Here is a 115,343-nt window from a genome sequence, read left to right on the forward strand (position 1 = left end):
TTGCGCCAACAGCAATATGTTCAGGAACGACACGGCCTGCAAAGGCATTTGTATGGAATGTAAGCTACTCAGACTTCACCACCAGCGAAAATCCGCACAGGTCAGTACGGTAGTGGGGATCAGCCAAAGTATCCTGTCACGATTTACCGATGAAGGATATTTCCCCAACGCCAAGGGACATGTCATCTACAACACCCGTCACATCCCAGATCCCGGAAGTCCCAGGACCAAGGAGACGGGCAGCCCACTGCGTGTGGGATATTTGGGAACTTTGTCGAAGATAAAGGGGGTAGAATGGCTGATCGATACGGTCAAGGAGGCCGATTTCCCTGTTGAACTCTACATTGCCGGCAAGGGCAAGGATACCTACGAGGCGCACCTCACTGCCATGGGGTCCGGAAATGACAACATTACCTTTATGGGCTATTCAAAACCTGCAGACCTGTTCGCCCAAATCGATGTGCTGGTGGTGCCCTCCCTGTGGGAAGAACCGCTGGGCATGGTGGCCATCGAGGCACTCGCCCATCACCTTCCCGTCATCGCCAATCACTCCGGCGGGCTGAAAGAGACTGTTCAGGACGGCGTAAACGGCCTTTTTTGTTATGCTGAACGCCCAGGCTCACTTGGGAAAGCACTGAAAAAGCTTCAGGAATCTCCGGCCTACTATGGTCAACTGAGTGCCCAGGCCAGGTCTTCAGTGGCCCCGATCCTGGACCGGGAAAGAATGGTATATGCCTATCGGTCCGTGCTGGAAGAGACCTTAAAAAATCATCCTGTAACCTCCATCGCCTGATGTCCACGACCCTACAGCAACAAAACAGTGCCCTGCCCCTGCCCGTCCTGGAATGGAAGGACATCCAACTTTCCGAGTTGGTGTTCTGCATGGCCATTGCGGCTACTTGCCTGCCGGTCAAGGTCTATCCGGCCCTGTTCTTGGCCTCCGCAGCATTTTCCTATTACGAATCCGGCAAAAAGTATTTGGCTCCCTGGGTGATCGGCCTTGGGGTGTTCACCCTTTATGCACTGATCAGCTTCTTTCAGGTGTATGAAGGACAGGCCGTCCTGGTCACTGGGATCATCAAATTGATCATCAACTTTGCCTTTTTATATTGCTCGTTCAACTGGCTTGCGCAGCGAAACAACCAAAATCTGCTCTACCTGTTGGACATCACCTTGCACGTGGTATTTGCCCTGCTGCTGTTACAGTTGCTGATCTACCACGAGGCCCTACATTTCCGGTTGATTACCGGTAGCAGTTCGTCTGGGCAGGCCAGTATGCTCTATGATCCGCAACTGTACTTTTGGGGATTGGCCGACAAGAACATGCTTGGTGCCCGCATTGCCCTGTTGGGATTCCTGTACCTCCTGATACCCGTCATCCGTTACCGACGGATTGCCCTCTGGCGAATCATCTACATTTTCCTACTTGCCTACCTGTCCCTCTCCAGAACGCCTATCGTGGCCCTGCTGATCGGCTGTGGCTACCTGCTATGGACAGTGCTCTCCAAAAAATACCGGATCGTCATGTTGGTTGGCTTGGCCATCTTGGTGCCCATTGTCCTCGAAAAGGTCATCCGCGTGGACCAGCTGACAGCCTCCAATGACGGCATGGGCGTGCGCTTGGTTTATTGGCAGGCATTCTTTGCCCATATTGGCGATATTTCGATCTGGGGCAACGGCTTTATGAAGGCCCCTGCCTTCCTGAACCGGTATGCACAATTTTACCATGGCGAGCCCCACATCCACAACACCTTTATGTCCTGCTATCTGGAACTGGGCATCATCGGGCTGGCATCGTTTGTCCTGTTTTTGGCAGGTTATGCCCGGTCTTGTTTTATCATAAATCCCCACATCCATTTCTGGATAGCATGCTTTTTGCCATTACTTGCCATCATGTGCATCCTTTACTCGGGATACGATAATGATATCGTGATGTACCTTGTCCTGCTGGTGCCATTGGGCACATGCCGGGACAATCTCCCCTTTAGCGATGTAAACATTGGGTTATGGAACAAAAAAGAAAAGTATTGATTGACGGCCGCTGGGCTGGGGATACAGGGATCGGAAGGCTATACCGGGAAGTCATGCAGGCTGCGCCCCCACAGGTGGACCGTCACTATGTACAGACCAATGCAGGCCTGGGCAGTATGTTCAGCCCTATTGCGCTTGCCAAGGACATTGCCAGGTCAGATGGGGAAATTTTCTACAGTCCCTCGTTTATGCCCCCGTTATATTCGAAAATGCCCTATGTTTTCACCGTGCACGACCTGATGCACCTGTTTTATTATTCGCCCATGCACCGGATATATTACCAGCAGGTAATCGCTCGGCTTGCCAAGCGTGCCAAACAGATCATCACCGTTTCCCATTTCAGTAAGGCCCAGCTGGTCACGCTGTTGGGCATTCCCGAAAACCAGGTCACGGTCATCTACAACGGGGTGGACGATCATTTTCTGTCCAATCAAGATGCCATGTCCCTTGACCGTCCCTATTTCCTGTACATCGGCAACCGTCGGGCCAACAAAAACCTCCCCGCCATGGTGAAGGCCTTTGCCCGCGCACAAATTCCGGATGACTTTGTCCTTGCGCTGAGCGGAAAGACCGATCCCCAGCTCGATGGGCTGATCCGGGAACTGGGTATTGAAAAAAGGGTGCAGTTTTTGGGGTATATTCCAGAGGAAGACCTACCGAAGGTTTACAAGGGCGCCCATGCCACGCTGTTTGTTTCCAAAATGGAAGGTTTTGGATTGCCGGTTCTGGAGTCGATGGCATCAGGAACACCTGTGCTCACCTCTACGGAGAGCAGCCTACCGGAAATCTCAGGTGGTGCCGCGCTATGCGCCGATCCTTCCGATATCCTGGACATCCAGCGAAGTATCGAGCGGCTTGTTGGCGACCAGGGCATGTACGAAGGGCTTGTCGAGCGGGGACTTCAACGGGCGCGGCAATTCCCCTGGAGCCGTACGGCAGCACAAACCTGGGAGCTGATACTTTCATAAATAAACCGGAAGATGGCCACCTGAATGATAAAGAGAAGAGCCCTTGACAAACAGAGCGGTTTATGGGCAAAAAAACAGTCACGGCACAAGTGCCAATTATCACCTACCAACCGCAAAAACCAACGCGTACTGAAAAGTATTTACCATGCCACAAAAGACAGAAATTAACAACATAGCACACAACTTGGCCCGGGCCCTGCTGCTGGTTTTGCTGTTCGCTTGGAGTGCTTCCGGCCAGGACACTTCCCTGGAGCCATCGAAGACGGTAATGTGGAACGTCAAGGACCACCAAGCCCAGGGGGACGGTAAGGCCGATGATACCGAGGCCATCCAACGAACCATCGGAATGGCCAGTGCCGGAGACACGGTCTGGATTCCCCAAGGCACCTACAAGGTACGGACATTGGGACTAAGGTCTGGCGTGCACATCAAGGCAGAAGGTACCTTGGTCCAGCAATTGGACAGTACACAGGAATTTACCAAGGGGCATCAGAATTCCACTGCTCCCCTTTTCCGCGGCAAGGACATCTCGAACGTCTCCATTTCCCTTAATGGCCAGGCCCTCCATGAGGCCATTTACCTGAGCGGCAGCCGTAATGTCACCATTTATGATTCCCATTTCGGGGGCGACAGCACCAAGCTCCGCTCATTTTCCGGCATATTGCTGTACAAGTGCGCCGACATTACCATTGAGAAGACCACGGTGACGGGCTTTGGCACCGATCGGCTGCATACCGACAGCTACCAACCCGGGACCGGCATCAGGATCCTGGAAAGCAAAAGCATTCTGGTCCAAGCGGTCACCATCCGCAAAAACGGGGAGAACGGGGTGTTCATCCATTCCAGCCCTGATGTGCAGGTGCTCAACTCCACCATCAGCGAAAATGGCATGAGCGGCATCCAGGTTGCTTTCGGTACTACAGGAGTGGAAAAGGACTACCGGTTTGAAAACAATATCCTCCACGACAACGCCAGTGATGCAGTCGATATCAACAACCCTAGCTCCAAAGGCCCACTGGCCATCCATGCGTCCATCATCAACAACGACAGCAAGGACAATGGGTATGTGGACGGAAAGTCCACCCCTGACGGATCGGGCATTGCCACGCTGGTCAATGTATCCGCTGTTGAGGTGATCGCCAACCGGGCCAAAGGAAACAACCGTCCGGCCATATACATGGAAGACTGCGGCGAGATCCTGGTCAAGGACAATGTGGGCGACAACCAAGTGGAGCTGGTCGGCAGCCTTCGGCACCTTGACATGCTGTCCAATGTATTCTCCAACGTCACCTTTATCAATAATGTGCATGCCCGGTATATCCTTATGGAAAACAACCAGCTGGCCACCCTCCACCTTCCCAACGGCATACGGACCGATTCGCTTTTGGTCCATAAAAACGAGTTGGGCAATGCATCCCTCAACATCAACCTTCAGGGAAACATCCAGCTCCAGGGCAATCGCATCATCAATGAGGGAAAAAACCCGGCGATGCTACTGGTAAAAGCAGATGGTATCCGCATCGCCGACAACCACATCCTCAGCCACCGTGCCCCCGCCCTGACCATCCACGCCTCCGCCAAGGACGTCCTGGTCAAAGAAAACACGGTCCGGGCGGCCAACACCTGCATCATCGACCAAGGGGCGGCCAACCTACGCATAGAGGGCAACAAGCTCACGGCCATGGAAACGGGCAGGCATTACTTTACCCTGAGAAGCAAAAACCCGCAAAACCTCCAGCTTGCTGGGAACGAACATACCGGCAAGGAGGAATTTCCCGTGATTTTTTTTGAAGGCAAGGGCACTGCCCGACTGAATGCCGAAAAAATCATCCGTGGCACCACTGATTTTGGCGAGGTAAAAGTAGCCACCAGCAACCTATAATCTAACCCTGCATGAAAACCAATCTTTTTATCCCTACGCTCAATGCCGGTGAAAAATGGCACGAAACATTGGAGCAGCTTGCTGCCCAAGACCTTCCCTTGCACCGAAAGGTGATCATCGACTCAGGATCCACCGATGGCACCTTGGACGATCCACTGTTGAGGGATTATGAAGTGATCTCCATCGATAAAAAGGACTTTGACCATGGAGGAACCCGCCAAATGGCCGTGGAGAAATTTCCGGATGCAGATGTGTTTATATTCTTGACCCAAGATGCCATCCCCGCAGGCCCCTATGCCCTATCGGTGCTGGTGGCCGCCCTGGAAAACCACCCCGAACTCGGCATGGCCTATGGCCGACAGCTCCCCCACCATGGTGCGACCACCCTGGAATCCCATGCCCGGTTGTTCAATTATCCCAAAAAGAGCGAGACGCGCAGCCTGGAAGAGCGGCACCGGTATGGCATCAAGACGATTTCCTGTTCCAATTCCTTTGCTGCCTATCGCAAAACAGCCTTTTTCGATGCCGGGGGATTCCCAAAGGGGCTTATCCTCGGCGAGGATGCCTATATAGCAGGGAAAATGTTGCTAAAAGGATGGGAGATGGCCTATATCGCCACTGCACAGGTCCACCATTCCCATGATTATACGGTAAGGGAAGAATTTAAACGGTATTTCGATATCGGGGTCTTCCATGCGGACAGTGCTTGGATCTTTGACCATTTTGGTCGCGCCGAAGGCCGTGGAATGGAATACCTTCGATCGGAAATAGGCCATGTCCTGGAGCATGACCCCAAGGCACTTCCCAAATCCATCGCTTCCCTTTTCGCCAAATGGAGCGGTTATAAAATAGGCCTGGCGCACAAGCGGTTGCCAACATCTTTTAACAAATTTTTCTCCATGCACAAGCACTTTTGGCATTCCACACAGTGAGTAAGCCTTCCCCATAAAACCACCACAAAATCAGCATTTAGAGCCTTTTAAAGGCTTTTTTGGGGCAATCCACCCCTTGGCATATATGTTGGCTTATGTTAGTCAGGTTTATTTTACTGATTTACTGACTAAACAACCAACAAGATGGCTAACCATAATCAAGAAATCATTTATAACAGGACGCTGACCACGACGGCAGCGATACCCGATCTTTTCACCCTTTCGGACATGATCTCCAGGGACCGTCTCCAAAACGGTATCCTGCACATGCAGATGGACAGCACTACCAAGATCATGAAAAGGATGTTTGACATCTTCTTTTCTGCCATGGTACTGATCTTGGGTGCTCCGGTATATGTGGCCCTGATGGCCATCACCAAACTGACTTCCAAAGGACCGGTCTTCTATAAACAGGAACGTATCGGTGAAAACGGGACTCCTTTTGAGATATATAAGTTCAGGAGCATGTATATCGATGCCGAGAAAAACGGTCCTCAGCTCACAAGCGGCAACGATCCCAGGGTCACCAAATGGGGCAGTTTCATGCGCAAGACCCACTTGGACGAAATCCCCCAGTTCTTCAATGTACTGAAAGGTGACATGTCCATCGTGGGGCCAAGACCGGAAAGGGAGCACTTTATCAACCAGATTGTCAGTGTGTCTCCCAGTTATAAGAAACTACAGGGCATCAAACCCGGGATTACTTCCATCGGCCAGGTATATTATGGCTATGCCGAGACCGTGCAGGAAATGGTCGAACGGATGAAATACGACCTGCTTTACCTTACTGGTCCCAGCCTGAAGACCGATATGTTCATCATCTACCAAACCGTCAAGGTAATGGTAAATGGCAAAGGCCAATAAAAGCACAACCAACTAACCACTATACATAAACCACAGCCTGACCGGCTCACCTTTCCCTGAAACGTCCCGTTTCTGCTACAATCCAACATCGCTAATAACTGTTTGAAAAGGGATTTGGGAAAGGTGATCCGGTTTTTTTGTGCAGGCAGGCAACAATGTTTTCGAGGAATAGTTTCTATATTACCCCCTAGCCCCCTAAAAGGGGGAACTGTTTCGTTTAACATTTATGATAAAGATTAGAGGGCCCGTACCGGAATATATTGGGAAAGGCATCCTATATTTTAAAAACAGATGGCTTCTTCCCTCCGTCCATCGCATTGACGGATTGGTTTCGGTTTCAGAATCGAATTCAAGTTAGTAAGCCAATGAAAAGGAATCAAACACCGCATTACCATCTCCTTCGACGAAAAGCCCGGGTTTTACGCCCCACTGCCAGAACTCCAGAAATTCTCCCTTAAGCAGGTCACTTCCTGTTCCGTCCACCGACAGCTGTTGCCATTCACCATCTTCTCTTTGATAGGCAAAACGTACTTCATGGCCGTTTTCTACCTGTGCTTTGAGGGCGATCTGTTCACGCTCCACTGTCACACCTTTTCCCAGTGCGGTATATTTTCCGTCCCTGACCTCAAAAACCGCCAGTTTGCCGTCTTTCAACCCCGCTCCGAGCATATTGGCATGGGTACCGTATAGCATCAGCCCTTTGAGGTGATCGTCCTCGTTGGGCAATTCCGCCACCACTTGATAGGCCGGCTTTTCGGGCACCACACAAAGTGCCGTGGCCCAGGCCTCCTGCTTCAGGCTGCCCGACAACTGCAACTGTCCATCCTCCACCCTTGTGGAGGGTTCGTTACTGGCCAGGTCCCAGCGCCACCAACCCTTGAGCTGATCCCCATCAAAGTCATCGTCAATGGAAAGTGGGGAGACACCACCAGTACTGTCCGCCATCAGGTCCACCGTCTTAAAATATGGCCAACCCGTCTTTTCGTCCCAATAAAACGGGCTGAGCAATGCCGACCTGCCCATATACGGAAAGCCCTCCTTGGCATAGGCATGGAAGAGGTAATACCAACGGTCACTGCCTGTGGAAACAGGTGTGCCGTGTCCCGGGCATTTCCAGTTGCCAAAATCGGTCAAAATGGGGTTTCCGCTATATTTTTCCCAAGGCCCTTCCATCTGCTTTGCCCTGGCCACGCCGACCTTGTAGTCGCAGCCACCACCACAACAGGCCGCACCCGAGTAAAGCAAGTACAGGTACTCCCCGTGCCGTACAATGGACTGCCCTTCGATCCCGCCACGCTCCCAGTTGTCCGTTTCGGCGGTCACCACGGGAAAAGCCTCCCCTTCAAGCGACAGGCCATCCCCGGAAAGCTTGGATCCCAGCAGCTGGATAGGCTTATCGGGATTGAGCCCGTAGGCCTTCCAAGTAATATAAAGCTGTCCCTTCTGGTCAAACACATAGGCATCGATGCTTTCCGAGCCCCATTCGATCAGCTCGCCATGGTCGGTAAAGCCCTTGCTGATATCAGCGGTACTGGCCACGCCGATGCAGGAGATGCCGTCCTTTCGGCGCGCGGTATAATAACAGAAAAACTTCCCGTCAAGATAAAACAGCTCCGGAGCCCAAAAGCTCCCCATCGTCCAATCGGGTGCCTCCATGAACACATAACTTTCAAACTGCCAAGTTTCAAGGTCGGTAGAGGAATAAATGGGATAGATCGGCGCCCAGTCATTGGAGGTGCCACAGGCATAATAGGTCCCGTCCACTTCGATCACCGAAGGGTCGGGAAACTCCCCGCGGATGATGGGGTTTTGGATGGAAACAGGCTGATGGGAAGCTTCTTCCTGCTTGGTTCCCCCGCAAGCACACAGCAGGGCAAGGCATAAAAATAGAATAGGTCTGTTCATAGGTTTATCGATTTAGTAAGTAAATATAAAGATATCCCGCCAAACTGCAACAACTTAAGATCCCTGGTCACGAGAAAAGCCCCCCCTTGAACCGTTCCTGTTTTCCGGTAGTAACTTTCAAGGTTGTGGCCGGGAATTCACAAAGACCATATTATGTATATCCGCAAATGCACCAGTGGCCAAATAAACCAACAGCAACAATGGCAATAGGTTGTTTATGTTGCTGGGGCCAATAAATTATAGGATCCGGTACCATGGTACGGACCTGTTCTGCACCGGCTATCTCCCAAGAATGGAATCTTTAATAAATACTTAACTGTCATAGGTACGTGTTTTTCATGATTATGGGCTTTATTTGAAAATATAAAATCCCCACCCATGACCCTTGACCATTGTTCAGACCAGGAACTGCTACTCCTTGTAAAAGAGGGGAACACCCTTGCCTTTGACGAGCTGTTCAACAGGCATTGGGAAGTGCTGTACCTTAGGTCCTTCAGTCTGCTACGTGACCCTGCGACCTGCGAGGACATCGTCCAGGATGTTTTTTTGAAAATATGGCAGAACCGCGACACCATCCAGATCAGCCACTTCAACAGCTACCTGCAAACGAGCGCCCGCAATGGTGCCCTTAAGTTCCTTGCCAAACAAAAACTGGAGGCACGGCACCTCAACACCATTTCAACATTGGAACTGCTCTACCATACCGAAGATGAAATGGATGCAAAGGAGCTGGAAAGCGAGGTTTTGGCCTCTTTGGAACACCTGCCCAAAAGGTGCAGGGAAATCTTTGTGCTCAGCAGGTTCAACAACATGTCCAATGGCGAAATTGCCAAAAAACTAATGCTCAGCCACCGGACAGTGGAAAACCAACTGTACAGGGCCATCAAGCACCTACGTGAGGTCCTTCCCCATATCCTGTGCTGGCACATTTTCAATGGCTGGTATTAAGGTAAGGTTACCCAGGTTAAACAATGGTTAATTCCACCATTCACCATGAGTGCATTGCCTGCCAAACCGGTCTATATAGTTGAACAGGGCAAGTACCATGAAGCGCAAAGAACAGCAATTATTTGAAAATTACCTGAAGGGAAGGTTATCGGAAAACCGGAAAAAGCTGGTTGAGGAATTCTATGAAATGGAGTCCCGGCGGACCACTGGGTGGGACACCCTTCGAATGGGAAATAAAGAGGATGTCAAAAGGCGGATAAAGCCCCGTCCGGTCTCCGGTAACAGCAGGCGCCGAATACCCATTGTCAATATCGCCGCGTCATTGTTGCTGGCATTGGCTGTTTCCTTTATCGTTTTTGTTTCCCTTCCCAAAAATCCCCCGGTGGAGATGGTCGAAAAGACAACCGCCTATGGACAGACCTCAACGATCCATTTGGAGGACGGCTCCACCATATGGCTTAACGCAGGAAGCACGGTAAGTTATCCAAAGCATTTTCCTTCCGGATCACGGCAGGTCAACTTGGTCGGGGAAGCCTTTTTCGAGATCCGGCCCGATGTTTCACGGCCTTTTGTGGTCAGTACCCCAACGATGACGACCACCGTACTGGGCACTTCCTTTAACATTACCGCCTACCACAGGGACCCTACGACCATTACGGTTAGCACGGGCAAGGTTCTGGTCCAACGGCTTCCCGCAGCACCACTCTCCCCGTCCAAGAGGGAAATGATCCTCTACCCGAACGAACAGGTGGTCCTGAAGGGCTACGACTCCCCCATGTCCAGGGCATCCGTGAATGCCGAAAGGTACAGTTCCTGGAGGACCGGGGAGTACTTTTTGGACCAGATGACCATGGGTACGCTTGCCGGGACATTGGAAAGGAGGTTCGGTGTCAGGTTCATCTTCCATGATGAACAGCTCAAGGACTGCCAATTGTCGGGAAGGGTAAAAAAACAGTCCCTGTCCGCATTGATGGAACTACTGGCCACCACCCTGGCCATAGAATATAAAATAGATGGAAAAAAAGTACACCTGTATGGCCGTAGTTGTTGAACCTCAAGCACATTGCCTATGTAACACCCATGAAAAAAGGGTGCCGGACATGTTCGCACCACGTCCAGCACCTCGCTTTGTACAAAGCAACCGTTTCAAATCATTCCAATTCAAAACTTTCTCAAAACTATGAAATTATTTACAAAAAAGGGCATTGCCATGATAGTTGGCGCAATGTTTTTGTTCCTTTTCCACCCTTTTGCCTCCCAGGCAGGGGCCATCGGTCTATTGAACAGGGAAATTTCCGTTTCAGTTGCTGACCAATCCTTGCGGGCCGTTCTGGAGAAAATCGACAGGGACTACCAGATCGGCTTTATTTACAATGACCAATTGCCCGGCCTTGAAAGGCATATCTCCCTTTCGGTATCGGCCACTCCCCTGTCCCAGGTGCTTGACAGGATACTCCTGCCCAATGGACTCGGTTACAAGCTGGTTTCCGATCAGATTGCCGTGGTCCGGCACAGCCCCCCCCTCCCTGCTACGGGAAGCCTAAAGGGAACGGTCACGGGACTTCCCGACCACATGCCCCTTCCCCATGCCACGGTCCAGTTCAAAGGATCCGATAAATACACCTTGACCAATGAACTGGGCAAGTTCTATTTTCCCGAAGTACCCACGGGTACGCAAACCCTGCTGATCAGCTACATGGGGTATGAACCTACAGAAAAAAACGTGTCCATCTCCCCCGAGGGGACCGCAGAAATCAAGGTCCAGTTGCATTCCACGGTCAGCGAGCTGGAAGGTGTCACCATTACGGGTATCAGGCGTGGGGAAGTAAAGGCACTCAACAGCATGAAAAATGCCGAGAACATCAAATATGTCATGTCCCAGGAGCAGATCGAACGTTTTCCCGACCTTACCGTCAGTGAGTCCCTCCAACGGGTTCCCGGCGTGGCGGTAGGCTACAGTTATGGCATCCCACGGGACATCATCATCCGTGGCCTGAGCCAGGACCTCAGTTCCATGACCCTGAACGGCACGCGCCTCCCCTCCACCGGTGCGGGAGGAAGGGACACCGACCTGAACGGCATTCTTGCAAATTCCATTGAGAGCATCGAGGTCATCAAGACCTTGACCCCGGACAGGGATGCCGATGGCACGGGCGGGGCGGTAAACATCATCACCAAGTCCCCCGCCAAGGACGAAAAGCTGTTCGATGCAAAACTGGCCGGAGGGTACAACGGCCTGGTAAACAGGGCAACTTATGATGCAGGGCTGACCTTTGGGGAGCGAAAGGGCAGGACCAGTTATATTATCGGTGCCAGTTATGCCCGCAACTGGCGGGGAGAAGACCGGGTGGAAAAGGATTATGACACGTATACCGTAAACGGGACCGAATCCACTTACCTGAGCAACCTCGACCTAGACGGTTATGAGATCAAACGTGACAACCTGGCCATCAACGGCGAGTTCAAGTATTACCCCAATGACAGGTCCGAGCTTTACCTCCGCGGTTCCTATAACCTGTACTATGAAATCCAAAACCGCCTGGAACGCATCTTCAATATTGGCGAATACACCAGTGCCGACCGGGTAGAGGACCTGCGCATCACCCAATCGGGCAACTGGCGGGACTACCACAAGAACCTTTTGCAGGCATCATTGGGAGGCAAAAGCTATTTCGGAGACATGAAGCTGGAGTACGATCTAACCCTGTCCCAGGGAAAGTACGACCAGCCCATCTATTACAGTGCAGCATTTGAACGCAACGGCCTCTCTGCGGGCCTGGACCTACGGGATCCCGTTACCCCGCAATTTGAATTCAGCGAAGCGGATCCCTATGATACGGATGAATTCACCACGGGCAGGTACATCAACCGCCACGACAAATCCATTGACCGGGACGGCCAGCTGACCCTGAACATCAACAAACCCTACCAACTGGGAAGGCACAAGGGAAATGTAAAGTTTGGCGGACGTGGAAAGCTCAAATATAACGACCGGTCAAGGAACTATTTCCTCCATGACCTGGACGCGGGGAAATTTGTCCTGAGCGACTATCTTTCCGGTTACAGCAAGGAAGACCATTATGGGGGTGCCTATAATATGGGACGCTTTCCGGAGGCAGAGGCCATGGAGGAATACTACAACGGGCACCCCGAGCTGTTCAGTGACAACGAGACCTATACCCGGCAGAACACGGATCCGGATTCCTTCGAGGGAACCGAGTACCTTGCCGCCGCCTATGCCATGACCGAGCTCAATATCGACGACCTTCAGGTGATAACAGGGATCCGTTACGAAAAGACAGGCTTTGACTATGAGGGTAACCGCGTGAACTTTGATGACCAGGGCAATTATGTGAGCACCTCCCCGGCATCGACCGACCGGACCTTCGACGGATGGTTCCCATCGATCAACCTGCGTTATGCCATTGGCAGCAGGACCAATATCAGGGGAGCGGTAACAAGGTCCCTTTCCCGGCCCAGTTATTATGACCTGGTCCCTTGGGAAGAGGTGGAGACCCGTAGAAGCCGTGTCAAGATGGGCAATCCGGAGTTGACCCAGTCCACTGCCGTCAATTTCGATATCCTCTTTGAGCATTATTTCAAATCGGTGGGCATCCTGTCAGGGGGCGTATTTTTAAAGAACATCAACGACTATATCTACGAAAGCTCCTACATCCAGGAAGGCGGCACTTATGACGGCTATACGATCAACCAGACGGTCAACGGTGCCAATGCCGTTGCCAGGGGATTCGAGCTTGCCTGGCAGCAGCAGCTCACCTTCCTCCCAGGTATCTGGAACGGCCTGGGCATCTACGCCAACTACACCTATGTAAACAGTGAATTTGAAATCCCCGGGGCACAGTCTACAAGAACCGTCAAGCTTCCCGAGATGCGTCCCCATGTAGGCAATGTATCCGTTTCCTATGAAAAGTTCGGTTTTTCCGGCAGGATATCCATGTACTTTTACGGCACTTTCAATTCCGAACTGGCCGAAAACCCTGACAACGACCTTCAGGAGAAGGGCAGAAACCAATTGGATTTCTCTGCCTCCCAGCAGTTGACCGAACGATTGAGCCTTTTTGTTGGGGTCAACAACCTTACCAACGAACCCATTTCGGACATCTATCGGGACGGGCGTCCACAAAACGATGCCGTTTACGGTAGATGGGGACAGGTGGGCCTGAGATTTAAAACCTACTGATCAATAATTGAATAAAACAACATGAAGTCAATTCCACTCCTAACCATCCTCGCCCTTGTAATGGGCCTTGGCCAATTAACTGCCCAGGATTTTGCCCCCAGCCCTTTTCCGGACCGGATCGTACTGACCTGGAACGGCGACCCTCGCCACAGCCAGGCGGTTTCCTGGCGGACCGACACACAGGTTCCACAGGGAGTCGCCGAGCTTACCGTGGCTCCCGACTCTCCCCATCTCGAAGGGCCTGCAAAAAGTTTTCCGGCTACAGTGGAGCTGCTGGTCCAGCAGGGTGACAGCTCGCTATACCATACCGTTTCCTTCGATAACCTGACGCCCGGAACGCTATATGCCTACCGGGTAGGTTCTGAAAACCACTGGAGCGAGTGGTTCCACTTCAAAACGGCCCCCGAAGTACCAGGGGAATTCTCCTTTATCTATTTTGGGGATGCCCAGAACGACCTCAAGTCCCGCTGGTCCAGGGTCATCAGGCAGGCCTATAGCTCGATGTCCGATGCCGCATTCATGCTCCATGCCGGTGACCTGATCAACCGGACACATTCCGATCCGGAATGGGGCGAATGGAACCATGCCGGTGGCTTTATCCATGCCATGGTCCCCAGTATCCCCACCCCTGGAAACCATGAGTATGACAGGGACGAACAAGGAAAGCTTGAGCTGGACATCCATTGGCGAAAACAGTTCAACCTTCCCCTCAACGGCCCAACAGGCTTCGAGGAAACGGTCTACTATACCGACTATGGCAATGCCAGGATCATTTCGCTCAATTCACAGGAAATCGTACTGAACGACAGCTCACTTCACAGGCAAAAGGAATGGCTGGAAAGGGTCCTTCAGGAAAATCCCCGGGACTGGACGGTCATCACCTTCCACCATCCCATTTACTCGTCGAGTTCGGGAAGGGACAACCGGGAGTTCAGGGAGGCCTTTCGGCCCTTGTTCGAAGCGTACGGTGTGGATTTGGTATTGCAGGGCCATGACCATACCTATGGGCGGGGGCAAAACCTCCCCACGGGGGTCTCCGGGAAGTCCGGCAAGGGAAATGGACCGGTATATGTGGTCTCCGTCAGTGGTCCAAAGATGTACGAGCTGACCACCGATAAGTGGATGGACCGTGCCGCTTCGGAAACCCAGCTCTACCAATACATCACCATCAAGGAAAATAAGTTGACCTACCGTGCCCATACGGCCACCGGAAAACTGTATGATGCCTTTTACCTGGTAAAGGACAGGGAGGGCAACAATTCCTTTACCGATGAGGCCTCGATGGCCATTGAGCAGCGTACCGACCTCCCACCCCGGAAGCTAAAGGAGAAAAGCCCGGCGGAACTGGAGGAATATGAAAAAGTATATCCCAAAAAACACTGAAGGATTCCCCTATTGTAAGGATTTGCCTATTTTTTACCTGAAAGTTGTGCCCAACAGGCACAACTTTCAGGTTATCCCAAACCGACCGCCCCTTCGGCCAATACAGTTTTTTTGCTGAGGAACACCGGGCAGTGGACTGGGAGTGTATTCCTTGGCACAATGTCCAGGGACCTGATTTACATCAAGGCCACAGGGACCTCCAAACTCCCCCGCTACCCGAAGGCATCAACTGCTACTACAGGCACCCTTAACTGCCGAGCCTGCCCGCTCCGTGACCTGCCTACCATATAAACAGAACAAGGACCTGGAATCAAAACGGTAAACCTCCCCTTTGAACGGCAATGGGCAATCTTCCGGGGCATGCAGCATTATTTCGTACAACAAACCGGAAGTCAGGGCAGGAAAGGTGAAGGACAGAAAGGTGGGCAACGGAAAACAACCGATATCATTTCCCACATAATCGTCTTCCATGTGCAATTCTCCACATCCATAAACACGGTCGAGCAAATAAATATACTGTCCTGCCCTGTCCAGCCATTCCTTCAGGACAGGCCTATAGTGACGCGACCTGTCCACTTTAAGACAGATCAGGAGCTGACCGTTGATTCGGAACAGTTTTTTCTGCATGATCCCGGCGGCCAAATGGTCGGTTTTCCTGTCCGGAAAGCACCTGAGCAGGTCCCGGACGGAACCGTCCCATAGGATAAGGTAAAGTTTGGTAGTATTCTCCAATTCTATAAACTATTGTGGTTCAACAATCAATCATTTGGGCAATTGCAGGACCGGGGGCGAACGGAGGACCGTAAAAGCAAAATCAGGACTTTGCCTCTCAGAAAAGGTGCCCCAGGTCCGACCGGACGCTGCCAATGGGAAAACCAGCAATTTCCATGGCAGTCCTGTCCGGATAACCGACTCTGTTTTCAGCTTCCCGGTAAAAGGAAGGGCAGTGGCCAGTTCCCTCTTTGTACCAGCCCTGCCCCCAACGGATGCCCGCTAACCCAAGCACGTTGGCCTACGGGGCCGGCCACACTTTTTTCCCGGTCAAACCGGAAACCAGAGGGCTGGCTTCCGGAAACGACAATGTGCAGTCCCTTCACAAAATCTGGAAAGCAATATGGGGGCTGCCATATGCTGGTTTTACAGTCCCCGTTCAGATAACATGTGCAGGCTGAAATTAAGAAAAAACCATGTAAACATTGGCAAAACAACATGAAAACAAACAGTAAAAAATGACTATATTTCAAAAAAATTAACCCGATCATCCCTATAGGTCAATTGACCTTAGGTAAAACATAATAAATATCCCATTAAAATATGTCCGTTCCTTACATTTTACCGTACCCCGCTTACAAATATCGGCACATGACAAAATCAACACCAAAATCACTTAACTTCCATGCCCGAACACCATTGCCCAAATGCATTTCATTAACGGTATTTTCCTCGCCCTCCTCACCCATGTATTTTCACTGTTTTGCGGGACCTTCATCCTGTACAGGCTTTCCCCTTCAAAAATGTTCAAACGGTACGGAAGGCGTTATCTGTTCAAGGGACAAGGGGGATACCGGAAAATTGGTCTCCACCTTTTCAGGACCTTGCTGTCGATAGGGCCTTTGCGATACCTGGACCACCATTTGCTCTATCCTCCAAAACGCCATGCCCATTCCCTTGAAGAGGCCATGTACCTCCACTTTGCAAGGGAAGCCGAACACCTGTTCGCTTTTCTGTTGATTCTTGTCATGGTGGTGGCAGCTTTTTTTGCAGCGAACTCATGGGCGTATGCTTCTTTCCTCCTTTTCCTCAACTTTCTTTTTAACTTTTACCCCTTTTTGCACCACCAATCCGTTCGCCTGCGGATTGATGGCTTGATGGACCGCCCTGGTTTCCAGTCCGGGGACAACTGATCCGGTCCCGAGGCACATTTACGGATTACACGTCCGGGCCCAACGCCCCCTTCCATGTGATCTAATCGGCAATCCAACACCACCGGTGCCTTCATGTGGGACATGGGGTCTTCCCACATCCGCCCCTCACTGCCCTGTCCCCCTGCTGGGCGGGGATTCGTGGAAGTTCAAAAAAGGGAATCCATCCTGATCGGAAATAGCGATTCCCGGGAAAGCGGTTTTGTGACATAATCCACCGGCACATTGCCATGGGGCTTCCGTCGATCCAGGTCGCTTGGACCAACGGACGGGGATACGGTAAAAACGGCCGTCAATCATGAGCCCCTTCCCTATCCCTCCCTTCCGGGAAATCCCAATCCGATATTTCGGCAAACGGACATCAAAAAACAGTGGCCTCCCCTTGGAAGTACCCTTGTTCAGGGTGGCCAGGCAATTCCACGGTGGGGAAAATAAAGCCAGGGCAATGTCCGGAGAAACGTTCTGATCATTTCACCATGGGCCAGGTTGATTGCCAGACCATCATCCAACAATGACATTTCAGGATCATGCACTGGCCAAGTCCGTTTAACTCGGTCCATGCATTGGTTTATCTACGGCAAGCACAAGCATATGGAGCTGAAACCGATTCATAATCAGCCGCTTCGCCTTACAATCTGGAAACTGGACAGGGTAAGCGTAGCGGTACTACCGCCCAAAACTCCAAACCAACCGATTTTATTGCAAATGGACAAAAAGCTTCGACAGGTTGCTTCTTTCCAAGACGGATAATCATCTCAAATAACGTTTTAAGCCATATACATACATAAAATTTATTTTCAGACAGTGATTGTTTTGGCCTGATTTTCGATCTGACCATGGTTATCCTTTAATTATGGCATAATTCTACCCTTGGATCATCAAAAATTCCAGTCAAAATACCATTAAAGGATATTGAAAGTCAGTGAACATGGACAAGATAACAGCTACTGCCCTAGAGCTTCTTCGACTTGATAACGGGGTCATCCACTGTAAAGCAGTTCCTATGGCGTAGTGACCGGCAGAAAAACCTCCGGGCAGTTGCTGCTTTGTCCCTTGGCAAACGAGCGGCAGTCTTGGTAGATATCAGCAGGGCTTCCGGTGTTTCACAGGAATGCAGGGAGCTTTTTGCCAGTCCACAATGTGCAGATTTACAGTACGCCGTGGGGATTGTTGCAAATAGCAGGGTAGGCCATCTCATTGGCAATTTCTTTTTAGGATTCAACCAGCCCCTCTTTCCATTAAAAATATTTACTGAAAACTCAACAGCCATGGAATGGTTGACATCGATCAAAAATAATGAAAAAAAACAGCCAACATACCGATAACGATCATGATAAATCAATGGAACTTGTACAATTGGTATCCAGGATTGCAAGTTTTGACTTTCCCTGCAGGGTAAAAACAGCATCAACGGACGAACCGCTGGATGTGCTGGCCACCGGTCTGAACATGCTCGGGGAGGAAGTAGAGAAAAAAATAGGGGAAATTGCTGCCCTCAGGGAAGCCAACCTTAAACTTGGGAACTTCTCCCACACGTTGGCACATGATATCAAATCCCCCTTGAACACCACCGCTGGTATCCTGGAACTGCTGGACTCCGAGATCAAGGGCGGTGATCTTTCAAATTTGGACGAATATATCGAAATGCTGAAATCCCTGAACAGAAACAGCCTTGAAATGGTAAACGGTATTTTGGAGTATTCCAAAACCACCGTAAAATCCAGTAAGCGCGAAAAGATCGCTTTGAAGGAGATGTGTTCCAACATCGTGGATGGCCTATCCTTTGTCCAGCCGGTCAGCATATCCTATCAGATTGGGGTTCCCTATGTCCATTATAATGCTACCGCACTTTACCAGATCCTCTCGAACCTGATCAACAATGCCATCAAGTTCAACGATAAGGACAAATGCCAATTGGTTGTCAGCAGCATCCAACGGGAAAATGACATCTTGATCTCGGTCCAGGACAATGGCCCGGGGATCCCGGAGGAATACAGGGAAAATATATACGACCTCTTCTACCGCCTGAACAGGGACAACCAGCCAACAGGTACAGGACTGGGACTGGCAATCATCAAAACCATCCTCCTGGAAAACAATGGAAGGGTATGGACGGAATCCCCTGTGGGCGAAGGCACCATTTTCCATTTTACCGTACCCTTGGAGCAGTAATGTGCATATCCATATCGCATTGGCATTCAAACGTAGGCATTCCTGGTCCATAAGGGACACCACCTTGGGGCCTAAATGTCCATTACCTGTCGCCCAGGATCTCTTTGGACCAGTCAGAACCCCATTACCCCAAATCAGCTCCTGCAGGCAGACGGAGTGCCAACCCCCCGGACCATTGATCACAAAAATCCCCATGGCACATATTGATCCCCCGTGCACGCGACCGGTTTGCCCTACGTGCTGTCCACTGGGGCAATGGGGCCATTTATGATGGCCCCCACTCCATTGACCAGTTATTTCCAACCCCTGATCCAGTTCATGTCAATCCGTAAATGTTCTGGTCCATACAAAAAACGGGATGGCTTCCCAATTTTGACAAAGCAATATTGCTGAAACATAACCATTACCAAAACTATGGCTAAATCAACATTCTACCACGCAGGATGTCCTGTATGTGTAAACGCAGAAGAAGAATTACTGCGGCTGATCGACAAATCAGAGGTGGACATCATCCATTTGGGTGAGTCAAAAGACCGGATGGCAGATGCGGAAAAAGCCGGGGTAAAATCAGTGCCTGCACTTGTCACCCCAACGGGAAACGTTTTACACATCAACTTTGGCGCAAGCCTGGAAGATGTCTAAGACCAAGTGGAGAGGGGGCAATCCCTCTCCATTGTTATTGGACTGGGGCCATACAACATCACGCAATCCATTAAATACGTTTTCCATCTTATTGATACAGTTGATCCTGGTATTAAAACTTCATTGTTCCCCCAGCGCCATGGCAATAGCCCTGACACCAATTTCCAACTGCTCTTCATCCAATGAACCAAAGCCAAGTCGCAAACCGTTAATTGGCTGTCCATAGCTGAACTTATCAGGGGTAATGAGCTGAATGCCTTTTTGCATAAGGCTTTCGAGCATCCCAAACAAGTCCACATCTTCATGAAAGCCGACCCAATAGGACAAGCCACCACCTGGCTTCACATAACCTGCTTTCCCTTCAAGGTAATGGGTAAGGATTTGATGTAGCATATCCCGTTTCACCCTGTAATGGTTGGTCGCCTTTCTGAGGTGCCTTTTAATTTCACCTGATGTAATTAATTCAAGGACGGCCAGCTCCATAATAACATCTCCCTGGACATCAATAACACTTCTTAGTTGCCCAATTTTTTTTATCGTTTCCTGGCTCCCCGCAAGATAACCAACCCTTAATGCAGGCGCTACTACTTTACTCAGGCTTCCAACATACAGAAAACTATTGAGGTCTTTGTAACTGCTCAAGGGGAGCAGTGGTCTTTGCTGGTAATGGAACTCATGATCGTAATCGTCTTCTATCAGTGTAATTCCAAAGGTATTACAGAGCTCTATAATCCTTAGCCTTCTTGGCAATGATAGGGAAACGGTAGTAGGGTACTGATGGTGGGGCGTAACATAAATGGCCTTGATCGGTCGCTTCATCGCAATGGACATTACCTGCTCTACATTTATGCCTTCGGCATCCACATCAACCGGAACGATAGATGCCCCACTGGCCTCAAAGGCCCTCCATGCCGGTTTATATCCTGGGTTCTCAACAATGACCGCATCTTTTGGCCCTAGCAGCACCTGAGCAGCCAAATACATCCCCATTTGACTGCCCCTCGTTACGCAAAGCTGTTCAGTAGAGAGGTGCATGCCCCTGTTGAAATTCAACATCCGCACCAATGCTTCCCTGAAACGCAAATCCCCCAGGGGATTTGAATACCCCATCATCTTCCACCGAGCTGTTCGGTTGAATATCTGACGGTAAGCCCTGGATAATGCCTCTATCGGTGCCAGTTTACTGTCCGGGAAACCATCATCGAAAACAATCGTAGGCTTGGGCTTTTGGACTGGATCCGGAACGGGGTCTTTCCTTCCGGAATTTTTTGCTTTGGCGGTTTCCTGTATCGAATCCGAAACAAATGTCCCCTTGCGTGCTTTGGAGGTCAACCACCCTTCGGCCAACAAAACATCGAGTGCCTGTACAATGGTATTCCTGTTGACTTTCAGTGATCCCGCCAATAGTCGGCTGCCAGGCAAAGCATCTCCGGGTTTCAGTTTTCCTTCCCGAATGTCCACAATAATGGCATCCGCAATTTGAAGGTACACCGCTTTGTCACAGTCAAAGTTGGGTTCTATCTGTAGTTTCCATGGACGGAGCATCTGGACTATCTGGTTTTATTAAATCTGCACTAGTTAAACAGTCCAAATATAAGGTTTATTTGTAATGCAATTTCGCATAACACCAAAAAAAACAATCCAATGGAAACAACGGAGAAAAAGTACACATCAAAAGATTTTCACCGGACATTTGCCCGGCCCAATTACGAAAAGGTGGGAAAACTCATTCACAGGGACGTGGAACACTCAGGTGAGCATGACCAGTTTTCAACCGAACGAAAACACCCTGTTTTCTTTGTAGACCTGCCCACCAAAAATATCAGCATGACACTGGGCGGACTGCTTCCCGGGCAGGTGACCAACAGGCACCGTCACACCTATGAAACGGTCCTTTATGTGATAGAAGGCAGCGGCTGGACCGAGATCGAGGGAGAACGGGTAAAGTGGAAAGCAGGCGACGCAGTATATATTCCATGTTGGGCTTGGCACAGCCATGGCAATTTTAGCCGAACAGGAAGGGCCAGGTACATTGCATGTGAAAATGCCCCGCAACTACAAAACCTGGGGGTGGCCCTTAGGGAAGAAGAAGGACGCGACCTATAATTCAACAGCCCCTGTTCCAAGGGACTGTCCATATATTTAAACCCATAAACTTACTACAATGAATGTACCCTTCAATGGCATCATTGCCTATCCAATCACCCCCTTTGATGAGAAGGAAAGAGTGGACATTACAGTATTCAAAAACCAGGTGGAAAGACTTGTAACCAGCGGTACTCATGGAATAGCACCTTTGGGGAGTACCGGGGTACTTCCCTATCTATCAGATGAGGAAAAAGAGGCAGTTACCGAAGCAACCATCAAACAGGTCAATAAACGTGTCCCGATTCTCGTGGGTGTTTCCTGCCTTACCACTGAACGTACTATTTATCATGCCAAGTTTGCGGAATCGGCGGGAGCTACTGCGGTCATGGTCATACCAATGAGCTATTGGAAACTGACCGATGAGGAGATATTCAGCCATTATGATGCTGTGGCAAGTAAAATAACCATCCCGATCATGGCCTATAACAACCCTGCCACAGCTGGGATTGATATGTCCCCAGATCTACTCAGGCGACTTTTGGAAATTCCAAATGTAACGATGGTCAAGGAAAGTACAGGGGATGTCCAGCGAATGCACTATTTGAGGAAAGAAATCGGAGAAGAGGTGGCATTCTTTAACGGGGCCAACCCCTTGGCGCTGGCGGCATTTGCGGCAGGGGCAAATGGATGGTGTACAGCTGCACCCAATTTGATCCCCGAATTAAACCTCGGGTTGTACGCAGCAATCCGGGACAACGACCTGGTCAGGGCCCAAGGGACTTTTTACAAACAGCTAAAGCTGCTAAAGTTTATTGTGGAGAAAGGATTGCCCAGGAGCATCAAGGAAGGGTTGAACTTACTTGGTGAGGAAGGTGGCCAGTTAAGGTCTCCCCTGAAACAATTGTCCCAAATGGAAATCAACGAGTTGGCCATATTGATGGAGGAATGTGGAAAGGACATACAACCTACTGCTATGGTTTAACAATTCAGCCCCGCGGATTTGGCGGGGCTTTACCATCGGCCCCACTGTATATCGGACAAGCAACCAAACCGTATCGCCCCATGAAACAATTACGAATCCACTACCTTCAACATGTGCCCTATGAAGGTTTGGGCACAATCAAAAATTGGATTGGAGAACATCAACATATATTAACAGCTACGCGCTTTTACAAAAACGAAAGACTCCCAACTATCGACTCTTTTGATTGGCTTATCATAATGGGAGGCCCCATGGGTGTTAATGATGAGAAGGACTATCCCTGGTTAATAAAAGAAAAATCCTATATCAGGAAAGCAATGGATATGGACAAAACGGTGATCGGGATATGCCTGGGCGCCCAATTGGTTGCATCTTCCCTTGGGGCAAGGGTATACCAAAACCCTGTGAAAGAGATCGGTTGGTTTCCTGTCCAAAAATCCAAGGAAGCTATAGGGAACCCACTTGTTGGGTCCTTGTGCGATACCTTTACGGTGTTTCACTGGCATAGCGAAACATTCGACCTTCCAAGGGGTGCAACAAGGTTGATTGAATCACCGGCCTGTAAAAACCAGGCCTTTGTGTACGGTGATAGGATTATTGGTCTCCAGTTTCACCTGGAGATTTCACCACAAGCAATTAGGGACATGGTAGGCAACGGCAAAGGTGAACTGGCCACTGCTTCGTCCAATATCCAGAAAGGAGATCGTATTATGGCTGAAATAGGGCATTACTCCATTTGCCATCAGGCCTTGATGGATATTTTGGACAAACTTCGCACCAATTGACCAACACAAAGGACATCAACGGTTTGGGAAACAAAACCTACACGATAGACATGACCAAAAAAAGGGGCATCCCCCTTTTCCTCATGTCATCTTCCCGGTGAGGTAATCCACGGCTTTCTGTGCCTTTCCGGCAGCTTCCACCAACAGCCGCTTGTCGTTTTTAAGCTGGGACAGCCAATGCTGGATATAGGCAGAGGAATTATCCTGAAGGTCGTTCTCCCAGATACCGCACAGGTTGCCCAGGTAGCTTGCGCCCATCTCGGCGATAAGTTCTTCGCGGGCATAAAGGGTCCCATCCATATTGGACGTGTCCCATAGCTCCTTTCGGTCCAGTCTTTTTTGGTGGCCCGTTCCGTGGACGACTTCATGGTAAAGGGTCTGGTAATAATGCCCTTCACTTCGGAACAGCTCCTTTTTGGGCATGTTGATGTAGTCCTTTCCCGGATGGTAATAGGCCTGCGCTTCCCCGTGCCTGATCCCGGGAAGGTCCGGGGCTTTTTCCAACAGCTCCTCGCAGGCTTTTATCGGTTGGAAAGGTTTTTCCATGACGGTTTCGGGGAGGTCCCATTCCACGCCTTCCACTTCTCCTATATGGAAGACATTGTAATACTTCAGGAAGGCGCGCCTGTCCACCAGATCCTTGGGCAGTTTCCCGGCCTCTTCCCAGGACAGCTTTTTACCTGTTTCTTTGTGACGGTACATTACGTTCCAATATACGACAGGAATGGATCTGGATCCCTTTTTCACCTTCCCTCCCAGGCTTTCGGCCTGTTTGAAGGTCAGGTAATAGGGTTCGGCATGGCCACAGCTCAACAGCAGCCAGAGGTTGATGCCCCTGTAGGTTTTGCCGGACCGGTAGTTTTTGGGCAGTCCCATGACCGACCAGGGCTGTTTCCAAGGGACAACGCCCTTTTCAAGGCCGGCCATGATCCTTTCGTTGACGATCTGGTAAACATCTTTTCGGGAATTTTTGCTTTGTCGCTTCATAACGTTTTCGTTTACAGGTTAAAAGATTCAATTATGAAGCACCCCCAGGCTGCAGGGGACATTAAAGGCAAGGAGGATCGGAATAAACGGGCGGGGCAGGTGGTGATGGCTTTATGCCGAAGTTCCTTGTCCTGTATGGAAACTGACCGCCTAACTTTGCGGGCAATTGAATAAAGAAAACAAAAAAGCATTTGTTCCATTAATTTGGAATCCCAGCTCAGTCCATTACATCACAGGACAATAATACCAGCACAAAAACAACATATAACCATAACTATTTTGTATATGAATTCACCGGTAATCACAATAATCAGTGAATACAAATTCCGCCTGACAAAACCACCGAAACAATGTACATAAAGACCATAAGGCCAACCATTGAAAAAATGTCGGCATGGAAAAAACCATTATCATTACCGGTCCAAGGCAAGTGGGCAAGACCACCTTGCCCAAGGATATCCTGTCCGGCATCTCCCATTTGTTCCTAAATAGGTATAACCCAACGCTAGGAAATTTAGTGGACCGACACAAACTTTTCTCGAACCGGTTTTATGAGCATTTGGAAAAATATTACTGGGATGATGAATAAAAAAGGGACCTTAAAGCACTCCCATTTTATCATATCCATATGGTAACTTATCTAAAATGGCAAAAGTCACCATACAGTTTTGGTATTTATTAGCATAGGGAATGGTAATGGTCACCTCATTCATGCCTTTTTCCAAGGACAGTTTATAAGGTTCTCTACGCCAGTATAGTTCTTCTTGTGCCCAGGAAACTTCTTGGTCCTGTTTGCTCCCCCATCCTTCAATTTTCGAAGGATGCCAGCCGGGGTTTTCCCACTCCGGGGCTGGCAAGGCCTCACCATTCACCCATATTTTTCCTCCTTGAACATCCCAGTTGCCTTTTTCGGGAATGCCTCCATAGGTTCTATTGGCCCTTAGGGGTGTTTCAAAAGCAATCCAAGCCAGCACCTCTCGTTTGTCCTCGCTGAAAACGGAAGTTTTGGCTACCACTGTTTCACCTTTCTGTATGCCAGGGAAATAACCTCCCTGCTGGAATCTATCTCGAATGATGATGGTATTTCCCCTGCCCTGAAGGAATTCACCACCTTCACTTATCCATTTGTCGATCGGTCCAATATCGGTCATGGGTTGATCTATCGGTCCATAAAGCTTCCATGAACGATCATTCTGTCGAAGGTAGGGAAAAGACTTATGCTCGAAAAACCGGTTTTTATGGTCTAAAAGGTAATCTTCAAATATATTAAAATAGTCAGCGGCATCGGTATCGCCTGGAGGAAGTGTAACCATATATTCAGCAGGTGCCCCCAAAACATCAGCTGTCCAAGTGGCCCATGCATAGGTCAGCAGCCCGGGATAAACGGGGTTATTAAGGTACACTTCCTTCTGGTCAGCTACATTGACATCATGCCATAGACATAGTATTCCTCCAAGACAATCATTTTGGCTCATGGTAGCACCAATGGGCTTGAACAGTAACTTGTTCACAAATGTCATGGGTTCTGCGTTATTGATATAACTGTTACGGGAATCAATCTCCAAAAAACGGTGGTCTTTTGCCTTAACAGTATCCATCTCTCCCCAAGACTGCCGTAAGACGGAAGGAGACGCAGGAAGCCCGGGGCTCCACATCATGGCCTTTCTACCATTGGACTCCACTACTGCAACCATCCGCTCCATAAACTCCTTTGGATTTGGCACATGGACCTCATCGGAACCAATGTGGATAATAGGAGCTAGTTCTTTCGGGATTTCTGAAAAGAATTCCGTCAAAATCACCTTCAAAGCGTCCATACCTTGTTCTGACTCCATCCGGAAGCCCATCGCCTTGGTAAAGGAATCACTGTGCCCTGGCATATCTATTTCGGGGATTACTTGGATTTTTCGCTCTTTGGCATAGACTATCAGTTCTCTGATTTCACTATATGTATAATAGCGTCCTGGATCCCTTCCTTTTCTATGGTTTTCTGCTGCGGTCAGCTGGGGAAAGGCCTTACTTTCTATCCGCCACGCAGGCCTATCGGTCAAGTGCCAGTGAAACACATTCATTTTATAATCAGACATGATATCAAGTTGCTTTTTCAACAGATCTAGCTCCTGATAGTTTCTTCCTACATCAACCATGAACCCGCGAACGGGAAATTGGGGCTTATCAACTATTTTGACCTTTGGTATATAATGGACACCCTTTTCTTGAATGATCAATTGGCGAAGTGTTTTCATCCCATAATAAAAGCCTTCTTCAGTACTTGACTGAACAGTCACTCCATGCTGAGTAATCAATAGATTATAGGCCTCCTTATCCATTTCTGGTATTTCCTCCAATTTAATGGCCAAGCTGTGCTTTTCGGATGAGGAGAAGCCTTTTTCTCTGACGATGTCTTGGCACTCGTTCTGTAAAGACGCTATGATTTTTGTTTCTCCTTGCAATTTCAAGCCATCAATCATGACTCTTCCGCCATCTTCCCACACGATCGAGTCAGGATAAGGTATCAATCTCACAGGGGCTTCCCTAAGTTCCCGTATCGTTTTTTTGGTTACAAACCTTTCATTAAGGTCACTTTTCTGCCCCAAAACCTGAAAGTGATTCCCTGTAAAAAGGAGTATTAAAAAGGTAATTAAAAGAGACTTGGTCATCATTAGCTTATTTTAGTTGCTCATTTCTTTTTGATGGTACTTGTATTGACGAAGTACCCATTGGCATTCCAGACGTGTTGGATAAATTCGCCCTGGTAAAGGGTTCGTATGCATACCTTATTTCCTTCACATGAAAGTCCCTTGGTATAGTTAGCTTTACTTGATCACCAGTTATATTTCCAAGGACTGAAACCGACTGTCCCTTCCCGTTGACCAATTCAAACCCCATCACTTTTTCTCCATTAAGCGTGCATAGCCCCTCCCCGTGGTCAAAACTTACGAAAATCGCCTCCTGTCCGCATTCCACTGAACTCATTTTAGGGGCATCGGCCAATACTTCCATACCATAGGTTTGGGAGAGTGCTTTTAGGGCCAAGCGTTCACCTACTTTCTTCTTATTTGCAGGATGTACATCGAGGGAATCTCCCAAGTCCACAGTGACCACCATTTCTGAAAACGAAAGCTCTTGGGCTATTTCCTGCTGCATTTTCCTGAAGTTGGGCCAAGAGGGCCTGGCCATCCCGGGAAGCTGAACGTACACTATGGGAAGGGATGGATTGTGCCACTTTTGCCTGTAATCCCTGACCATCAGAAAAAACAATCTTTTGTACAAATCAGGATTATGGGTATTACTTTCCCCTTGGTACCATAGCATTCCCTTGACACCAAAAGGAATGATATTGCTCAATGCCGCATCATAAATATAGGAAGGTTGATAAGGGTGTCGTTTTCGATTGGAGAATTTATTACTCATATTTACCGTTGCCCTTTCCCTTACCCATGGCATGATATAATCAGAATTTGCCCAATTCTCTAACAGATTGACCAACAGTGGATCTTCCCAAAGTGCCTTTTTATCCACAAAGGCTTCGATCGGGGCTCCTCCCAAACTTAATTGTACAAGGCCTATAGGCACGTTAAGCTGACCTTGGACAGATACTCCAAAATGAAAGGCGACTGCGGAAAAGCCTTTTCTTTCAACATTCCAGTCCCCCTTAAAATAGGCGAGCCCATTGACCTTTTCAAGGGTTAGGCTATCCCATGGGCTGTTATCCGTTGCCTTTATTGCATGGAATTTAAAAAGTCTAATGTTATTGTTTTTTAGCTGTCTTCCTTCCTCTCCCCAAGACTGGGAAGCTTGCAGAGGGAAATCCATATTGGATTGGCCCATACACAACCATACATCCCCCACCAATACATCTTTCAAGGTAATGCACTGTTTGGAATGGTTGATTTCCATATCAAATGGCCCTCCCGTTTTGACTCCCGTAAGGTATAGCATCCATTTACCATGTCGATCCACTGTGGCATGTCTTCTTTTGCCTTGAAAATCTACCGTCACCACCTGATCTGGATTCCCCTTTCCAAAAACAGGAATGCTATCTCCTCGCTGAAGGACCATACCATCACCAAATAATTCCGGCATGTGCAATCCTCCAAAATCTTTCAAGAGGTAAGAATAAACGGTTTTCGCCATTAATGCCGCTCCTTCTTTTACGGGGTGGATATTGTCAGGAAATAAGTCCGGACGTTTTACTAGCGGGGCAAATAGGTCTATCAACTGTACCTCATTTGCACGGGCCACCTTTACCATCTTGTTATTGATGGCCTGATGCCAACGGTGAGTTCCTGACTTGAAGCGCGGATGGCCACTAAAAATAGGGCTTAGCAGAGCTACATAGATTTCAATATTTGGGTTTATCTTCCTGAATTGTGCTATTAGCCAAGCATAATCAGCTTCGAAAGCAAGCCCATAATCAGGCCAATTCCTCGGGTCTGTATCGTTTAATCCCAAATTGATGACCGCTATATCCGGCTTATACTTCAATGCACTGTCAAATTCTTCGGTCAAATAATAAGGGCGGTGCCCTTTACGCAGCAGCGTGGCCCCACTGTGACCATAATTTTTAACTTCATATCCCTCTCCCAATAGCGCTTGGAGCTTGGCGGGGTAAGAAAAAACACTCCTTTTCGGAATCCCCAGACCATAAGTAACTGAATTGCCTATACAAGCCACCTTGATTTTAGTTTGACCATTTACATTGATCAGGATCAAAAACAATAGCATCGAAAGTATTGTTGCCCTTGCTGTTCGGTTCTCCAAGGTATTCATTCTTTCCACTTGTTCTTATTGATAAATATCCATTGGGTTTACCTTATCCAATTCAGTCAGAAACTCCATGGTTCTATCGGTCAAAACATCCAAAAAACGTTCACCTTTCTTGGAAGAGGCCTTTTGCGGATTGCCAACTCCTGTATCTTCGCTTACTTTCCCCCAATTCCTGGGCGTCCATACCAACTTACTTTTCAGGCCTCCTAACTTAAATCCCGTCGTTTTCCCTTCACCTGCTTCTTCCAAGGGCAAAACCAGCTCTGGGTAGCAAAACTGCATGATGCTGGTTTCCATTTCCCCTGCATGGTCACCGGGCTCATCAAAATAATCTTCATTATTTAGTACTTTAAACCAGTCTATTACTCCAATAAAACAATGTTTAAATTGGATCTGAAGCTCCCTGATGATCGGTTTAAATTCATTGCCCCCGTGACTGTTGACAATGACCAATTTGTGAATTTTTTGACGATCCAGTGACCCAAGGATATCCTGCAATATAGCCAACTGGGTAGTTGGTCTCGTATGAATACAAAAAGGATAATCGATCTGCCCCGGATTTTGCACACCCAAAGGAATGGAGGGAAGTACCATACATTTGACCCCATTCCTTTGGGCCTTAGAGGCGGCCATTTCTGCAATTTTTTCAGATTGAAGGGTATCCGTCCCATAAGGTAAGTGATAGTTGTGCGGTTCTGTGGCTCCCCAGGGCAGTAGGGCAACTGTAAACTTTTCTTCCTTGACCGTTTTCCAATTGGATTGGTTCAATATGTATTTTTTCATTGTTTATTTGCTTTGATCAATGATCCCCACTACACCTATCGGCTAGCTTTTCTGACATGGCTAAAATGTCCTATTTATCTATCCCACTTTCCATGGTCTTCCAGACCTGATAAAGTGCCCGCGGAACGTGAAAACAGCCTTTCCATTTTCCTCCTTTGAGATCGAGCAGTACATCTCCACTTCTGTTCAAATACCCGAACCACTCCCCTTCTTTGGCATCATAAAAATTCCCCCAAGCATATTGGTGTACCTTTTCAAACCACTCCCAACATCGCTTGTTCCCGGTCATTCGGTATCCTTTTGCCAATGCCACCAGTGTTTCCAAATGTACCCACCAAAGCTTTTGGTCCCATTCCAGTTGCTGAGGGGGATGACCTTTATGATCCAAGAAATAAAATATCCCTCCGTACTCGTTGTCCCAGCCATTTTCCAGCTGCCTTATCATTACCGTTACGGCTTTGTCGGCAAGGGATTGGTCTCCCCGTCTTTTTGCTATATCCATCATAAACCACATAGCTTCTATAGCGTGCCCGGGATTGAGCAAACGGCCTTCAAAGCTGTCGGAATACCCATTGTTCAATGTCCTGTTTTCGAACATCAACAAAGAGTCCTGATCGAGAAAATTCACCATGACCTCTTGCACACAAGTGTCCAGAAGTCCTTCTACCAAACCATTATCCAGTAAGGGCTCCATTTCCAAACAGAGATTGCTAAGAATCATGGGCAAAGCAAAGTTCTTCAAGGGCCGGGTTCCGGGATAGGATTTGTTGTATCTTCCTTTAGGGTTTTCCTGACGATCCAAAATCCGTTGGAAAATACCCACGGCTTTGCTACCTAGTTCCTCATTTTGTGAAATCTGTCCATATTTCGCAAAGGCCATTGCCACGAAACAATCTGAGAAGATATTATATGGCTGTACCAATGGACTTCCCTTTTGTGTCAGGGAAAAGTAATAGTCACCGCTACGGTCACTACCATGTTTTGTTAGAAACTCGATACCAAGTCTGGACATGGCCAACCATTCCTCCCTTTTATCCACTTCTTGATAGAGTAGGCTAAACATCCAGGCTTGTCTTCCTTGGAGCCATACGAACTTATCGGTATCAAATACCTTCCCCTTTCTGTCCAAACAGGTAAAATAGCCCCCGTTTTCCCAGTCAGGGGAGTTTCGTTCCCAAAAGGGGATGACATTTTCCAAAAGTGCAGCCTTATACTGCTGGCTATAATCACGAATCTTATTTTGGTCCATGGTATGCGATGGTATATTTTCTTTATTAGGCAATCTATTTGATATGATTATTTAAAATACTGCAAGTACTTCCACCTAAAAGTGGAATCTTTAGCATAGGAGTGGTTAGGGAAATGCCTGTTCACTGAATCCACTTCGGCTACAAATCGATCTAAAATACCCTTGTCATAGAATGGATCATCAGTTTCTTGTTGCCACTTGACCAAGGCTCCAATCATTTCACCTTTTATGGAGACATATTGCGGATTGCCTATTAAGTTCCTGAACTCATATGGATCTTCCTGTAGGTCATAAAGCTCATATTCGGGTGGATTTTTCCATGTGGCGTAAGCTGCCCTGACCTCATCGGTGCCTTGCATAAGCTCTCCCTCCTCAGTCCCACCGTCAAAATGCCCATTTAAATGATCAGCATAAAATGAATACTTTGGGTTTTCTCTTGTATACAAAAGGTTATGGATCAGTTTATAGCGGTCGTTTCTTACACTTCTTCTCGGGTAAAAAAACAAAGAAGTAGCACCTGCACCTCCGGCAAAAACATACTCTCTCCACTTCCCTTCTGAGCCTTGGCCCAATAGTGGCAATAACGATCTCCCATCCAAGGAATCGGGGCATTTAGCTCCGGTAATATCCATGATAGTGGGGACAATATCGATGGAAGACACCAGCTCCTTCCGCATACCAACATGAGGATTTCGGGGTGGATAGCGAATGATCAATGGCACTCTCAGACCCGCTTCATAGTTAGAGCACTTTGCTCTAGAAAATTGGGGTCCATGATCTCCCATGTAAATCACCACTGTATTTTCCAATAACTTTTCCTCCTCCAGTTTCTTCAGCAACAATCCCACAGCGATATCCAGACGGGCCATGCTGTTATAGTAGTTTGCAGTGTACTCTCGTAATCTTCTACTGTCCACACCAATAAAGGGCAGCGTGCCAGTTACATCATCTGCATCCAAAGGCTGTGGAGGTAATCCATCCACTTGTTTTTGAAGTGGGAAATGGGCATCGGGAAAATTGACCATTAGAAAAAAAGGCTTTCCAGCATCCATTTGGATAAATTCCAAGGCACTTTCAGCGTATTTTTCCAATTGCACTTTTTCAAAATTGGCACCCTTGATGGCTCCGTAATCCCACTTGAAAGAAGTAGCAGGGTTCACATGCCGTTTACCGATAATCCCAGTACGGTATCCTACATCATGTAAATACCCCGGGAGGGTCTTCAATGAATCATACATCTGATAATGATGAGTGGCCAATCCAATCTGTCCATTTTGGTGAGGATATAATCCTGTAAACAGGGTCGAACGAGATGGACTACAGACCGAATAGGTAACAAATGCATTGTCAAACCTTACACCTGTTTCAGCAAGCTGGTCAATATTGGGTGTGGAAACATCCTGATTACCGTAACAACCTAGTTCAGGTCCATTATCCTCTGATACGACAAAAAGGACATTCATTTTTTCCTTTGCTCCGGATCCATTTTTCGCACCTTTATCACATGATGTCAGAAGCAGCACGGCCAATAACCAGCCCCATAGAAAAACACTATTTTCTATTTCAATGGCTTTTATCATGGGACCAAGTCGGTAATTGGTATGATCTGGTAGGTCATATGTGCCTGGCTGCTTTCGTACAGGATACCCAGATAATCCTCATCTATTACGGTTAGGCAGGAATAGCCCCATCCTTTCCCTTCATCCAGTAACAGTCCGCTAGACCAAGACACTCCTTCATCCTGACTGGATTTAATGGTCATATCATACCTACCGTCAGAGACAGCTGGATTGGAAAAAAACAAATGCGAAGCATCCATGGATTGCCTGTTTTCAGGATAAGTAATGAGACTTGCCATACAAACTGGCTCGACCAAGGCAGACCTGCTTGAGGGATGTTCCTGCCATGTTTTCCCAAGGTCCTTGGTGACGGCTACCGACCGTGCCCCACCCCTGTTGTCCCTCATGTTCAGCATCAGGCTTCCGTTATTGAGCTCGACCACTTGCGCCTCTGTAGTGTTTGACTTGGCTCCAGTACCGATATGCCATGTTTCCCCCTTGTCCTGACTGTAAATCACCGTACTATGAGGCATGTCATTTTCATCTTTAAACTGTCCAGCAAAGACCAATGTCCCATCCCTCATCGTAATACCTTTTCCTGGCCCGTTGAACATGAGTTTCCATTCCTTCTTTTTGAGCTGTGCAGTGATATTGATGGGAGCCGACCATGTTTTCCCATCATCTTTGCTCTTGACCATCACCAGCTGTCCAGTTTCATCTGGGGAAATCCCCTTACCCGAGCTGAGCCATGCTCTTTTCCCCGGTTTTCCATGTAGCCAAAGTGCGACCACATAGATCGTGTTGTCACTTGGATCCACCAGAATGGCGGGATCCCCAATCCCATTTTCCTTCTGGGGTTTTCCGCCCCACTCCTCCATATCCATGATGATTTTCATTGGCTCCCAGTTTTCCCCTCCATCAGTGCTCCTGCTCATTCCTACATCAATATCCTCCTGAAGATCCACCGAACTATTGTGCCGCACATCGTACACAGCGATCAAACTACCTTCAGTGGTGGTCGCCAATCCGGGAATCCTATAAGCCGCTATCCCATCATCGCCTGCAGTCCTTAGGCTGGTTGCCAAACGCATTGGCATCGAGTTGACTTGCTTTGAAAGAGCAGCATTGGACCTGGTAAACGTTATATCTTTTAAGCCAATTTGCAGCGTTTCTTTTAAAGATGCGTTTTCCTTGGGCTGAATGCCGAGCACCAATTTATGTGAACCAGGTGAAAAGGGCCTGTCCACATCAATCAATACTTTTTTACCTACCTTTACCAGCGCCGCTAGGGGTTGCCGTTTATCACCTGCGGCATTTTCCAATTCATGGATCGTTAGTGACTCCAAAATCTCTGCCCCCTCAATAGCCAATGACAATTCCTCCAGTACATCCCCTTCCTTTAGGGTAAATTCCATAGAAAGCACATCGTTATTTTGCCCTTTGATTACCGGATACGTGTGCTGGTTTACCGTTACCTGTACCTGGGCAGCAGTCCCGGTTGGCCGTGAAGTACAACTGCCCATCATGATCAATAAGCTTCCCAATAAGAATGCGTGCATTTTGTTGAATGTTATCATCTCCAATATTTTTCTTAATTAAGCTTTTTCCAATGTTTTATTTTCCTGTTCCCCCTTCTTATTCCCCAATGAATGGATCGTTAAGCCATCGATATCCCGCTTATCGGTAAAGAAGAAACTACCTATATAGGTCATCCCCATGGCACTTACCAGACCGGTCAGGGCATACAAGTGAATACTAAGGTCCGAACCGTATTTTACGGCCACCTGCACCAATGCACTGCACAATAGTCCAAGCAATGCGCCCTTCCCATTGACGCTATCCGACAGCATTCCGATCAGAAAGATGCCACCCAAGCCTCCAGCAAAAAGTCCTATGATCATATTGAACTGGTCCCAAAGTGACGGGAGTCCCAAACTGGCCATCACCAGAGCAAAACCTGTCCCAAAAACCCCAACAATAACGGTTACCCACCGGGCAAATCCCAGGGTGTTTTTACCGGTGGTATCTTTGGGAAACCACTTCTGGTAAAAATCTGTGGTCACCACTGTGGCCACCGAATTCATGCTACTGTCCAGACTGGACATCGCTGCCGCAAAAACTGCGGCAATCAACAACCCGGAAATACCTGTGGGGAGTTGGGTCACAATATAAAAGGGAAAAATACTATCGGTATTTTGGACTGCTGGGCTAAGCTCTGCAGGGTGCAATTTGTAAAACAGATAAAGTGCCGTCCCCATACTAAAGAAGATCAGGGCTGAGGGTAGTGCCATCAATGCACCAGTAGCAATCCCGTTAGCTGCCGCCTTCTCATCCTTGGTGGTCAAGTACCGTTGGACCACGGTCTGGTCACTGCCATACTGTACGATATTTGCCGCTATCCCCCCGATGAGTACTACCCAAAAGCTGGTACCCGTAAAATCCATCCGCATGTCAAAGATCTTTCCTTTTTGGTTTTCCATGACTATGGACATTAATTCGGCTGGACTTTCATGGATTTCATAAAAAACAAAACCTAGACATATCAATGCACCACCAAGGAGTACGACCACCTGGATCACATCCGTCCAGATCACTGCTTCGATGCCACCCAGGACGGTGTATACAATACTCAAAAGTCCCATGATCAAGATACACATAGAGACATCTATCCCAGTCACCACAGTCAGTGCCAGGGACGGAAGGAGTAATACGATTCCAAGTCTTCCCAGCTGAAGCCCCACATAGATCAAGCTACCGATCAGCCGTACCGATCGGTTATACCTCAATTCCAAATATTCGTAGGCTGTAGTGATATTCAACCTTCTAAAGAATGGCAGAAATACACCTATGATTATGGGAGCGACAATGATAATGGTCATCAATAAAAAAAACAGGGTCCAGTCTGTGGCAAAGGTCTTGGCCGGTATGGCCATAAAAGTAATCGCGCTAAGCTGAGTGCCGAATATACTGATGCCAGCCGCCCACCATGGAACCCTTCCACTAGCCTTAAAAAAGTCCTCAGTGGAATGCTGCTTTCCAGAAATCAAAACCCCCATCAATACCAAGGATCCCAAATAGAGTCCCAAAACGGTATAGTTGACCCAGCCAAAAGCGCCTTCTTTTTTGAATCCCACTCCATGGATGGATGCGGTCCGCACCCCCGGAGAGATCTCCCCTGATGGCAATATCACCTCCCCGCCCCATGGTACGGCCGTAGTAGTAACAGGGACCGTGAATGGAAGCCTGCCCATGGTATGCCAACTGTCCGTTATGGTATGATAGACCTGGATATCCCTGTCGAAGCCAGGATGGTTTTCCATCAAGATGTCCCGTTTTTGTATAAGCTCTTGCCGGGCCAAGGTATCTACAACCTCAGAAAGGGCTGCCGCATACCGCTCGAGTTCATTGAAGGTATCTCCACTGACACCACCATAAAACACGATTTGGCCTGCCCCCTGTGCTGCGGCAGTTCCTGCCGATAATGTAAGGGGGGTTCCTTGCTCGTCCTGTATACTGCTTATTTTTTTCCAACCCTCCTTTTGAGGGTCATAACAGAAGGCATCTGCATACAACTCACTTACACCAGTTTCCTGTAATCGCCGTCCACCAAATAAATAAAAACAATCGTTCATCCCATTGTTCTGGACAGCAGAAACGGCATGTGAACGTGGTTTTCCAGGCCATGACGGCAACCTCTCCCAACGCAGCTTATCTTGATCAAGATCCATACGGAAAAAAGCATCGGAAACCATCTCTCCTTCTCCACCTGCCAGGTACGCGCTAGCCCCTACTAACCCTCCAGTGGAATTGCTAAGGGCTAAGGGCAAATCAGGCAGGTATTGTAATTCCACTTGCCGTATTACGGGGTCCCACTTCAGTAGAAAAACTTTTTTGAATGTAGCGTTTTGGTTATTGCCACCGATGCACAAAAGCCCTTTTGGTGTGCTAATACTGGTACCATAGGCGACTGGAAAGGGCAACTTCAGGTCCAGTCCTTCTACCCAACGATATCCCCCAGGTGATTTTTCCAAAACGTAAACATGCTGTGAGAAGTGTTTCGTTCCTCCTTTCCACGGTGCTTTGTCTGGAAAATTGGCACCACCTGCCAAGATCAACACATCCTCGTGCACACCGGCAAACATGCCCGCATACCCTAAGGACACACTGTCTCCCACAGCTGCCGGCATGTCCGGTAGGGCCTCAAAGGTAAAACTCCCTAGATAGTTATCGAAAAGACCTTGTCCAAGGACGACTTTTCCGAAGAATGTAAAAAACAAGATACTGGCAATATAGGTTATAGCTCTCATGGATGGATGTTTAATTTACAATGGGAATTTGGCTTGTCCTATTGTCCCTGCTTTGCGTGACTACTCCACTGGAAAAAGCCCTGTTGATCGAGATCCTTTTCCAATTTCATATAATCATTCTTGTCCAGCTGTTGTACGGGATAGCGGAATTGGCCACAGTCAAGACCACATAGTTTCATAATAGCCTTTCCGCAGGCCGCACCACCATAATGAGCAAATAGGCTGATCAGGTCAATGGACTTTTCTTGCCAATGTCTGGCCGCTTCCATATCCTGCTTATGAAAAGCCTCTATAAGGTTCTGGTAAAGTGGTGCAGCATAATTATAGGTGCTGCCTACTGCCCCTTTTGCTCCCATGGACAACCCTGCCAGCATGGTCTCATCCCAACCCCAAAGAATATCATATTTACCAGCTTGGTAGCGCAGACATTTGTTAAACTCCATTAGGTCATTGTGCGTGTATTTGATCCCAGCAAAGTTGGGGATTCTTCTCCCCGCCTCTTCCAAAAAGTCCACCATTGGAAGTTCCACTTTGGAAAGCAAAGGGATATGGTAAAAATAAAATGCCTGATCGGGTGCCGCTGCGGCAATTGGCTCATAATAGTCCACCAATTGCTTCACCGAATTGGGCCGCATGTAATAAGGAGCCGTAAGCGCAATCCCGTATAGGCCTAACTCATGGGCCTTCTTTGCCAAAGAGACGGCTTCTTTCTGGTTGGTCCCTCCCAACATGGCCATCACTTTAAATTGGGGGGAGGAAAAAGGTGCCCATGCCTCAAACAACGATATTTTTTCGTCATGGGTCATGGCTGCACCTTCTCCAGTAGTGCCAGCAATAAAAACCCCTGCCATACGATTAGCACTTAAAGAGCGTGCGAGAATAGGGATTTTACGCTCATCAAGGGATCCGTTTTCGCAAAATGGTGTAAAAGTGGCCGCAATTAGGCCGTTTATTTTCTTGAACTTCATGGTTGCTTTTTTATGGACAGGAAGGCAGTTGCCTTCCTGTCCCCTAACAATTAATTTCCGTATCCTGGATTTTGGGTGATTTTAGAATTGAGACTTATGGTGTTCAACGAGATAGGCCATAAGGTCAAGTATTGCTCATTTTCTCTACCTTGGAGGGAGGGTACCAGCTCAAATTCCTTGTCAAACCTCACGAGATCCCACCACCTCTTTCCTTCAAAGGACAGTTCCAACAGCCGTTCCTCCAATATGGCCTCATCATTGGCAAGCTGCCCCATGTCCACAAAACGGTGATCTTCAAAGTCCTCTCCATAAGCCCTTAGCCTCACCTTATTCATCTCTTCTGATGGATCCATTCCCAAGGCATTTTTTGCCTCGGCGATCATTAACAACAAGTCCGCATAGCGGTACAATACCACATCATCTAAAAACCTACGTCCAGAAGGGTCGATATATCCCCTTAATTTGGTCACTATATTCGCATAGGGTTCCATTTGTCCATCTTCATTGGGAATGGAAATACTGAGGAAGGTGGCGTTTTTACGTTGGTCTCCATTGGTATAAGCTGAGGTGACCACTGGCGAAGGGCCCCAACGATTCAATCCACCACCTTGGCCAATTTGGTCAATAACTTCCGGGTCTGCCCCTGCCGGGATTTGGTCGTCCCTTATGTACATGCCACTGTTGTAGTTTGTCCCGGATTCCAGGTCCCTAAAATGCACGGCCATCAATATTTCATTGTTGCCTTTGTTATCATAACGGAAGATATCATCATAATTAGGCAGAAGGTCCAATTCAGCAATATCTGCCTCTTGGAGGGCCTCCAGCGCTGTCTGCAAATCGGTATTTCCACCGTCCAGCTGCTTGGCCGTCCAAAGGTAAACATCCCCCTTAAGGGCGTTTGCAGCGGGTTTGCTCCACGATACTTTTCCAGCAGCCAATGAATTATCTGGATAAAGTGATAAGGCCGTATTAAGGTCTTCCTTTACCTGCGCAAATACTGCGTCTACCGAGGAACGCTCCCTAAAAGTCGTTTCGGCATCATATCCTTCTGTTGGGCTGGTCACCAGTGGGATCCCTCCCCAGGTTTTGGCCATGGTAAAGTAGGCGAACGCCCGCATGGTATAGGCTTCTGCAAGCATTCTGTTTTTGTCTGCCTCATTGGTAAACCCAATTCCAGGGACATATTCGATCAGAAGATTAGCATCGTGCACCACGGTATACATCCGCAGCCAGTCTGGGCCGGCAAAATTGGGATCAACCGTATTTTCAAAATACCTTTCCAAGCCCTCGGAAGCCTGAAGTCCATAGGTCAACGTTCCGCTACGTCCCTCTCCCCAAGTAAAGAGGTTGCTGGCTGACTGGTCTCTAAAGCGCACGTACATCCCGTTAAGCGCACCCTTGGCGTTATCCTCTGTGGTCCAAAACCCGGCAACAGTGATTTCACTCGTTGGGGTAAGTTCCAAATTCCCCGTACATGAGACTACCGCCAAAAGAACGCCCAAGCATGCCGCTACTTGTATTAATTTATGCTTTATATTTTTCATGATTTTTCGTTTTGGGTTAAAAACTGACATTCACACCGAACAAAAAGCTTCGTGGAATGGGGTACCTTCCAGAATCCGTCCCACCTACTTCAGGGTTCAGGCCGGTATACTGGGTAAAATAATATAGATTGGACCCTGTCATATAAGTCCTTACATTCCCGATTTTCAGGGCATTCACCCACTTTTTTGGTAGGGTATAGCTCAATGTCAACTCCCTTATGGCCAAGTAATCTCCCTTCTCATAGTAGAAGGTATTGCCACGGAATGAATTGTTTTGTGCCAATTGGTCTGCCCAATAATACCGTGATATATCGGTCACATCTCCCTGTTGCTGCCAGGAAGTAGTCGTTTCCTCCAATATCCCTATATCTCCCTGATACTGACCGTTAAACCTTGCTCTCGTTTCATGGTAAATAGTATGACCCAGTGCAAAATCAGTACGAATGGTGAGCGAAAGCCCCTTGTAGTTAAAGGTATTGGTAAATCCGCCCGTCCATTTGGGATAGATATTTCCTGCATATACCCTGTCTCTACTATCGATAGAGTCATTTGCGTCCAAGTCTGCCCAATTCACATCCCCTCCAAATTTGCTTTTGTCTGTTCCCGGCACCAGTTCATCATAAGGTCCTTCTGCGGCCTCTTGGTCTGTTGCATACACACCAAGTTGTTGATAAGCAAACAAATCACCGATATAACCACCTTCCTGCAAGCCTCCTTTCCAAGTGTATTGGCCGGTCACTTGATCATATACCAAGACACCACCTATCCGATTGTTCTCGTTATCATTCTCTGGCAGCTCCACTACAGTATTAATGTTGTAGGAGGCGTTTGCAGAAACATTCCAGGCAAAATGCTGTTTTTGGATGATTGCTGCACCTACTTCCATTTCTACCCCCTCATTTCGTAGGGAACCCAAATTGGTCAGGATGCTGCTAAAGCCAGTAGACTGTGGCAGTTCCAAATTGGTCAAAAGATTATCTGTCAATCGGTTATAATAGTCAGCAATCAAGCTCACCCGGTCGTTGAACAATCCCAAATCCAACCCAATGTCAAATGTTCCTGATCGCTCCCATTGTAGGTCCTGATTGGCCATTCTGTTATTTTGGATCGCCGCTTGATCATTATACCTGTTCCCAACAGAATACAAGCCTTGGGCATGAAAATCTGACAGGTTACCGATGTTCCCGTTCACACCATAGGAAGCTCTTACCTTGAATGACGAAAATGTCTCTGGCATATTTGTCCAAAACGCTTCCCGGTGCAAGTTCCATCCGGCAGATATTCCCGGAAAAAATCCCCAATAATTATTGGATCCCAGATTGGATGCCCCATCGTAACGGGCGGTAAAGGAAAACAGGTATTTTTTGTCAAAATCATAATTGACCCTACCAAAATATCCAATAATGACCTGCTGGCTCAAAGAGCTATTCACTGCAGTTGGCTCTGCTGATGCATTTAGTGTTGGGATCAGGTCAGATGCAGCGCCCCTACCAGATGCGCTGGCCACATAGTTTTGTCTATCGTAGTATGACCCACCCAGCTTGAACTGGAAATTATGGAGTCCCAGCATTTTCTGATAGCTGAATACACCATCAAACTGTTTCTGCCAATAAGTGGAATTATAAGCCGAAGCATTCCGGGAGTCCACAAATTGCGTCGGACCATTGTAGTAAGATTTTTGGAAGCTATTTTCAGTCGTCTGTACATAATACAAAGAAGCCATTGGCTCAAAGGTAAAGTCCTTAAAAATCTCCCAATTGGCCCCTCCTGATAAAGTCATTCTGTGGGTGGCATTCAGTGCATCGACCCGACCAAGCTGGTACAGGGGATTTCCCATACTTCTATTCTGGCCAGGGGCTAGGGTTCCGTCCTCATAGTATAGTTTCGCAGTTGGAGGAAGTCCCAAGGCCCTTTGAAAAAGCTGGTTTTCACTATATACTTGACTATTGGAACTGGAGGTAAAATTCAACCTTCCATATACGCCCAATTTGTCGTTCACTTGGATGTCCCCATTCATACGGGTGGTAAATCGTTTGAAATCCGTATTGATGGCAACTCCTTCATTATCTAGATAGCCCACTCCTATATCATACCTTGCCTTTTCTGATCCCCCACTGACGTTTATATAGTGATTTTGGCTTACCGCTGTCCTAAAAAGTATATCCTGCCAATCAGTCTCCGAAAAAATGATGGTTTCATCGGGGTTGGCTGGATCTGGCATGGATTGCCAGCCCTCATTGATTTTGTATTCATTTTCGGAGTTGAGGTACTGTGGGGTAAATGCAGTGGTATTGGAAAGGTCGTTTCCTATACCAAACCCATTGGCCAAATCCAACCTAAAAAGGTGTTCAGGGTGTTTTTCGGAAGTAGCCAAGACACCTTTTCTGTTAAAATAGATATAGTCCCTTGCAGATGCCATATCATACTGGTTCCACATCTGCGAAGCACCGATATTGAACCGATAGGTAACCGATGTCTTGCCCACCTTTCCGGACTTGGTGGTGATGATTACTACTCCATTTGACCCTCTGGCTCCATAAATGGCCGTCGCTGCGGCATCCTTCAATACCTGCAGTGATTCTATATCATCAGGATTGATATCATTCATATTGCTCCTGATCACCCCGTCTATAATGTATAGTGGTTCGGCACCATTGGGGTTATTGATAGAGGTTCCTCCTCTAACAATGATCCTAGGAGCTGCTCCCGGCTGTCCAGTGGTGGTCTGTACCCTCACGCCTGACACCGTTCCTTTCAATGCCGAAGCCGCATTAGTAAAAGGAATATTCTCCAGTACCTTTTTGTCGAGCTTGGCCACAGAGGAAGTCAGTGTCTCGCGGGATTGCTCACCATATCCGATAACGACGATTTCGTCCAGTTGCTTGGAGTCTGTTTCCATACCAACATTAATATTGGATTCATTATCGATGGTGATATTTTTGGTGACATAGCCTATATAGCTAAATACCAGGACATCTCCCGTGTTGGCAGCGATGGAAAACCTTCCATCCAAATCCGTTACGGTACCTTGAGAGGTGCCGTCTATTAAAATATTCACTCCGGGGATCGTTTCCCCTGTGCTGATGTCCGAGACAATGCCTGTGATGTCTTTATCCTGGGCAGCAAGCCCTTCGGAAAAAAACACTAAAAGCAATATCAGACATGTTCTCAAGTAGTTTTTCCAGTACATATCTTTTTGGGTTATAGTGTGATGGTAAGTGTAATAGATAATGGAAGCTTTTGAAGTGGTAACTGTACAGTTGCTGATCGCTAACAATAGCTTACCTTACAAAGCTAGCAAGGGAAATTTTCAATTATGGGTATCAGGGATCCTGAAAAAGGGCACCAAAAGTCCGGTAAGGTGAAATATTGTACTTAAAAAGGGATAAAATCGTACGGGAAATAAATTTCCCTATCAGCATCCACTAAAATATCAGTGAAAAAAATTAGTTTAGAAAGTTCAATAACGTTTACAGATGATATGTTATATTGCCCTTGCATTTCAATATTCCTATTGATGTTGACATGCACAGCATTACTTGGCCAGGGCACTGGCCACCCTTTCTATAAATTTACCCATTTTACTTCGCAGGACGGTCTTCCCCAAAATTCCATTTTGGCCATTCTCCAGGATGACATGGGCTACCTATGGTTTGGAACCGATGATGGATTGGCCAGGTTTGATGGCTATCAATTCACGGTTTACAAACACCAATTCCAAAACCCAAACAGCCTCAACAACAACGTGATCAGGGGATTGGTCCAGGATAAAAACGGGTATATCTGGATCAGTACAGAAGGTGGGGGCATCAACATCTATGACCCTACTACCGCTTCCTTTTGTTCTGTGCGAAACAGTGAACTGATTGATTCAAAAAAAACAGGCTCTTTATTGATCGATCACCAGGGAAACATATGGGTCAGCACCTTGACGGATGGTATATATAAGGTCAATTTGCCGCATTCATCTAAACTTCATCACTTGGACCAGCTAGTGGACCAGCTCAAAGTCTCCCATTACACCAAAGACAATTCAAGGTTGGCTGACAACAATATTTGGCAGTTATTTCAGGACAGTAACCAGCAGATATGGATAGGTACTTATGACCATGGAGCCCAGCTAATCGACCCGGTAACAGGAACCTTTTCCTCCGTAGATATTGATCACCACGGGAGTAAGGTCAGGTCTGTAAAGGCGTTCTTTGAGGATAATGAAAAAAACCTATGGATAGGGACCGAAAATCACGGGGTTTTTATAAAACCTTCAGGTAGTGAATCGTTCCAACCTTTTAAAACCTCGTCTGGGCTGGAAGAGGAAAACATCACCAGCTTTTTACAAGACCAACAGGGCAATATCTGGATCGGAACCTTGGGAGGCGGCCTTTTTGTCTACGAAACTATAACTTCTACCGTCTTTCATTACGATGACAATCCCAGTGACAGCTACAGTTTGAACGGAAAATCGGTCTATACCATGCTGGAGGATGTAAATGGGAATTTGTGGATCGGTATGTATTCTGGTGAAGGGCTGAACAAAATCAACCCCTCTTCCCAGCACTTTGAGCATTATCGTCCACGGGCCAATGATAGGGGAAGTTTATCTGGAAAAATGGTCAAATCAATCCTTATCGATCATCAAGAAAACCTTTGGGTCGGAATGTTCAATGGAGGCTTAAATGTGAAAATGGATGACTCCAACAATTTTCATGAGGTTCCCCTTAACAAGAATACTGGACAGGGCTCCACCAATGTTCAGGTGATTTTTGAGGACAGTCACCGCCAACTATGGATAGGCACGGATGGCTCAGGGCTCTACCGATACTCGCCTTCTTTGCACAAAATAAAAGCATATCACCATGATATTCTTGATAGCACATCGCTAAGCAAGGATGAAATCTGGGCCATTGCCGAAGATGTAAACGGCAGCTTATGGATAGGCATGGCAAATGGAGGAGGACTGAACAGGTTTGACCCAAACACGGAGCAATTTGAACATTTCTTCCATCGTCCAAGCAACCCACGAACTCCAAGTTTCAACGATATCCGCACACTATTGGTGGATTCCAAAAACAGGCTTTGGATTGGCACCTATGGAGGGGGACTTAATCGATATGATTTTGAGACAGAAACTTTCGTGTATTATAAACACGACCCGTCCAATCCCCAAAGCATTAGCCATGATATTATCACTTCGCTACATGAAGACCAACACGGAGCCATATGGGTAGGTACCTTTGGAGGAGGGCTGAACCGATTGGATCCTGCTACAGGACATTTCATTCATTTTAGGGAAAAAGATGGACTTCCCAGTGATGTAATCAAAGCCGTATTGGAGGATGACAGCGGACAACTCTGGATCAGTACGGTAAAAGGGTTGTCTTCCTTTAATCCAGAAATGGGTACTTTTAAAAACTATACCGCCGAGGATGGTTTACAGTCGAATGAGTTCAATTTGGGATCTGCATTCAAATCAATCGATGGAAAAATGTATTTTGGCGGTACCAATGGCTTTAATGCCTTCCTTCCAGAACAAATAGGTCTCCCACAAAGCCCCAAAAAGCCTGTATTGACCAAACTCCGCGTACTTAACCGTTTGGTCCATCCTGGCGATACGTTGGAGCAAAGTGTATTGCTTGTCAATAGTATTAGTTACACGGATGAGCTGACCCTCTACGATGACCATAACAGTTTTGAACTGGAATTCAGTGGCATGGAATTTAACCAACAGGAAAAAATCGGATACGCCTACATGCTGGAGGGATTCGATAAAGATTGGGTGCACACCGATGCCTCTAGGCGCTATGCTGCTTATTCCAACCTGTTGCCCGGTAACTATAACTTCAAGGTAAAGAGCACATCTGAAAATGGTCTTCAAAGCTCAGAGGAACGCACGTTACGCCTGTCAGTACTACCTCCTTGGTACAAAAGCACCATTGCCTTTTGGGTATATATTGTCCTTTTTCTCCTAATTGCCTATTTCGTCAAATCTATCATTAGTTTCCGGATCAAGATGAAAAACGACCTTCGCTTTGAACGCCTTGAAAACCAAAAACAGGAAGAGATCAACCAACTAAAACTGAGGTTTTTTACCAATATCTCCCACGAGCTTAGGACGCCGTTAATGCTTATCAAGCTGCCCCTTGAGCAGCTTATCCGTCAAAAAGATCTCTCCCATCAAATCCATCAGCAATTAAACTCGATCCATAACAATGCCTCTCGCTTACTCAGGCTTATCAATCAGCTATTGGAATTCAGGAAACAGGAAACTGGGCATCTAAAACTGGAGGTCCAGGAAAACGACCCCGTTTGTTTTGTCAAAAGTGTTTTTGCCTCCTTTGAAGCCCTGGCGAAAAAACGGAACATCGATTTTAGATTAATTATGGACGGTCACTTGCCCAAAAAAATCTGGTTTGACCTTGACCAAATGGAAAAAGTGGCCTACAATCTCTGTTACAATGCCTTCAAGTTTACACCGAATGGTGGAAAAATATCCGTTCAGGTTAAAAACCGTTGCATAACTGAAGGCAACACCGATATTGAAGGAATAGAAATCATTGTTGAAGATAATGGCAAGGGCATTCCTTTGGAATACCAAGACCGTATATTTGAACGTTTTTTCCAAATTGAAGACACCCATCGCAACATCACAGCAGGTACCGGTATAGGTTTATCGTTGAGCAAGAACATTGTCGAATTTCACCATGGAAAAATCAGCATGTCCAGTATTCCTGATGTCCATACTGTTTTTTCAGTATTTCTAAGAAGGGGTATGGAGCACTTTAAACCTCATGAAATAAGGCCCGTTCCCACCACAGGAAGATCAGAAAGGCCTACATTGGAAAAGGAGCTGTCCACGTTGGATTTACATATGCTCGCCTCCTTTAATTCAAAAAACGATAATACTTCCGTAGATGCGGCACTAAAGACCAAGAAGTTATTATTGGTGGAGGACAATGAAGAGCTTCTTTCCCTTATGAAGTCTGCTTTAAAGGACCATTTCCAAATCCTAACTGCCTCCAATGGGAAGGAGGGTCTTCAAGTGGCTACTTCGCGTTTGCCTGATATCATTATTTCAGATGTAATGATGCCTGAGATGGACGGTGTGGAATTGTGTTCTTTATTAAAAAAAGAAATTAAAACAAGCCATATTCCTGTTTTGCTCTTGACTGCCCGAAGTAATCACGACTACCAACGTGAAGGCTATTCATCTGGGGCAGATGATTATTTGAGCAAACCATTTCCCTTGGACCTTTTGATTGCCAAAATACGGAACCTGCTCCACACCCGAGAAAAGTTCAAGGAAGCTTTTAAATTAAAGCCTGAAATCATGCCTTCCGAGATATCCATCAGTCCAGCCGATACAGCATTGCTGGAAAAAGCCATCCAGATTGCCGAGAAACATATGGACAATCCAGATTTTGATATTACAATGTTTGTCCAAGAAATGGGTATGAGCAGGACTGTGTTGTTTGACAAATTAAAAGCCACCACCGATCATACTCCAAATGAGTTCATCCAGACCCTTAGACTAAAAAGAGCCGCACAGTTGCTCCTACAAAGTGAATATAAAATCTCAGAGATTAGCTATATGGTCGGTTTCAATAATCCCAAGTACTTCAGCAAATGCTTCCATAAGCAATTTGGATGTAGCCCAAAACAGTATTCCAAATCAAAATTTGAAGGTTAGAATTGAATATTCAAAAAACGCCAAGATATAGTCTGCGCAATTTACCCGTTAAAGTTATAAAGAACAATACACATGTTATCCCGTTTGGATTGGAAGGCCAACTATTCGGTCAATTTATTAGCATGGACATACAAATCGCAATAATATAAACGGTTTTCTATTTGATTATCTTGAACATGAACATAAAACAAAATCTTTCATATTCCTGATGAATAGCATAAATATCTCTAATATACCCCACAAACTTGTTCTTGAGCAATCCCGTCAAATAGGCTCCCATAGATTTTGTAATGAACAATTTCTAGCGTTTCAACAAAAGCTGCTTGGCACCTACTTTACCATATATTCGGTGGACTCTGAAATGCCTATGCGCTTGAAATCATGGATATAGAGTATTTGCCAATTTTATTGAAAGCTTTGATATCCTCTCATTGAAAGGTGTTTTGTGCATGCAGCATCATCAATGGACATGGATCAGGAATTTCATGATATCAATTACTGTCGTCCGAGTAAATTACAAAGATGAATATTATACCCTCCAATTTTGATTTGGAAGGCTTTTTTATTGCGAGTCAAAAAGTACCCCTACCCGGAAAGGAGCAGTTCGGTTTGTAAATTATGAAGGTCTTTTTGAAATATACTTTTAAAGTAAGCCTCCGAATAAAACAGAAACTTTTCCAGGTTTATATAAGAGGATAGGTTTTTTGCTGCCACCATCACCATGGTGGAGAAATCCTCGGCTTCTATTATCCGTTTATGCAGGACTGTAAACAGCAGGTTGAGGATCAATGCTGTCCAGATCTGGATTTTGATTCCGTTCTCGGTGTCCGACAAAAAGTATTTGAGCTCAAAATTCTGCTTTATTTGCTTGAAAAGCACTTCTACGACCCATCTGTTCCTATAAAGCAGGGCGATGGTCAATGCGTCCAATCCTTTCAGGTTGGTGATAAACTCCAGTATTTCACCACTTTCGGTATCGGTGTAAAGCACTAACCTTGCCTCAACTGTCCAGGAAACACCTTTCTCCCTGTAGTTCAGCTAAATAAGCTGATCGCTTATAATGTCCTTGGCGTGGGAACAGTCAAGGTCCATGGTTACTTCATATCGGGCATTGTGCTTTTTCCTGGTTACAAAATAGGGGTCTGAACTGTCCCACCTTTCAAAACTTGAGTAGCGGTTGTACCCTTTGTCAAAAACTGCTATGCCGTGTTCGGGGAGCTCCATGACCTTCAGGAACATGTTTTCATTGGTGGTTGCAGAACGGATAATAATGTAGTTTGGGACACCTTCTGCCAGGTTTAGCTTGGCAAATACCTTTGCCCCTCCTTTTTTCTTCCCGGTCAGGGGCTTTCTACCGGCACCTTTCATGATTTCCTTGAAAAGGGTGACGGTGGTGGAATCAAAAAACTTGACCCTGCTTGAATCGACCTTACCGCCAATATACAGCCAGTTGCTGCCAAGGACTGGGCTATAGTATAGTAGAAGCTGCCCTTACAGCTGCTCTAAAACCTTATGGCTACGCTTACGGTTGGTATCTGAAAGGGTGCTTCTGGCAGGAAGCTGATTCATTCCAAAAGGGATCAGTTTGGTGATGATCAGGGCAATATTCTTACAGACCTCTCTCAGGCTGCTGTTTTTGGTCAAGACTGCATAGAACATACAGATGAAATGGTCCTTTGTCCTGGGTCTCTTGTAATATCGGTCTGAGTCTTCCTGCAAAACAACCTGGTCAAAAACTCCTTGGGGGATCAGCGTTAAAAGTAGTTGCGCAATGATGGGATGCCCGGACAAAAATTGATGCTTAACTTGCTTCATATTGTTATTTCTTGGTCGAAACAACAATAGAAAATAGATGGGACAGCTACAAAAGGGCTTCCCGTCTTTCATTTTTGTACTATTCTATGAACCAATTTTTTAACCTGTTCCAGTTCTCGGACTAAAGTAGATATCAATAGAAACAAAATTCCATATAACTGGATTAAAACCGGGAAAATTAATTTTAGCATTAATTTAACTACCCCATTGCTATACTCGTTCCAAGCTTATACAATTCACGATGTTCCCAATAATATTTTATTTGGATATCTCATAATTAACCACTGCACCCCGTAAAAAAAAGAGCCCTAAAGCCCTCCCATATCAGCAAATGAATAGTACCCTTCTGCGGTCAATATGATATGGTCCATAACCGGCAAATCCAACAATTTACCAGCCTTGACCATTTTCTCGGTAAGGCGGTTGTCCTGGTCACTGGGGCGAAAGGTTCCGGAAGGATGGTTGTGGGCAAGGATGATTCCCGATGCCGACGCCTTCATGGCCGCTGCAAAGATCACTTTCAGGTCCACCACGGTACCGCAGGTTCCACCGGACGAGGCGTTGACAATGCCCAGCACACGGTTTGCCCTGTTGAGCAATATCACCTTGAACTCTTCGATGAATTCCAATTTGGATTCGTCCCAATTGGCCCTGAGCACTTTGGCTGCACTTTGGGAGGAAACAATCTGCGGCTTATCTGACATCTTGGAATTGGGGCGGTAGCTTAAGGTAATTTCGGCTACTTGGCTGAGGACGGTGTTCTTGTTGGTATCCATAACATTTCATTTTAAGGTTAGAAATTAATTATGGAAGGCCTACAGCTTGAGGGCAAACAAGGCCAAGTGGCAACGGAATAAAGGAGGGGACAGCGGGAAGTCCTGTGTTTATGCCGTAAGCTCATGGCCGCCCCTGCAGGCCGAAAGCTAACTTTGTGGAGTGATTAGGTATTACACCCCTAATGGTTGATTTGGTGAGTTCACTGATCAATATCCCTAAAAAATTTGGACAGTACCAATCGACCCTTCCCGTTATTTGAAAAAAATTTCGGGGAAGTTATAAAGCCCTACCCCAAAATAGCCCATATCAATTCCATATAAAAACTACAGTATTATTCTCTTTATTAATGTCCATCTGGCAAATTTCCCGCCGTAATTCCCTTCCAATCATCTGACCTAAAAGGAGAGGCCAAAAGCCCATCACTGTTGACCAAATTTATCTCAATGGGATTATTTGCCCACCCATACCGAACCGCAACAGGATTTTCTACTTGGTCACTCCAAACGATCACCTTTTCTCCCGATATATAGGCCTGGGCCCAAACAAACTCCTTATCCTCTCCCGCCACTGCAAAGCCCTTTACATAACCATATTTACTACCATCCTGTGTAGAAAGCCCACTTCCTATGTGAGTGAAGCTAAGTACCATTTGGTTTCCTTGCCTCTCCATTTTTTCAAAAACCGGCCCACTAGCCAGGACATCTTTCCCATAGGCAACATGCAATGCAGAATGTGCCAAACGGATCCCTACGTCTTTCTTATTCCTGGGATGAATATCATTGGCCTCACCTATATCAGTTATTACAGCCTGACCGGTTTTGGGTAAAGCAAGTGCCATGTTCTGCGCTTCCCTTAGCTCTGCCCATTCGCTTTCAGACGGTACTACTTCGACCGCCATAAAACTGGCCAATTGCACCCATAAAAAAGGAAACTCATCTCCCCATTGACCTCTCCAATCTTGGATCATATTGGGAAACAACTTCCGGTATCTATACGCTTCTCCAGCGTTGTTTTCACCTTGGTACCAAATCACCCCTTTTATTCCAAAACCTACCAAAGGGTGTATCATGCCATTGTACAACAATGAGGCAAATGAGTTTGGTCCTGTTCCCCATTTTGAAAACCCATATCCTGAACTGGTCACCGAGGGCTTATAGTCCCATTCTCCTGCCAATGGATAATTTTTATCACCAACTTTCAGATAGACATCTTCCGGTTCCCCATTGATACCTCCCACGGAAGAATTGTCTTTCACACTCACCATAATGGTATTTTCACCTGCTCTTAAAATACCGGGAGCAATTTTATAATTTCTGTTCGCCATCCAAAAATCAGTCGCTCCCACCTTTGTTCCGTTTACCCACGTGATGTCTGCATCATCTATTGGCCCAAGGTTGAGCTCTCCGGGCATTCCTTCTGTCCCTTTTGGCAGTTCCACTTTCTTGCGGAACCAAATGATCCCATCCTCATCTTTGAATTCCCCATCCCAACTTTTGGGAACCCTCATTTTTTTCCAGCCTTTCAGCTTGGTCTCCGGGTCATACCATTTCTCTTTTATGGCCGGATCGTTTTCAAGGGATTGCTTAAACTGATCAAGATCTTCAGTAGCATAGCCCAATGCTTTTTCTACTGACTGCCCAGCATATTTAGCATATTCCTCATTGTTCATGGATGCTTTCCAGCTTGTCCAAGTCTCTATATCTGTCCCTCCCCAAGACGAGTTGATCAGTCCAATTGGAACATCCAAATCTGCCTGCAATTTTTTCCCAAAAAAATAACCGACCGCAGAAAAGTTGGCGGTGGTCGCTGGTCCGCATTCTTGCCAACTACTTTCTTCTATATCATATGTTTCACTGGTTTGAATGGTTTTGGGCACATTCAACAACCTAATATTTGAATTTTTGGATTGCCGGATTTCCTCCTTCCCAGTAAGATCACCATTTAAGCCAAACTCCATATTGGACTGCCCGCTACATAGCCATACATCCCCGATCAATATATTTTTGAGTACAATATTGTTCCGATTTCCTTTAATGGACATTTCAAAAGGTCCGCCATAAACCATTGCTGGCAAGGAAACACGCCACATCCCGTCCTTTCCAGTTACTACTTGCCTTTCTACCCCATTGAAACGGACGGTCACCTTCTCTTTCGGACTGGCTTTTCCCCAGATTTTTATGGCCTTATCGCGCTGCAACACCATATTGTCCGAAAAGAAATGAGGCAAACTGACCGTTGCATGAGCCAGCATCGTAACAAATAAAAATCCGATGGCCAATAAGGGTTTAAGGTAATTTTTCATGATAAGGTAAATTAATACTATACTTAATTGGAATCATTTTCGCACTATTTCCTGAAGAAGCTCATTCTTAGAAAGGTAATAGCAAGATTAAAAGGCAATCGAAAGCTTATTTTCTTCTTCGTGCCCATATTGTTTCAGCAATAAATCCACCCCTCCTTCCAAAAGCTCCTCATCTGCTTCAAAAGAAATCTTTCGCTCTTCACCAGGCATCAGTGTAAAATAATTTTCAGACATGATCACCGGCAGTACGCGTTCCTTGCTGATACTATTCACCAATCTCAACCGGTTCCCAAAAGCTACGGTTTCGGAAGTGTTTAGTATGGAAACCCAAAACTGCTTCCCATTTCTTTCCTCCAACTTACACGTTAGGTGAGCTGAAGGCAAGGTATTCAGCCCGGTATAATCCAGGTCTTTGACTCCATTCCTCCAATAGAAATTTTCGGACAATTTGTTTCCTTGGGAACCGGCCAGCTCCAACTTAATAAAATGAAGCGGTGAAAGCTCATTTTTATTGCCATGCTCCCCATAGACTTCTATTTCATAAAGAGAGTAACCAAATTCTGTAGCCCTTTTGACACCGTTCACACGCACATATCGTGCTGTTATGGGCTTTAAGGAGATATTTTCCGTTCCTCCCGTTCCCTCATTCGTTTGGTAAACGGTTTCCCAACTGACCGCATCATTGGAGACCAGTATCTCATAGGCTTTGGCATAGGCTTTCTCCCACTTCAGCAGCACATTTTCGACCAGCACTTCTTTTCCAAGGTCCACATACATCCACTGCTCGTCACCAAAAGCACTTTCCCATCGGCTCCCTGCTCCACCATCCACTGCCAAGGCTACTGTTTCATTCCCTGAAGAAGCCACTGCTTTTTTCCCATTCGCCATATTTCCAGGGTTGAAATTGAGCGTAAAGGCTTCTGCTATATTACTGGATGATACATCCACTTGGGCTTCTTTTCCAAACTCGGGCAACACCTTTCCTTCAAGGTTATAAACAGTGGCTTTCACTGTTGCCCCCTTGAGGTCTTTTGAGGTTGTATTAATGGCTTTGACGCTGTTGCTGGAAGAGTTCCACTGGACATGTAGAGGTTCACTGGCCATTTTGGCTCCCCAATAGGCACCCGTGGCATCATAGTAATAATCATAGGTTTGCCACACAAAGGAAGGATAGGCTGACTGGCTCATCCAGATCAAAAGGCCAGAGGCATCCTGCCACATTTTATCGTTCCAAGCCTCGTACATACCCTTCATCACCTCTATATTTAAATATTGTGCTTTTTCAGCAAATTCTTCCAAACTGGAAGATGCTCCAAACTGTTGGTTAACGGCAGTTTTATAATTTACCGGATTGGCATTGGAGGCTTCCTTGCCAAAGAAATGCTTGTTCCATACATTGTCATCATCTTCTTTTAGCTGCTCATCAGTAGGCAATGGCCACAGTTTGTCCTCTGGGATAAATAGTCGGATACTTTCATAATTGGGGAAAGTGGCAGTACCGATTTCCGTTCTGAGCCCATACCCACGGTCAGGGCCATAGGGATAGGCCGGATCGTTCCAGGCAAGGTTACTGCCGGAAGTTTCAAAATGATGCTTTGGAGGTTGATTGCCCCACCATCCACTTCCTGACAGTCCGTCCTGATTGGAACTGGACTTGTACATCCTATCGTTATGGTCTTCCTGCGCCACGATGGTCCTCAGGTAGTTGTCCAATTCCGGCTTGGGATGGGTTTCATTTGCTCCACACCATAGGGCGATGCTTGGGTGGTTTCTTAGCCGCTTTACTTTGTCCAAGGCGTTTGCTTTAAAATCCTCATCATTGGCTACATCGTTATAGGCTACATATAGCCAAAAATCATCCCAGACCATAATTCCATGCTTGTCACAATAGGCATAAAACTCATCATCGGTCACACAGCCGGTCCATAAACGAATCATATTATAGTTCATGTCCTTGTGCAGTTTGATCTTGGTTTCATACTCCTCGCCATGGCAGCGCAAAAGATATTCACTCATTCCCCAGTTTCCTCCTTTTAAAAACAGTTTTTGCCCGTTAATATAGAAGGTCATCACTGGCCATCCTGCGGCATTTTTTTCAAACCTGTAATCATAGTCCTTTATCCCAAAAGTAATTTCTTTCTGATCGGAAATAACACCATCAACACTACAGGTCAGCTCACATGTGTACAGATTGGGCTCACCATAGCCATTTGGCCACCACAGTTTGGGATTATTGATTATCAATTCGGAAAAATCTTTTTTATCAATATGGATTTTCGAGGCAGCCCCAGGTTGTAGATCAATTTTCTTGGAGAATTGAATATTCCCTGGTTGAATGACACCCGAAATGTTGACTTCCCTTTTTGATGGGGAAGTATTTTTCAATGCCGAAGAAATGAAAAGATATGCTATGTCATTGGACTCCAACTGTGACCTAATCCAAGGATCTTCCATGGTCACGTCACCGGTTATTTTAAGATAGACATCACCGGTAATACCTGCTAATCTCCCTGGAACATAGGGCATCCAATCCCATCCAGCTGCAGACAGATAAGTGGGACTGGCTGTTACGCCAAAACCTTCCTTGGACTCCCGTCTCTTTTTCTGGTCCGCATCTGTAATCAGTACGGCAATGGCATTTGGCCCGGTCCTATTCACCAAATCGGTCACATCATATTTGGTCCGTAACATTTGACCGCTGACATCTTTGGTCGATGTCTGGGTTCCTGATAGTTTGGTGCCATTGAAATAAAAATCTGCATATCGGTTGGTATTATCAAAATGCAACCAAACCCGTTTCCCTTCTTGATAATCTCCTGGAAGGTTGAATTCGGTCCGGTACCAAAAAGGTCGGTTATATAATGCTTCATCCACTTGGTAAATATTATCCGAAAAATTGGGGTCCTTCTCCAATCCTGCTTCTACATAGGAGGTGAAAATGACTCCGGGAACCAAGCCTTTTACGTTATCCTCCATGCTATGGCCCGGAAGTGACAATTCAAATCCGGAAGCCACCTCTTCCTCTTGAGCTTTGATCTCCCATTTTATTTTTGGATTCGTACTGTTTAGGGACATCCTTGAAGTTTGGGCATAGGTACTATAACAACACAGTAAAGTACAGCAAAGCCACCATGTAATTTTCAGCTTTTTCATTATTGCTATTTGGTATTTATGGATTTATTATTTTTTAAATTTTCTTGTTCAATGATGTCAATCCTACCGGTATTTTGTGTCCTAATGATGACCCACCGTTAGTTAAACGATTTAGCTTTTTAGTGAAAAAAAATCAAGTATCACAGCTTCCCACAATAACTTGATCCAAATTATTCCATTCAAACTAAAGTTGCTCTCGGTCACTTTATAACTTCTAACAAATTGAGCACATCCTGCCATATATGCCATTGATTACTGAACTATCAGGCAAAGACACCTTTTACTCACTCACCTAGCATACCTGATCTGTTATGGCCCATACTATTATTCACCTTAGTCTTGGGCCGATCGATCCATAGATTAAACGTTTTAGCAATGTAATAAAAAGATTTGGAAATTTAATTATTGGAAAGGATATGGCACAAAATATTTGGTTTTTTGACGATGTGGCCATGAATTCTGACCGCATTACCCAATATCATATCAAGTCCACTTCCAAAACCAATTCAATATTTAATGAGTTTTCTTTCCAAGTCCTCCAAGGAAACACCTTTGGTCTCTGGCATGATGAAATGAGTAAATAAAAGCTGCAGCACCATAAGACCTGCAAACAATGCAAATACCATCCACGGAGCATAGGAATTGATCAATACAGCTCCAAACAGGGCAATTACAGCGGCAAATACATTTAGTAAACCTGATCCCCAAGCCTGCCCAAAAGACCTTACTTCATTTGGAAAAATCTCTGACAAAAACACCCATATTACCGCTCCCTGCCCGACAGCGTGAGAAGCTATAAACATGAGCATGAACACCAATTTGAATGTAGCCGGCATGGAAAAATAAAACCCGTAGGCGATAAACAGCAAACTGATTATATAGCCCACTGAGCCTATGTACATAAGAAGTTTCCTTCCTACCCTATCTATCAAATAGATTCCCATAAGTGTAAAAACCAAATTAACCAATCCAACAGAAACAGAACTGAGAAGTGAATCAGTAGTGGCGAGGCCTGCCTTTTCCAATATTTCGGGAGCGTAGAACAAGACAAAACTGATACCCGAAAATTGATTAAAAAAGGCCATCAAAAAGGATATCTTCAATACTTTATGATACTTGCCTGAAAACAGGCTTACGCTGGATTTATTACCATTACCAGAAATTAAATTCATTTGATCAAGGGTCTCGTTTGCTTCGCTTTCCGACATGGACATTTTTAAAATCCGCTTACCGTCTTCCTGTTTGTTCTGATTTACAATCAGCCACCTTGGGCTCTCAGGTACAAGGGGAATAAAAGCAGTAAAGAACAAGGCAGGAACAAATTCTATTCCCAACATCCAGCGCCAATCATTTTCCCCTCCATATAAAGACAATAGGTAATTGGATAAAAAAGCCATCAAAATCCCAAAAACAATATTAAACTGAAACAGCATGCCCAACTTCCCCCTGTCCTGGGCTGCAGCTATCTCTGAAATATAGGCAGGAGCAGCAATGGAACCTACCCCAGCTCCCAGTCCTCCAATAAATCGAAAAAAAGAAAATGAATAAGGGTCATTTACCAGGGCAGAACCAATGGCCGAAACGGTAAAAAAAACACCCACCCAAAGCACGGTAGACTTTCTCCCCAGGCTTTCCGTAGGGTAGCCTCCAAGTAGGGCACCCGCCACCGTTCCCCAAAGCGAAACGGAAACAATGAAAGTACCATGAAACCAATCCGAACTTTCCCAAAGGTTTTTGAGCGGGAGATTCACTCCTGAAATAACCACTGAATCAAAACCAAATAGAAAACCTACCGACGACACAATAAATGCGTAACGCAACAATTTGTTTTTCATAGGACAAAATAAAGGTTCGTGATCCCCATTCTATACTAAGATTTATCTTTTACAACTCTTTCGGTCGAACCTCTCAAGATCAAGGTCGTAGCCAAAGAAACCATGCGGTTGACCTTTTGCTTGTCATTATGTCCCAATCTATCCAATAGGGTATCAATAGCTGTCTGGGAAATTTCTTCTATAGGCTGAGCAATGGCTGAAATTCCCGGTTTATAAATCCTGAAAAGATCATGATCATCGAATGACACAACAGCCAGGTCTTCAGGAATCCTCAAACCCAAATTTCCTATGGCCTCCAGCCCACTGATCCCTAAATAATTGGTCCCAAACAACATTGCATCAAAATCCTGGTAATTATTAAGAATATCAGAGATTTCCTTCACATATTCGGAATGCTCTACACGAAATGGGAGAGGAAAAACATGGGCCTCCAATCCATTATCTTCCATCGCTTCCTTATAACCAATAATTCGATCTTCTTTCTCGGGTTTGTCAAGTGCCAGCGCAATAAAGGCAATCTTTTTAAATCCCTCCTTGACCAAATGGGTTACGGTATTATACATCCCTTCTTCGTTATTGACCATGACCACATCGGCAGACATATTTCGAAACTTCCGGTCCAACAGCACCACATCCATCCCCTTTTCCACCAAATCCCTGATATCCTCTTCCATCCCCATGGTAGGCGCGATAATACATCCGTCCACTCCTAAAGTTTGGAACATGGTCAAAAACTCTTTGGCCCGCTCACTATCATTTTCCGTACTACAGTAAACTATCTTATAGCCATTATGATGTGCTTTTTCCTCAATCTTCTTGGCAATACTGGCAAAAAATGGATTGGAAATATCCTCGACCATAAGGCCGATGATATTTGTTTTTCCTGTCCTCAGCCCCTTGGCTACCATATTGGGAATATACCCTTCTTCCTTAACTTTCTTCAATACCCTGGCTACCAGTTTATCACTGATCCGCTTTTCCTTGGCCTTGCCATTGAGTATAAATGAAATCGTGGTCGTGGATATATTGAGTTGTTTTGCTATGTCACTAATGGACACCTTGCTTCTGGCCATGGCATTTTGAATTAAACTTAAAATTATCTAAAAAAAATTAAATTAACCCTTATAAATAAATTTTAAACGCCTATACAAACTTCCATATAACGTGTAATTGGGACGAAATATCAATCCTTGCATTATCAGCCCTACTTTCTTTCGGTATCAAAATTTTTATTGCTTATTTCCCGAAATTCCTCCAGCGATTTATCATCACCATATTTCTCCATCAATGATGTTAGGTCCTTTTTTAGATGATCGACTACATCAGCATATTCTGGATTGTCAATTATATTATTTAACTGCCCTGGATCATTCTCATTATCGTATAGCTCCCACTCATCCACATTTAAATAGAAATGCGCCAGGGTATAGCGATCGGTCCTTATACCGTAATGGGGCTGTACATGGTGCCACATGGGAAATTCATAATAATGATAATATAGGCCATTTCTCCAATTTTCAGGCTCATCCCCCATTAGTATTGAGGCAAAACTCTCTCCTTGGGTTTTATGTTCTGTATCAATACCGGCGACATCCAATAGTGTGGCCGCAAAATCGATATTTCCAATTATGTCGCCACTTTCTGATCCCGCTTTTACTTTATTCGGATACCTAACTATAAAGGGCATTCGAAGCGATTCCTCATAAATAAAACGTTTATCAAAAAATCCATGTTCACCAAGAAAGAACCCTTGATCCGAAGTTATAACGATCATTGTATTAGCTGTCAAGCCATGTTCATCCAGATAATCCAATACCCTTCCAATATTGTCGTCTACCGATTTCACTGTAGCGAGATAATCTTTTATAAAACTTTGGTACCGCCACTTCTTGGTCTCTTCTTTACTCATTCTTTTAGGGGTTTCTAAGAAAAGGTGCTCCATTTCCATCTCGGTGTCCCCTGCAGTGTTTTCCCTTCCTGTATAATTGTCATCAAAGGTTGATGGATAGGGCATTTCAAGGTCTTTCCATAAATCCAAATAAATGCTGTCCCTCACCCAGGAGCGATGAGGGGCCTTATATTGCAACAACATCAAGAATGGCTTTTGGGACTTTTGGGTACTGTCTAACCAATCCAGGGCAAAATCTGTGGTAAGGTTGGTGGCATATCCCTTTGTATTAACTTTTTTTCCATTCTCATTATATACTGGATCCCAATAAACCCCCTGTTGTCCACCGATATGGTGATCATGATATTTGTAGGTATCAAAACCTTGTGGTTCACTATTGAGATGCCATTTTCCAAATAGGCTGGTTGCATATCCCGCCTTTTGAAACTCCTGGGGAAATGTCCATTGGCTGGCATCGAACGCTCCTCCTTCCCAATTTTTATAATAGCCGTTGCGGTGGCTATAGTCTCCTGTAAGGATCGCAGCCCTGCTTGGCCCGCAAATTGCATTTGTACATAGTACATCATGGAACAACATTCCTTCTTTGGCAAGCCTGTCTATATTTGGGGTGTCCGAAATTCCTTTAAACCGTTCATTATAGGCAGTAATCGCCTGAGTGGTTAGATCATCAGCCATTATATATATGATATTGGGACGACCATTTTTTTGCCCTTCCTTACTGCCATCATGCTTTTCTGCCTTGCAGGATTCAAAAACAAGACCAAAAAGAATAAATGCTATCAAATTTGATGGCCTAAGGATATTATGGATTTTATTTTTCATCTAATTTTTTATTCAATTCAGAAATTAACGCCCCCTTAACGTTTCGATTTCATAACGTGGGTTCCGCCCTACCCATTATTTACCGAAAATTCTTCATGGGACTAGTTATCATTAATTTGCCTGCGGATGCCTGGGAACTGTTTCCAGCTGACGCAAGGAAAATGCATAGGCCCCAATGGCAATGGCCCGATTGGTACCTAACCGCGACAGTCCAATGGGTATTTTCTTTTCTGGTCGATACCAGACTGTTTCGCCAGCACAAAAGGGCACCTCTATTTCATAGACCTTATCGGTGATGAAACGCGTCCAGGACTCCACGTCGTCCACATTATAAACTTGGGAGACAACTCTGGGGACCTTTTTGCCTTGATCCATCTCTATTAATCCATTCAAATGGCCCATGACCTTGGGAAGGACCAAAGAAGAAGCCCCTGCTATCCCTCCCCCAATCACGACTGGCGTATCGATCAAGGTCATCACATGCGCAAGGGATTCGCCGATTACCACCGCCATATTCTCAAAAGCTTGATGGGCTATGTTCTGCTCCCCCGGTGTCCTGCCTATTGCAATATCAAAAATATCTTTAGGGCTGAGGTCCCTTTTTTCTCCTGTACTGTCTTTATAGAAATTTATAATCGCCCGGATACTTACCGATTCTTCCGCAATCAATTTTTGGTTGAGCAGATTTCTGGTCAACCAAATTTCTCCTGAGGCAGAATTGTCCCCACGACAAAGTTGACCGTTTATGACCAATCCTCCACCAAAGCCGGTCCCCAAAGTGACGCCAAACAGGTTTTTGTATTCCCGATCAATTCCCAAAGTTTTCAGCTTCTCGTTGATCTCGGGTAAAAAACCTCCCATGGCCTCTCCATAGGTAAACAGGTCACCATCATTGTTGATAAAAACCGGAAGGCCAAAAATGCCCTTTAACATACTTCCCAAAGCCACCCCTCCCCTAAAGGCCGGAAAATTCGGAGGGTCACCAATAATGCCGTTCTTATAGTCTGCGGGACCTGGAAATGCCATACTGATCGCCACGGGAGGATCTGACAACAAATCCATAATTTGCTTGAACACTTCGCAAATGGTCTTTAGGCATTTTTCCAAATCATCTGCATGGGATGGTCGTACCATTGGGCCTATAATTTCATTTCCCGCCTGATAAGCTGAAAAAACAAACGTGGTCCCTCCTGCATCCAAGGTCATCACCACCCTTTCATCACTATAAATGTTCATTTTTGTATTTAAATGGTATGGTTGTGAATTTTTGATAAAAAAGGCTGTGCCATAACAAGGGATATCTTACCAAGCCCGGGCACACCATAATCGGTCAAATGGAAATTGATTGAATGCACCATTCCCCATCCCTTGAAAGCATGGTGATTCGCTTTTCCATTTTTCTCCTTCTCCACAGGCTTACTGACGGGTTTCAGTGGTAAAGGAAGAAGACTTTTCCAATTCAGAAAGTGAAAACGGCCTGTCTTCTTTGGCTACAGCGCGTGTCTTGTTAGGGCTACTCCCCATCATGAACAATAGCTTTCCTCCATTGACAATCTGGGAATAGGTAATGTAGTTTTTGGTAAACAGCTGCCCGTTCAAAGTAGCAGATTGGATATAGACATTATCGGCATCATTCTTTCTTGCCTCCACCACGAATTCCTTTCCATCTTCGAGTGTAAGGGTTACCTTTTCAAACAGTGGACTTCCAATCACATACTGGTCAGTCCCCGGACAAACGCTATAAAAACCCATTGCACTCAATACATACCATGATGACATTCCTCCCTGATCCTCATCCCCCGGAAAGCCTTTTGGCGTAGGATGATATAGCTCCGTCATAATTTTCCTGACCCTTTGTTGTGTTTTCCATGGCTGTCCTATATAGTTGTACAGGTAGGCCACGTGCTGCACTGGTTGGTTGCCATGGGCATACTGTCCCATATTGGCCAATTCCATTTCCCTCATTTCATGGATCACTTCCCCATAATGCCCCACATCATATACCGATGGCATGGAAAAGAAAGTATCCAATTTTTTGGTAAACGGCCCCTCTCCTCCCATCAAATTCACCAGGCCATTGATATCATGAAAAACGGACCAGGAATACTGCCAGGCATTTGCTTCGGTAAAAGGGTCCCCCCAAGCGATGGGGCTGAAATCCTCTCCCAAGGCCCATTCCCCGTTCCTTTTTTTGCCACGCATAAATCCAGTCCCCGGGTCATAGATGTTTTTGTAATTGTACATCTGCCGGCCAAATATCCGCGCATAATGTTCATTGCCTATGGATTTGGCGATTTGATAACCACAGAAGTCGTCATAGCTATATTCCAAGGTTTTGGCAGCACTTTCCCCAACCACCTTATAGGGAATATAGCCCAGTTCAAACCAGTCTTTATGGGCTTCCCTTCCATTGGAACCTCCCCAAGGTCCTTTATTGGTAATTTCATGGAAATAGGCTTCCAAGGCCTCTGTTGCATCAAAGCCTCCCACTCCCTTGACATGTGCATCTGCCAAAAGGGAAATCGCATGGTTTCCGATCATAATACCCGATGTACCGGGACAGGACCAAGTCGGCAAGAATCCACTTTGCTTCTGTGCATCCAAAAGAGACTGCATATACCTTGCCTGCATGGTAGGATGTAGTATATTGCTCAAGGGAAACTGTGCCCTGAACGTATCCCAAAACCCATTATCGGTATACATATAGCCTTCATGTATTTCACCATCATAGGGACTGAAGTAGTATGGTTTACCTTCTTCATTTATTTCAAAGAACCGGTGGGAAAATAGGTTTGCCCTAAAGAGACAGGAGTAAAACGTGGCACGGTCTTTTTCATTTCCCCCTTCTACCAATACCCTGCCCATCAATTCATTCCATGTGTCTTTTGCTTCCTTTTTGGTCTGGTCCAGGTTTTCATGATCTTCTAATTCCTGCTTCATATTAAGATGCGCTTGCGCTGGACTTATATAGGAAGAAGCTATTTTCACCTGTACCACCGTTCCCGGTTTGAACTGGACAAATGCTCCCTTACCATCACCTTCGGCATTCTTTGCTCCCTTTTGGACACTGTTTTCCTTGTTTTCCCAGGTACCATACGATAAAAATGGCCGGTCAAACTGCAGTTCAAAATATGCCCTGAAATTATCCGGTACCAGCAGCCCATTGTTCACCCATCCGGTGATTTTTCTGGACTCGGGATCAATTTTAATCGAACTTTGCTCGGTATATCCATCCAATACCAAAAAGGCTTCCTCTCCCTTTGGAAAAGAAAATCGCATATGCCCTCCTCGGGTAACCGGAGAGATTTCGGCCTTGACCCCGTTGTCCAGCTCCACCCTGTAATAATGGGGACGGGCAGTTTCATTTTGGTGATTAAAAGCCGTAGCGCGTTCATTTTCATTTACCACCAATTCCCCAATAACGGGCATCAGGGAAAAGGTGGCATAATCATTTACCCAAGGACTGCACTGATGGACTTGCTGGAAGCCACGAATGGTTTCCGCTTTATATTGATATTTCCATCCATCGCCATTCTTACCGGTCTGTGCGGAAAAAGAATGGACAGGAAAAGGCATGGCGACTGTAGGATAAGTATTTCCATAACTCAGGGACCATTCTGAATCGGTTCCTTGCCTGGTATCTACCAAGCTCACCAAATCCGGTGTTTTTTTGGGAGCAGTGAAAGCACAATTTAGGATTGCCAGACAGGCCAAAAGGCTCAGTTGAATAGGTTTGATATTCACAGGTTTTATTTTTTAATGAGTAATGTTAGAAGGTAATCTGCAAGCCCAGATTCAGCACCCTCTGGTTCAAATAAGCATCCCCAGCGGTATTGGTACTGATCTCTGGATCCTGCTGGTATTTATCATAGCTCGTCCAGGTAAACAGGTTATAGGCATTGAGGTAAAACCTGGTTTTGTTGATGCCCCATGGCAACTTGCTGGCAGGCAACTCATAGCCGATATCAATGGTTTTTAGTCGGATATACCAAGCATCAATCAACCAAAAATCAGATGGATAGGCTGCACTGCTGTTTACGGTTGTCGGATTGGTGGTCAACCTGGGGAAAGTAGCCGTATCCGCAGTTTCTGGAGTCCACCTTTCTAGGTGAATTGGCTGAAACTGGCTTTTAAAGGACTCTATACCTGTCCCCACTACGCTAAAGCTGTATCCAAAAGACCCTTGAAACAGGAAGCTAGCACTGATACCCTTATAGAAGAAATTAGTGGACCAGCCCAATGTGGTATTGGGAAGGTTGGGCATGCCAATGGGGCCTTGATCAATATTATCCAAAATCCCATCTCCATTCAGGTCCTTGTATTTTAGGTCGCCGGCCTGGACAGGAACATCATTTTGGGGAACAGCGACATTGTTGTTTGGATCGGCATCATTCAATGTTGCAATATCCTCATCTGTATAAAACCCTTCAAAGGTATATCCAAAGGGCTGTCCTATGGACTCCCCCGTTTCTGCTAACCAGGGATAGGCCTGCTGGGCCTCTGCCTTGTATAAAATTTTGTTTTTCGCATAGGAGAACACAAAATTCGTACTGATTTCCAAGCCCTTACGATTGTAAAAACGATACCCTATCTGGCCGTCAAATCCTTGATTTTGGGTCTCGGCAACGTTGGTCGGTGCTACCCCGACCCCCAACATAAGCGGGATATCCTCCTTGGTCACCAATTGGTCAAATCGGTACTCATGGAAATAGTCAATGGTAAAGGTCACTCGGTTGTTGAATAGGTCCCCGTCAACGCCCACATCAAATTTCCTTGACTTTTCCCAAGTAACATTGGGATTGCCCAGGTCACCTTCATAAATAGTTGGATAGCCAATGCCCGCTGTCTCCCCTAGCGTATAGCCTCCCCCATTATAATATACCTGTCTGTAAAGATACCGGTCTCCAGTGGTCCTGTCCGAGCCCACCAACCCGTAGGACATCCGTAACTTCAATAAATCCACCTTGGGAAACTTTTCCTTAAAAAAGGGTTCTTGCGAAATGCTGTATCCAAGCCCCAATGCAGGGAAGAAGCCGTAGCGCTCACCGCTCTCAAACCTGTCGGTACCATTATAGCCCAGGTTAAAATCAATCAAGAATTTATCCTTATAGGTATAGGCCGTTTTAGCGGTAAAGCCCTGGAAATTATTCGGTACTGCTGCCCACGAAACGGCGGTGCTGCTCTGGCGGTTGAATAAAAAGGTACCGGCTACAGAGTGGTCCTCATCAAAGGTATTGCTGTAATTCAAAAAGGCCTGCAGGTTGATATTTTTTGAACTGTAATTTTGGTTTCCCAAAACGGCATAGGTACCGTAGGCATAATTTCCCCTCGGATCGATCGAATAGGTATCGGATTCAGGATCATAATGATAGGTAGGGTACGAGCTCCTGAATACCTGACGGTTGTTTTCTTCTATGCTGGAATAAGCAATTCTTGCCTCAGCACTCAAGCCTTTGGTAATAAAACCAAGGTCCTGGTCAAAGCCAAACAAAAAATTCATATCGGTCCTTCTTGTTCTGGAATATCCCCCATTGGCTATCCTTGCATTGATGGTAGGCAATTTCTCATCAGTGTCATAAGCATAGGTATAGGATCCATCTGGGTTAAGTGGAGGAGCCGAATAAGGTCTGATTTTGGCAAAATTATATATTTCTGAAACCACATTCTGTCCTCTTGGTTCGTTGATATTCATAAACCTGGTGGTCACATCAAGCCTAAGGCTGGTAGTTTTGGAAACATCAAAATCCAGATTTGTCCTATAATTGAACCTGCGGTAGAAATAATTGTTGTTCACCTCATTATTTGGATCAGAAAAATCCTTCACCAGGCCATTCTGGCTGAACGCACCTCCATTGATAAAGTACCTAAGTTTATCATCCCCACCTGAAATATCCAAATTGGCATTTCTTTGTGATGCAAATTGCTTAAATACCACATCATACCAATTCACATCCGGATGGCCATATGGATCGGTACCGTTTTTGAACGCCTCTAGGTCCTGTTCGTTGAAGGGTTCATTTAGACCATCGTTCCTATAGGCCTCGTTCACCAAAGTGGCCGTATTATATGCGTCGAGAAAGGAGGGGCGCCTGACGGGAGTCTGAAACCCTTGCTCCACCCTAAGGTTGATCTTTGGTGCTCCCTTTGTACCTCTTCGGGTCTTTACCACCAATACCCCATTGGCTCCCTTTATCCCATATATAGCGGTTGTAGAGGCATCCTTTAGAATGGAAATACTTTCTATTTCGTTGACATTGATCTGGGAAAGTTGGTCATAGGAATACTGGATATCGTCCACGATGATCAAGGGCTCATTTCCCGCCGGATTCAAGGAGCTCACCCCACGTATGAAGAAATCCGATGCATCCCTGCCGGGCTGGCCGGAGCGTTGTTGACTGAAGAAGCCCGGCATTCTGCCCTGTAAGGTATTTTGTACACTTGGAGTGGGGATATCCCTGATATCCGCCCCCTTTACCGCACTGACCGCACCGGTCATGGTGATACGCTTGGCTTCTCCAAATCCTACCACTACTACTTCATCCAATGCCGTTTCGTCCATCTGCAATACCACATCCAATTGGGTCCTGTTTCCCACCTCAAATTCCTGGGGAAGGAACCCTACAAAGGAAAATACCACCACATCCCCGGGGGCCACATTAATCCTATAGGTACCGTCTATCTCGGTTGTGGTGCCGTGGGGATTTTCCCCTTTTACCACTACAGTAGCTCCGGGAAGTGTCTCCCCATCAGATGAGCTGACAGTCCCGCTCAATATGCTATTTTGAGCCAAGGCAGCAGAAGCAACTCCGCACACCAGCAATAGGCATAATTGTATAATCTTTTTCATCATCACTTGATTTAAAGCCTTGTAAATAGTCCTACCTGGATTTTACCACCCTGGATTTTGGACCATATTTTTATTGTTCAAAATCTCAGAATAAGGAATAGGGTAAAAGTACCTTCTCTCCTCAAAATCCAATTCCAGTAAATCCACCTCATTCACATTAAAACCTGTAGGTGTCTTTACCAGTACCAGTCCCCTAACCGGGTTCTCCGCGCTATAGACTTCCGTTGCTTTTTTCCATCTTCTGAGATCCCAATAGCGATGCTCTTCAAAGGCAAATTCAACCCGCTTTTCATTATGGATCACCTCCCGCATGGCTTCTTTGGTCAGCCCCTGGGGCAGGCCAAACCTTCCATCGATTCCCGGATCTATGCCGGCCCGCTCCCGAAGGGTAAAAATGACCTCCTCTACCTCCGGGGTCGGTCCGGAAACCTCATTCTGGGCTTCTGCAAAGCTTATCAATACTTCTGCATACCGCAATTCGATCCAATTGTGCCTTACATTTGCATAAGCATCCTGGTTTTCGAAATTGCCCATGAACTTTCTCATATAATAGCTCGTCTTGGTTTTTTGACTTGCCCCGTTTGGGTTGTCCTTTCCTCCTTCAAAGGTTTCTATTTCTTTGTTTAGCCACGTGGCGGCGTTATGGAGGATGGTTGCCTGAAGCCTTGGATCCCGATTTTCATATGGTCTAAAGGGCAAATAACTATAGGCGGAAGTAGGGTCATCAATGCGCTTCCCGTCTTTCATCAAAAAGGCATCCACCAAGTTTTGGCTGGGACTGGTCCTTCCCTGGCCCAGGTTGTTTCCGGAGTATCCTACAGGTCCATTGGTTGCCTCTATATTGGTATTATTCCCCCCTTGTCTAAAAAAGATGATTTCCGGATTACCGTCAGTTATAAAAACATTCTTAAAGCTTGGATTCAGGGAAAAGTTATGCCCATAATTGTCCATAAAATACCTGGCAGCATCTGCCGCCCTCTGCCAACGCTGGGCGTCATACTGGGCATATCCCAATAATACTTTCTCATCTGCTGACTGTCCTATATTCCCACCATTGAACAATGGGCTTGCCGCATAAAGCAATACCCTGACCCTTAGGGCCGCTGCTGCTTCTGCGGTCACGACATGGGCCTCACTGGTAGGATCGGCCAGCGGATAGGTCCTGAGTCCATCTTCAATATCTTCCAACTCCCATACGATATATTCCAAGCACTCCTCGAAGGAATCCCGGGGCAATTCCAGGTCATCTTCCAGGCCCAACACCTCATCACCTATCAGCGGCATCCCCCCAAAACGCTTAAGCAGTTCAAAATAATGATAGGCCCTTATAAACCGTGCTTCATTTTTCCAGGCTATGTTAAGCGGCTTACCATTGCCGAAGGTATCCTTCAATGGGACCCTGTCAATATTGGCAATAAAAACATTGGCCATTCTTATTGCCTGATAGTTGTTTGCCAGGTTCATTACCGAGCCAATGGTATTGGTCTGGGTATACCTTCCCATTGCCAGGCGGTCCACATCAGATTCATTGATCGTGGAAGACATGGCATCATCGGTAGCTGCATCGAGATAGTCACCCCCTACCCTATTGTGCCTATTGTACAGGGTACTATAAATCGCAGCCAAGTTTTGTCTCGCCTGAATGCCAAGTGAATCTGTCGTGGAAAAAACGAAGTCCTCTGTAAACTGTTCCACCGGTATGGCCTCAAAATCCTGTTCGCAAGAACTAAAGGCCATTATTGTTGCACAAAGGCAAACCACCTTCAATCCATCACATAAACTATTTTTATAAAGTCTTTTCATCATTAGGTTGGTTTTGGGTTAAAGCTTAAAGTTTGATATTGAGACCTCCGCTGATCACACGCATATTGGGATAATTGGTAAAATTGGTTACCTCTGGATCCACCAAACCGTAATTGCTGAAAGTAAAAAGGTTGGTCGCATTGGCGAATATCCTCACTTGGGCATTGGCTATTTTCCTTGAAAGGGCAGGTGGCAGCGTATACCCTATACTTACGTTTTTCAACCTAACATAGTCTCCGTCCTTGATCATATGGCTACCAGTGGCAAAACCGGGGCTGATATTGTACAGGTTTCCTCCCGCTGTCAACCGGGGATGTGTTGCAATATCCTTGTTTTCCGGCGTCCATCTGCCCAAGACGGTTTGATATGCCTGTCCGTATTGCTGTCCATACACTTGGAAACCGGCCTGCAGCACATCATTGTTGATATTGATCTCACGGTTATAAGCACCTTGTAGCAGGAAGCTAAAATCAAATCCTTTCACATTGAACCCGGCCGTCAGGCCGAAAAACGAATAGGGCTTTAGGCCTGCAATGGCCGTATGATCAAATTCATTGATCAAACCATCTCCGTTAAGGTCCTTATATTTCATGTCCCCCGGTTTCACCTCATAACCTTCAAACAACGCCGCATTTTCTATTTCCTCTTCAGAGGTAAAATAACCATCGGCAACATACCCATAGGTAGCTCCCACCGGTTTCCCTGTCCTTCTGCGGTACCCTTCCTCTATATCCTGTTCATCCATATAGATTACCTCTGATCGGTTTTGGGTCCAGTTGGCCGTTATAAAATAATTGAAACTGCCATAATTATTCTGATAGGTCAGTGCCAGTTCCAATCCTGTCCGCAACTGCTCACCAATATTTTCCACTGGAAATTCAAATCCACCCAATGCAATCGTCTTTCCCCTTATTTGGAGCATGTCATAATAGAAGTCATGGTAATAGTCTCCGCTAAATGACAGATGATTGTTCCATAGGGCCAGGTCCATCCCTACATTTAGTTTATGGGCTTTTTCCCAGGTTAGATTGGGATTGGCCATTGGATTGTTTTGAACGGTGGCCGTTTGATTAAACTCAGAATACCCCTGCAAATAGGTATAGTCCGTTACACTGTTGCGGTAAGATTGCCGCCATCCATAGTATCCAGCATTGTCAATACCACTGCCTGTCTTTCCAAAAGTCCCCCTGACTTTCAATTGGTCTATCAAGGCAGAACTGGCCAAAAAGTCTTCTTTGGCAATATCCCAGCCCAGGCCAAAAGCATAAAACCCGCCACTTTGCATTCCTGGACGATAGCCATTGTATTTGCTGTAAACAATGGCCGCCTCTGCCATGTATTTCTTGGCAAAATCATATTTGGCTTTGAAGGCTCCATTGAAGGGTTTCCTTGGCAGGTCGTAATTGATCGTTTCTACTTTTTTGTCCGCAAACAGTGTCCCGGTCACATGATGCTTTCCGAATGTCCTGTCATAGGTCAAATCCAATTGCCCGTACCAACTGTTGTAGGTGGAGACAGGGGTATAACTATTGGATTGGGCCTGGTTGCTACCATAGGCGGTATAGGCCCCGTCCTCTTCAGGGCCCTCTTCTTCCAGCAAATACTGATATACTATGCTCCGTTTGTTTCTGACGATAGCGGACTGGGCCTGGGTAGAGACATTGGATGAGGCACTCATGCTCAAGCCCTCAACAAAATTGTCAAAATCATAATCCAGCTTGATGTTCACCATAGCGTCTTTGCTGTAGTTTGCTATATAACCTGAACTCACCGTCTGGGCCATCAGGTTATTGGTAAAGGAGGCGTTGCCTCCAAACGAACCATTGGGGTTGTATACAGGGTAGGCGTTATTGGGCGTCCTGAAGAGATCATTCAAAATATTAAAGGCGCCTGCCCCGGGCTGGTTTCCATCTTCTATCCTTCCAAACAGGGTGGCATTGACCGTAAAATCATCCGTGACATCCACATCCACACTTGAGGTAATCAGGTACCTGTCGAAGTTTAGATTGGTATTATAGGCATTGGCATCCGAGGTGGTAAAATGTCCCTGTTGGTTCATATAACTAAGGCCCACATAATACCTTGCCGATCCTCCTGCTCCATTTACATTGAGGTTATAGGAGGATATGGGTGCTTCCTTTTTTAGCACTTCCTCATACCAATTGACATCTGGATGGGTATAAGGAGAAGTACCGTTGAGGTATTTCTGAAAATCGGAAGAAGTGTATGCTGGCAATTTCCCATCATATTGCAAGGCCTCGTTTAGCATATATGCATACTGGTAGGCAGATAAGGGTTTGGGAACGTTCATTAGCCGCTGCATCCCTCCCTGGCCTGTAAATGACAGTCTGAATTTATCGTCCCGAGGCTTTTTGGTCTCTATTAACAATACCCCCCTACTGCTCCGCATTCCAAGCAAAATGGACGACAATGCATCTTTTTGAAGGGTAATCGACTCCACATTTTCGGGGTCTATGGAATACAGATCCCTTTGGATACCATCTATGACGGTCACCGGACTTTGGCCACGGGCATTGAGCCAAAATTGCTTGTTATCACTTGGTGTCCCTCTACCCTTTACGGGAATATTCCCGATAATATCAGCATTGCTGTTACCGCTTGTACTGGGATTCGCCATTCCGGAATACTGGGTTATATCCAAGCCGGTTATCCTTCCAGGCAAAGCATGCAAAACGGTACTTCCCAAAGTGGTACTGAGCTGGTCAGTATAAACTGCTGAGGACGCCCCCAAATAAACTTCTGGATCGGTATCGTCATAAAGTACCTCCATCCTTTTGGGGGACTTGACAAAACGCTCCATTAGGTATATGGCACTCACATCTGCCTCCCTGGATCCTGCTCCGATTTTTTTTCGGACCACATAATAGCCCTCTTGCTGGAAGCTAAATAATCCATTTACTTCTTCATCCAGGTAAATGACCCCATCTTGATTGCTGGTACCCATGACATTACCGTTCATATCCTTCATTTCCACTCCTATCAAGGGGTTACCATAATCATCCATGGTGATTATTCTGGCACCAATCACAGTCGTACCCGCATCATTCGTGTCCTGGGCAAGCATGGTGTGGGGCAAAAGCACACCAAGGACCATGAGGGTTACCGCCTGCTTTATGTATCTTATAAGAGAATCCTTATTCATTTTCAAAATCATTTGGTCATTAGTGGTTTATTTATTCGCACTTGAACGTATATACAAAGGGACGTGGAGACCCCCCTTCTTCCTCATCCTGTAATTCCACAGATCCATCCGCATTGGTAAAAGTGTATTCCAGTCTCAGGATGCTTTCATCTTCTGGCACCCCATAGAATCCTGCCGGCCAAAAAGTCAGGCTAAAGGTCCTTCCAAAAGTGGATGCTTTCATCATTTTTGATTTTGAAGTAGCATCGCATACAGCATATTCATTCCCTTTATCGGTGATGACCTTGGAACACAAATAGATTTCTTCATATGGATCCAAAGGATTATCCCCAATGTCCCCTTGATACCTCAAGGTCACGATATCATCCTTACTGGCCGAAAGTGGCTGGGCAGAATTAAAATGCAGCTCACAAAAGTCGGTCACATCCCCTTCTCCATCGGTCACAGATATACAATCTGTAAACTCTACTTTGAAATGATCTGTATCTTCGCTCAAACCGTCATTGGTATGGTTTACAAAGAATCCCAATTTCACTCTCAAATTATCGGGCCCTATCTTCGTCGTTATGGCAATGTCGGCCGTAATATCTTCCCCATTGGCTACGTTATAGACCCTATCGGACCAATAGGCGACCCACTCCATATCGTCCAGTACATTGGGGCCAAAACCGTATTTGGCCTTGATACCTTGTGACCAAGTCACGCCGCCCCCGTTTTTCGGAAGGCTTTCCGTAGGGATCAAAGACATGTTCATTTCTCCTTCATCGATACTACTGGTATAACTGACAGTGGTATTTTCGGAGGCTTTCCAGCTTTTAGGTACCAGGTACCCAATCACCAATCTTACGTTATCACTGTTGTCGGCAGCATCCACCCTTACTTTCATATGGAAGGTTGCCTCTTCATTGGCCACTACCGTCTCAGGATATTCTATACCATCCAAAAAAAGGCACATGGTGAGCAAAAAGGCCACTATGGCAATCAGCACATTGGTATAAACCCACTTTTTATTTATCAACCGTATATACTTCATTTTTTCACTCGTTCTAGTACGTACTCATATGCATTATTGGAACAGCCGGGGCTAAAAGCCAAGCGGATCTCACGATCGCCATTCGCTATCGGAAAGTCAAATTCGGTATTCACCTCTTCCCCGTCTGACGGAACCATGCTGATATAAAATGGGTATTGGGGATCATCCAAGAACCATTCACCGTTGTCCTTCACCAAAAAAGGAAGGTAATTACTGACCTGATAAGTATGATCGGTAGAAAAAACAATCCTGAACTGGGAAAAGTCCATCATTTCGGTAATATCAAGATCATTTCGAAAGGCCTTTTTTATTTGCCATTCCCCACTGATATCCTTGACACTTTCTTCGATGGTTTCCTGTTGGCTTTCACTATTCAGTTCCAAACAAGAACCAAAGGTCCAGCTGCACACCGCACAAAGCAGTACATGCTTAAGTATTCTGAGTGTATTTTTCATTTTGGGTAAATTGTAGATTTCTGATCAATAGTAGGGGTTTTGAACAAGTTCGGGTGATTTGGCCACCTCATCATAAGGTATGGGCCAAAAGTATGCTGCCTTTCTGAACACATGCTTCCTTACATCAAAGTGATTATAGGTCACCGTGCTGCCGTTTCGCTGAACTTCCATGCCGGTTTTGGTCTGATTTCCCACCTCCTCGGCAATCATCCATCTCCTCACATCCCAAAACCGGTGACCTTCCAAGGCCAGCTCTACCCTTCTTTCATTACGGATGACTTCCCTCATTTCTTCTTTGGTCAACCCGGAAGGCAAGGCATAAGGATCCAGCCCGGCACGCATGCGAATAGCTTCCAAGGCACTATATACCTCTGCATCTGGCCCCAAATATTCGTTTCTAGCTTCAGCAAAATTTAACAGTACCTCTGCATAGCGCAGTAATGGCCTTGATTGGGGAACAGCAATGAACCAGTTGGCCGCCGTTGCTTTATGCAGGAATTTTTTCCCGTAATACCCCGTTGGTGTACCGGTAAATACGGCATCCTGTCCCTGTGGCTCTCCATTATAGTTCCCGGTATAAATATCCACCGGCACATCCGGCGTTCCTGCATTTCTCAATGGTGTCTGATCGTATACAATGGAATTGTAAAAACGGGGATCCCGTCCAGCATAAGGGTCACCGGGATCGTATCCTGAAGACGGATCTGTAATGGGTTTTCCATTGCTCATGCCAAAAGCATCCACCAGTTCCTGGTAAGGGAACCCACCACCTCCACCTCCACGGGACGGGGGATTGAACAGTTGCTCCCTATAATTGCCATGACCTTGCTTGATTTCAAACAGGGTACCTATATATGCACCTTCTGCTGCAAAATCACTGGCCAGGAACAATTTGTAAAATCCCAGCCCCGGCGCTGTGGCATTGTCCACAAAAAGATCAAATTCCTGAACGGCTATCACTGCCCTGGCCGCTTCCCAGGCCATTCGCCATCGTTCCGGATCATGATCGGTATAACCGACCAATTCCGCTTTATCATCACCAAATCCACTTCCATTGAACAATGGACTCGCTGCATATAAAAGAACCCTTGCCTTCAAGGCCATACAGGAACCTGCACCTGCCCTCCCATGGTTACGACCAGATGGGCGGTTGGGCAGATCCAACGCTGCAGCATCGCATTCGGCAACAATATATTCCACACATTCCGCAAAGGTATTTCTTTGGGCAAGGATCTCATCCGGGGACTGGAACACCCTATCACCAATTAAGGGAACACCTCCATAATGCTTCAGTAGAATACCATAATACCAAGCCCGCAGGAAACGTGCTTCTGCTTTGAGCCGTGTCTTTAGACTTTCATCCAGCGGTGCCTCGGGCAAGTGCGCCAAGAACTGGTTCACCTTCCGTATATTGGAATAGCCTACCCTCCAAGGGGCATCATCTATTATAAGCGGGTTTACCGTTCCGGTAATAAACTGGATATCCGTCGTAATCGAGGACAAAATACGAGGTTCTGCTTCATCTGTGGCCGTCTGCAGGCCCCCACTCCGGATCCCACCAGCTCCGAAACGGCCAGGATCTTCCGAAAAACCGACTCCCGTGTAAATGTCCATCAGAAAGGACATGGTAAAAGTACTGTCGGAAAAAACGGTTTGCTCATCCAGGTTCGTCGTTTGGGTCTCATCCAAAAAGCTTTGTTGACAGGAGATCATTCCAATACACAAACAGCAAACACTAAGTAAGGGTAAGTAATTGTTCTTCATAGGGTTCATTGTTAACTAATTCGTTTTAGCAAATCTAAATATGTTTAATGAAAAAAACCAAACTAAAATAAAATAATTTTGATTATTACATTTTTTACAGAAAATAAAGACTTTATTTAAATCATTATAAAAACTATCTTTCCCAAATTTTATTATTTTCAAAAAACATTGACTTTTATAAACGGGGATAATCTTGGCTTTCCAAAGTGCTACTTCAAGTATTTCTATGATATAAATGTACTGGAATGGCATTTTTAAGGAACAACACCAAAAAAAGAGGAGATTTAACAGAATATTCGTATAAAAAAACGATTGGAAAAGTAAGTCAAAATGTATGTATAATTAAATAAAATAGCCTTTATAAGAAATTAAATTCTTAAAATAAGTGAAAAATATGTATAAAAATAGGATTAAAAAAAATATATTTTTATTAATGAAAATCAGTTTAATTGGTAATTCGTTTTAGCTTTTTAACATATTTCATCCAAAATCGAACAAAAATCCCTAGCTTTAATGGATATATCAGTTCCTTAAATTCCTCTTATCAAGGGAAGACCTTCAAATAACTCCCCCGATATGCCTTTCCATGTTCACGCACATATATTTTGGAACCCCGACACAATTTTGTTCCACCTCCCCAATATCGGCGTCTCTTTATATTGGTATGGATTCCTGTGGGCACTAGGGCTCATACTTAGTAGGCAAATAGGAAAGTTTATCTTTCTCCGTGATAAACGGTATATGGAAAGCCTGCCTACCTTGTTTTTCTATATCGTGATACCGGCTGTACTAGGTGCCAGACTTGGGCATTTTTTATTTTACGATCCAGCAATATTTTTATCCTCCCCCCTGAAAATCATCACCCCTCCCTTTTCGGGCATGGCCAGTCATGGAGGTGTAGCAGGGATCATAATAGGCGTTCTTGCCTTCTGCAGGATCCATCGCTGGAACTATCTTTGGGTAATGGACCGGTTGGCCATTGTAGCTTTAATCCCCGGGGTTACGATCCGGCTTGGTAATTTGGTCAATTCTGAAATTATCGGAAAGCCTGCTGACCTTCCCTGGTCATTTATCTTTGCTCAAGTTGATTTTATTCCCAGGCATCCGGCCCAACTTTACGAAGCTATTGCATATTCAACGCTCTTTTTTGTCTTTTTTTGGCTATGGAAAACCCAGTCCAAAAAACTTGGAAATGGTTTTTTTCTGGGAGGAATCTTGGCCACCTTATGGTCGGTAAGGTTCGCTATCGAATTTGTAAAGGAAAACCAAGTACCTTTTGAAGAGCAACTACCCCTTAATATGGGACAATTGTTGAGTATACCTTTCGCCTTGCTGGGGCTCTGGTTGATCCATTACTCCTTCCGGAAGGGACCCGATCCTTATCACTCCCTTATTCCTAGTCGGGCTCCTGCCAATTATCTGTCCTGAACGGCACCGCAGGAATGCCTTCTTTATTCTCCAAGTTCGTCACAGGGTAATTGGTAAACGCATAGCGCACAGCAACAGGACGCTTCACCTCCTTTGAACTGAGGAGGATCCGATTTCCTTTTATTACTGCTTTGGCGGGATAAAACACCTGGTCAGCTCCAGCAACTTGAAAAAATCTGGGCGGCATCCCATCATTGGTCTGCAAACCACTTTTTACGGATTCCGGTTCGAAACTTACCAGTGCTTTCCCTTTTTCAAATTTGACATCCCTAAACTGCGGGCCTTGATAGTCCACCTCTAATCTCCCATAATGTCGGTTTAAGGCGGTTCTTGCCAATCTCAGCCCGATGGGTTTCTTGTTTTTGGGATGGAGGTCCTTGGCCTCCCCTACATCCATGGTCACCACCATTTCTGTATTGGCCAATGCCGTTACTGCTTCCTGGGCTTCCCTGAAGAATGCATAATCTGCCAATTTCGGATCTTCCAAATCATAAAAGAACGGGGCCACCTGTACCAAATAAAATGGCAGTTCTCCCTGGGCAAAAGCGGCCCGCCAGCTTTTGATCATAGCTTGGGTCAGCAGCGTATAACTTTCCCGTTCGTGCCTGTTGGATTCTCCCTGATACCAACAAAATCCGGAAACCGATAAATTCTTGAACGGATGAACAATGGCATTGTAAAGCAGATATGGCCTTGTGACCTTTTCAAAACTAAATCCCCCATCGATTTTCTCTTTTGATCTATCGGATTGCAGGTACGGTTGTAAATACTCCTTGTCCAGCAAAGGATCGGCAGCTAAAACTCTCCTGGGAACATAGGCTTGCGCTGCAGAAGCACCAATACCCGTAAAAACCACCCCCACAGGTATGTTCAGGTCTTCATGCAATTTACTCCCAAAATAATAGGCCACAGCAGAAAACTTGCGGACAGAAGTGGAGTCACAGCTTTTCCACTCCCCATTTACATTATCTATGGGGACATTGCTAAAATTCAATCCAGCATAAAACAACCTCAAATTGGGATGGTTGGCCTTTTTGATTTCCTTCTCGGCATTGACCACCTCATCCATTCCAAATTGCATATTGGACTGTCCACTGCAAATCCAGACATCCCCGATCAATACATCTTCCAATTGAACGGTTGTTTCATTACTGTCGAGCCGTAGCCAGTGAGGGCTAAAATCCCCTCTTTTTGCCTTGGGTACGGGCAAAATCCCCATAAACCTACCGTATGGATCAGCAACAACTTCAACAGGACTGCTTGCCCAGTCTGCTGTAATCCGTACAATGGCACCTGGCTGGGCATTTCCCCAAACCTTGAACGGCTTGTTTTGTTGTACGACCATATGATTTCCCAATGGATCTGCAAAAGATAGGTCCTGCGCATAGGTAAACGCACTTATCAAACAGAAGACGGCAGTTTTAAAGACTATTTTGAAATAGCTATACATTGCGATAATAAATTTGCTCAATGAATTTTAATTATTTTGGACAGGACGGATTTCAACCTTCCTTTTAATAGGCCGATTCACCTTGTAGATCACGTCCGCCACGGTTTCCAGTTGTTCTTCATAGGTTTTCCGGATTTCTTCAAAGCGCATGGCTTCATAAGTCTCCATTTTGCTGCGGGCAAAACCATTTTCTTTGGAAATCTTCCTGGCCGCCTCTACCGCATGTTGATCATCCTCAAACAACATATCCAGGTCCTTGAATACGTTATATTGCACCCAATGATATTCCCGGATTTTGTTATCGATATTCCGGATGGTATTGGCTAAATTCATCACGGTCCATGCCTGTTTGTATTGGGGTGTGGTTTTGATTTCTGCCAAGTTGATCCCTTTCGCAAAAGCTGCCCCCTTCCATTTTCCAATCGACTCTCCGTCAATGAGCACCTCATAATTTTGATCAGCGGACAGGTTTCGGACCTGAAAAATTTCGCGGTTAAAGGTTTCCATAAAGGGCACTACCTCTAATGCCAAGGATTGCTTCTGCTCGTTTCCCCACATCTTGGAAACGGTATCTACCGGATATGGCAGCGACCTGGCCAGGTAGTCAAAACTGAGGCCTTCCCCATCTACTTTAAGGTTGGAAATCGTCGCATTTTCTTCTTTGATAACTGAGCTGCTCTTGTGATCGAGGTTAATTTCGGCCACTGGGGCTTCCAACCCCTGTGCCTTCAAAAAAAGATGGGCCATGACCAAATGTCCTCCGTTACCTGGATGGATTCTATCCGGACCGGTTATGGTAAATGCAGGGTCTTCTTTTTGCCCTTTCAGGTTAATTGCCTGCATTGGGTAGTACAAATCCACAAAATCCCAATCCTGCTTTGCTGCTTCTTCTTTCTGAAAAGCCACAATCCGTTCCATGGCCTTGCTTTTTCCGGAAAAATGGTTGTTTTCATTCTCCATGGTTTCATCATAGGGAGAAGAACTCATGATGATTTTCCTCAACTTGGGTGCTGCTTTTAGCTGGCCGACGATTTTTTGAAAATCCTGATAGGATTTCTCCACCCGCTCATCTGCGAATTCACCTGGGTTATCCCCATTGTATTCAAAATACCCGGTATCATTCATCCCAAAGGTGATCACGACGGCATCTGGATCCAATGCCAAGGCATCCGACTCCAGGCGATCATGGATCTGACCAGACACATCTCCACCAATCCCTACATTCCTGATCTCAACCCGTCGATCAGGAAAATGTGTCATATAATACAGCCAGATATAAGTTTCATAATACCCTGCTTCAGTAATGCTGTTTCCCACAAAGGCCACCTTATCCCCTTTTGAAAAAGGTTCAATGGTCTGGGACATGGCGGTCCCGGCGACCAAAACAGCCGCTAACGTTAAGATAACTATTTTTTTCATGGTTTATTTTAGGTTGTAATTGGGTGCTGCTCCCATGACCAATTCCAGTTCCCCTCCTGCTTGGATATCACTAAAATCAATAAACGGGTGTTTCAATTGTTTGCCGTTCAGTTTAATTTTCTGAATGTATTTGTTGTCTGGGCTGTTATTAATGGCAGTTACCGTGAAAGTCCTGCCCTTGGCATACGTAGGGTCCAGCTGAAAACTGATCTGGTCAAACACCGGACTGGTGATATCCACCCTGGTGTCTCCGGGACATACCTGATACAGTCCGGCAGAAGCCAACACGTACCAAGCGGACATTTGTCCGACATCTTCATTCCCTACCAGGCCTTCCACACTGTTTTTGTAACCACGCTCACAAATCAGTCTGGTCCATTTCTGGGTCAACCAAGGTGCTCCCAGGTAATTGAAAAGGAAAGGCACGTGATGAACAGGTTCATTGGCGTGGTTATAATATTCGTTCCACATCAGGTTTTCAGGCGCCTTTTCAAAAAAATTGGTCAAATCCTCCCTAACTGCTGCTTCCCCCCCCATCAGGTTGATCATTCCTTCGATATCGTGCGGCACAAACCAGCCTTGCTGATAGGCATTGCTTTCAATGCTTCCATACCACTCCAGTAAGCGTCCTTCTGCGGGCCAAGCTTCAAAACTCCCATCCTCCTTTCTTGGCCGGAACCAGGCAACTGAGTCATCAAAGATGTTCTGGTAGCTTTTGGACCTGTCGAAAAAGGTCTTTGCTATACGTTTCTCTCCCATATCTTCCGCCATTACTGCAGTACACCATTCTGTATAGGCATATTCCAGGGTATGGGAAATACTTAAGCCCCCTGGGGTATATCCCCTTTTCCCATTGCCAAACCTTTCACCAGAATTGACCATGTACCGAAGCGCCCTTTCGGTATCAAAATCCCGAATTCCTTTACGGTAGGCATCCGAAATAACTGACACTGCCGGATTTCCGATCATGCAGCCGCTGTAAGCATTGAGCAGCTCCCAGCGTTCCAGGTATTCCTTTCCACTTTGTTCGGCCATGGTCACCAATGAATTGATCATATCGTTGACCAACACTGGATTGATGATGGTCTGCAAAGGAAACTGGCTGCGAAAAACGTCCCAACCACTGAAAATGGTCCGCTTGGTAAAGTCACTGGAACGATGTGCCTGGCCATCAGCTCCCATATAATTTCCATTTACATCCTCATACATCCGCGGATCTATCATGCTATGGTAAAGGGCTGTATAAAATACCGTTTTCTGTTCTTCAGTTCCTCCACGTATGGCCACCTTCGAAAGTGCGGTGTTCCAAAGTGCTTTTGCCTTATCCTTTGCCTTTTCAAAATCCCAGTCATTGATTTCTGCTTCAAGGTTGTTTTTGGCCCCTTCCATACTCACAAAGGAAATTCCCGTTTTCACCAGGATAGTTTCATCTTCCGTTGTTTCATATTCTGCAAAGAACCCCATATGTTTTCCCTGGGCTTCTTTCACCTTTCTTTCTACAACAGCTTCAGCTATTCGTTGCTGGTAACGCTCACTTTCTATCGCTTCCCTTTTCCTGCTCCAGTCCGATGGAATATCCGCTTTCCAAACCCCATACTCCTTAAATGGCTTGCTGAACTGGGCATGGAAATACACGGTATAATCGGAGCTCCCCTCACCATTTCCCCATCCCCCGCCTTCTGGCGGACATTTCATCCATCCACGGATGGTATGATCATCCACTACCTCCAACCGTTGTAAGGTAGAAGTGCCGCCGACCCTTCTGGCCAAATCAATCTGGATACGGGACTGTTTTTTTTCCGGAAAGGTAAATTTCAACATCCCGCTATGGGGGGCAGCCGTCATCTCGGCCTTTATATTGCTTTCGGTCAAATCAACCTTGTAATATCCCGCTTCCGCATGCTCACTGGACTTGACACAGGCAGAACGATATCCATCCTGCGGCCGGTCCATCGGGCCTGCTGCGGTCTGTAAATCACCTGTAGTGGGCATCACCAAAAAATTCCCAAGGTCACCATACCAGCCTACCCCGCTCATCTGTGTAAAGGCAAATCCTTCAATCGAAGTATGCTCATAACTGTAGCCCGAACCATTGTCCCCACCTGTAATGGTATTGGGACTTACCTGTACCAAGCCATATGGTGTAGTCGCCCCGGGAAAGGTTTTTCCAAGCCCATGATAGACCCCGGCAGCATCAGTACTGGTACTGGCCCCAATAAAAGGGTTTACATATTGCACTGGCTCAAGCGCTTCGGTTTTTTGCAAACTCATTTGGGCAAATGTCGGAATGCTGAGCACTAGCATGGCCATGCCCATTAGCTTTATTCTCAAGGTCATTATAGGTTTATTCAAAGTGGATTAATGATGGTAATCTTTTATTTTCAAGGTCCTCACCCCAAAACGGGGTATGGACAATCGGATCTTTCTCGGCGATTTGCCGGATACCTCGAGGACCTCTGCGTTCTCTCCATTGAGCGTTACGAATTCTGCGCGCTTAAAGCTCCCATCCACCAAGACCGTTGATTGTCCAGCAGTTCCTTCTGCGTTGAACAATCGCACCAGCAAATCCTTTCCTGCAAAATGGGCAGTGGTAATTTGCCAGCCTTCTTCTTCCAGCTCCAACAGGGATTGATGGGCCACATCTCCTGTTGAGGTGGTTGTTAGTTGGGCCTTAAGGGGCTCATCCCATCTGGCGTTTTCCATCCAGATCCCTGCTTCATCCCATTTTTCCCGATGGGGCACCAGGGCATATTTGACATGGGTAGGTCCCTCGATTTTATAATTCATGCCCCAAAGTGCCCTGCCTGAATATTGGATATTTAGGGCCAAAGGGTGGTCTTTGCCATGTGCATAACTGGTCGTATGATCAGAAAACAGGGCTACGCCAAGGTTTTCCGTTTCATCCATTACATCCACCCAGTTCAGGATAATATTGTTTTTTATGCTGTCCCACCGGGTAAAAAAGGTAGATTCCAATTCACTTCTTGTCACATCAAATGGCGCATTTTTAAATACCTTCTGCTGATCCAAGGCCAATGGAAAATGCACCAAAAGCTTATAGGCATCATTGTAAAAAGCTTTTTTGGGATCTACGGCTTTATAATTTTCCATCTGGGAATATTCCCCTATTCCTGGGCTCCCCTGCCAGTCTATGGTCACTTCAAAATCTATCTTTCTCTCTCCCTGATAAAAACTTATCAACTGTTCAAAAGGATGCTTTCCTATATGCCCCTTGACAGAAACAGCGGTCATCAAGGGCCCGTTCACTACGATTTCCACCTTGGCAGGGCTTTCAGTGCTTGAAAGAAACTTGCCCAAATCATAAAAATAACCTCTCAGCTCATTGAAAGCCCTATCATCCCCCTTGTCCACCAACTCTTTACCTCTCAGCTTTTTTGCTTTTAAACTCTCGATAACTCCTCCTTTGGCCGGATTGATGATTACTTCATAATAATCTGTATCGACCTGCACTTTTCCATCTGGCATCTTTAGGGCCCTGGTTTCATTTCCCTTTGGTACATTGGCCTGTTCCAGGCGAAAACTGCTCAAGCCCAATGGCCCCGCCTTTGCCCTAAACAACAATTGCTGCCGTCCATCTATATAGGCCAATTGACTTGGTATTTGCTGGCCCTTTATATCCATTACCTTCCAATTTCCTTGCTTTAAGCCTTCGGCATCCACTTTGATCAGTTCTTCCCTTGCGGTCCCTTGGCCGTTGAAGACATTTATGGATAAAGGGGCTTCTATTTCAGTGGCTTTCCCACCCAGGATACCATCTATGGCCTCCGCACTGATCTCATTGGCAATGCCGGTCCAATCCACCACTTTATCGGCCCATGTTTTATTACCTTCCACCCTGTTATAGGGGACTATCCAACAATCATGGTGCTGGGCAAGGGCAAGGTTTCTCCATCCCTCGTCAAACTTTTCCGCAGACCATGTTCCGCCAGAATAGGCCTTGGCATAAGCCGCCATTTTTTCCGCCAAGGTAATATTGTTCTCTGCCACCCTTACATTTTGGGCCAACTGCTGCATCACTTGGGAGCCCCAAACCAGGCTGACCAGAACATCTTCTTGGCTAAAGTCCCAAACATCTTCAGCCTCGGATATTGCAATATTTTCAAAGTAATTGGTCCAAGTAACATAATGGGAGGGCTGATAAAGGGGCTTATCAGCTCCCAGCCAGGGACCGCCCTTCCAAGCTGCATCCTGCAGGCACATTCCTACCGGATGTGGGATACCCTGCTCCAAAGCAGCTTGTATATAGGACTCCCCATTGCCCCATGCCCTGGTCTGCCACGTGGAATTGGGCTCTAAAGCTTCGCTCTCATACCTGGGCACGGTTTTGATAAAAGAGCCATCAGGTCCTTGCCAATTGACCAGTTCCCCTCCATGTGCGCGGGTATAGCCGCCCCAACAAGTGTTTGGATTTTTCAGCACGGCATATTTAAACCCAAAGGACTTTAGAATCTGTGGCAAAGCGCTCGTAAAGCAGGGCTCTTCCGAAGAATAAGTAGTGTAGGACATTTCAGGAAAATGTTTCCGCATATGGCGGATACCAAGGTCGAATTGTCTTATAATGGACTCTCCGGAAATATTAAAGAGGTAAGCCTGCCCATAAGACGGGTTGACAATATCTATTCTTTCGGCAAATCCTGGCTTTACCATGGCATTTTGGAAAGCCTTATAAGCTTTGGGGTCATAAACTTTTACCGAATCCCATGTTTCCGGTTCAATTTCTAGATTGATCTTCCAATTGGGATGTTGCGAAAGTTGGTCGACCATAAACTGGGTTTGCCACCTTGGATAATGACCGTATACCCCTCCATGGTATCCGTCCACAAAATAGGCGTCTTGGGCTTTGGTAACGTTAGTGGTGACAATTAAAACCGTAAAAACGCTGATTACTGCACTATGGATTATTCTTGGTTTCATTGGGTAAATTATTAATTCAATCCCTCCTTTACATCTTATATATGATGTGCACAGGATGAATAGCTATAACATATTCTATTTTTGCTTGAAAAGTAATAAAATAAAAATCAATTTGCTAAATCGATTAACTAATTTTTGTCAAAGAATATAAAAGTACAGTTTAAATATTAGGCCTACAGGGCATTCTATGAAATACATACGGGTCAATAATATTGTTTACATAAAATGAAAAGTTCAATTTTTCCAAACCTTGCCAACAAGTAAACCTACCGGTCACATAATTGATCTTAAATAGTTTATTCCATGCTAGTGGTTTTAATAGCAGGAAATAAAATCTTATTGATTTAGGATCTTTATCGATTTTTGAAATATATCCTAGAAGGCACTCCAATCCCGGACCAACCAATACTAGGTGGGGGTAAAAGTAAAGTTTAACGTTTTAGCTATGAGTATTTATTTTCGTCCGAAAACGTATAAACTCTTTTCAATCATGTACCTAAGGACGACTCGAATAGGAGGAAACAAATACCGTTAGGACTTCCTTAATGTTTAAACATTTCCTGTTGGCGTCATGCCTTTTACATTGTTCCACCCCACTCTCCTTTTCCCATGGACTAAAAATAAAATGATAACAATTTGGCCAAAAGCCCCTTCTGTCGAAATTATACGTATTGATAGTTATTGCTAGATACGAATTTATCTTACATATTTTAATAGATTTTGAATCTTAAGATACTCCCTAATATATTTGAAAGGAAAGGGTAAAACTGTTAACCCCTCATGTTTAACAAAGTCAACATTCATCGTTTCAATTAACTCGTCAAAAAGAATGGGGGCATTTTCAATTGGAACAGCCCTTCTTATATTACAATAGTTTTTAAACGATGCTTTGATACCCTTACTTTTATCGCCAACAAAGTATTCCACACCTTCACCATTTGTTCTGTACACAATGTCAATATTGGAATTGAATAGCTCGTATTTTTTTTTCTTACCACGAAGGAAATTCCTTAAAATAATACCCTTCTCCTCAAATAGAAGTTCATTAAGGAGTTCTTTCGCAAGATTCGGTTTTTTAAACTTCAACCCCAACGCATTCTTGCGATTTATGACATTCGTAGGTAAAATGTTCAATTGATTGATAATGTCATCATGAACTTCGGAAGATTCAGATTTTTTCCATCGGCTAATTATACTTATCAATTCATCCTTATCCAATTCAAAATCTTCCGTTTCTTTTTCCAAAGCATTGCCAACCTTTTTGAAAGCTGGTAATGCCCTAAGATTTGTTGTGCCTATCAAATTAATGAAACCGTCTTTTGTCTTTATTAAACCTTCAGGTTTGAAGTTTCCTTTTGAATAGAGTGGTTCGAAGTACTTCTTGAATTGATCGTATTTTGAAGAAGAAAATAGGTCACTTAAGTCCAATACCTCAAATTCTAAATTCCCATTTGGACAAATTTTAAGAAAACCTATCCGGTCAACATCCTTTGTATCATCTTTCCATGCAAACATCCAATCCTTCTTGTACTGATTTGATCCCCAATCTGTAACCGTAATATTGTTGTTTAGAACATCATCTTTGATTACGATTTCTTTAAGTATGTTTTTTACTGCTGCTAAAGCTGTTTTGTTCTGTTTTTCAAGTTTCTTCCTAGTAGAACTCTCACATGCACTTATTTCCTTATTTAGGTAAAATTCGAATTTATTTGAAAAGTCCTCAAAAGTAATGTGGTGGACAGCTATTCTTTTTGAAAATAATTTACCTGCTTCCAAGTATTGATCAACGTCACCTTCCTGATTCTCCTTGTTATTAATTAGTCTTATGCAAAAATCACCTTCTCTTGGTTTGGTATTTATTCTTATTGAAATCTCTAGCTGTTCTTTTAGGAATTCACTGAATCTCTTGCTGAAATTAACAGAATCATTATTTGAAATATTATCAATTAAAATGGTCTTTTTCTCTTGAAATAACTGATTTAGCCTTTCTTCCTTAAATTCTGAATTAGCCTGCTTAAACCCGGACCATTGAGCATTGTCCCAAGACTCAAATTGAATATCAATATAGTTTTTTAAATCAGTTTCTATTTTTGATAATAAGTGATACCATGCTCCTGCCTTTGAACGCAGAAATTTATCCCAAGAGCTGAAATCAATTAAAGGAATAACTGTTTTTTTTGCTCCCTTTACCTGTCTCATGATGAAAATATCTTCATCATTTTGTTTTTCATTCGGGAGTTTCCTCTTTAAGGTATAATTGGAACTGTTAAAATAATATCGGGGTAATTCATGAAAACGTTTCTCCGTAATAGTCATCCATTTCCTGTTGGATATTGAGGTAAAGGTTACCACGGATTCTTGTAGGGTAAAGTCTTTTGTTACCTTAAACTGTATTGTTGGTATTTGCCAAATTGTTTTACCTTTTTTCTTGAACCAACTTGGGTGAGAGTAATAGAACTTTCCTGAGAGGTTGTTAAAGCTAAAGAACTTAGACTTGTTGCTTGAAAGGCTATTGATTAGCAGTTGGGCCAGGTAATGTGGTTCTATACTTTCAGGGGAAATAACCTCGGCACTTAAAGAATCATGCCTACTGACAATTTGCTCAACAATGATAACAGCCTCATCCTCACTAACGCTTAACATAGTATAAAACGATGGTTCATTTTCGTGAACAATTGATTTAACTACAGGTTGTTTTACCAAAGCATCTAAGTATAGAGCATTCCAGTATTTTTTCTCACTCGATTTTATTCTAATGAAACTAAATGATCCATTGATTTCATCAAAATGAAAATTGACCTTAATCTTATTTGTAGCTACTCTATGCATTGATTGTTTTGTTAATAAAGTAAAACGCCTCAGAAATAGGATTACTAGATTCCAAATCAAATATTGCTGGTATTTCTATGATTTTATCATGGAAAGACTGCCTGAAAACTGGTTTTTTATTTGAAGCTATATTTATAATGAGTACTTTTTTGGCTCCAGTCCTATGCATTTTTTTACCTATATGATTTAAAATTTCATCTCGATCATTCCTTTCAAAAGCATCATTCCAAAGCTTAAAATCTATATAAATATCATTTAATGCTTTTGCATCAAATTGTTCTAATTCATCACCAGCTAGCCTTTCCAAGTTTGCATTTGGACAATACCGTCTTATCAGATGCCAGCCAATAACTTCGCCCAATGCCCCTTTGTAAATATTATTGTATAGAACAGGAGTCATAATATATTTGCCTATTCTAAAATCAGTAGCAAATCCTTCTTTTACAAAAAGCTCCTTTATTTCCTTATTTCTCATAAATGATGGTAGATTACAATTGGCAGGAGAGATACTAGCCGTTTCAGTATTTGTAAATTCAATCTTTACATTTTTGTAATCTTGTTTTTGGGTATAATTTATATGCTTACGATCGGTAGGCAGTTCTACGTAATAATCTTTAAGATTTACATGAACCGCATCATTTTCATCAAAGGTTGGATAGGATAATACTAAACGACGAAGTTTATTCCAGTTCGCATTTCGTTGTTCGTTAAATATGTATCTTATTTGTTGATGAATAAAATTATAAGCTCTCTGGTTGTTATATTCTCCTATTCCTTTTAACTCTGAGGTATTGTCAGCTTCTAAAGAGCCATTACTTGCTTTTTTTACTAATTCCTCAAACTCCCTTGTTAGAAGCTTATTGGATAGATCACTTTGTTGCAGATAAGGAATATTTTCAGCACTACTGAAAATATGAATATAAGGATTCTTTTGATTACAACGCGCCATCCTTCCAATTGCCTGATTTAAAATTCGTGTGGCATTGTTTGATATATCAGAAAGGCTATAAAGGTTATTCTCTGATTTATCATAAAAAGGATGTGCTATGTATTCAGCGCCAGATAATTTTGTAAATCCTTTTTTTATTTCATGCTTTAATTGATCATTACTTACCTGACCTTTTTGGGCGAGTGATTCCAATTGAAATATGCGTTCAACTATATGGGTCTCTTTAACTTTTCTACTGTTTACATTAACAATTAGGTGGGTTGGTTTGTCTATATAAATGGCATCAAAGTCTTTTTCGTTTTCTTTATTATCAAAATCATTGATTTTCACAAGTTTTGAATCCTCAGGAGCCATATATTGAAGGTTTTGGCCAGCTCCCACCGTTCTGTATGTTGAAATAACAAAAAGTTTAAATCCGTGGCTTAAGGTAGATTGGATATAAGCTTTCTTGTAATCAAAATCAGAACTATCAACTACATAGATGGAATTTGCAGGATTACCTGATTTGTAATCCTCTTTATTACCAAATAGGTCTATGATATTTTGTGCATATTTTTCAAAAAGGTCAATCCTAAAATCTGTTTTTTTATTGTCAGGAAGGGCCATTCCCAAAGCCAAAAAGGATTTAATATTTTTATTCAAAACAAACTCTTTAAATACTTTGAAGTACCGAACATATCTGTCAATCACATGATCCTTGGGACTGCCTTTTTGAATTTCGCACAAATAATAGTCTGCCAATTCATTTTCCTGACCAAAAATTTTCAATAACTCAGTTTTATGATTTTTGACATCAATGAAATCAACATTAATCTGCACCTGAGAGTAACCTTTTGTATTAGTCCTGTATTCTTTTTCAATATCTATCAACTCGGAATTTTCCATTTCTCGATAACCTTCACCTAATCGCTTTCTAAGGAAATTGAGGTCGTAATTCCCCACTACAGTTTGGCAATCCGCTGTAGCCGATATGGCAATTATATTTGCTTTTCTGGCAACATTCAACAGGAATTTTTCAGGTGTATTTTCGTACTGGTACTGATAAATTTTAGACTTTAAATCGTGGTCATCACTATCAAAAAAATCATAGTACCTAAAACCATTCATATAAAAATTTAAATCTACTATATCATCTTGTTTATTGGCTTTTATGAAATTCCCCTCATTACTAAGTATGGAGTCAATAAGGTACTTCCTCCAATCATCAGGTAAGTTAAATAAGTCCAATGTTGTATGAAGTGCACTTTCTATTGGAAATTCATCCTTGTTAGAACTATATTGTTTCTTTAGCTCTTGATAATTAGAGGCTATATAGAAAATTCCCTTTCGAAAATATTGAAGGAAACCTTTCAATTGATTAATTAATCCCAAGACATTCCCATTTTGACCGATAGATTCTTTTTGAAAGTGAATTTCATTAATTAATCTTTCTTCAGAAAAAGTAAGTCTCACAAAATTTTTTCCTTCGCTTAAGATCGTATGAAATTCATCATCTTGGAATAGGAAGCTCCTAACTCTATCTGGGTTAACCGTTTTAAATGGAACAGTGATATTATACTGCTCATTGATTTGGTTCACTTTATGGGAGAAAGAATCAAAAATATCAGCTATTTTGGGTACACTTATATTTTTATCCCTTAACGCAATTCTTTCATTTGATTCCTGAACTATATCCTGTGGTACCTGTAAGGTGGACAAACTTGAATATAAATGTGTAAAGAGCCCTAATAAATCTACTTTTTTAGAATATCCATTTTCAATAATCTGATTAAGTACATGCGATTTGGTAGCATCAAATTCATCAATGAATATTATAGCGTCTTCTGTAATTTTATCTTCCCAGAAATAATACGATGGCCTCACAAGTGTGGTGTTCTTTAAAAAGAATTTATCCACACTTAAGAAAAATATTCGTTTTTTGGAGGATAAAATAGCAGGATAAAGCTCAACTAACCAAGGATGATTTTTTTGTATGTAAATGATTTTTATTGATTCTGTTAAATCTTTTTTATTGGCTTTTTTCAACTCATCATCTAACCAATCTGTAATGCCCCTGCGAAATTTTGGCTCATGAGTTTTACGAATATCGTCCTTGGCTTTTTCAATTAATTGTTTTGTAAAAGCATCTTTGGTTTTTTGCTCATCAAATCCTTGAACTAAGGAAACACAATTGTGTAAAGCCTTATATTCAGGCATGTCAGTAATAAATTTAGGACAGTTGGTTTTTAAAAGAGTCCCTATAATTGTATCTGCATTTGAATCCAGAGCAATAAAATGTTTCCCAAAATCCGTCTTTTTACCACACTGCCTAAACTTATTTTTCAGCTCCTGAACGGGTAAGTTTTTCTTGAGATTGGTAATAAAGAAAATCTTACGGTTTTCCTTATATTTTTTTAAAATGTACTCTAAAACATGATAGGTTTTACCAATTCCTGTAGGTAACGGAAAAATGAAAAGCCCATTTTTATATTCGCAATATTTGTTCAGTATTTTCTGCATTATTTATTTGAATTTCCATTTAAAGAAATATAATCTGGATGTGAAAATGTTAAATCAGTTGATTTCCGATTATTAACCACAAAACGGTCATTAAATTTTGAAGACATATTTGTAAATGATCTGACCTATTTTGAGTATAAAATGATTTTTTGGTAAAGTAATAAACTTTTATATCACAGTATAAAATTTGACAGAAATTGTCGCAAAAGTGTAATAACTCATTTTCATTTAGCAGACCTAGCCAATTCTATAAAATAGATATCATACTCATTTTGAAATAATGAATAAAAAAAGGCCCTAAAGCCCTCCCATATCAGCAAATGAATAGTACCCTTCTGCGGTCAATATGATATGGTCCATAACCGGCAAATCCAACAATTTACCAGCCTTGACCATTTTCTCGGTAAGGCGGTTGTCCTGGTCACTGGGGCGAAGGGTTCCGGAAGGATGGTTGTGGGCAAGGATGATTCCCGATGCCGACGCCTTCATGGCCGCTGCAAAGATCACTTTCAGGTCCACCACGGTACCGCAGGTTCCACCGGACGAGGCGTTGACAATGCCCAGCACACGGTTTGCCCTGTTGAGCAATATCACCTTGAACTCTTCGATGAATTCCAATTTGGATTCGTCCCAATTGGCCCTGAGCACTTTGGCTGCACTTTGGGAGGAAACAATCTGCGGCTTATCTGACATCTTGGAATTGGGGCGGTAGCTTAAGGTAATTTCGGCTACTTGGCTGAGAACGGTGTTGTTGTTGCTTTCCATAACATTTCATGTTTAAGGTTAGAAATTAATTATGGAAGCCCTACAGCTAGAGGGCAAACAAGGCCAAGTGGCAACGGAATAAAGGAGGGCACGGCGGGAAGTCCTGTGTTTATGCCGTAAGCTCATGGCCGCCCCTGCAGCCCGAAAGCTAACTTTGTGGAGTGATTAAGGATAATAAGAATAAGCGCAACCTTCATTCTAATTTTGGTATGATAATTAATCAAGATGAAATTATGGGTTATTTTTTCTGTAAGGGCCTCATCACTCATTTATCTTTTATCAGAACTAAAACCATCATTAATGTAACTCATATACATTTTAAACAACTACAAAAACAAAGGAGAGATTAATTACTAAATTTAATGAACCTAGTATTCCTTCCATTTATAAGTTTATCGTCATGAAAAAATCCATTTTCGCTTTTTTTATTGTACTTTTTCTCATTTTCGGATGTACCCAAGAAACGATTGACCATCCACTACTAGGTACCGCCTCATTCTCAAAAATTGTATTTGATGACCTAACAAATTATTCGCCCAATAGTAAGGTTGCTTCAAATTCCGAATGGAAACATATTTTTAAGGAATCAGCCATATTGGTTATCACCAATAAGGCTACCGGACAAGTATACAATTTAGAATATAATCCGAATGATTTTACCAAAGCCTACCAAATCCAATTGCCGTTAGGTACATACAGTTTCAAATCTGAAGTTATGGGAGGAGATTTTGAGACTTATTTACCATTTAATATTTCTGGCGAGTTTAATTTGGATGGAACCAACGTGGACATCACCTTACATGGAACGACCGAGTATGGACTTGTAACCGTCAAAAATGAATTCGTACAGCGTGCATTCCTGAACAATAAGGATGAACTAATTCCATGTGACCAAGGGGAGTTACTATATTTGTACGTTAAGGAGGGACTGGCCCCTACTTTGACCATTTACGAAAATTTCCATGGGCAATCTTTAATTAAGCAGCTCTCCATTTCGTCCTATAATCATTATCATTTTTATTTAAAGGTTTTTGAGAATCAAGGAACCGTGAACTTTATCGAGTTGGCCATTGGCCCATTTGAGTACCATGAGGATTATTTTGAAATTGGCAGAGATGGAGAAATCACCAAAGTGACCGATGCCGGAGGCAATGAATACAGGGTTGTGAAAATCGGTGAACAGTATTGGATGGCAGAGGATCTAAAATCACAAGTCTTTTGTAATGGGGATTCGCTACAATTATTCTCCGAAAATACCTTTACAAGAGATTTAAGTTTTTCAAAAGATACCTTTGGTGTTGCACATGAGGGTGTACCTGTTAGTTTATACAGTGATGCAGTAGCTACCGACCCTAGAAACATTTGCCCATGTGGATGGCATATAAGTACAGATGATGAATGGAAAGAATTGGAAAGGATTATTGGGATGCCTGAGGAAGAAGTGGATTTGGAGACTTACAATAGAGGCTCTCAGCTAAATTTATCAGGAAAGCTAAAAAAAATCTCCAACGATGAAAGCTCTTATCCAGATGTAGAGTGGCTTTGGTTTGACAATGAATATGCAACCGATGAATATGGTTTTTCCAGTCTTCCAAGAGGCAGGATGCTTGACTATGGTGATGAAATTACTTCTACTTTTGTACTCGAGATAGTTGCTGAACAACATTCTGTTCGATACGCATCGTTTAACAATGAAGATCCTGAAAACATTAAATTATTTACAAGGACACTTTCTCTATTTTGGACGGGAATAGGAAGAAGAAATAGTGCAGGCCAACAAATAACCATACGTTGCGTTAAGAATTGAATTTTGAGATCTTCTTACCTTTAGACCGGTTGTTTTTTCGAAGTAGTATTATTGTTTTTCCAGGTCATATTTGTATTGTCCCACACCATTATTGTTAGAAGATATCAATAGCTTTTTCCCATCAAATGTATAGTCATAAACACCGCTTAGTATTAAGCCCCAATCAAAGTCAGCTGTCCAAGGATTTTCATCATTAAAAGTAATTTTATTATTATCGGCAGAGAATGTTCCCGAACCTCCGGCAGGAATTCTATCCGAATTACCTGAACAGGAAAACCTCCCATCCTTCAATTCCAATGTCGTCCGACCAGTTTGTGTCCCCGAGCTATAGGTAACGGTAAATGTCCCTTTGTATATTCCGTCTTTGACCTCTATACCATCCACTTGGCAGCCCCATAGAAGGGCCCCTATGGAAATAATTGCGAATATTATAATCCTTGATCGCATAATTCTATTTTTCCAGAAAACAATGCCCATTTAAATCACCTATTCATCATCCAATTAGCCATTAATCCTAAACCAAAACGAGCCCCTCTTTTAAATGTTTCGTTTTTGGCATTAAGAACTGTATATTTCAATATTTCTTTTTTATTGGGGCAAGCAGTATATAAAAAATCCAAGCAAACCAAGAAACGAAAACTACTGCCAATATCCATGCTAGTTTTTCACTTCCCGTTGTCTTACTGGAACTGATAATTATTAGAAGCGGTAACAACCAAATAAATGCTATCACTCCCAACAATAGGAGAACGCTTAATTCCGAACCTTCCATTTGTCAATTTTTATTGGGATATATTATTTTAAATATTCTGCGAATTCCTGCCATATTAAAGGCCAGGGGATGCGATAGTTGCGGTGCAGCAACTGTGTACCCAAATAGAACAGCAGTATTATTCCGTAAAAAACAGTTATCCCCAAATCAAATATAGTAATTTTCACCAATTTGAAAAACTAAGGTTATAGAAAAAGAAAAGCACCTCCAATCCACTTGAAGGTGCTTTTCATTAATTATATGTACTAAATCCTTACATCCTCGCCCCTTTCCCCTTCTTGGGTTCCTTGGGGCTGTTCTTCACTCCTGCGGCCTGTTGCTTTTTTTCCTGCCGGACCTGCTTTGCCTCCTTTCCCCTGTCCTTGCCCAGGATCAGGTCATTGGTCTTGACCATTTTCATTTCCGCATCATGGACGTTGACCGACTTGAACTTGGGGTTGGCCGATACGTACATGATTTCCTCCTTGCCGCCCTTTTCCATGGTCACCGGATAGACATTGCCCTTTTCAAAGGCCTTGACCATCCATTCGGTCTTGGTCGGATCCTGCAGTTCCTTGATCGGCAGTTTTGACAGGGCCTCCTTGCTGTCAAAGCCATAGTTCTCATGGTAGGACTCGATCCTGAAATTGTTGTTCTTGTCCTTTTCCGAAAAGTCCAGCTGCATCCATGCCTGGTAGGGCTCGTTTTCCTGGTTGAGCATGCCCTTTTTCACTGCCCTGCCTTCCAACAGGTTAAAGGCCTCCTTGGCCGTCACCGACTGGTTGTTGTAGAAAGTGTGCTGCTTGGGCGCAATTTCAGGGTTGGGATTGTGCAGGCTCGCATCGTACTTGTTGAGAAAGTACCGCTCCGAGGTATTGGACTTTCTGAAGTGAAGGGAAAAGTCCATTTTCCTGCCCTCTATTTCCATTTGGTGTGGCAATTGGAAGGCTTCGTTGCCTGCCTTGATCTGCTTTTCCAGTGCAGCGTTCAGGTCGGTATCAAAACCGGTGTACTTTAGTTTTTCCTTGAGGTATTCCAAATTTTCCTGGTCCATCATTTAGTTGTTTTCAGGTTGAACATCGGTCAGGTTCCTTGTTTTCAGGATGTCCCTGCCCCTGACCTTTAGGCGAAGGTTCCTGTCCCCGTTTTTTTCATTGAGCTGTATGACCAACTGTTTTTTGTCCGAAAGGGTAAATTGTGGAAAGGCCGCTACCAGGACATTGCTCCGGTGACCAGCAATCCCTTTCCCGTCCTGCCATTCGAGCAGGAGCGGGTCAAGGAATCCTTCGCGCAGCGAGGCATGTTTGGCCTGCTTCTTATCGGTGATGGTAAAAAGAAGGCCTTCCACGCTATAGGGCAACCTGGAGCGGTTGTCCACACGGAACCTAAAGAAGAGCAATCCCTCCTTTTGGTAAATGCCTTCCAGCCTGAATTTCATCCGGTAATCCCTGGACGTCCTTCGAAGGAACGCTTCTTCTTCCATCACGGCACCTCCTGCCCTTTCCAGCTCATCAGCCGCCAGCCTGCTGGCGGCAAGCCGTACATTTTTCCAAAACCCCAGTTCCTGACGGGCAATATTAATGGAAGACCGTGCCAGTGATTCACCATAGCTGATCCTGAAATGGTACAGCCGGGCATCGGCGGTGACCACATGGAGGTTGGTGGGGGAAAAAGAGCGTTTTCCGGCCTTTAACAGTAACAGGTTGGGTGCTTTTTCCTCTACTTTGGCCATGACACTGCCATGTCCCCTATCTACGCTCACCACCTTCCCGGGAAAGACCAGTGCGGTGGTATGGTCCCAGCCAACATTGACCGGATAGGCCGGCAACACCGCATCTTTGGTTATGGGCCGTATTTCCAGTTGTTGCTGTGCGGACAGCGATCCTGTATGGAGTGAAAAAAGGACCGCAAAAATTATCATGGTATTTTTCATTTGATTATGCATTTTCGGTGTTGACCAATAAAATGGGATGTCCGGCCTTCAGTGTTATTTTGATGGCCTTCTTCTTTTTCCTGAAAAGCCCCTTTGCCGCGGACACACCTGCCGAGGCAATTTGTGTTTCCAGGGTCATGCCCGAGGACATGTTGGGCAATCCGGTCACCAGGGCATCACCGGCACCCTGCTGGAGTTCTTTCCCTAGGTTTCCACTGATGGGAATGCCCGCCATGGCATCCTGGTCATAGGCTTCCAGTGACACGGGCAATATATGGTTGCCCGACCGCAGGGAGCTGACCACCAATTTTACGCGGTCCCCGTCCAGGGAGGCCCTGCCATAAACAATACTTCCCGAGGGGTATTCCATCCCGTTTACCCGCACCTTTTCCAATAGTTTCAGTTTGATCCTCCCTTCCCTTTCCAGGACGGTCTCCTCTGCAATTTCTGCTGCAATGGCGGGCTCCACCACATGTACCACCGGGCTGTGCCCTTCCAGTCCGTAGAAGGCATTCTGTTCCTGGCCGCGGGTTTCCTTAGGATCACTTTCCTTCTTTTCAGAAAGCCATTTTGTTTCCTTCTCGACGGTAAATCGTGCTTTTTCCAACTGCTTTTCGCGTAGGCGCTCCCTTACCCGTTCAGGATGCTGGACATCCAGGATCTTTTCGAGCATGCCTTCCAGTTGCTGAATTTCGGGATCGGGACCGTTGGGCTGCATACGGTCCATCAGCCCTTCCAACTGGGCGATATCCCTTTCAAGGCCGCTGGGGATTTCTTTTTTGACCGGTGCTGGCCTATGTGGCGAGCTTTCAGGTGGTAAACCTTCCCTTGGACGCACCAACTGCCGATCGAGCTGTTCCAGTTTTTCCATCAGCTCTGTCGCGCGGTGGTCTAGGCTTCCCTTTTTGGAGAGCGGCAGGAGTTCGCCGGACTTGCCTGCCGTTGGCTGTTCCCGTTCCCTTAAATAGGGATCCATCCGTGCCATTTCCCGTTTACGCTGGTCTGCCCTGGCCTTCTTTTGGTAGAGCTCCATTTTGCCCAGTTCCCGTGTTTCCAGCTGGGGCCCGGGAAGGTCGGCCCGCAAGCCGATGGGCAATCGTTCAGCATCGTCTTTATTTCGCAATCCCTGCCCTGCCCAGGCAAATGCGAGGGCAAGGGGAAGGACGAACAATGGAAGGACCAGCAGTAGGGTCCGTTGTCTGGTGTTTGGTCTTTTCATGGTTTTTCTTTGTTTGATTGGTGAAGAGTTGTATCCATTACAGGCCTATATTCCCCCAGTGGAATATCAGGTGTGGCAGAAACGACTGCCACGTTCCCTCCGGCGGTCAGTTGTAGGACAATGGTCCCTGCCCAAAGGGCGAGTAAAAGGCCATATAGCAGGATGCGCTTCTGGTTGGAGAGCCGTCGGTCCATTTTGTCCAGGCCAAGGGCAAGCGATGTGGGTACATCCCTTATCATTTCCAACACCTGTGGTGTTTTCACTTTTGTGCCAAGGGCAATGGGGCATTGTTTCATCTTTTTTCGATTTTGAGGTCCTTGTTTTCCAGTGTTTCCCACTTCTCGATCAGCAGACCGTGCGGGTTGTTGCGGGACCGGGCCATTTCCCGGAGCACACCGGTGGTGACCAGCCTTCTGGTCAGCTTGGAAGTGGGCCTGGTGATGACCTGGGATCCATAGTACCGGAAGCGATAGGGGCTTTGCCCCATGTCCAGGGCTATGCTGTCCGTTTGGATTTCCTGGCTGATGTTGCCGGTCACCAGCCTGTCGTAATAGCCCTGCTCCCGCAGCACCTGGTAGGCGTCCCGGACTGACCCGTCGCCAAGGTACATGGCCTCGGCGAGCCTTTGTTCGATAAGGTCATCATCCGGGGAAAGCCCAAAGAAGCGGTCATGGAAACGGATGACATGCTCCCTTGCTTCCACCTTCAGGTTGTCCCTCCTTCCATCGGCAAAAGCTTCCATTACCTTCCCGTCCAAAAGGATGTACACCCGCTCTGCGGCCTGCTGCTGGAAGCGGTAGGAAAGCAATATTGACCCAAGGGCCAGCAGTACTGCCCCGATGGACAGCACCAGGCTGAAGCGTTTCACATGCCCGAAGGCCGTTTCGATATTGGTCAGGTGTTCGAACATATCAGGTAAGGGTTTTGGCTGCCGCAACGGGTGCAGAGGTCACCATGCTGCTGGTCTTGTGGAGCAGCGTGTCCCTGCCAGCCGCATGGACGATGTAGTTGGCCACCGAGGGGACGGTAAAGTAGCCGATGATGGCAATGACCAGAAAGATCAGGTAGGCCGTATCGGTGGAAGAAAAGAAGGTCTTGCCAGCATTCTCCACCTGGCCGATATCGATCAGGATCATGTTCTCCTGGATCTTCCCGATAATGGCCCCGAAGATATTGGCCACCGGAAGCCACATGTACACGTTGATATAGCGGGCTATCCAGGAGCGGAGGCTATGGGCAAAACCGTCGAATACGGAGATGCCCATCACGATCGGCCCCAATATGGAGAGCACGATCAAATAGAACACCCTGATGGTGTTGATGCACAGGGCTGCGGCCTGGTAGAGCACTTCAAGGACTTCGCTCATCCATTTTTTTATGGAGTTGGAGAAGTTGAAGGAGGCCTTTTCCATGGCAAACTTGATGTCGTTGCCCAGCCCGTCCCAAAAACCCTCTTCACTGCCCTCGGGATGGGTGTATTCATACCAGCTATCCCGGTCACCACTGCCGCTTTCCCCCACGTACATTTCCCAGTATTCGGTGGACTCCAATGCCCGTTGTTTCTCGGCAAGGAGCCTTTCGATGGCCGCATTGGATCCTTCCACCATTTTTCCGGTGGCCCCTGCCAGTGGGGAAAGTACTGCGTTCATCAAATGGAGCACGGAAGGGAAGAGCATGATGGCCATGCCCAGGGCAAAGGGGCGCAACAGCGGATAGAAGTCCACCGCCTCTGCCCGTGCGATATGTCCCCATACCCTGCTTCCGATATAAAATATTGCCGCAAACCCCGCAAGTGCCCTGCCCGCCCCGATCAGCTCGGATGCCAGCGGTACCATGTCCACATAGAGGCGGTCCAACACTTGATGGAGTCCCCCTGCCCCTCCGCTCACGCCTTGGGCATGTGTCCCTAGGGCAAGGAACACGAGCAATAATGTAGCTATTCCCCTTTTCATGGCTGTAGGGATTTGATGGTTCCAAGATTTGCAGAAGCCTGTTTCCGCTGGCGGTTCAGTACCGCCGCTTCATTATTAAAGATGCGCACAAATACATAGCGGTCCTTTATTTCATCAAAGATCCGGTCGATGGCCGCCATCCGTTCCCTGTCGGTCATCTGCAGTTTTCCCCCGGTGACCACCAGCAGCAGCTCTTCGATGTTGCGGGCACTCATGTCCAGCAGGTTGCCGTATACCAGGACCAGGTAATCGAGCTCTTCACGGGTAAACCGACCACGGTCGAGAAACTGGCGGTAGGCCCTGCGGTATTCATCCAAAATGAGCTTTTGGTAGTTGATGGTCCCGCCCACCTTATGGTAGCGTTTCACCACCGGGCTGACCGCGGAGAGCCCGTCGATAAAGAGCTTGTGCAAAGAGAAATTGCCCGAGGCAATGTCCCTTACCGCATTATAGCCACGGCTCAAAGTCCGGTAGCCCTTGTACATGTCGTCGAGGACCTGTTTGAACCGGTTCAGCTTTTCCACGTTGAGCAGCAGCTGGGCGGTTTCGCCGACCTGGGCCATCGCCACTTGCGGTGTACCCCACAGACTGCCCATCAGCAATAGTATCGTCAAATAGTGTTTCATGGTGTTTTCAATTGATGTAGTTGCCGAATGGTCCCCAAGTCCCCCGCATGCCAGGCCCGGTGCCGCAGCAATTGGTAGCTTTCCCGGTTGAATGCCCGGAGAAAACGGTCCAGTCCCTGTAGTTCCACGTATAGCCGGTCGACCAGCTCCAGGCGCTCCCCTTCGGAAAGCTCCAGTCCCGGTTGCAGCGCCACGGCCATCAGCTCGTCCAGTAGCTTGGATGCCGTTGACACCGCATTGTCGAATACCTGTCCGAAATACTGCTTTTCGGAAGGCTTCAACCTACCCTGGGCGGCAAACAGCTTTTTGGCCGTTTTTATCCGGCCCAGCAGGCGGAGCTGCAGGGCGATAAATTCCGGGACAACACTGTAATTTCTGACAGCAGGACTGATCCAGGCCAGGCCGCCAAAGAAATCCCCGTGCAGGTTAAGTTCCCCGTTGCGGACCATCTGGACCGTGTTCCAGCCATCGCGCATTATTCCATAGCCTTTCCGCGCATAACCGATATAGAGCTGCAGGCCGGTAACCTGTTTGGCCAGGTATTCCTTTTGGGTCTTTTTCTGCCGGAACCATTCACTGAAGGTCTGGGCATTTGCCGTGGCAGTAAACGCCAATAGCAGAACCACCAGTAGCCGGATTGTTTTCTTTTTAAATTCCATATCGTCTTGATTTTTGTTGTTCCATCGGGTTGACCATTGAAATGGCCAGTTTCCGGGAAGGGATGTCCCGGATATCCCCGGGGGACAGCCTTCTTTCCTTTATGGTCCATCCAAACCGGTCCTGGTGGCAAAGCTCCATGTGGGCAAGTCTCCAGTTCCCTTTTTCATTGGGCTCCAATTTCAGGTAGGCCGTCGTATGGGGGTGGCCTTCTCCCTGCCATTGCAGGTAGGTGCCCATCAGGATTCCCTCATTGGGATAGGTCTCCTCCCCTTTTAGATACCCTTTGATAAAGGCCCTTATGGACGAGGTAAATTTCCCGGGATGGGCAGCCTGGCAATGGTAGGCCCCGTCATAGCCCTTGGCCTTCAGGACGGGCATCCAGCGGTGGGCCAGGTCAAGAAGCTCCCGCAGGGTTGTTATCTGTTGTCTGTTCATGGATTTCCTTTAGTGTTTTGATTGCCCCCTTGGCATGGCTGCGCTGCCGCGCGATCAACAGGTTCCGTTCATTGAAGCGCATCAGATCATTGAGGTTGAAGCGGACCTTCTTTTCTACCCGGTCGATCAGGGCAAGCCGTTCGCCGTCGTCCATTTTCAGGTTAAGGGCGCTGACCACGCCGAGCACCTGTTCGAGGTTGCGCACCGAATGGTCAAGGATGCCCAAATACACCTTTTCCATCCACCGCAGCTCTTCTGCCGAGAACTGCCCGCTTGCGGTGATATGCTGCCAGGCCTTTTGGTATTCGCCCACCAGTCGCCCCTGCATTTCGGCAATGTCCCTGACCTTTTGGTACTGGCTTATGGCGCTTTTCACCTTCCAGAGGCCATCGTAATAATCCCCGTACAGTTCCTTTTGCCGCTCTCCCCACCCGGCGATCTCCTCCAGCTTGAGCTTGTTCAGCGCATTTTCAAGCACCTTCTGCGCATTCTGCAGCCATATGGTGTTGTTCTGCATCCGCTGGATCTTCAGGTCGATCGCCACAATGGCCTTTTTTACCCCTTTGCGGATGATCTCCAGGATATAGGCCGGCACTGCCGCCTCCGATCGGGGCATTTGAGGAGCCCCAAAAAGCAGCAGCCCGGCCAGTATCCCGATCTTAAATGCCTTTGGTACCCTCATTCCTGCCCTCCTTTCATTTCCGCGGCCACTGCCGCAATGCCTTTTTCCAATTTCCCGCCAAAGGCTTTGGCCCTTTCCTGCACCTTTATCTTCTCCTTTTGCTCGGTGGTATAGGCCAGGTATTCCTCGGGCGACACCTCGGTACGGTACACCTTGCTTACCGGGCCAAGGCCGATAAAGACTTCCTTGTACTTCCTTCCCGGCTCATTGGCCCTGTTGATCGACATGATCTGCATGGTCTCCTTTTCGGTCAATCCCAACAGCTCCCGGATCCCGTCGAACTTGTTGCGGTATTTGGACTGGTCGAGTAGGATCTTGCAGTCCGAATTGTTGATGATCGCCTGTTTGATAACGGGGCTGGAAATGATGTCCTCTACTTCCTGGGTGACCACCACCGCCTCGCCATAGAACTTCCTCACCGTTTTGAACAGGTATTTGATGTACTCGGCCATCCCCTGTTTGGCAATCGCCTTCCAGGCCTCTTCGATCAGGATTATCTTCCGCACGCCCCTGAGCTTTCGCATCTTGGAAATGAAGATCTCCATGATGATCAGCGTCACCACCGGGAACAGTATCGGGTGGTCCTTGATGTTGTCCAGCTCAAAGACGATAAAGCGCTGCTCCAGTAGGTCCAGGTTTTCCCGGGCGTTGAGCAGGTAGTCGAACTCCCCGCCCCTGTAATAGGGCCGCAGCACGTAGAGGAAGTTGTCGATGTCAAAGTCCCGGTCCTTTACGCCCTGCGCTTCCAACTGCTGTTTGAACCCGGTTGAACAGAATTCAAAAAAGCTATCAAAGCAGGGAAAGGTATCCAGCTGGTCATAATAGCTGCCAAGGGCATTGGAGATGGCCACGTACTCGCTGCGCGTAAAGGTCTCGTCGTCCTTTTTCCAGAGGGCCAACAGCAGGATCTTGATGCTTTCCTTTTTTTCGGTGTCCAGCACCCTGCCGCCCAGGTGGAAGGGGTTGAAGCAGATGGGGCGGTCCTCTTCATAGGTAAAGTAATAACCTCCTGCCAGCTCGCAGAGCCCACGGTAGGAATGGCCCACGTCCACCAGCACCACATGGGCACCCTGGGCATGGTAGCTGCGCACCATATGGTTGGTAAAGAAGCTCTTGCCGCTGCCCGAGGGGCCTAGGATAAACTTGTTGCGGTTCGTTATCCATCCCCGCTCCATGGGCTTATCGGAGAGGTCCACGTTGACGGGTTTTCCCGTCTGCCGGTCGGCCAGCCGCATGCCGAATGGCGATGGACTGGAGACATAGCCCGTTTCCATGTTGAAAAGGCAGCTGGCCTGCCGGCCAAAGGTCAGGAAGGTCTCCTCTATGGGAAGGGCCGCCGCATTGCCGGGGATCCCCGCCCAGAAGAGCTGCGGGGCCGAAAGGCTTTCCTCCTTGGCCACCGCATCGATCCTGGCAAAGGCCGCCCCGACCTTGTTCCGGATGGATTTGCTCTCCTCCGGATCCTCCGACCAGGCAAGGACATTGAAATGTGCCCTTACCGGCCGGCTGCCCTCTGCAATGCTTTCGTTCAGGAAGTCCTGTATCGCCTCTTTTGCATGCAGGTTTTCCCGGGAATAATGGGCCAGGCTTTGCATGCGAAGTGCCCTGCTCTCGAGTTTTTTTGCCACCGCCTGCCGGTCTTCCACGATCACGTACTGGTTGTAGACATGGTCAATATCCAACAGCTGTCCCAGGGGTGCCGCCTGCCCGATGGCATAGGCCTGCCTGTCGGTGCTGTACGCTTCATGGGGGATCTGGTCGGCCAGCACATTGGGGAGCCTGTCCATCTCCGAAAGGGAAAACACCTGTACCTTGGCCGCACCAATCCGTAGTTCCGGCCTGAAGGCAATGTCCCTTACCCGGGGCTTTCCATCTCCGGGATCCAAAAAGAGGTATTGTTCCAATAGCCCCGGCCTTTGGGCGGTCCCCAGGTAATCAGCCTCCTCCAAACGCCGGACCTCCATGCCGCTGTCGGCAAGCAGTTGGACGAACTGGCCCAGCACGTTTTCAAATTCCTCCATCCTTCTTGCATCCAATAGCTCCGCGGAAAGGAACCTTGGGGAAAGCAGGTTGGAAGTGGCCAGGTCGGTCGGCTTTTTCCCCTTTCTCGGCAGGGTGAGGAACAGATGGCAACAGTGGTCTAGATAGGGACGCTCATGGAAGAACAGCCCGCTGCCCCTGTCCAGGAAGCCTTGGTCTTCCTTTCGGACAAGCCCGTCGAATTGCTTTTTTGCAAACCAATCCTGCTTATGGAGCACCGTTCCTTCAGGAAGGAGCCTGATCGCCTTGGCCCAACCCGACTGTAGGGCAGCATAGCCCGGGCCGTCAAGGGTAAAGATTTCCGGCAGCTGCACTTCATGGCCCGCGGTGATGTCACCTGCGCCCGAAACCAGGAATCCCTTTTCCAGTTTGCCGATGGGAAACCAATCGATCATCTCTTTTACATTGTGGCTATCCATGTTTTTTGCGGTCTTGTTTTCTGATAAATTCCCTGTCACGCACTTTGATCCCCATGGGCACCTTGCGGTGGGCCATGCGCTTTTTCAGGCCATGTTCTCCGTATTTTCGGTTCATCCTGAACACCCCTTCGACAAGCAGGTAGCCCATGAAGCCACAGGCCACGCCGTTGGTCCAAAAGGATATGCCCAGCACATAGCCCATGGCAAACAACAGCAGCAATACCACCAGGCCGATGCCCAGGTAAAGGATGTACTGTGCCTGCAGTCCCTTGAAGGAAACCGGCCTGTTGACGCCCTTGTTGAGGGTAAACCGTTCCATGTCAACCGAAGAAGCTGGTGAGTACCGTGGCCACGATGACCAGGAACACGCAGCTGCCGAACCAGGCGGCGGCCACTTTTCCGGTGTCCGGCTCTCCCGAGTTCCACTTGTTGAAGACCTTTACCGCGCCGATCAGCCCGACGATGGCGCCGATGGCGTACATCAGGTTGACTCCCGACTGGAAGTAGCTCCGCACCTTGGTGGTGGCCTCCATGATGCCGGCATTGCCGTCCTGCCCGAATACCGACAGGGAAATCCCTGCCAGCAAGAGGGCCAGCAGCCCTTTACTGAGTTGGTTGTTTGTCATGTTGTGATGGTTTGGCGTTTTCCCTTTCCACCGCCCGGCAGAAGGGTTCTTTTGTAAGCATGTCCAATTGGATATGGGAAGGGACGAGCAGTTTGCCGGTAGTATAACTGAAGCGCGGCCGCTCGATCCGCTGGTAGATTTGAGCGTATTCCCGGAATGCCTTACTGAGGTTTTCCTCGCTTACCATTTGCGTTTCATGGGGCCTGGGAACACCCCTGCCCCACCATTTTCCCAGCAAATAGGCCGGGCCAAAAAGCAGGAGCAGGACAATAGCATAATAGAGCAGTAGCAGGCCTACTGTGGCCCACCAAAATCCGGGGCTAATTGCATTCCATCCGATCATATCCATTTAGGTTTTGATGATGGCTCAAATCTCAAAAAGTACGGCATAAAAAATTCACCAGTTGGAGCGGACTCCGGTAAAAAAAAAAATTCCCGCTGCCATATCAGCTGAAAACCCCGACCTTTTAAAAACACGGGAACCATTGTCCAGGGTCGAACCAGAAGGCCAAATCAAATGGCAAGGTCCCCACGATTAAATTACTGCCCTGGTTTTTTCTGGAAAACCTCCCACTACTGTCTGCCCTGTTTTCCAACAAGAAACCGGTAAAACACTGCCTTACAATGGAACTTCTCTGACCCTGTGGTCCCAACTTCGTTTATCCAGGTGGTCTAAGATATCCCTAGAGTCCTTCGCTTTCCAAAATATAATCCTCCAGTTTCTCCTTCAGGGCCTCAAGAAACACCGTTCTTCCCTTTTTACGGATCCTGATCTCCTGGAACCGCTTATAGACATCGCCCATATCCCCACCAAGGAGTTGTCCTAAAACTTTGGCCACTTCCTTGATCTCTGCCTGCCCATGGTTCAGCACCCCGGCTACTTTAAGGGCATATATAAGCTCTACCAACTGGTTTTTATTCCCCGTCCATTTTAGTTTCAAGGGCTTTTGGGATGTATCCACAGTCCCTTCCAGGGATTGGACAGCAGCATTGATATACTCGTTGATCCTGATCGCGGCAAGAATGGTTGCTACCCCTAGGCTGGCCACTGTACAGCAGCGCCTATCGATCGGGGTATGGAAGGCCCTTGACGCCAAAAAGTCTGTCCTGCCTGAACGTAAAAAGTAATGCTGGTCGAGATGGGTCCTGTCCAGTACAAAATAATGGTGAAGGTCTCGGTTCAAACCCAAAAATGCCTGAAGTTTTCGCTGTTCTTTTCTAAGGTACTGGAGCTGGTCTCCCCTATGGGAAGTAGGCCGTGCGGATTCCAGGTTGAACAGTTCTGCATAATAGATGGACTCTGAATGGAAATATGGTTTTATTCGCTTAAAAAAGTGAATTTCCTCTGCTTCATTACCAAAAACATATCCAGCAAGGATAAAATCAAGTTCCCCCAGGGCCTTTTCTGCCTTTTTGTGTGCCGTTTCCAATTGGAACAAACGGTCCTCTCCGAGGATATTTACCTGCGATAGCTCCCTGCCCAGGCGATCCCTGAGCTTATGGGCAAAATTCTGAATGTCCATGTTTTCAGTTGGTTTTATTTATGGTCGTTAGCACTTTCCTGTACCAGGTTTCCCACCCGGCGACCTGTCCTTCCACCAAGGAAATGAATTCCAAAAGGTTCCCGTCCGTTTCTTTCCTCTTTGCGGAAAGGAACTGTTTTTTATAGGCATACATACGCTCCTTTTCCTCCATGTAGCCTTTTACCAGTTCCCGAACCACCTTTTTCCTGTCCTTACCTTCTACCCTGCTTTTCAGGTATACCAGGTTATGGGGGAGGTCCTCAAAAACCACCGTGTCCACTGCCAATATTTCATTGGACAACAAGACCAGCCTCGTGCCCATTTCCATATAGGTTTCCAAAAAACCTGCATCGGCCTTCAGTTCCTGCCAAATCCCATGATAGACGATCTTTAACAGCTGCATGCACAGCTTTCCCTCTGAAAACCGCTGCCGTTGCCGTTCATAGCTTCTTAATTCCGGTTCCGTGGTTATGGGATAGTTGGAAAATTGCCAATCCCTTTCGACAACATGGGTTCCTATCAGTGCCAATAGGAAATCTGCTCTTTCGGCATCCATGGAAATTTCATCGAACAGGTCCTTTATTGCCGAAGCATAGGCCTGTCCCCGTAGCGGCACGTCCCCCTTTGTTTGGGCCTGTAGGCCGGGATCCATCCAGGTCCTTATTTCCTTCCAATATTTGGAGCGTTCCCTTACCGGTATCTGGTACATAAAAACATCAATGGCCGTCAGCAGGGAGATCAACCTACCTGCCCATGCCACCAGATCCTCGTTTCCAAGGGGATATAAACGGCCCACCAAAAACTCCATTTTCATTTCACTAAGGGTTTTTGCGGTGATATTGCTCAGTGCCACAAAAAAATAAGTCCTCCAGGCATCCAGGGAGCCTTTGATGACATTCCCTTTGGGATGGGTCCGTAAGGGAAACCCCTTACAAAAAACCATGGCTGTTCGGGACGCTTTCTTTCCTTCAGGTTCGGTCATGATCCTTGCCATTGTCCTGACGGAGATATTCAGTAGCTGTGCCAACTGCTTCTGGGTAAGGTTTCCCATCTCGGCCTGTAATTTTTCCTTGACCATTGGCCAGGCTATTTTATAGGAAAGCCCATCAATATCCGTCCAAAATCCCTCCCAGTTATCTGTATGGCCAACCACCCTATCATATAATATTTTAAAACCGTTAACATGGGGAAGGATCATCTCCAAATTATCCCTGGAGCAACAGGCCACCCTGCAAGGCTGCAGGGCGACCACTTCGTGGTTGCTGTCCATCTGCTTTTCGAAACTGGCCATGTCCATGGCAAAATATTGTGGCGGGTATACACGGCGTAGCCTGTCGTTGAGGGTAATGCCCACCAACCCTTCCATGACAAAACATACTTCGTTTTCTTCCCTGCCCTTTTTTCTGATCACGTCCTTTTTACGGTAGGTGAAAAATTTGATCCTGTGCTCAATGGATTCATAGTGCTCCATGTCCACCTTGTAAAAATTGTCCAGCATTTTTTTCAGCTTTTCGAGGTCCGTTAACTTTTTCATAGTTTCATTTTTTAGGTTAAAAAAACCAATGGTCAGACATGGCAAAGATCCAAACCCTTACCAAAAAAAGGCAAAGCGACCACACATTAAAACAATGGTTTTCAACAAATTACAAAATCAAACTACAAACAGTTCAAAAACCAAGTCAAGTTTCTTAAGGAAATTTTTCTATTTACGCCCCAAATACAGGACATTTTCGTATCCAAAACATGACATTTTCCTACTGACCGAACTTCCTATTGCTATTTTTTATATTATCCTCGAATTTGTAGCAATGAAAACAATAGCAACAAATTTTAAAGATCCATTATATCAAATGGCAATCATCCTTTACCTGTCCCTATGGACATTTACGGGCATGGAAAAGCTTATGGATTACGATGGCTACCTTGGAGAAATCAGGAACCAGGTATTTCCCCTGGAATGGGCAGAACGGCTTGCCCCGACTGTCCTGACCATGGAATTGCTCTTGGCCTTATTGCTTTTGTACGGACAAACCAGGAAAACAGCCCTATTGCTTTCAACACTGTTGATGACCGTTTTTACTACCTATATCGGTCTGGTCTGGGCAGGTACATTTCCCCGGGTCCCCTGCTCGTGTGCGGGCTTTCTTGAGGCCATAGGCTGGAATGGACATTTACTGTTCAACGCGGCATTTATACTCTTGGGAACCATAGGGCTGATGAGGCAACAAAAAACAACATAGAGGAAAAACAACAACAGCTGCCCAATCTCACGGGAAAAAGTCATTAGGTGAGATTAGTCTTTTCCCTGGCAGCAAACGGAGGAAGCCGAAAATCCCAAAAAGAGTAGGCAACCTAACCATAAAACGTTTATGGGATTTTGATGGTCAAAAATCCCGATTTCAATCATGAAAAAACTATTGAAAAACATGCCGTTGCTGGCTTTTGTACTGGCAGCGGCCAGCGCGCTGGCATTCAATGTGCCAGGAGATATCCAGGGAGAATACGGAAGTGAAAATGGTACTGAATGGTATGATGTTTCACCTGCAACAGTTCTAGAGGGCGTTGACTACCAATGCAACGAAGTACAGGTTGAAAGTCACTGTACTTACAGCCAACCATCCGACACGTCAACTCCAATCGGTGAAAATGACCGGGAACAATTTGAACTATTGAACGAAGACCTGGATCCTATCGAGCCTTAGTAGGAAAGAAAGGAAATCCAACTCTTTATTATAGGGCAGGGATAGCTACCCTGCCCTATTTACCTATTCAAAGTTATCTTCCCTAGGAGGTACCGGAAGCACATATTTTTCCGAACCAGGGGGTAACGTATAGGTCATTCCGTCAAGTATTTTAACTATAGTTTTGGCAAACCTCGGGTCTTTGTTCAGTCTCCTCAGGTCTGACCATCTTGTTCCCCTATAGGCAAGCTCCTTCCTGCGTTCAAGGATGATCTTTTCCAAGGCATCGGTTTGGCCGGTTGCCGACAATGGCTCAAAAGATTGATCATACCGATAGGACAACAGTTCGTTCAACAGCCCCATGGCACCTGCAGTATCACCTTTCCGGGCAAGGCATTCGGCATGGATAAGGTAGACCTCCCCCGTAGCTAAGCCGCAGAATGTCTCATGGTTACCTGTCAATGTTCCCATAAGGTTGACATTTCCCGATCTGGTTGTAAAATAAATTGTTTTTCGCAGATCATTTTCCGTATAACTTTCATAGAGCTCATCCATCACCTTGGTAGAAGGGTACCCGGTGAAGCCGTATCCTATCAGCTGGGCGTGGAAGATGACTTCTTCATTGAACTGTTCAAAGGGAAATATACCATCATCAAGGGCCTTGAAATCCAACAGCGTCGGGGATTGTGCCAGCACCTTTGCTGAATAGTCTTCTGCCAGCCCATACTGTTCAAAAGCCAGGTTAATCCGGGCCATCAACGCCCAGCAGGCCGTTTTCCCGGGACGGATAGGATACTGTCGTTTCATCGGCAATAACCTTTCGGCTTCGAGCAGGTCATCCATCACCTGTAGATAAATTTCAGACACCCCCACTTTTTCATATGGAGCCTCCAGCTCAGGGGTGAGCTTTAGCGGAATCACCGGGCCATTACCGGCCCCATCAAGGTTTGCGGGAAGGAAAACCTGGCTCAGGCTGAAATAGGACCATGCCCTGATAAAGAGCGCATGGCCCCTATAGCGGTTATATAATTCTTCGTCCTGGCCTTTTAATTTTTCAAGCTCATCCAACACCACGTTGGCATTGAAAATCTGGCGGTACATCGTGGCCCAATCCCCGGGGGCATCGCTAACTGAAAACGGTGCCGGATCCCACAGATACACGTTCCGTTGCCATTGTGCCTGCCACCTTGCCAGGCCCGCCGCATCAGTGGTAAATTCATCGGCCGCCATCACCGGAATGGCCCCGGACCTCCCCATTGATTCTGATGCGTCCAATATGGCCCGGATGGCCTCAAAGTTGTCCGGAATGACAATACTCTTATTGGGTTTTTCATCCAAGAACCCATTGCATGAGGCCAAAAGATGGACTATGCTGATGATCATGGCCATAATAATATGATTTTGTATACTGTTCATGTTTGCTATTGTTTACCTATCAGAGATCAGGTCAAAGGCTTCCAGGCCAATGACTGCAGTATGTAAAGGGTATAAATCCCGATCTCCCGTATGGAGATTTTTCCCGCAAATTGAATAATGTATGGTTTACATATGAAGAAAGTGGCGGTAAGGGATTTATGTTTCATATTGGCATTGATAATATGATAAACGGGAATTGCTCCTCAACATCCCCGTTGATATATGAAGCAGCCACTGCCCGTTTTTCCCATGATGCACTCAGGTAGATTTTATTTATTGTTGAACATATAAATAAATGGGCAGGGCTGCTTGTTTGTGGTTTCATAAATCTATTCTCAGACCAAAGGCTATGCTTCTCAAAGGCTTTGATGTCTGGAAATCCGGATCAAGTGGATCGTCCTTGGCCGCTTTCCAGATAATGCCCAGGTTATTGGCATAGGCAAAGATTTCGGCCCTCCGAAAGGGCAACAACGGGCTGGAATCCGCCCCAACCGTATATCCGACCCTTACGTCCTGTAATCTTATATGGTCACCCCTTTCCACTAATTGGGAAGAGAACTGGTAGAAATTGTCCCTATGGGAATTGACCGCTGAAGGAACCGCAGGTACCTGGGTAGTTTGCTCATCCCCGGGCCTTCGCCATCGGGCAGCATAGTCCCCATGCACAATATTCCCGGTCAACAACGAATTGTAACCTACCGATCTCCTTCGGTAGAAATAGCCCATTCGATAACTGATGTTAAACGAAATACTCCACCCCCCAAAGTCCAGTGTATTTCTCAAGGCCCCGAAATGCGCGGGGTGCGCCCTTCCGTGGAGTACCAGGTCATCGGCTTCGGTCGTGTTGATGATCTCACCATAATCGGTACTTGGCTCGCCGTCCACGAACCCTATCGGCTGTCCATTTGCGGGATCCAATCCTCCCCATTTGTAGGAGTACACGGTCACGATGGGATTCCCTTCCTTGGGATAAGTGGTTCCGGTGGAACTTCCCAGGAAATTTGCCACGGAGGTCTCTACTTTATAATCGGTCACCTCATCGCTCACAAAACTGTACAACAAGTTGGTGTTCCAGGCAAAATCCCTTCCCTTGACCACAGTCCAGTCCAATGACAGGTCGATGCCCGAGGTAGCAGTGTTCGCGAAATTGCCGGTTACCCAGGTCCTCCCCGAGCTGGCTGGAAAGGGGGCGCTGCTAATCAGGTCTTCTCCCAGCTTCCTGTAATATTCTAAGGTCCCCCTTAACCTGCTGTCGCGTGATTCGAAATCCACAGCTACATTAGTGATGCCCACCTTCTCCCACCGTAAATTGGGGTTCGGCGGATTACTTATATAGGCAATGCCCAGGTTGGGGATCAGGGAATTGTCCATGGCATAGCGGGCGGTAGTGTATGCGCTGAGGCTTTTGTCCACGTTGCCACTATACCCGTAGGTTGCCCGAAAACGTAAATATGGCATCCAGTCCGAGGCATAGAAACCTTCATTGGAAAGCAACCATCCCACTCCTGCCGACCAAAGGGGAACACCCCTCATGTTTGAATCCACGCCAAATATATTGGATTGGTCCTTTCTTGCACTCAAGGAAATGGAGTAGGTTTCCCTGAAGTTATATGCTGCGTTGGCATAATAGCTTACAAAGCGATCCACCAATCCCTCCTGACCTTCCCCTGAGGGAATGGCCTGGTAGGCATACGGGTTAACATAATTACGGTACAGGGTAACATGGTCGACCGGTACGCTCTGCCCAATATCATCTTTATATCCATAAAGGATATTGGAGTTTGTCTCCGATTGAAGGTCCTTCACTTCGGATCCTGCCAGGGCACTGACTTGGTGCCCCCCGTTCCATTTGCCATTGTACCTTACCTGGGCCCTAACCGTATGGCTCTGCCCCTTAAGTTCGGAAAGCTCCAGTCTTCCGCCCATCGGTACCGGCCTGACAAGGGTACCGTCATCATCTTCTTGGGTAAAGGAATTGATCAATGTCCTTTCTGAGAACAGTTCCTGCCTATAGTGGTTTCTCGTGCTGTTTTCCCCTAGCCAGTACTGGTAGGCAACCTCTGCAGTCAAGCCCGGCACTACCTTATAACTTGCCCTGCCGTTTACACGCATGTCGTTTTCCACGGAAAGGTTGTCCGACATCCCTATTTCCTTCAGCGGGACATAGGTCCAGTCCAAGAGGCCGGTTCCCTCCAACGAGTTCATGTAACGGGTACTGTAGAGTTTCCCAATCGCCAATGGCCTTCCGTTTTCATCCGCCAATCGGTCATAGGCAAACCCTGAGGGGACTGCGGTGTCGGAATGGTTCCCTGCCCTGGAGACATAGATCCCTGTCTCTACCTTAAAACGGTCCCCCAACAGGGTCCAACTGTTCTTGGCATTCAGGGTAAACCGGTCGTTTTTGTTCCCTATTGTACCCTGAAGGGATTGATCGTAGCCCAATGAATAGATATACCTGTGCCCGGTATTCCCCCCCCGCATGGAAAGTGCGTATTGTTGGTCGAGCCGCTGTCGGTAATAATAACGTTCAATGTCCCTTCTGAAATCCCTGGATTTAAATTGGTCAATGGCCATTTCCAGTTCCCGGTCATCAACCAGTCCATCCCGGTGTGCTATCAACGTTTCGACCACTGGGGACAACAGGTCCCGGGAAAAGGAATTTTCCCTGCTTTCATATATACCTTCCCGGAAAAGTTTCCGTTCGAAGTCCACGAATTCCCCCACTCCCATTCTCGGCACGTAAAAGGGATCCTGTTTTTCGGAAAGGATCAGGTTGGCCGTCAGGCTGATGATGGGTTTCTCGGAAATTTCCCCATCCTTCAGGGTAATGACGATTACCCCGTTTCCAGCCCTGGCCCCCCATATGGATGCCGCCGCCGCATCCTTGAGCACGGTAATGCTTTCTACATCATTGGGATTGATACTCTCAAGGGCACCGTCATAGGGAAAACCGTCGACGATCACCAGTGGACTGGTATTGGCGAACAGGGTACTCCTTCCCCTTATGGTTACGGGACTTTCATCGTCCCGCAAGCGGTTGAACACCATTCCTGAGGTGACATCTTCCATCCTGTCAAGCAGGTTGGTACTTACCTTCCTGTTCAACAGTTCACGGTCCAATTGTACAAAAGATCCTGTTGCACGTTCCCTTGGGAGTTCCTGGTAACCGGTAGATACTATTTCCACGGCATCCATGGAAAGACTGTCTTCCTTAAGCATAATTTCCAGGGGTGCATCTAACGGGGGAGCAATTTCCATGGAAACAGGCATGTAACCAAGATAGCTGACCGTAAGGGTGTATTCACCTTTAGCGACTTTGAGTTCAAAGCCACCATCAATGTCGGCAACACCGCCAATGGTGCTTCTTTCTATCCTGACCAGTGCACCGGGAAGTGGGGCATTGGATCCGCTGGCCAGTACCCTTCCTTTGACTACCGTTTCCTGACGGGCCAGTAAACAAAAAGGCGTTGCCACCCAAAAAAACAGCACAATTAAGAGTATAGCATTTCTTTTCATAGCTTCATATTATATTGGATAAATTACCAGGAGGGATTCTTTGCTTTCCTTAACAATGCCGACATGTCCCCAACAGATTTGCGCTGAAGTCCGGAACGGAATACATTCCCGCTGCTGTCGAGCATCATCTGAACGGGAAAGGATTGGATTCGGTAATACTCCAACAGCTTATTGCCCATGTCCCCTAAATGCAGGTTCAAGGCCGTTTGGGAAGTATATTTCCCCGACTCAAGTGACCGTTTCCAGACTTTTTTGGATTGGTCGGTGTTAATGGATACAAACACCACCCTGTCATCATTTTTGAAACGTTCCATCAGGGGCTCCATTTGGTTCTCATGATAAAGGACACAGGCCTTGCATCCGGTAAACCAAAAGTCGATAAACACTGCCTTTCCCCTGAGTTCATTTAAATGCACCTCTTCTCCATCAATATCCTCAAGGGCCACATCCAGAAAGGGCTTTCCGGTATTCATTGAAGAGGCCATATTGGCCAGGACATGCTTTATCCATTCAGCCTGGACCTTTTCTTCAGCCTGTGCGAACCTTTCGTTGACATCTTCAAACTGCCTGTGGTACCTGGCCATAAACTTGACCGTCAAATAGTCTCGGACCGGTGGGGCATAGTTTTCGAAAAGGGATTCAGGGGATTTGCGTTCCATTCGTGAAATGATCAGGGACCGCAGCAATAGCAGGTCGGTGTAATCCGAAGAATTGGCGACCACTTCATCAGCAAATGCTATCTCTGTCAATGGCAATATCCTTTCCCCGTATAGACTTTTATACTTTTCCCCTCCGTCCATGTACCGGTTAAAGCTGTCCAGCAGGCGGTTCAACCTCTTGGCCGTAAGGTCGGCCCGGAGCACTCCATGGAGCAGTTGGGGGATCTTGTCACGGTATTCTTCCAGTCTGTTTTCGGATACACTTACCTGACCTTCCGGCAGTAAGGTCTTGATCAGTTCATACTTATCCTCCGGACCTTCGACAAACCGCATCAGGGGATACAATCCAGTTTTGGAAAGCGAAGCTGCTTTTTTATAGGCTGCATCATATCCGTCATTTTGCAGGAACGCTTCTCTATTTGCCGTAAACATGACGGGCACCGTCCTTTTTTTTGCCAGCAGCTCCTCCATGGCCAATTGGTATTGTACCCTATAACTTTCCGCATCGGGCCCGCTGAACAGCATGGCTGCCCGGTCCAGGTCTATTATTGTCCTTACGGTATCCCCTGCGGTGATGTGAAACCGCTTCCAAAGCGTCCCCCCCGGGTATCTCAGGCTCAGGTAGGCCATCCCAGAAAACGAAGGGGTTTTTATGCAGAAACCTCTGGAGCCCATGGTTCCTGAAAAAACGTTTCCTTTTTCTGTGGCAACTGGTATGGTCTCTGTTTTTGTGATTCCTTTTTTGGAATCCACATAATGCTCCCAGAACACTGCCGTCACGGTATCCACTGGTGTTTTACTGATAATCTCCCCATGGATCACTAGTGAAGAAGGGGCAGTCACCCTGGTATCTCCGGTAGTGGTTGATGAAGCAACTTGCCCATATA

Annotated in this window: 83 protein-coding genes and 1 pseudogene (2 of these 84 only partly in view); 25 read left to right on the forward strand and 59 right to left on the reverse strand. The window is 46.0% G+C overall.

The window, feature by feature from the left end:
- From FDP09_RS21270 to FDP09_RS21295, 6 genes are all read left to right on the forward strand, one after another.
- Positions 1-793, forward strand: partial view of a glycosyltransferase family 4 protein gene (locus FDP09_RS21270; protein ID WP_137404518.1) — the 3' portion only. 422 nt of this gene lie to the left of the window's left edge; only the last 793 of its 1,215 coding nucleotides appear in the window; its start codon lies off the left edge, out of view; the stop codon is at positions 791-793.
- Entirely contained in the window at positions 793-2,031 is a 1,239-nt protein-coding gene (locus tag FDP09_RS21275; protein ID WP_137404519.1) for an O-antigen ligase family protein, read from the forward strand. The genes FDP09_RS21270 and FDP09_RS21275 overlap by 1 nt, the downstream gene beginning before the upstream one ends.
- A complete protein-coding gene (locus FDP09_RS21280; RefSeq protein ID WP_137404520.1) occupies positions 2,007-2,999 on the forward strand; it encodes a glycosyltransferase family 4 protein in 993 nt (330 codons plus the stop codon). The genes FDP09_RS21275 and FDP09_RS21280 overlap by 25 nt, the downstream gene beginning before the upstream one ends.
- Before the next feature lie 145 nt (positions 3,000-3,144).
- Positions 3,145-4,881, forward strand: a complete 1,737-nt coding sequence (locus tag FDP09_RS21285) for a right-handed parallel beta-helix repeat-containing protein (protein ID WP_229683315.1) — start codon at positions 3,145-3,147, stop codon at positions 4,879-4,881.
- An 11-nt stretch (positions 4,882-4,892) separates the two neighbouring features.
- Complete coding sequence (locus tag FDP09_RS21290) at positions 4,893-5,813, forward strand: glycosyltransferase (RefSeq protein ID WP_137404521.1); 921 nt, start codon at positions 4,893-4,895, stop codon at positions 5,811-5,813.
- 144 nt (positions 5,814-5,957) lie between these two features.
- Positions 5,958-6,677, forward strand: coding sequence for a sugar transferase (locus tag FDP09_RS21295; RefSeq protein WP_137404522.1), 720 nt, complete (start codon positions 5,958-5,960; stop codon positions 6,675-6,677).
- A gap of 354 nt (positions 6,678-7,031) precedes the next feature.
- Here FDP09_RS21295 and FDP09_RS21300 read toward each other — a convergent pair whose 3' ends face one another.
- Positions 7,032-8,582 carry a family 43 glycosylhydrolase gene (locus FDP09_RS21300; protein ID WP_137404523.1) on the reverse strand — a complete coding sequence of 517 codons (1,551 nt, stop codon included), beginning with the start codon at positions 8,580-8,582 and terminating at the stop codon, positions 7,032-7,034.
- Positions 8,583-8,960: 378 nt separating this feature from the next.
- Between FDP09_RS21300 and FDP09_RS21305 the strand changes: the two genes are divergently transcribed.
- The 4 genes from FDP09_RS21305 to FDP09_RS21320 all read left to right on the forward strand — a co-directional run bounded on the left by FDP09_RS21305 (position 8,961) and on the right by FDP09_RS21320 (position 15,114).
- Positions 8,961-9,530, forward strand: a complete 570-nt coding sequence (locus tag FDP09_RS21305; RefSeq protein ID WP_137404524.1) for an RNA polymerase sigma-70 factor — start codon at positions 8,961-8,963, stop codon at positions 9,528-9,530.
- Positions 9,531-9,627: 97 nt separating this feature from the next.
- The gene (locus FDP09_RS21310) at positions 9,628-10,581 is read left to right on the forward strand and encodes a FecR family protein (protein ID WP_137404525.1); all 954 of its coding nucleotides are present in this window, start codon (positions 9,628-9,630) and stop codon (positions 10,579-10,581) included.
- Between the two features lie 129 nt (positions 10,582-10,710).
- Complete coding sequence (locus FDP09_RS21315; RefSeq protein WP_137404526.1) at positions 10,711-13,731, forward strand: TonB-dependent receptor; 3,021 nt, start codon at positions 10,711-10,713, stop codon at positions 13,729-13,731.
- A 21-nt stretch (positions 13,732-13,752) separates the two neighbouring features.
- A complete protein-coding gene (locus FDP09_RS21320; RefSeq protein WP_137404527.1) occupies positions 13,753-15,114 on the forward strand; it encodes a purple acid phosphatase family protein in 1,362 nt (453 codons plus the stop codon).
- Positions 15,115-15,339: 225 nt separating this feature from the next.
- Here the strand turns inward: FDP09_RS21320 and FDP09_RS21325 are convergent, their stop codons facing one another.
- Positions 15,340-15,846: a hypothetical protein gene (locus FDP09_RS21325; RefSeq protein WP_137404528.1), complete on the reverse strand. Its 507-nt coding sequence runs from the start codon at positions 15,844-15,846 to the stop codon at positions 15,340-15,342.
- A gap of 34 nt (positions 15,847-15,880) precedes the next feature.
- Between FDP09_RS21325 and FDP09_RS21330 the strand changes: the two genes are divergently transcribed.
- Positions 15,881-16,111: a hypothetical protein gene (locus FDP09_RS21330; protein WP_137404529.1), complete on the forward strand. Its 231-nt coding sequence runs from the start codon at positions 15,881-15,883 to the stop codon at positions 16,109-16,111.
- A gap of 421 nt (positions 16,112-16,532) precedes the next feature.
- The gene (locus tag FDP09_RS21335) at positions 16,533-17,018 is read left to right on the forward strand and encodes a glycosyl-4,4'-diaponeurosporenoate acyltransferase CrtO family protein (protein WP_137404530.1); all 486 of its coding nucleotides are present in this window, start codon (positions 16,533-16,535) and stop codon (positions 17,016-17,018) included.
- A 416-nt stretch (positions 17,019-17,434) separates the two neighbouring features.
- On the opposite strand, the gene FDP09_RS23895 is transcribed toward FDP09_RS21335, so the two are convergent.
- Positions 17,435-17,596, reverse strand: coding sequence for a hypothetical protein (locus tag FDP09_RS23895; protein WP_187328737.1), 162 nt, complete (start codon positions 17,594-17,596; stop codon positions 17,435-17,437).
- Between FDP09_RS23895 and FDP09_RS21340 the strand changes: the two genes are divergently transcribed.
- The 4 genes from FDP09_RS21340 (at position 17,595) to FDP09_RS21350 (ending at position 19,850) form a co-directional block, all read left to right on the forward strand.
- Positions 17,595-17,786, forward strand: a complete 192-nt coding sequence (locus FDP09_RS21340; RefSeq protein ID WP_137404531.1) for a hypothetical protein — start codon at positions 17,595-17,597, stop codon at positions 17,784-17,786. The genes FDP09_RS23895 and FDP09_RS21340 overlap by 2 nt on opposite strands.
- A 218-nt stretch (positions 17,787-18,004) precedes the next feature.
- Positions 18,005-18,361, forward strand: a complete 357-nt coding sequence (locus FDP09_RS24420) for a DUF7793 family protein (protein WP_456236447.1) — start codon at positions 18,005-18,007, stop codon at positions 18,359-18,361.
- Positions 18,333-19,208, forward strand: a complete 876-nt coding sequence (locus FDP09_RS21345) for a sensor histidine kinase (RefSeq protein ID WP_137404532.1) — start codon at positions 18,333-18,335, stop codon at positions 19,206-19,208. The genes FDP09_RS24420 and FDP09_RS21345 overlap by 29 nt, the downstream gene beginning before the upstream one ends.
- A 414-nt stretch (positions 19,209-19,622) precedes the next feature.
- A complete protein-coding gene (locus FDP09_RS21350) occupies positions 19,623-19,850 on the forward strand; it encodes a thioredoxin family protein (protein WP_137404533.1) in 228 nt (75 codons plus the stop codon).
- A 120-nt stretch (positions 19,851-19,970) separates the two neighbouring features.
- Here the strand turns inward: FDP09_RS21350 and pdxR are convergent, their stop codons facing one another.
- Positions 19,971-21,395 (reverse strand): MocR-like pyridoxine biosynthesis transcription factor PdxR, encoded by a 1,425-nt coding sequence (gene pdxR, locus FDP09_RS21355; protein ID WP_137404534.1) that lies wholly within the window; start codon positions 21,393-21,395, stop codon positions 19,971-19,973.
- Positions 21,396-21,494: 99 nt separating this feature from the next.
- Here pdxR and FDP09_RS21360 point away from each other — a divergent pair, with 99 nt between their 5' ends.
- From FDP09_RS21360 to FDP09_RS21370, 3 genes are all read left to right on the forward strand, one after another.
- Positions 21,495-21,956, forward strand: coding sequence for a cupin domain-containing protein (locus FDP09_RS21360; protein WP_137404535.1), 462 nt, complete (start codon positions 21,495-21,497; stop codon positions 21,954-21,956).
- A 58-nt stretch (positions 21,957-22,014) separates the two neighbouring features.
- The gene (locus FDP09_RS21365; protein WP_137404536.1) at positions 22,015-22,920 is read left to right on the forward strand and encodes a dihydrodipicolinate synthase family protein; all 906 of its coding nucleotides are present in this window, start codon (positions 22,015-22,017) and stop codon (positions 22,918-22,920) included.
- Positions 22,921-23,000: 80 nt separating this feature from the next.
- Positions 23,001-23,705, forward strand: coding sequence for a type 1 glutamine amidotransferase (locus FDP09_RS21370; protein ID WP_137404537.1), 705 nt, complete (start codon positions 23,001-23,003; stop codon positions 23,703-23,705).
- An 81-nt stretch (positions 23,706-23,786) separates the two neighbouring features.
- Here FDP09_RS21370 and FDP09_RS21375 read toward each other — a convergent pair whose 3' ends face one another.
- The gene (locus FDP09_RS21375) at positions 23,787-24,692 is read right to left on the reverse strand and encodes an ArdC family protein (protein WP_137404538.1); all 906 of its coding nucleotides are present in this window, start codon (positions 24,690-24,692) and stop codon (positions 23,787-23,789) included.
- A 394-nt stretch (positions 24,693-25,086) separates the two neighbouring features.
- Between FDP09_RS21375 and FDP09_RS21380 the strand changes: the two genes are divergently transcribed.
- Positions 25,087-25,281 (forward strand): AAA family ATPase, encoded by a 195-nt coding sequence (locus FDP09_RS21380; RefSeq protein WP_137404539.1) that lies wholly within the window; start codon positions 25,087-25,089, stop codon positions 25,279-25,281.
- 10 nt (positions 25,282-25,291) lie between these two features.
- On the opposite strand, the gene FDP09_RS21385 is transcribed toward FDP09_RS21380, so the two are convergent.
- The 10 genes from FDP09_RS21385 to FDP09_RS21430 all read right to left on the reverse strand — a co-directional run bounded on the left by FDP09_RS21385 (position 25,292) and on the right by FDP09_RS21430 (position 43,062).
- A complete protein-coding gene (locus tag FDP09_RS21385; protein WP_137404540.1) occupies positions 25,292-27,355 on the reverse strand; it encodes a family 20 glycosylhydrolase in 2,064 nt (687 codons plus the stop codon).
- 4 nt (positions 27,356-27,359) lie between these two features.
- On the reverse strand, positions 27,360-29,465 hold the full coding sequence (locus tag FDP09_RS21390) for a GDSL-type esterase/lipase family protein (RefSeq protein WP_137404541.1): 2,106 nt from the start codon (positions 29,463-29,465) through the stop codon (positions 27,360-27,362).
- A gap of 15 nt (positions 29,466-29,480) precedes the next feature.
- Positions 29,481-30,245, reverse strand: coding sequence for a creatininase family protein (locus FDP09_RS21395; protein WP_137404542.1), 765 nt, complete (start codon positions 30,243-30,245; stop codon positions 29,481-29,483).
- Between the two features lie 70 nt (positions 30,246-30,315).
- Positions 30,316-31,494 (reverse strand): AGE family epimerase/isomerase, encoded by a 1,179-nt coding sequence (locus FDP09_RS21400; RefSeq protein ID WP_137404543.1) that lies wholly within the window; start codon positions 31,492-31,494, stop codon positions 30,316-30,318.
- A gap of 47 nt (positions 31,495-31,541) precedes the next feature.
- Positions 31,542-33,074: a sulfatase family protein gene (locus tag FDP09_RS21405; protein ID WP_137404544.1), complete on the reverse strand. Its 1,533-nt coding sequence runs from the start codon at positions 33,072-33,074 to the stop codon at positions 31,542-31,544.
- Entirely contained in the window at positions 33,071-34,612 is a 1,542-nt protein-coding gene (locus tag FDP09_RS21410) for a sialidase family protein (RefSeq protein ID WP_229683314.1), read from the reverse strand. The genes FDP09_RS21405 and FDP09_RS21410 overlap by 4 nt, the downstream gene beginning before the upstream one ends.
- A 36-nt stretch (positions 34,613-34,648) precedes the next feature.
- Positions 34,649-37,360 carry a sodium:solute symporter family transporter gene (locus FDP09_RS21415; protein WP_137404545.1) on the reverse strand — a complete coding sequence of 904 codons (2,712 nt, stop codon included), beginning with the start codon at positions 37,358-37,360 and terminating at the stop codon, positions 34,649-34,651.
- 38 nt (positions 37,361-37,398) lie between these two features.
- Positions 37,399-38,328 (reverse strand): dihydrodipicolinate synthase family protein, encoded by a 930-nt coding sequence (locus FDP09_RS21420; protein ID WP_137404546.1) that lies wholly within the window; start codon positions 38,326-38,328, stop codon positions 37,399-37,401.
- 50 nt (positions 38,329-38,378) lie between these two features.
- Complete coding sequence (locus tag FDP09_RS21425) at positions 38,379-39,872, reverse strand: RagB/SusD family nutrient uptake outer membrane protein (protein WP_137404547.1); 1,494 nt, start codon at positions 39,870-39,872, stop codon at positions 38,379-38,381.
- 16 nt (positions 39,873-39,888) lie between these two features.
- Positions 39,889-43,062, reverse strand: coding sequence for a SusC/RagA family TonB-linked outer membrane protein (locus tag FDP09_RS21430; RefSeq protein ID WP_137404548.1), 3,174 nt, complete (start codon positions 43,060-43,062; stop codon positions 39,889-39,891).
- Positions 43,063-43,389: 327 nt separating this feature from the next.
- On the opposite strand from FDP09_RS21430, the gene FDP09_RS21435 reads away from it, so the two are divergent.
- A complete protein-coding gene (locus FDP09_RS21435) occupies positions 43,390-47,559 on the forward strand; it encodes a hybrid sensor histidine kinase/response regulator transcription factor (RefSeq protein WP_229683313.1) in 4,170 nt (1,389 codons plus the stop codon).
- Positions 47,560-48,144: 585 nt separating this feature from the next.
- Here FDP09_RS21435 and FDP09_RS24080 read toward each other — a convergent pair.
- From FDP09_RS24080 to FDP09_RS21520, 16 genes and pseudogenes are all read right to left on the reverse strand, one after another.
- Positions 48,145-49,005 (reverse strand): annotated as a pseudogene (locus tag FDP09_RS24080) (IS4 family transposase).
- Between the two features lie 45 nt (positions 49,006-49,050).
- Positions 49,051-49,374: a DUF4372 domain-containing protein gene (locus FDP09_RS21450; RefSeq protein ID WP_187328740.1), complete on the reverse strand. Its 324-nt coding sequence runs from the start codon at positions 49,372-49,374 to the stop codon at positions 49,051-49,053.
- Positions 49,375-49,682: 308 nt separating this feature from the next.
- Positions 49,683-50,150, reverse strand: coding sequence for a JAB domain-containing protein (locus FDP09_RS21455; protein ID WP_137404553.1), 468 nt, complete (start codon positions 50,148-50,150; stop codon positions 49,683-49,685).
- 344 nt (positions 50,151-50,494) lie between these two features.
- Positions 50,495-52,453, reverse strand: a complete 1,959-nt coding sequence (locus FDP09_RS21460; RefSeq protein WP_137404554.1) for a sialate O-acetylesterase — start codon at positions 52,451-52,453, stop codon at positions 50,495-50,497.
- 87 nt (positions 52,454-52,540) lie between these two features.
- Positions 52,541-55,606: a galactose-binding domain-containing protein gene (locus FDP09_RS21465; protein WP_222840306.1), complete on the reverse strand. Its 3,066-nt coding sequence runs from the start codon at positions 55,604-55,606 to the stop codon at positions 52,541-52,543.
- A gap of 506 nt (positions 55,607-56,112) precedes the next feature.
- Positions 56,113-57,441 (reverse strand): sugar porter family MFS transporter, encoded by a 1,329-nt coding sequence (locus FDP09_RS21470; RefSeq protein ID WP_137404555.1) that lies wholly within the window; start codon positions 57,439-57,441, stop codon positions 56,113-56,115.
- A gap of 35 nt (positions 57,442-57,476) precedes the next feature.
- Positions 57,477-58,514, reverse strand: a complete 1,038-nt coding sequence (locus FDP09_RS21475; RefSeq protein WP_137404556.1) for a LacI family DNA-binding transcriptional regulator — start codon at positions 58,512-58,514, stop codon at positions 57,477-57,479.
- 131 nt (positions 58,515-58,645) lie between these two features.
- Entirely contained in the window at positions 58,646-60,172 is a 1,527-nt protein-coding gene (locus FDP09_RS21480; protein ID WP_137404557.1) for a sulfatase family protein, read from the reverse strand.
- Positions 60,173-60,283: 111 nt separating this feature from the next.
- Positions 60,284-61,408, reverse strand: a complete 1,125-nt coding sequence (locus tag FDP09_RS21485; protein ID WP_137404558.1) for an ROK family protein — start codon at positions 61,406-61,408, stop codon at positions 60,284-60,286.
- Positions 61,409-61,588: 180 nt separating this feature from the next.
- Entirely contained in the window at positions 61,589-63,916 is a 2,328-nt protein-coding gene (locus tag FDP09_RS21490) for a GH92 family glycosyl hydrolase (RefSeq protein WP_137404559.1), read from the reverse strand.
- Positions 63,917-63,941: 25 nt separating this feature from the next.
- Entirely contained in the window at positions 63,942-67,019 is a 3,078-nt protein-coding gene (locus FDP09_RS21495) for a SusC/RagA family TonB-linked outer membrane protein (protein WP_137404560.1), read from the reverse strand.
- A gap of 42 nt (positions 67,020-67,061) precedes the next feature.
- Positions 67,062-68,825 (reverse strand): RagB/SusD family nutrient uptake outer membrane protein, encoded by a 1,764-nt coding sequence (locus FDP09_RS21500; protein WP_222840307.1) that lies wholly within the window; start codon positions 68,823-68,825, stop codon positions 67,062-67,064.
- A 22-nt stretch (positions 68,826-68,847) separates the two neighbouring features.
- On the reverse strand, positions 68,848-71,985 hold the full coding sequence (locus FDP09_RS21505; protein WP_187328741.1) for a SusC/RagA family TonB-linked outer membrane protein: 3,138 nt from the start codon (positions 71,983-71,985) through the stop codon (positions 68,848-68,850).
- Between the two features lie 31 nt (positions 71,986-72,016).
- Positions 72,017-73,018, reverse strand: coding sequence for a DUF4961 domain-containing protein (locus FDP09_RS21510; RefSeq protein ID WP_137404562.1), 1,002 nt, complete (start codon positions 73,016-73,018; stop codon positions 72,017-72,019).
- Positions 73,015-73,473, reverse strand: coding sequence for a DUF5004 domain-containing protein (locus FDP09_RS21515; protein ID WP_137404563.1), 459 nt, complete (start codon positions 73,471-73,473; stop codon positions 73,015-73,017). Before FDP09_RS21515 ends, FDP09_RS21510 begins: the two co-directional genes overlap by 4 nt.
- Positions 73,474-73,497: 24 nt before the next feature.
- Positions 73,498-75,237, reverse strand: a complete 1,740-nt coding sequence (locus tag FDP09_RS21520; RefSeq protein ID WP_137404564.1) for a RagB/SusD family nutrient uptake outer membrane protein — start codon at positions 75,235-75,237, stop codon at positions 73,498-73,500.
- A gap of 576 nt (positions 75,238-75,813) precedes the next feature.
- On the opposite strand from FDP09_RS21520, the gene lgt reads away from it, so the two are divergent.
- Positions 75,814-76,665: a prolipoprotein diacylglyceryl transferase gene (gene lgt, locus FDP09_RS21525; RefSeq protein ID WP_137404565.1), complete on the forward strand. Its 852-nt coding sequence runs from the start codon at positions 75,814-75,816 to the stop codon at positions 76,663-76,665.
- Here the strand turns inward: lgt and FDP09_RS21530 are convergent.
- The 7 genes from FDP09_RS21530 to FDP09_RS21560 all read right to left on the reverse strand — a co-directional run bounded on the left by FDP09_RS21530 (position 76,634) and on the right by FDP09_RS21560 (position 91,511).
- A complete protein-coding gene (locus FDP09_RS21530) occupies positions 76,634-78,115 on the reverse strand; it encodes a sialate O-acetylesterase (RefSeq protein ID WP_137404566.1) in 1,482 nt (493 codons plus the stop codon). The two genes, lgt and FDP09_RS21530, sit on opposite strands and share 32 nt — an antisense overlap.
- Before the next feature lie 27 nt (positions 78,116-78,142).
- Entirely contained in the window at positions 78,143-79,534 is a 1,392-nt protein-coding gene (locus tag FDP09_RS21535; RefSeq protein ID WP_137404567.1) for an SGNH/GDSL hydrolase family protein, read from the reverse strand.
- A gap of 3 nt (positions 79,535-79,537) precedes the next feature.
- Complete coding sequence (locus tag FDP09_RS21540; protein ID WP_137404568.1) at positions 79,538-81,871, reverse strand: GH92 family glycosyl hydrolase; 2,334 nt, start codon at positions 81,869-81,871, stop codon at positions 79,538-79,540.
- 21 nt (positions 81,872-81,892) lie between these two features.
- On the reverse strand, positions 81,893-84,469 hold the full coding sequence (locus tag FDP09_RS21545; RefSeq protein WP_137404569.1) for a glycoside hydrolase family 38 C-terminal domain-containing protein: 2,577 nt from the start codon (positions 84,467-84,469) through the stop codon (positions 81,893-81,895).
- A gap of 696 nt (positions 84,470-85,165) precedes the next feature.
- Entirely contained in the window at positions 85,166-87,298 is a 2,133-nt protein-coding gene (locus FDP09_RS21550; protein ID WP_137404570.1) for a hypothetical protein, read from the reverse strand.
- Positions 87,291-90,746: a hypothetical protein gene (locus FDP09_RS21555; protein WP_137404571.1), complete on the reverse strand. Its 3,456-nt coding sequence runs from the start codon at positions 90,744-90,746 to the stop codon at positions 87,291-87,293. The genes FDP09_RS21550 and FDP09_RS21555 overlap by 8 nt, the downstream gene beginning before the upstream one ends.
- 297 nt (positions 90,747-91,043) lie before the next feature.
- The gene (locus FDP09_RS21560) at positions 91,044-91,511 is read right to left on the reverse strand and encodes a JAB domain-containing protein (RefSeq protein ID WP_137404572.1); all 468 of its coding nucleotides are present in this window, start codon (positions 91,509-91,511) and stop codon (positions 91,044-91,046) included.
- Positions 91,512-91,911: 400 nt separating this feature from the next.
- Between FDP09_RS21560 and FDP09_RS21565 the strand changes: the two genes are divergently transcribed.
- Complete coding sequence (locus FDP09_RS21565; RefSeq protein WP_137404573.1) at positions 91,912-93,318, forward strand: fibrobacter succinogenes major paralogous domain-containing protein; 1,407 nt, start codon at positions 91,912-91,914, stop codon at positions 93,316-93,318.
- A gap of 48 nt (positions 93,319-93,366) precedes the next feature.
- On the opposite strand, the gene FDP09_RS21570 is transcribed toward FDP09_RS21565, so the two are convergent.
- The 18 genes from FDP09_RS21570 to FDP09_RS21655 all read right to left on the reverse strand — a co-directional run bounded on the left by FDP09_RS21570 (position 93,367) and on the right by FDP09_RS21655 (position 107,718).
- The gene (locus FDP09_RS21570; protein ID WP_137404574.1) at positions 93,367-93,765 is read right to left on the reverse strand and encodes a hypothetical protein; all 399 of its coding nucleotides are present in this window, start codon (positions 93,763-93,765) and stop codon (positions 93,367-93,369) included.
- Positions 93,766-93,800: 35 nt separating this feature from the next.
- Positions 93,801-93,974 (reverse strand): hypothetical protein, encoded by a 174-nt coding sequence (locus FDP09_RS23900; RefSeq protein ID WP_187328742.1) that lies wholly within the window; start codon positions 93,972-93,974, stop codon positions 93,801-93,803.
- Positions 93,975-94,343: 369 nt separating this feature from the next.
- Entirely contained in the window at positions 94,344-95,126 is a 783-nt protein-coding gene (locus FDP09_RS21580; RefSeq protein WP_229683312.1) for a hypothetical protein, read from the reverse strand.
- The gene (traN, locus tag FDP09_RS21585) at positions 95,127-96,002 is read right to left on the reverse strand and encodes a conjugative transposon protein TraN (RefSeq protein WP_187328743.1); all 876 of its coding nucleotides are present in this window, start codon (positions 96,000-96,002) and stop codon (positions 95,127-95,129) included. It abuts the gene before it with no gap.
- A 4-nt stretch (positions 96,003-96,006) separates the two neighbouring features.
- Positions 96,007-97,221, reverse strand: a complete 1,215-nt coding sequence (gene traM, locus FDP09_RS21590) for a conjugative transposon protein TraM (RefSeq protein WP_137404577.1) — start codon at positions 97,219-97,221, stop codon at positions 96,007-96,009.
- Positions 97,218-97,517 (reverse strand): hypothetical protein, encoded by a 300-nt coding sequence (locus tag FDP09_RS21595; protein WP_137404578.1) that lies wholly within the window; start codon positions 97,515-97,517, stop codon positions 97,218-97,220. Before FDP09_RS21595 ends, traM begins: the two co-directional genes overlap by 4 nt.
- On the reverse strand, positions 97,514-98,131 hold the full coding sequence (traK, locus tag FDP09_RS21600; RefSeq protein ID WP_137404579.1) for a conjugative transposon protein TraK: 618 nt from the start codon (positions 98,129-98,131) through the stop codon (positions 97,514-97,516). Before traK ends, FDP09_RS21595 begins: the two co-directional genes overlap by 4 nt.
- Before the next feature lies 1 nt (position 98,132).
- Complete coding sequence (traJ, locus tag FDP09_RS21605; RefSeq protein ID WP_137404580.1) at positions 98,133-99,173, reverse strand: conjugative transposon protein TraJ; 1,041 nt, start codon at positions 99,171-99,173, stop codon at positions 98,133-98,135.
- The gene (locus FDP09_RS21610) at positions 99,170-99,799 is read right to left on the reverse strand and encodes a TerB family tellurite resistance protein (protein WP_229683311.1); all 630 of its coding nucleotides are present in this window, start codon (positions 99,797-99,799) and stop codon (positions 99,170-99,172) included. The genes traJ and FDP09_RS21610 overlap by 4 nt, the downstream gene beginning before the upstream one ends.
- Complete coding sequence (locus FDP09_RS21615) at positions 99,796-100,458, reverse strand: hypothetical protein (RefSeq protein WP_137404581.1); 663 nt, start codon at positions 100,456-100,458, stop codon at positions 99,796-99,798. The genes FDP09_RS21610 and FDP09_RS21615 overlap by 4 nt, the downstream gene beginning before the upstream one ends.
- The gene (locus tag FDP09_RS21620; protein WP_137404582.1) at positions 100,448-100,894 is read right to left on the reverse strand and encodes a hypothetical protein; all 447 of its coding nucleotides are present in this window, start codon (positions 100,892-100,894) and stop codon (positions 100,448-100,450) included. The genes FDP09_RS21615 and FDP09_RS21620 overlap by 11 nt, the downstream gene beginning before the upstream one ends.
- On the reverse strand, positions 100,854-101,576 hold the full coding sequence (locus FDP09_RS21625) for a conjugal transfer protein TraI (RefSeq protein ID WP_137404583.1): 723 nt from the start codon (positions 101,574-101,576) through the stop codon (positions 100,854-100,856). Before FDP09_RS21625 ends, FDP09_RS21620 begins: the two co-directional genes overlap by 41 nt.
- On the reverse strand, positions 101,573-104,035 hold the full coding sequence (locus FDP09_RS21630) for a TraG family conjugative transposon ATPase (protein ID WP_137404584.1): 2,463 nt from the start codon (positions 104,033-104,035) through the stop codon (positions 101,573-101,575). Before FDP09_RS21630 ends, FDP09_RS21625 begins: the two co-directional genes overlap by 4 nt.
- The gene (locus FDP09_RS21635; protein WP_137404585.1) at positions 104,028-104,354 is read right to left on the reverse strand and encodes a DUF4133 domain-containing protein; all 327 of its coding nucleotides are present in this window, start codon (positions 104,352-104,354) and stop codon (positions 104,028-104,030) included. Before FDP09_RS21635 ends, FDP09_RS21630 begins: the two co-directional genes overlap by 8 nt.
- Before the next feature lies 1 nt (position 104,355).
- Positions 104,356-104,661, reverse strand: a complete 306-nt coding sequence (locus FDP09_RS21640; RefSeq protein WP_137404586.1) for a DUF4134 domain-containing protein — start codon at positions 104,659-104,661, stop codon at positions 104,356-104,358.
- Entirely contained in the window at positions 104,639-105,004 is a 366-nt protein-coding gene (locus tag FDP09_RS21645; RefSeq protein WP_137404587.1) for a hypothetical protein, read from the reverse strand. The genes FDP09_RS21640 and FDP09_RS21645 overlap by 23 nt, the downstream gene beginning before the upstream one ends.
- A 340-nt stretch (positions 105,005-105,344) precedes the next feature.
- A complete protein-coding gene (locus tag FDP09_RS21650; protein WP_137404588.1) occupies positions 105,345-106,184 on the reverse strand; it encodes an RteC domain-containing protein in 840 nt (279 codons plus the stop codon).
- A 4-nt stretch (positions 106,185-106,188) separates the two neighbouring features.
- Positions 106,189-107,718, reverse strand: a complete 1,530-nt coding sequence (locus FDP09_RS21655) for a cyclic nucleotide-binding domain-containing protein (protein ID WP_137404589.1) — start codon at positions 107,716-107,718, stop codon at positions 106,189-106,191.
- Between the two features lie 316 nt (positions 107,719-108,034).
- Between FDP09_RS21655 and FDP09_RS21660 the strand changes: the two genes are divergently transcribed.
- A complete protein-coding gene (locus FDP09_RS21660) occupies positions 108,035-108,424 on the forward strand; it encodes a MauE/DoxX family redox-associated membrane protein (RefSeq protein WP_229683310.1) in 390 nt (129 codons plus the stop codon).
- Between the two features lie 165 nt (positions 108,425-108,589).
- Positions 108,590-108,886: a hypothetical protein gene (locus FDP09_RS21665; RefSeq protein WP_137404591.1), complete on the forward strand. Its 297-nt coding sequence runs from the start codon at positions 108,590-108,592 to the stop codon at positions 108,884-108,886.
- Between the two features lie 63 nt (positions 108,887-108,949).
- Here FDP09_RS21665 and FDP09_RS21670 read toward each other — a convergent pair whose 3' ends face one another.
- The 3 genes from FDP09_RS21670 to FDP09_RS21680 form a co-directional block, all read right to left on the reverse strand.
- Positions 108,950-110,281 (reverse strand): RagB/SusD family nutrient uptake outer membrane protein, encoded by a 1,332-nt coding sequence (locus tag FDP09_RS21670; protein WP_137404592.1) that lies wholly within the window; start codon positions 110,279-110,281, stop codon positions 108,950-108,952.
- A gap of 321 nt (positions 110,282-110,602) precedes the next feature.
- Entirely contained in the window at positions 110,603-113,797 is a 3,195-nt protein-coding gene (locus tag FDP09_RS21675; RefSeq protein ID WP_137404593.1) for a SusC/RagA family TonB-linked outer membrane protein, read from the reverse strand.
- Positions 113,798-113,820: 23 nt separating this feature from the next.
- A protein-coding gene (locus FDP09_RS21680) for a TlpA family protein disulfide reductase (protein ID WP_137404594.1) crosses the window boundary here: on the reverse strand, positions 113,821-115,343 show its 3' portion. It continues 58 nt past the right edge of the window; the window shows 1,523 of its 1,581 coding nt (coding positions 59-1,581); its start codon lies off the right edge, out of view — the gene reads right to left on this strand; it ends in the stop codon at positions 113,821-113,823.

It is taken from the genome of Echinicola rosea (genome assembly GCF_005281475.1).
GTDB lineage: Bacteria > Bacteroidota > Bacteroidia > Cytophagales > Cyclobacteriaceae > Echinicola > Echinicola rosea.

Bases quoted from the DNA above. Each gene is read 5' to 3' on its own strand.
- FDP09_RS21275 (WP_137404519.1), top strand. From the start codon at position 793: ATGTCCACGACCCTACAGCAACAAAACAGTGCCCTGCCCCTGCCCGTC.
- FDP09_RS21280 (WP_137404520.1), top strand. From the start codon at position 2,007: ATGGAACAAAAAAGAAAAGTATTGATTGACGGCCGCTGGGCTGGGGAT.
- FDP09_RS21285 (WP_229683315.1), top strand. From the start codon at position 3,145: ATGCCACAAAAGACAGAAATTAACAACATAGCACACAACTTGGCCCGG.
- FDP09_RS21290 (WP_137404521.1), top strand. From the start codon at position 4,893: ATGAAAACCAATCTTTTTATCCCTACGCTCAATGCCGGTGAAAAATGG.
- FDP09_RS21295 (WP_137404522.1), top strand. From the start codon at position 5,958: ATGGCTAACCATAATCAAGAAATCATTTATAACAGGACGCTGACCACG.
- FDP09_RS21300 (WP_137404523.1), bottom strand. From the start codon at position 8,582: ATGAACAGACCTATTCTATTTTTATGCCTTGCCCTGCTGTGTGCTTGC.
- FDP09_RS21305 (WP_137404524.1), top strand. From the start codon at position 8,961: ATGACCCTTGACCATTGTTCAGACCAGGAACTGCTACTCCTTGTAAAA.
- FDP09_RS21310 (WP_137404525.1), top strand. From the start codon at position 9,628: ATGAAGCGCAAAGAACAGCAATTATTTGAAAATTACCTGAAGGGAAGG.
- FDP09_RS21315 (WP_137404526.1), top strand. From the start codon at position 10,711: ATGAAATTATTTACAAAAAAGGGCATTGCCATGATAGTTGGCGCAATG.
- FDP09_RS21320 (WP_137404527.1), top strand. From the start codon at position 13,753: ATGAAGTCAATTCCACTCCTAACCATCCTCGCCCTTGTAATGGGCCTT.
- FDP09_RS21335 (WP_137404530.1), top strand. From the start codon at position 16,533: ATGCATTTCATTAACGGTATTTTCCTCGCCCTCCTCACCCATGTATTT.
- FDP09_RS21340 (WP_137404531.1), top strand. From the start codon at position 17,595: ATGCATTGGTTTATCTACGGCAAGCACAAGCATATGGAGCTGAAACCG.
- FDP09_RS23895 (WP_187328737.1), bottom strand. From the start codon at position 17,596: ATGGACCGAGTTAAACGGACTTGGCCAGTGCATGATCCTGAAATGTCA.
- FDP09_RS21345 (WP_137404532.1), top strand. From the start codon at position 18,333: ATGAAAAAAAACAGCCAACATACCGATAACGATCATGATAAATCAATG.
- FDP09_RS21350 (WP_137404533.1), top strand. From the start codon at position 19,623: ATGGCTAAATCAACATTCTACCACGCAGGATGTCCTGTATGTGTAAAC.
- pdxR (WP_137404534.1), bottom strand. From the start codon at position 21,395: ATGCTCCGTCCATGGAAACTACAGATAGAACCCAACTTTGACTGTGAC.
- FDP09_RS21360 (WP_137404535.1), top strand. From the start codon at position 21,495: ATGGAAACAACGGAGAAAAAGTACACATCAAAAGATTTTCACCGGACA.
- FDP09_RS21365 (WP_137404536.1), top strand. From the start codon at position 22,015: ATGAATGTACCCTTCAATGGCATCATTGCCTATCCAATCACCCCCTTT.
- FDP09_RS21370 (WP_137404537.1), top strand. From the start codon at position 23,001: ATGAAACAATTACGAATCCACTACCTTCAACATGTGCCCTATGAAGGT.
- FDP09_RS21375 (WP_137404538.1), bottom strand. From the start codon at position 24,692: ATGAAGCGACAAAGCAAAAATTCCCGAAAAGATGTTTACCAGATCGTC.
- FDP09_RS21380 (WP_137404539.1), top strand. From the start codon at position 25,087: ATGGAAAAAACCATTATCATTACCGGTCCAAGGCAAGTGGGCAAGACC.
- FDP09_RS21385 (WP_137404540.1), bottom strand. From the start codon at position 27,355: ATGATGACCAAGTCTCTTTTAATTACCTTTTTAATACTCCTTTTTACA.
- FDP09_RS21390 (WP_137404541.1), bottom strand. From the start codon at position 29,465: ATGAATACCTTGGAGAACCGAACAGCAAGGGCAACAATACTTTCGATG.
- FDP09_RS21395 (WP_137404542.1), bottom strand. From the start codon at position 30,245: ATGAAAAAATACATATTGAACCAATCCAATTGGAAAACGGTCAAGGAA.
- FDP09_RS21400 (WP_137404543.1), bottom strand. From the start codon at position 31,494: ATGGACCAAAATAAGATTCGTGATTATAGCCAGCAGTATAAGGCTGCA.
- FDP09_RS21405 (WP_137404544.1), bottom strand. From the start codon at position 33,074: ATGATAAAAGCCATTGAAATAGAAAATAGTGTTTTTCTATGGGGCTGG.
- FDP09_RS21410 (WP_229683314.1), bottom strand. From the start codon at position 34,612: ATGCACGCATTCTTATTGGGAAGCTTATTGATCATGATGGGCAGTTGT.
- FDP09_RS21415 (WP_137404545.1), bottom strand. From the start codon at position 37,360: ATGAGAGCTATAACCTATATTGCCAGTATCTTGTTTTTTACATTCTTC.
- FDP09_RS21420 (WP_137404546.1), bottom strand. From the start codon at position 38,328: ATGAAGTTCAAGAAAATAAACGGCCTAATTGCGGCCACTTTTACACCA.
- FDP09_RS21425 (WP_137404547.1), bottom strand. From the start codon at position 39,872: ATGAAAAATATAAAGCATAAATTAATACAAGTAGCGGCATGCTTGGGC.
- FDP09_RS21430 (WP_137404548.1), bottom strand. From the start codon at position 43,062: ATGTACTGGAAAAACTACTTGAGAACATGTCTGATATTGCTTTTAGTG.
- FDP09_RS21435 (WP_229683313.1), top strand. From the start codon at position 43,390: ATGTTGACATGCACAGCATTACTTGGCCAGGGCACTGGCCACCCTTTC.
- FDP09_RS21450 (WP_187328740.1), bottom strand. From the start codon at position 49,374: ATGAAGCAAGTTAAGCATCAATTTTTGTCCGGGCATCCCATCATTGCG.
- FDP09_RS21455 (WP_137404553.1), bottom strand. From the start codon at position 50,150: ATGGATACCAACAAGAACACCGTCCTCAGCCAAGTAGCCGAAATTACC.
- FDP09_RS21460 (WP_137404554.1), bottom strand. From the start codon at position 52,453: ATGAAAAATTACCTTAAACCCTTATTGGCCATCGGATTTTTATTTGTT.
- FDP09_RS21465 (WP_222840306.1), bottom strand. From the start codon at position 55,606: ATGAAAAAGCTGAAAATTACATGGTGGCTTTGCTGTACTTTACTGTGT.
- FDP09_RS21470 (WP_137404555.1), bottom strand. From the start codon at position 57,441: ATGAAAAACAAATTGTTGCGTTACGCATTTATTGTGTCGTCGGTAGGT.
- FDP09_RS21475 (WP_137404556.1), bottom strand. From the start codon at position 58,514: ATGGCCAGAAGCAAGGTGTCCATTAGTGACATAGCAAAACAACTCAAT.
- FDP09_RS21480 (WP_137404557.1), bottom strand. From the start codon at position 60,172: ATGAAAAATAAAATCCATAATATCCTTAGGCCATCAAATTTGATAGCA.
- FDP09_RS21485 (WP_137404558.1), bottom strand. From the start codon at position 61,408: ATGAACATTTATAGTGATGAAAGGGTGGTGATGACCTTGGATGCAGGA.
- FDP09_RS21495 (WP_137404560.1), bottom strand. From the start codon at position 67,019: ATGAAAAAGATTATACAATTATGCCTATTGCTGGTGTGCGGAGTTGCT.
- FDP09_RS21500 (WP_222840307.1), bottom strand. From the start codon at position 68,825: ATGATGAAAAGACTTTATAAAAATAGTTTATGTGATGGATTGAAGGTG.
- FDP09_RS21505 (WP_187328741.1), bottom strand. From the start codon at position 71,985: ATGAATAAGGATTCTCTTATAAGATACATAAAGCAGGCGGTAACCCTC.
- FDP09_RS21510 (WP_137404562.1), bottom strand. From the start codon at position 73,018: ATGAAGTATATACGGTTGATAAATAAAAAGTGGGTTTATACCAATGTG.
- FDP09_RS21515 (WP_137404563.1), bottom strand. From the start codon at position 73,473: ATGAAAAATACACTCAGAATACTTAAGCATGTACTGCTTTGTGCGGTG.
- FDP09_RS21520 (WP_137404564.1), bottom strand. From the start codon at position 75,237: ATGAAGAACAATTACTTACCCTTACTTAGTGTTTGCTGTTTGTGTATT.
- lgt (WP_137404565.1), top strand. From the start codon at position 75,814: ATGCCTTTCCATGTTCACGCACATATATTTTGGAACCCCGACACAATT.
- FDP09_RS21530 (WP_137404566.1), bottom strand. From the start codon at position 78,115: ATGTATAGCTATTTCAAAATAGTCTTTAAAACTGCCGTCTTCTGTTTG.
- FDP09_RS21535 (WP_137404567.1), bottom strand. From the start codon at position 79,534: ATGAAAAAAATAGTTATCTTAACGTTAGCGGCTGTTTTGGTCGCCGGG.
- FDP09_RS21540 (WP_137404568.1), bottom strand. From the start codon at position 81,871: ATGACCTTGAGAATAAAGCTAATGGGCATGGCCATGCTAGTGCTCAGC.
- FDP09_RS21545 (WP_137404569.1), bottom strand. From the start codon at position 84,469: ATGAAACCAAGAATAATCCATAGTGCAGTAATCAGCGTTTTTACGGTT.
- FDP09_RS21550 (WP_137404570.1), bottom strand. From the start codon at position 87,298: ATGCATAGAGTAGCTACAAATAAGATTAAGGTCAATTTTCATTTTGAT.
- FDP09_RS21555 (WP_137404571.1), bottom strand. From the start codon at position 90,746: ATGCAGAAAATACTGAACAAATATTGCGAATATAAAAATGGGCTTTTC.
- FDP09_RS21560 (WP_137404572.1), bottom strand. From the start codon at position 91,511: ATGGAAAGCAACAACAACACCGTTCTCAGCCAAGTAGCCGAAATTACC.
- FDP09_RS21565 (WP_137404573.1), top strand. From the start codon at position 91,912: ATGAAAAAATCCATTTTCGCTTTTTTTATTGTACTTTTTCTCATTTTC.
- FDP09_RS21570 (WP_137404574.1), bottom strand. From the start codon at position 93,765: ATGCGATCAAGGATTATAATATTCGCAATTATTTCCATAGGGGCCCTT.
- FDP09_RS23900 (WP_187328742.1), bottom strand. From the start codon at position 93,974: ATGGATATTGGCAGTAGTTTTCGTTTCTTGGTTTGCTTGGATTTTTTA.
- FDP09_RS21580 (WP_229683312.1), bottom strand. From the start codon at position 95,126: ATGATGGACCAGGAAAATTTGGAATACCTCAAGGAAAAACTAAAGTAC.
- traN (WP_187328743.1), bottom strand. From the start codon at position 96,002: ATGAAAAATACCATGATAATTTTTGCGGTCCTTTTTTCACTCCATACA.
- traM (WP_137404577.1), bottom strand. From the start codon at position 97,221: ATGAAAAGACCAAACACCAGACAACGGACCCTACTGCTGGTCCTTCCA.
- FDP09_RS21595 (WP_137404578.1), bottom strand. From the start codon at position 97,517: ATGAAACAATGCCCCATTGCCCTTGGCACAAAAGTGAAAACACCACAG.
- traK (WP_137404579.1), bottom strand. From the start codon at position 98,131: ATGTTCGAACACCTGACCAATATCGAAACGGCCTTCGGGCATGTGAAA.
- traJ (WP_137404580.1), bottom strand. From the start codon at position 99,173: ATGAAAAGGGGAATAGCTACATTATTGCTCGTGTTCCTTGCCCTAGGG.
- FDP09_RS21610 (WP_229683311.1), bottom strand. From the start codon at position 99,799: ATGAAACACTATTTGACGATACTATTGCTGATGGGCAGTCTGTGGGGT.
- FDP09_RS21615 (WP_137404581.1), bottom strand. From the start codon at position 100,458: ATGGAATTTAAAAAGAAAACAATCCGGCTACTGGTGGTTCTGCTATTG.
- FDP09_RS21620 (WP_137404582.1), bottom strand. From the start codon at position 100,894: ATGAACAGACAACAGATAACAACCCTGCGGGAGCTTCTTGACCTGGCC.
- FDP09_RS21625 (WP_137404583.1), bottom strand. From the start codon at position 101,576: ATGAGGGTACCAAAGGCATTTAAGATCGGGATACTGGCCGGGCTGCTG.
- FDP09_RS21630 (WP_137404584.1), bottom strand. From the start codon at position 104,035: ATGGATAGCCACAATGTAAAAGAGATGATCGATTGGTTTCCCATCGGC.
- FDP09_RS21635 (WP_137404585.1), bottom strand. From the start codon at position 104,354: ATGGAACGGTTTACCCTCAACAAGGGCGTCAACAGGCCGGTTTCCTTC.
- FDP09_RS21640 (WP_137404586.1), bottom strand. From the start codon at position 104,661: ATGACAAACAACCAACTCAGTAAAGGGCTGCTGGCCCTCTTGCTGGCA.
- FDP09_RS21645 (WP_137404587.1), bottom strand. From the start codon at position 105,004: ATGATCGGATGGAATGCAATTAGCCCCGGATTTTGGTGGGCCACAGTA.
- FDP09_RS21650 (WP_137404588.1), bottom strand. From the start codon at position 106,184: ATGGACATTCAGAATTTTGCCCATAAGCTCAGGGATCGCCTGGGCAGG.
- FDP09_RS21655 (WP_137404589.1), bottom strand. From the start codon at position 107,718: ATGAAAAAGTTAACGGACCTCGAAAAGCTGAAAAAAATGCTGGACAAT.
- FDP09_RS21660 (WP_229683310.1), top strand. From the start codon at position 108,035: ATGGCAATCATCCTTTACCTGTCCCTATGGACATTTACGGGCATGGAA.
- FDP09_RS21665 (WP_137404591.1), top strand. From the start codon at position 108,590: ATGAAAAAACTATTGAAAAACATGCCGTTGCTGGCTTTTGTACTGGCA.
- FDP09_RS21670 (WP_137404592.1), bottom strand. From the start codon at position 110,281: ATGAACAGTATACAAAATCATATTATTATGGCCATGATCATCAGCATA.
- FDP09_RS21675 (WP_137404593.1), bottom strand. From the start codon at position 113,797: ATGAAAAGAAATGCTATACTCTTAATTGTGCTGTTTTTTTGGGTGGCA.